The following is a 115,343-nucleotide window of genomic DNA, read 5'->3' on the forward strand; positions in this document are numbered from 1 at the left end:
TTGCGCGACGGCGCGCACGCCTTCGTCGAGAGCAGCGCGCACCCGGTGCTGGCCTACGGTGTCGGGCAGATCATCGACGACACCGGCGCCGACGCCATGGTGACCGGCACGTTGCGCCGCGAGCGGGGCGGCATGGACCAGGTCCTGCGGTCCCTGGCAATGCTCCACGTGCACGGCGAGGTGGACTGGCCGGCCGTGTACGGGCCGTCGGGGGGACGCCGGGTCACGTTGCCCGGCTATGCCTTCGGGGGATCCCGGTACCGGCTCGATGCCGACTCGCCGCCGGTTCCCGTTGCCGCGCACAAGAACGACGACCCGGTCGAGGCGACCCCGGCGCAGGTCACCGATGTGGCCACCGCGGTCATGCGGAGCGTCGCCGCCGTGCTTGGTCACTCCACAGTGGACGACATACCCGTCGGCCGGTCGTTCAAGGATCTCGGCCTCGACTCCGTTGGCGCGGTGGAGTTCCGCGACCTGCTTGGCGCCGCGCTCGGGCAACGGCTGCCGGTGACGCTCACCTACAACCACCCCACGCCGGCCGCGGTCATCCGGTCGCTGTCCGGCGGGTCCACCGAGCGGGCGGCGCCGGCCACGGCCGACGATCAGGAGCCCATCGCGATCGTGGCCATGAGCGGGCGGTGGCCGGGTGCCGCGGATACTCCGGAGGCGTTGTGGCAGCTGGCTGTGGACGGGGTCGACGCGATCGGGCCGTTCCCGGACAACCGAGGCTGGGACCTGGCGGGAATCTATGACCCGGACGGCAGCCGCCCCAACACCTCCTACATCCGCGAAGGTGGGTTCCTGTACACGGCGGACCGGTTCGACGGCGCGTTCTTCGGCCTGAGCCCACGCGAGGCCACGGTGATGGATCCGCAGCAACGGCTGTTGCTGGAGTCGGCCTGGGAGCTGTTCGAGCGAGCCGGGATCGATCCGACGAGCCTGCGTGGCAGCCGCACCGGGGTGTTCGTCGGCATGATGCCCCAGGAGTACGGCCGACGTATGCACCGGACGCCACGGGGTTATGAGGGGCACGCGTTGACCGGCGGCACGTCCAGCGTGGCCTCCGGTCGACTGTCCTATGTGTTCGGTCTGGAGGGACCGGCGCTGACCGTGGACACCGCCTGCTCGGCGTCGCTGGTGTCGGTGCACCTGGCCGTGCAGTCGCTGCGCCGGGGCGAGAGCGGCATGGCCGTGGCCGGTGGCGTCACCGTGATGTCCACGCCGGGCATGTTCACCGAGTTCAGCCGCCAGCGCGGGCTGGCGCCCGACGGCCGGTGCAAGCCGTTCGCCGACGCGGCCGACGGCACCGTCTGGGGCGAGGGCGTCGGGTTGTTGTTGCTCGAACGACTGTCCGACGCGCGCCGCGCCGGGCATCCGGTGTTGGCCACGCTGCGCGGCACCGCGGTCAACCAGGACGGCGCCAGCAACGGGTTGACCGCGCCGAACGGGCCGTCCCAGGAACGGGTGATCCTGGCCGCGCTCGCCGACGCCGGGCTGGCGCCGGAGGCCGTGGACGCCGTGCAGGCCCACGGCACCGGCACCGAGCTCGGCGATCCGATCGAGGCACAGGCGCTGATCAACGTCTACGGCGCGCGGCCGGCGGACCGGCCGCTGCTGCTGGGGTCGGTGAAGTCGAATGTCGGACACACCCAGGCCGCGGCCGGGGTCACCGGCGTGATCACCATGGTGCACGCGTTGCGGACCGGCGTGATGCCGGGAACCCTGCACCTGGACGAACCGTCGCGGCACGTGGACTGGTCGGCGGGCAGCGTGCGGCTGTCCTCGGCGGCGCGGCCGTGGCCGGAGGTGGATCGGCCACGCCGGGCCGGGGTGTCCGGGTTCGGCATCAGCGGCACCAACGCCCACGTGATCATCGAGCAGTACCCGGTGGAGTCCGCGCCCGACCGGGAGCGGGACGAGCCGGGAGCGCCGCTGCCGTGCGTGCTGTCCGGGCGGACCGAGCAGGCCGTGCGCGACCAGGCCGGCGCGTTGGCCGACCAGATCGCCGCCCGACCGGAGCTGTCCGTCGCGGACGTGGGATTCTCGCTGGCCACCACCCGGGCCACGTGGGACGACCATGCCGTGGTCGTGGCCGCCGACCGGGACGAGCTGCTGGCCGGGCTGCTGGCGGTGGCCGAGTCCCGCGCCGGGGTCGCCAGGGTGCCGAGGTCCGGTGGGCTGACCTACCAGTTCTCCGGCCAGGGCGGACAACGCGTCGGGATGGGCCAGCAGCTGTACCGGGCCTATCCGGTGTTCGCCGAGTCCTGGGATGCCGCGGTGGCCGCGGTGGACACCGAACTGGCCGGTGTCCTGGACACCCCGGTGCGCGCGGTGCTGTGGGGTTACGGCGAGCTGATCGACGACACGGTGTACGCCCAGGCGGGTTTGTTCGTCCTGCAGACCGCGCTGTCCGGGCTGTTCGAGTCCTGGGGGGTGCGACCGGACCTGGTGCTCGGGCACTCGGTGGGGGAGATCACCGCCGCGCATGTCGCCGGGGTGCTCGGCCTGGCCGACGCCGCTCGACTGGTGGCCGCGCGCGGCCGGTTGATGGCGCGACTGCCGGCGGGCGGCGAGATGGTGGCGGTGGAGGCCACCGAGGCCGAGGCGGTCGAGGCGATCGCCGGCCTCGGGCAGGTGGCCGTCGCCGCGGTCAACGGCCCCCGCTCGGTGGTGGTGTCCGGCGCGACCGAGCAGGTCCGGCAGGTGACCGGGCGGTTCACCCGGCTCGGCCGGCGGGTCAAACGGCTCCGGGTCAGCCATGCGTTCCACTCGCCGCTGATGGAGCCGATGCTGGCCGAGTTCCGTCAGGTGGTCGGCGGCCTGACGTTCGCCGAACCCGGCATCCCGGTCGTGTCGACGGTGACCGGTCGTCGGGTGCGCGACGAGTGGGGCGATCCGGAGTACTGGGTGCGGCACGTGCTGGCCACGGTCCGCTTCCACGACGCCGTGTCCCAGGTGCCCGGTTCGCAGGCGTTCCTTGAGCTGGGCCCGGACGGTGTGCTGACCGCGCAGGTTCGTCAGGTTCTCGGCGAGGAGCGGGCGGTGCTGCCCGCCCTGCGTTCCGGACAGGACGAGCCACGCGCCGTCCTGTCCGCGCTCGGCGCGTTGCACGCCGCGGGCCACCGCCCGGACTGGGCGGCGGTCCACGGGCCGGCCGCCCGCCGGGTGGACCTGCCGACCACGGTGTTCACCCGCCAACGGTTCTGGCTCAGCGAGGTCAACGGCCATGGCGGCGAGGATCACCCGCTGCTCACCGGCACCGTGCGGCTCGCGGACGGCGGCCTGGTACTCACCGGCGGGTTGTCGCTCGGCAGCCAACCCTGGCTGGCCGACCACGTCGTGCTTGACCGGATCCTGTTTCCCGGTACCGCGTTCGTTGAGCTCGCGCTGCGCGCCGCCGAGCTGGCCGGGTGCGGGACCGTCGAGGAGCTCACCCTGCGGGCCCCGCTGCCGTTGACCGCCGACGCCAGCACCGAGCTGCAGGTCGTCGTCGGCGTCGCGGACGACAGTGGCCGGCGCACCCTGGCCGTCCACTCCCGGACCGCGGCCGAGGACTGGATCGCGCACGGCCTGGGTTACCTGAGCGCCGAGAACCCGGCTCCCCGAGCCACCGCGGACTGGTTGCCGCCCGACGCGGAGCCGGTGGACCTGACCGCGCTCTACGGCACGCTGCGCGCCGGTGGCTACCAGTACGGGCCCGCCTTCCAGGGGCTGAGCGCGGCGTGGCGCCGGGGCGAGGAGGTGTTCGTCGAGGTCGCCGTGCCGGAGGCGGAGGGCTTCCTGCTGCACCCCGCGCTGCTCGACGCCGCCTTGCATCCCCTGGTGGCGAACGGACTCACCGCCGACGGGGAGGTGCGGCTGCCGTTCGCCTGGTCCGGCGTCACGTGGCACCGCCGGGCCGCCACCGCGCTGCGGGTGCGCCTCGTGCCGGCCGGCGACCAGTCCGTGGACATCACCGCCACCGACCAGGACGGCAACCCGGTCGCCGAGATCCGGGCGCTCCGGCTGCTCCCCGCGCGGCTCGGGACCGCCCGTCCGGCGATTCCCCATGTGGTGCGCTGGGTGCCCGCCGAGCCCACCGGCCACGCCGCGTTGGCCGACACTCCCGAGCAGGTGGTGCTGGACGCGCGCGGGCTCGGTGGCGCCGACCCGATGACCGACGTCCGCACGGTGCTCACCTCGGTGACCGCCGACATCCGGGACTGGCTCGCCACGGCGCGCCCCGCCCCGGCCACCCTGGTCGTGCTCACCGGCATGGCCGTGGCCGTCGCGCCGGCGGACGTGCCCGATCTGGGGTCGGCCCCGCTGGTTGGTCTCATCCGCACCGTGCAGGCCGAACACCCCGGCCGGATCGTGCTGCTGGACATCGACGAGCACGCCGACAGCGAGGCGGCCATCCCCCTGGCGCTGGGCTGTGCCGAGCCGGAGCTGGCCGTGCGGCGGGGCGTGGTCCTGGTGCCCCGGCTGGTCAGGCACACCGCGGGGGAACACACCGAGCCCGAGCTGTCGCCGACGGGGACCGTGCTAATCACCGGCGGCACCGGCGCGTTGGGTGCGCTGGTCGCCAGGCACCTGGTCGTCGAGCACGGCGTGCGCCGGCTGCTGCTCACCAGCAGGCGCGGTCCCGACGCGCCGGGCGCCGCCGCGCTGGCCGCCGCGCTCACCGAGCTGGGCGCCGAGGTCCGGATCGCCGGGTGCGACGCCGCCGACCGCGAGGCCATGTCGGCACTGCTGGACTCGGTGCCCGCCGATCATCCGCTCACCGCGGTGGTGCACACGGCGGGCGTGCTCGCCGATGGCGTGTTCGCGGCGATGACCACACAGGACATCGAGAAGGTGTTGCGCGCCAAGGTGGACGCGGCCTGGAACCTGCACACGCTCACCAGGGACCTGCCGCTGAGCGCGTTCGTGTTGTTCTCCTCGGCGGTCGGCGTGCTGGGAAACCCCGGCCAGGCAGGCTATGCGGCGGCGAACACCTTCCTGGACGCACTGGCCGCCTACCGCGTGGCCGGTGGACTTCCCGCGGTGTCGGCGGCCTGGGGCCTGTGGGACGCCGGCATGGCCGGCGGTCTTTCCAGCGCCGAGGTGGTCGCCCTCGGCCGCCGAGGGCTGGCCACCATTTCGGTCGACCAGGGACTGGCGCTCTTCGACGCCGCGCTCGGGTCCGACGTGCCGGCCGTGGTCGCCGCCCGGCTGGACCTGACCGGGTGGACGTCCGACCGTGGCTCGCCGATGCTGCGTGGCCTGGCGGGGGTCGCGGAGCGCACCCCGGTCGCCCCGGTCCGGTCCCTGGCCGCCGAGCTCGCCCCATTGTCCACTGAGGACAAACAGCACCGGTTGCTGGAACTGGTGTCGCGCACCGCGGCCGAGGTGCTCGGCCACGACAGTCCACACGCGATCAAGCCGAACGTCGGCTTCCTGGAGGCGGAGTTCGACTCGCTCAGCGCGCTGGAGCTGCGGAACAGGCTTGCCGGGCTCGTCGGGTCGCCGTTGCCGAGCACCGTGATCTTCGACTATCCGACGCCAAGGGCACTCGCCGGTTATCTGCTCGCCGAACTGGCCGGGGCACCCGCCCCCGACGTGCTCGCCGAACTGGACCGGCTGGAGAACGTGTTCCTGGCGCTGGAGAACGGCTCCGGCGGCGGGGAGCGCGCGGCCGTGGTCGACCGGCTGATCCTGTTGCTCAACCGTCTCGGTGGCGACCACACCGACCTCACCGAGGCATCCGACGACGAGCTGTTCGCACTGATCGACGAGGAACTCGAGCTCCCCTGACCCCGAGAAGGTGAACCACTGTGGCGGACGCCAAGAAGCTGCGTGAGTACCTCAACCAGGTCACCGCGCAGCTCAAGCAGGCCCGTGGCCGCATCCGCGAACTGGATGCCGTGGCCGGCGAGCCCATCGCCATCGTCGGGATGAGCTGTCGGTACCCCGGGAACGTGCGTGACCCGGCCGACCTGTGGCGACTGGTCGCCGACGGGCAGGACGCGGTCACCGGCTTCCCGGCCAACCGGGACTGGGACCTGGACGCCCTGTACGACCCGGACCCGGACAGGTCCGGTACCTCCTACTCGCGGGAAAGTGGCTTCCTGCACGACGCCGATGAGTTCGACGCCGAGTTCTTCGGCATCTCACCGCGTGAGGCGCAGGCCATGGACCCGCAACAGCGGCTGTTGCTGGAGTCCGCGTACTCGGCACTCGAGGACGCCGGCATCGCGCCGAACACCTTGTGGGGCAGTGACACCGGGGTGTTCGTTGGCATCATGGCCCAGGAGTACGGGCCCAGTCTGCTGAACCCGACGGTGGCGGCGGCCGACGGCTATCTGGTCACCGGCAACCAGCTCAGCGTCGCCTCCGGCCGGATCTCCTACACCCTCGGGCTGGAGGGTCCCGCGGTCACTGTGGACACCGCGTGCTCCTCCTCGCTGGTGGCGATGCACCTGGCGGTCCAGGCCCTGCGCAACCGGGAGTGCGGGTTGGCGCTGGCCGGCGGTGTGGCGGTGCTGTCCACGCCGGGATTCTTCATCGACTTCAGCAGGCAGCGCGGCCTGGCACCGGACGGCCGGTGCAAGTCCTTCGCCAAGGCCGCCGACGGCACCAGCTGGTCGGAGGGCGTCGGCACGCTCGCCCTCGCCCGGTTGTCCGACGCGCGGCGGCTCGGCCACCCGGTGCTCGCGCTGATCCGCGGCAGCGCGGTCAACCAGGACGGCAAGAGCAGTCAGCTCAGCGCCCCCAACGGTCCTTCCCAGCAACGGGTGATCCTGCGGGCGCTGGCCGCCGCCGGGCTCACCACGTCCGATGTGGACGCGGTGGAGGCGCACGGCACGGGTACGCCGTTGGGCGATCCGATCGAGGCGCAGGCGTTGCTGGCGACCTACGGGCGGGGCCGTGGCGCCGATCGTCCGCTGTGGTTGGGGTCGTTGAAGTCGAACATCGGGCACACCCAGGCCGCGGCCGGGGTGGGCGGTGTGATCAAGATGGTGCAGGCGATGCGGCACGGTGTGTTGCCGAGGACGTTGCACGTGGATGAGCCGACCCCGGCGGTGGACTGGTCCGCCGGCGGGGTGGCCCTGCTGACCGAGGCCCGGCCGTGGCCGGCGGTGGACCGGCACCGCCGGGCGGCGGTGTCCTCGTTCGGGATCAGCGGCACCAACGCGCACGTGATCCTGGAACAGGCGCCCGAACCGGAACCGGCCGCGCCGAGGAACCTGCCGGACGTGGTGCCCTGGGTGGTGTCCGGCCACAGCGCCGAGGCGGTGCGGGCGCAGGCGGCGCGGCTGGCCGACCACGTCACCCGGCTGCCGGCACCGCACCCGGCGGACGTGGGGTTCTCCCTGGTCACCAGCCGGGACCAGTTCGACTACCGGGCCGCGGTGGTCGGCGGCCGGGACACCCTGCCGGCTGAGCTCGCGGCGGTGGCCGACGGACGCGCGGACGTGCACCAGGTCCGACCCGGTCGAGTGGTGTTCGTGTTCCCCGGCCAGGGCGCGCAGTGGGCGGGGATGGCGGCGGAGTTGCTGGACTCCTCGCCGGTCTTCCACGGGGCGGTGGCGCAGTGCGCGGCCGCGTTGGCACCGTTCGCCGACTGGTCCGTGCTGGACGTGCTGCGGTCCGCCGCGGGTGCGCCGGACCTGGACCGGGTCGACGTGGTCCAGCCGGTCTCCTTCGCGGTGATGGTGGGCCTGGCCGCGTTGTGGCGGTCGCACGGGGTCGAGCCGGTCGCGGTGGTGGGGCACTCCCAGGGGGAGATCGCCGCGGCGGTGGTGGCCGGCGGGCTTTCGGTCGCGGATGGGGCGCGGATCGTGGCCTCGCGCAGCGGTCTGATCGCGCGGGAGCTCAGTGGCAAGGGGGGCATGCTGTCCCTGGCGGTGTCCGCCGAACGGGCCGAGGAGCTTGCCGATGGTGCCGATCTCGCGGTGATCAACGGACCGGCCGCCGTGGTGCTTTCCGGCGCGCCGGACGTGCTCGCCGAGGTGGCCGCCCGGTGCGGGCGGGAAGGTGTCCGGCACCGGATGCTGCCGGTGGACTACGCCTCCCACAGCGTCCAGGTCGAGCACATCGCGGACCGGTTGCGGACGGAGCTGGCCGGGATCACCCCGGTGTCCTCGGCGGTGCCGTTCTACTCCACGGTCACCGGCGGGCGGTTCGACACCGCCGGGCTGACCGCCGAGTACTGGTACCGGAACCTGCGCCGACCGGTACTGTTCGCCGACACCGCCCTGGCCGTGGCCGACAGCGTCGGCCAGGTGGTCTTCGTCGAGGTGAGCACGCATCCGGTGCTGGTGTCCAGCATCGAGGACACCCTGGCGGACGCGCCGGTGGCCGCGCTCGGCACCCTGCGGCGCGACCACGGCGACCTCGCCCAGTTCCTGTCGGCGGTCGGGCAGGCGTACAGCCGAGGGGTGGCGCTCGACTGGACCGCCGCCTACGGACCGGACGCGTCCAGGGTGCCGTTGCCCGGCTACGCCTTCCAACGCAGGCGGTTCTGGCTCGGCGCGGACCGGGCGGCCGGCGATCCCGGTGGGCTGGGGCTGGCCGCCGCCGGCCATCCGCTGCTCAGCACGATGGTCGCCGCGGCGGCCGGGGACGGCGTGCTGTTCACCGGACGAGTGAGCCTGGCCGACCATCCCTGGCTGGCCGACCACGCGGTCCGGGACACCGTCATCCTGCCCGCTACCGCGCTGCTCGAGTTGGCCGTGCACGCGGGCGACCACCTTGGTCTGTCGACTGTGGACGAACTGGTCATCGAGACGCCACTGGACCTGACCGAGCCGCGACAGCTCCAGATCGACCTGCGCCGAGGCGAGGACGGTCGCTACCCGGTGACCATTCACTCGCGCGCCGGGCACGGGCCGTGGGTGTCCCACGCCAGCGGTGTGCTGACCGACCGGCATCGACCGGAACCCGCCGACACCGACCAGTGGCCCCCGGTCGGCGTGGAGCCGGTGGACCTCACCGACGTCTACGCCGAGCTGGCCGAGCGCGGCCTGCGGTACGGACCGGTCTTCCGCGGCCTGACCGCCGCCTGGCGCCGAGGTGACGAGCTGTACGCGGAGGTGGCGCTGCCCGGCGATCCGGCCGGGTTCGGCCTCCATCCGGCGTTGCTGGACGCCGCACTGCACCTGTTCGCGTATCACCGGTTCACCGACGGCATCAGACTGCCGTTCAGTTGGCACGGGGTGCGGTCGCACGCGGTCGGGGCGACCCGGCTACGGGTCCGGCTCACCCCGGCCGGGGAGGGCGCGGTCGCGGTGGCGGCCACCGACCCGGCGGGCCGGCCCGTGCTCACCGTGGACTCGCTGACCACCCGGCCCGCCGACCTGTCCGGTGTCCGGATGTCCGGTGCCGACCTGCTGCTCGAGGAGACCTGGCAGCCGATCGCCCTGCCGGCGGCCACCACCGTCGTGGTGTCCACAATGGACGACGATCGGCCGGGGCCGGCCGTACGCTGGCAGCCGCCCGCCGTCGATGCCGAGCTCACGGTCGCCGTGCGGCAGACGCTCGACCACACCCTCGACGTGGTCCAGCGGTTCCTTACCGAGGACCGGTTCGCCGACACCACCCTCGTGGTGACCACCAGGAACGCGGTGACGGCCACCCGGTGGGACCAGGTGAACCCGGCCGCCGCGGCGGTCTGGGGTCTGCTGCGCGCCGCCCAGTCCGAACACCCGGGGCGGATCGTGCTGGTGGACGCACCCACCGGGGTGGACATCGCACCGGTGTTGGCGACCGGGGAACCACAGCTCGCGATTCGGGGCGCCGCCGTGATGGTGCCCCGACTGACCAGGGTCACCGAACCGGGTTCCCCGGAGGTGGTCTGGCGACCCGACAGCAGCGTGCTGATCACCGGGGGCACCGGCACGCTGGGCGCGGCCCTGGCCAGGCACCTGGTCCGCGCGCACGGGGTCGGGCACCTGGTGCTCACCAGCAGGCGCGGCCAGGACGCGCCCGGTGCCAGGGAACTGGTGGCCGAACTGACCGAGCTGGGGACCCAGGTGCGGGTGGTGGCCTGCGATGTCGCGGACCGGGAGGCCGTGCGGGGCCTGCTGGCAGACCTCGACCGGCCGCTGACCGCCGTGGTCCACACCGCCGGGGTATTGGCCGACGGGACCCTCACCTCGCTGACCGCCGAGCAGGTGGCGCGGGTGCTGCGGGCCAAAGTGGACGCGGCGTGGCACCTGCACGTGCTCACCGGCGAACTGGACGCCTTCGTGCTCTACTCCTCGCTGGCCGGGCTGATCGGCAGTTCCGGCCAGGCCAACTACGCGGCGGCCAACGCCGCGCTGGACGCCGTGGCCCGCCACCGGCGCGAGCGCGGGCTGCCCGCGACGTCCCTTGCCTGGGGACTGTGGTCGTCGGACAGCGGCATGACCGGTCACCTCGAGGACATCGACCACGCCCGGCTGGCCCGGGACGGTCTCGCCCCGATCGACACCGAGGCGGGCCTGGCCGCCTTCGACGCGGCCATGAGCCTCGACCGGCCGGTGTTGGCCGTCACCCCGCTGAACCTGAGCGCACTACGGACCAGCGACTCGGTGCCGGTCCTGCTGCGGGGGCTGGTGCCCCCCGCGCGGCGCCAAGCGGTCTCCGGTGACGACATCGACCTGGCCGAGCGGCTGCGCGCGCTTGCCGAACCACAGCGTCAGGCCACGCTGCTCGAACTGGTGCGTGGTCAGGTCGCGCGCATCCTCGGCCACACCGATCCGGCCGAGGTACCCGAGGACCAGGCGTTCCGCGACCTCGGGTTCGACTCGCTGACCTCGGTGGAGCTGCGCAACCGGCTGAGCAAGGCCATCGGTACGCGACTGCCCGCCACCCTGGTGTTCGACCACCCGACACCCAGGGCGCTGGCCGCGTTCCTGCACGCCGGCCTCGGCGGCGGGCCGATCGCCGCGGCCGCGTCCCCAGGCAGGCCCGCCGCCGACGAACCGGTGGCGATCATCGGCATGGCCTGCCGGTTCCCCGGCGAGGTGGACAGTCCAGAACAGCTGTGGGAGCTGCTGGTGGCCGGCCGGGAGGGGCTGTCCGGGTTCCCGACGGATCGGAACTGGCCGGGGCTGGACACCGTCCACACCGAACGCGGCGGCTTCCTGGCCGGTGCGGCCGACTTCGACCCGGCCTTCTTCGGCATCTCGCCCCGCGAGGCCATCGCCATCGATCCGCAGCAACGGATACTGCTGGAAACCGCCTGGGAGGCGGTGGAACGCGCGGGCATCGACCCGACCTCCCTGCGCGGCAGCAACACCGGGGTGTTCGCCGGCGCCATGTACCGGGACTACAGCGCCCGGTTCACCGGCGCCGCCGGTGACGGTTACGCCGAGGTGCTCGGTGCCGCCAACGCGGGTGGCGTGCTGTCCGGTCGGCTTTCCTACACCCTCGGCCTGGAAGGCCCGGCGGTGAGTATCGACACCGCGTGCTCGTCCTCGCTGGTGGCCATGCACCTGGCGGGTCAGTCCCTGCGCGGCGGGGAGTGTGACCTCGCGTTGGCCGGCGGCGTCACGGTGATGGCCACCCCCGAGACGTTCGTGGAGTTCAGCAGACAGGGCAACCTGGCGGTGGACGGGCGGTGCAAGGCGTTCGCCGACGCCGCCGACGGCACCGGACTGGCCGAAGGCGTCGGACTGTTGCTGTTGGAACGGTTGTCGGACGCCCGGCGCAACGGTAGGCGGGTGCTCGCGGTGATCCGGGGGAGTGCGGTCAATCAGGACGGTGCCAGCAACGGGCTCACCGCACCGAACGGTCCCGCGCAGGAGCGGGTGATCCGCGCCGCGCTGGCCGCGTCGGGAGTTGAACCGTCCGATGTGGACGCCGTGGAGGGCCACGGCACCGGCACCACCCTCGGCGACCCCATCGAGGCGCAGGCGCTGTTGGCCACCTACGGGCAGCACCGCGCGGCCGACCGGCCGCTGTGGCTGGGCTCGATCAAGTCCAACTTCGGCCACACCCAGGCGGCCGCCGGCGTCGCCGGGGTGATCAAGATGGTGCTGGCCATGCGGCGCGGCCTGTTGCCGATGACCCTGCACGTGGACCGGCCAAGCACCGAGGTCGACTGGGAATCTGGCGCGGTACGGGTGCTGGCACTGGCGCGGCCGTGGCCGGAGGTGGACCGGCCCCGCCGGGCCGGGGTGTCCTCGTTCGGGATCAGCGGCACCAACGCGCACGTGATCATCGAGCAGGTGGTCGAGACCGCCGAGGAGCGGACCGCCGTGCCGGCCACGACCGTGCCGTTGGTGCTGTCCGCCAGAACCACCAGGGCGCTGCGGGCGCAGGCCGGCCGGATCGCCGGTCTCCTGCGCGAGCGGGTGGACGCGCCGGTGGCCGACGTCGGTCTCGCGCTGGCCACGACCCGTACCGCGTTCTCCCGACGGGCCGTGGTGGTCGGTGCCGATCGGGAGGAGCTGGCCGACCGGCTGCGGGAGTTCGCCGAGACCGGCGTCGGCGTCACCGCGCGCTCCGGTGGACTCGCCTATCTGTTCGCCGGCCAGGGCGCGCAACGGGTGGGCATGGGAGCGGGTTTGTACCAGGCGTATCCGGTGTTCGCCGGCGCGCTGGACGCCGCGTTGGACGCGGTGGCGACCGAGACCGCCGAGACCGCCGCGCCCGGCGCGTTGCGGGCCGCGCTGTTCGGTGACCAGGAGCTGCTGGACCGCACCGACCATGCCCAGGCCGGCCTGTTCGTGTTGCAGACGGCGCTGTACCGGTTGTACGAGTCGTGGGGAGTGCGCCCGGACTGGCTGGTCGGCCATTCGGTCGGCGAGATCGCGGTCGCGCATGTCGCCGGCGTGCTGTCGCTCGCGGACGCCGCCCGTCTGGTCGTGGCGCGTGGCCGGCTGATGGCGGCGCTGCCGAGGGACGGCGCGATGATCGCGGTGGAGGCCACCGAGGACGAGGTGCTCGCCCTGCTGGATGGCGAGGACCGCCTTGGCATCGCGGCGGTCAACGGCCCGGCCGCGGTGGTCGTGTCCGGAGACCGCGGCCGCGCTGAGGCGCTGGCCGGTCAGGTCGCGGCCTGGGGGCGCAGGACCAGACCGCTGCGAGTCAGTCATGCCTTCCACTCCCCGCTGATGACGCCGATACTGGCGGAGTTCGGTGAAGTACTCCGGGACCTGTCGTTCGGGCAGCCGGACACCGCGATCGTGTCCACGGTGACCGGTGGGCCGGTCGGCGCCGAGATGTCCCGGCCGGAGTACTGGCTACGGCACATCACCGCCCCGGTTCGTTTTCACGACGCGTTGACCGAGGTGGACAGCCAGTCGGTGTCCGCCTACCTGGAACTCGGGCCGGACGGCGTGCTGGCCGCGCAGGCACAGCGGGTGCTGGACGACCGGGTCGTCGCGCACGCGCTACGCGCGGACAAGGACGAGCGACACACCGTGCTGACCGCGCTTGGCATGCTGTACACGGCGGGACACACGCCGGACTGGGCCGAGGTGTTCGCCGAGGCCAGGACCGTTGACCTGCCGACCTACCCGTTCCAGCGCGAACGCTACTGGCTGGACAGCGCGCCGGTGACCGGAGGCGACGGCCGCGCGGTCGGCCAGCAGCCGGCCGACCATCCGCTGCTGGGCGCGGCCGTGCCGCTGGCGGTGGCCGGCGCGCTGGTGTTCACCGGCCGGCTGGCCCCGGACACGCCTGGCTGGTTGGCCGAACACCGGGTACTCGGGCAGGTCGTCCTGCCCGGCGCCGCGTTGCTGGAGCTGGTCATGCACGCGGCGACCAGGACCGGTATGACCACTGTGGACGAACTGCTCATCGAGTCTCCGCTGGTGTTGGACGGCCCCCGCCAGATCCAGGTCACGGTGTCCACAACAGATGATCGAACCCAGGTGCTGGTGCATTCCCGGCCGGAGGGCCAGGACGTGGACTGGGTTCCGCACGCCAGCGCGACGCTGGTGGCCACGTCCGCGCCGGCCCCGGCGCCCATCGGCATGTGGCCGCCCGCCGGCGCGACGCCGGTCGGGCTGACCGAGCTGTACCCGGAGCTGGCCGCCCGTGGCCTGGACTACGGGCCCACCTTCCAGGGACTGCGCGCCGCCTGGCGCCAGGAGGCGCAGTGGTACGTCGAGGTGGCCGTCGACCAGGACGGGTACGGCGTGCACCCGGCGCTGCTGGACGCGGCGCTCCACCTGGCGGCACACGCCGACCCTCGGCCGCGGCTGCCGTTCAGCTGGAGCGGCTGCCGGCTCCACGCCACCGGTGCGCGGGTGCTGCGGGTACGGCTGACCAGGCAGGGCGAGGACTCGCTGGCCCTGCACGCCGAGGATCCGGCAGGGCGGCCGGTGCTGACGATCGACCGGTTGACCACCAGGCCCGTCAACGCCGACCAGTTCGTCCTCCGGCAGCCGATCACCGGCGCGGTGCACACGCCGGTCTGGCAACCCCTGGCACTCCCGGACTCCGCGCCAACACCCCCCGACGTCCGGGTACTCGCTCTTCCCGAGCCGGCCGAGGACTCGCTGGTCGCCGTTCGGGAGGCGCTGCGCGCCGTCCTCGGTGGGCTCCTGGCCGCGCTGACCGGGTCCGCCGAACTTATCGTGGTGCGCACCGACGGCGCGGTCGCGGTGGACGACCGGGAGACGCCGGACCTGGCCGGCGCGGCGGTCTGGGGTCTGGTTCGGTCCGCGCAGACGGAGTGGCCGGGTCGGATCGTGCTGGTCGACGCCGAGCCGGGCGCCGAACTCGACCTGGCGGCACTCCTGGCCACCGGGGAGCCGCAGCTCGCGGTGCGCTCGGGCCGGGCGAGCGTGCCCAGGCTGGGTGCCGCGCCGCCGACCGCCGACAGTCCTCAATGGACAAAGAACGACCGGGTGCTGATCACCGGGGCGGCGGGGGCGCTCGGCTCGGCGATCGCCCGCCACCTCGTGCTCGCCAACGGAGTGGCGCGGTTGGTGCTGGTGGGCAGGCGTGGTGTGCCAACGGAGTTCGTCGACGAGCTGACCGGCCATGGCGTCGAGGTCACGGCGGTCGCCTGCGACGTGTCCGACCGCGCGGCGGTGGCCGGTCTGCTGACCGAGCACCCGGTCACGGCCGTGGTGCACGCGGCCGGCGCGTTGGCCGACGGGGTGCTGACCACGCTCACCGACGAGCAGTTCGAGTCCGTGCTTCGATCCAAAGTAGACGCCGCATGGCACCTGCACGAACTGTCCGGACCGGTCAAGGAGTTCGTGGTGTTCTCCTCCGTGGCAGGTGTGCTCGGCGGGCCCGGTCAGGCCAACTACGCCGCGGCGAACGCCGCGCTGGACGCGCTGGCCACCCGGCGCGCGCGCCGGGGGCTGCCGGCCAGGTCGCTGGTGTGGGGGCCGTGGTCCAGCGGCGGCATGGCGGACCGACTGTCGGGCGCCGACCAGGACCGGTTGCGCCGCAGGGGACTGCTGCCGATCACCGAACCGCTGGGCGGCGCGCTGTTCGACCTCGGGCTGGCCGGATCGAGCCCGGTGGTCGTGCTGGCGCCGATCGACACCGTGCCGCGCCATGGAGAGGTGCCCGCCATGCTGCGTGGGCTGGTGCCAGCCGCGCCGCGCCGGGCCGAGGTGGAGCCGGAGATCGGTCTGGCCGACCGGCTGCGCGGGCTGGGCGAGCGGGAGCAGAGCCATCTGCTGCGAGAGGTCGTGCGCACCGACATCGCCACGGTGCTCGGCCATCGCGATCCCGCGGCGATCGACCAGGACCAGGCGTTCACGGATCTGGGTTTCGACTCGCTGACCGCCGTCGAACTGCGCAACCGGCTCGTGACCGGCACCGGGCTGCGGCTGTCCGCGAGCCTGGTGTTCGACCACCCAACGCCAGCCGCGCTGGTGCGGTACCTGCGCGCGCGGCTGGCGCCGGCGGCCGAGGACGTGGTCCGGTCCAAGCTGGACGAAGTGGGCCTGTTGCTGGCGGAGGTGCCACCGGACGCCAGGACCCGGGTGCGGATCACCGAACAGCTGGCCGGGATGTTGCGGCGGTGGAGCGATGTCGACGCGGCCGTGGAATCCGATTTGGACAGTGCGAGCGATGAGGAACTCTTCCGGCTCGTCGACGCCACCGGAAAGGACTGAGGCGGATGTCCAACGAGGCGAAGCTGCGGGAATACCTGAGGAAGGCCCTCGCCGACACCAGGCAGGCCCAGCGCGGGCTGCGCGAGTTGGCGGAGCGGGTCAGGGAGCCGATGGCGATCGTCGGCATGGCCTGCCGGTATCCCGGCGGCGTGCGTTCGCCCGATGAGCTGTGGGAGCTGGTGGGCGCTGGCGGGGACGCCATCGGCGAGTTTCCAGAGGACCGTGGCTGGGACACCGAGCACCTCCACCACCCGGACCCGGAGCGCAGCGGAAGCACGTACACCCGCAACGGCGGCTTTCTCTACCAGGCAGGCGAGTTCGACGCCGAGTTCTTCGGCATCTCGCCCCGGGAGGCGCTGGCCATGGACCCGCAGCACCGCCTGCTGCTGGAGGCGTCCTGGGAGGCGCTGGAGAACGCCGGGATCGACCCCACCAGCCTGCGCGGCAGCCGTACCGGGGTGTTCGCCGGCGCCATGTACCAGGACTACGCGCCACCCGCCGGTCAGGCCCCGCCGGAGGTCGAGGGCCTGCTGGCGGCCGGCACCGCCGGGAGCGTGGTCTCCGGTCGGGTCGCCTACACGTTGGGGTTGGAGGGCCCCGCCGTCACCATCGACACCGCCTGCTCCTCGTCGCTGGTGGCCATCCATCTGGCGGCGCAGGCGCTGCGTGCGGGGGAGTGCGATCTCGCGCTGGCCGGCGGTGTCACCGTCATGGCGACCCCCGCCGTGTTCCTGGAGTTCAGCAGGCAGCGGGGACTGGCCCCGGACGGCCGGTGCAAGGCGTTCGCGGCCGCCGCGGACGGCACCGGCTGGTCGGAGGGCGTCGGCCTGGTCGTGTTGCGGCGACTGTCCGACGCGCGGCGCTCCGGCGCACGGATCCTGGGCGTGGTCCGGGGTAGCGCGGTCAACCAGGACGGCGCCAGCAACGGACTGACCGCCCCCAACGGCCCCGCCCAGGAACGGGTGATCCTGCGGGCATTGGCGGCGGCCGAGTTGTCGGCGTCGGAGGTGGACGCGGTGGAGGCGCACGGCACGGGTACGCCGTTGGGCGATCCGATCGAGGCGCAGGCGTTGCTGGCGACCTACGGGCGGAGCCGGCAGGCTGGCCATCCGCTGTGGCTGGGGTCGGTGAAGTCCAACCTGGGGCACACCCAGGCGGCGGCGGGCGTCGCCGGGGTGCTCAAGATGGTGCAGGCGATGCGGCACGGCCTACTGCCGGCCACCCTGCACGTTGACGAGCCGACGACCACAGTGGACTGGTCCGCTGGCGGGGTGGAACTGCTGACCGAGTCACGGCCATGGCCGGCGCTGGCGCGGCCGCGCCGGGCGGCGGTGTCCTCGTTCGGGATCAGCGGCACCAACGCGCACGTGATCCTGGAACAGGCGCCGGCGCCGGAGCCGGCGGACCGGCCGATGCCCACGTCGCGGCGGCCGGTGCCGTGGGTGTTGTCCGGGCGGACCGAGGAAGCGGTGCTCGCCCAGGCAACTCGGCTCGCCGACCACGTGACCGGTCATCCCGACGCGGACCCGGCCGACATCGGCCTTTCGCTGGCCACCACCCGGCCGCGGCTCGGGGTGCGTGCGGTGGTTGTCGGCGACACCACCACCGAGCTGGTGGACGCCCTGCGCGCGCTGGCCACAGAGGACACCGTGCGGACCGTCGGCACCAACCCCGGTGTGGTGTTCGTCTTTCCTGGCCAGGGCGCGCAGTGGGTGGGGATGGCCGAGGAGCTGCTCGAGTCGTCAGCGGCGTTCCGGGAGGCGGTCGCCGAGTGTGCCGTGGCCATCGAGCGGTTCGTGGACTGGTCGGTGCTGGAGGTGCTGCGGTCAGTGCCCGGTGCGCCGGGTCTGGATCGGGTCGACGTGGTGCAGCCGGTGTCGTTCGCGGTGATGGTCGGGTTGGCCGCCTTGTGGCGGTCGGTTGGGGTGGTGCCGGCCGCGGTGGTCGGTCATTCGCAGGGGGAGATCGCGGCCGCCGTGGTGGCCGGTGGCTTGTCCGTTGTGGACGGTGCGATGGTGGTGGTGTTGCGCAGCCGGGCCATCGCGGCGGCGCTGAGCGGTGGTGGTGGAATGCTGTCGGTGGCCGCCACCGTGCCGGAGGCCACCGAACTGGCGGCGGACTCGGCCGAGATCGCCGTGGTGAACGGTCCGGCCTCGGTGGTGCTGGCCGGGTCGGCCGACGGTCTTGCCGAGGTGGCCGCCCGGTGCGTGCGGCGCGGTGTCCGGCATCGGATGTTGCCGGTGGACTATGCCTCGCACAGCACTCAGGTTGAGTCCATTGAAGACACATTGGTGACGGAGCTGGCGACGATGCGCCCGGTGTCGGGTGCGGTGCCGCTGTACTCCACGGTAACCGGTGAGCTGACGGACACGGCCACGATGGACGCGGCGCACTGGTACCGGAACCTGCGGCAGCCGGTGTTGTTCGCCGACACGGTGCGGGTGGTCGCGGACGCCGCCGGGCCGGTGGTCTTCATCGAGGTGAGTACACATCCGGTGCTGGTGTCCAGCATCGAGGACACCCTGGCGGACGCGCCGGTGGCCGCGCTCGGCACCCTACGGCGCGACCACGGCGACCACCGGCAGTGGTTGAGCGCGGTCGGCCAGGCGTGTGCCAACGGGGTCACCCCGGACTGGTCCATGTTGCTCGACCCGGCCGCACGGGTGGTGGAGTTGCCCACCTACGCCTTCCAGCGCCGGCGCTACTGGCTGACCGGCGCCCGCCCGGTCGACCCGTCGGGTCTTGGGCTGAGCCCCGTCGAGCACCCGCTGCTCGGGGGCATGCTGCGTCCCGCCGAGGGCGACAGCGTGGTGTTCACCGGCAGACTCAGCCTGGCATCCCAGCCATGGCTGGCCGACCACGTTGTGCTGGACACCGTGATCCTGCCCGGTTCGGCGCTGGTCGACCTGGCCTTCCAGATCGGTGACCTGCTCGGACTGTCCACTGTGGAGGAGCTGGTCACCCAGGCACCCGTGGTACTGCCCGCCGACGGGGCCATCCAGTTGCAGGTGGTGGCCACACCCGGCCAGGAGAACGACCACGCCCTGACCATCCACACCCGACTGGACACATCGGACGCCCCGTGGACGCGGCACGCCACGGCCGTACTCGGCCCCGCCGCCGCCGCGCCGCCGAGCCAGGGCACCACGTGGCCACCGCCGGGTGCGGAGGTGATCGACGTCAGCGAGATCTACCCGAAACTCGCTGAACACGGCCTGCGCTACGGCCCCCTGTTCCGGGGCCTGGTCGCCGCCTGGTGCGTTGGTGAGCAGCTGTACGCGGAGCTGGAGCTGGCCGGCGAGCCGCAGGCGGGCTTCGGCATCCATCCCGCGCTGCTGGACGCCGCGCTGCATCTGTACGCCTACCGTCACCTGGATTCCGGCAGGGCCGCGATGGGTTTCGCCTGGTCGGGTGTCCGGTTGTACGCCACGGGCGCCACCGCGCTGCGGATCCAGCTGACGCCGACGGGCACCGACGGCGTTCGGCTCCACGCCATGGACCCGGCGGGTGCTCCGGTGTGCACAGTGGACGCGCTGACCACCCGCCCCATGACGCCCGACCAGTTGGTCAAGCGCGGGGAGAGCCCGTACCCGTCGCTGTTTCGGGTCACCTGGTCGCCGGTGCCGGTGAACACCGACGCGGTGGGGGACTACGCGGTGGGGGATTACGCCGTGCTCGAACCCGACACGACGGGCGACCCGCTGCCGGCCACCCACGCCGCGACCAAGGCGATGTTGCGCGCGCTGCGTGCGCCGCTCGCCGGGGACGGACTCATCGTCGTGCGCACCACCGGCGCCGTGTCCGTGCGCCAAGGGGACCTGGTCGATCCGGCCGCGGCGGCGGTCGCCGGCCTGGTGCGCGCCGCGATCGCCGAGCATCCCGATCGGTTCGTGCTGGTTGACATGGCACCGGATTCCACTGTGGAGCTGCCCGCGGTGGTGGCGACCGCGCTGGCCATGGCCGAGCCGGAACTGGCGGTGCGCGGGGACGCCCTGTTCGCCCCGCGGCTCGTCGGGCAGGACCAGCACGGCGGCCAGCAGCCGGCGCCAGGCGTTCTCGGTCCCGCCGGTACGGCGCTGGTGACCGGTGGCACCGGGGCGCTGGGGTCCATCGTGGCGCGCCATCTGGTGACCGAGCACGGCATCAGGCGGCTGGTGCTGACCAGCCGCCGCGGTCCTTCGGCCGCCGGCGCCGAGGACCTGGTGGCCGAACTGTCGGAGCTCGGCGCCGAGGTCACCGTGGTCGCCTGCGATGTGGCCGACCGCGATGCCCTTGCCGAGCTGCTGGCGGGGATTCCGGCCGACCACCCGCTCACCGTGGTGGTGCACGCCGCCGGCGTGGTGGACGACGCGCTGATCACCGCGTTGACCGAGGAACAGCTGGCCGCGGTGTTGCGGTCCAAGGCGGACGCCGCGTGGTGGCTGCACGAGCTGACCAAGGACCACGAACTGGCCGCTTTCGTGTTGTACTCGTCCCTCGCGGGTACGATGGGCGGCCTCGGGGTGGCCAACTACGCTGCGGCAAACGCGTTCCTGGACGCGCTCGCCACCCACCGCGCGAGTCTGGGGCTGCCGGCGCTGTCGTTGGCCTGGGGGCTGTGGGAAGACCCTGGCGGCATGATCGGATACCTGTCGACGGCCGACCGCGCCCGGCTGGCCGATGGCGGCCTGCGGCCCATCACCGCGGCGCACGGCATGTCCATGATGGACACCGCGCTGCGGCTGGCCGTGCCCGCTCTGGTGGCCACCCCGATCGACCTGGCCGCGCTGCGGGCAGGCGGGGGCACGCCCGCCCTGCTCCGTGGCCTGGTGGGCGGCCGGCGGACGGCCGCGGGGCGGGACGTCGGCGGCGTCCTGGCCGACCGGCTGACCCGGCTCCCGGAGCCCGAGCGGCGGGCCCTGCTGCTGGAGCTGGTCACCACGCACATCGGCACGGTCCTTGGCCATGCTGACCCCACGGCCATCCGGGCCGACCAGGCATTCGGTGAACTGGGCTTTGACTCGCTGACCGCCGTCGAGTTGCGTAACCGCCTCGGCGCGGCGACCGGCCTGCGCCTGCGTGCCACGCTCGCCTTCGACTACCCGACCCCGGACGCCCTTGCCGGTCACCTGCACGACACCCTGCTCGGCCGGAAGACCGCCGTGGTGACCGTGACGGCCGCGGCGGACGAGCCGATCGCGATCGTGGGGATGGCCTGCCGCTTCCCCGGCGGCGTGCGCGACCCCGAGGACCTGTGGCGGCTGGTGGTCGAGGGAACCGACGCCATCGGCGAGTTCCCCGACGACCGCGGCTGGGACATCGACGGCGTCTACGACCCCACCGGGGAACGGCCGCGCAGCACGTACGCCCGTACCGGCGGTTTCCTGTACGACGCGGGCATGTTCGACAGCGACTTCTTCGGCATCAGCCCCCGGGAGGCGGCGATCATGGACCCGCAGCAACGGGTGCTGCTGGAGTCGGCCTGGGAGGTGGTGGAGGCAGGCGGCATCGACCCCGCCGAGCTGCGCGGCAGCCGGACCGGGGTGTTCGTCGGCCTGGTGCAGCAGGAATACGGTCCGCGATCCGACGTGATCGCCAGGCAACACGAGACGCACTTCCTCACCGGAAGCACCGCCAGCATCGCCTCCGGTCGCATCGCCTACACGCTCGGGCTGGAGGGACCGGCCGTGACACTGGACACCGCGTGTTCCTCCTCGCTGGTCGCGATGCACCTGGCCGCGCAGGCACTGCGCGGTGGTGAGTGCGCGCTGGCCATCGCCGGCGGTGCCACCGTGATGGGCACACCCGGCCTGTTCACCGGTTTCAGCAGGCAGCGCGGGCTGTCTCCGGATGGCCGGTGCAAGGCGTTCGCGGCGAGCGCGGACGGCACCGGGTTCGCCGAAGGGGTGGGCCTACTGCTGCTGGAGCGACTGTCCGACGCGCGGCGCAACGGCCGCCGGATCCTGGCGGTGATCCGGGGCAGCGCGGTCAACCAGGACGGTGCCAGCAACGGGCTGACCGCACCGAACGGCCCGGCGCAGGAGCGGGTGATCAGCCAGGCCCTGGCCGTGGCCGGTCTGCGCGCCAAGGACGTGGACGCGGTGGAGGCACACGGCACCGGCACCACGCTGGGTGATCCCATTGAGGCACAGGCACTGCTGGCCACCTACGGGCAGCGCCCCGCCGACGGTCCATTGTGGCTTGGCGCGGTGAAGTCCAACATCGGCCATACCCAGGCGGCGGCCGGGGTGGCCGGTGTCATCAAGATGGTGCAGGCGATGCGGCATGGTGTGCTGCCAAGGACACTGCACGTGGACGAGCCAACCCCCGCGGTCGACTGGGCCGCTGGTGCGGTCGCGTTGCTTACGGACAACCGGGACTGGCCGGTGCGCGATCACCCGCGCCGGGCAGGTGTCTCCTCCTTCGGGATCAGCGGAACCAACGCGCACCTGATCCTGGAACAGGCGCCGGACCAACCGGCCGCGGCCGCCGAGCGGCCCGGTCCGGCGTTGTGGGTGCTGTCGGCCCGTACCGGGGACGCGCTGCGATCCCAGGCCGCCCGCCTGGCCGAGCACGCGCGGCGGCCTGCACCGCCGCGGCCGGTGGATGTCGGGTGGTCGCTGGCCACCACCCGCACCTCGTTCGACCGGCGGGCGTTCGTTGTCGGCGAGGATGCCGGCGAGTTCGTGCGCGGTCTCGCCGCCGTCACACCGTCCACTGTGGTCCCCGGTGGACTGGGACTGCTGTTCTCCGGGCAGGGCGGTCAGTGGGCGGGCATGGGAGCGGGGCTCTGCCGCACCTATCCGGTGTTCGCGACGGCCTGGGACGCGGTGCTGGACGCCGTGGATACCGAGTTGGCGCCGTGGTCGCCACTGTCCGTGCGGGAGGTGCTGGCCGGACATCCGGAACTGCTCGACCGGACCGACTACACCCAGGCCGGCCTGTTCGTGTTGCAGACGGCGTTGTACCGGCTCTTCGAGTCCTGGGGTGTCCGGCCGGACTGGCTGGTGGGGCACTCGGTGGGGGAGATCGCCGCCGCGCATGTGGCCGGGGTGTTCTCCCTGCCCGACGCCGCGCGGCTGGTCGCCGCGCGCGGCCGGTTGATGGCCGCGCTGCCCGAGGGTGGGGCGATGATCGCCATCGAGGCGGGCGAGCACGAGCTCCTGGCCGCCATCGACGGTGTCGCCGAGGTCGGGATCGCCGCGGTCAACGGTCCGACCTCGGTGGTGTTGTCCGGGAGCGACCACCAGGTGTCGGCCATCGCCGAGCGGTTCGCCGGGCGCCGCAGGAAACGGCTGCGGGTCAGTCACGCCTTCCACTCGCCGCTGATGGCACCGATGGTGCGTGAGTTCCACACTGTCCTGAACGGACTGTCCTATGCGGAACCTGAGCTGCCGATGGTGTCGTCGGTGACCGGCCTACCGGTCACCGAGGGGCAGCTGTCCGGGCCGAGCTACTGGATCCGGCATGTCGAGGACACCGTCCGGTTCGGCGCGGCGGTGTCGTCGGCGGCCGCCGAGGGTGTCACCAGGTGGCTGGAGCTCGGACCGGATGCCACGCTGGTGACGCAGGCGGAGCGGGTCCTTGCCGACGGCGACCACGTGCTGACCGCCGCGATGCACGCGGGTCGGGACGAGGCGCGTACGGTGCTCGCCGCGCTCGGCACGCTGTACACCGCCGGCGTAAGTCCTCAATGGACAGCGGTGTTCGGCGATGACGCGACCACGGTCCCGCTGCCGACCTATGCCTTCCAGGAACGACGATTCTGGTTGAACACCGCGGGCGACCCGGTGTCCGGGGACGGGTCGGCGGCGCGCGGTGCGCGGACTGTCCGGCAGGACACCATGACGGGCGACGGCGACCCGGTGCCGAACCTGGCGGAGCGCTTCGCCGGGTTGTCCGTGGTCGAGCAGCGGGACCTGGTGCTCGAACTGGTACGGGAACACGCGGCCGCGGTGCTGGACCATGGTGGTGGCGCCGATATCGACCCGGACTATCCGTTCCAGGACCTCGGCTTCGACTCGGTGACTGGCGTGGAACTGCGTAACCGGCTTGGTGCGCTGACCGAGGTGCGGCTGTCCGCCACCATCGTGTTCGACCATCCCACGCCCCGCGCGGTGGCCGGCTACCTGTGGGAACAGCTCATGCCAAGCACGGATCCACTGCCAGGGCTACGACACGGCCTGGACGTGTGGGCGGGCCGGCTCGCCAGCGCCGACCTGGAGCCCGATGGCCGGGCCGCCATCGCCGTCCGGTTGCGGGAACTGCTCACCGCGTTGACCGGACAGGAGGCCGTGCCGGGTCAGCTGGCGGCCGCCTCCACCGAGGAGATCTTCGATTTCATCGACAACCAGCTCGGACGAGCGACCGTCGACGAACCAGCCTGAAGGAGACGTACCCGATGTCCGATGACAACAAGGTTGTCGAGTATCTGAAGTGGGTCACCGCGGATCTGCAACGAACCCGCGAACGCCTGTCAGAGCTGGAGAACACGCGACGCGAGCCGATCGCGGTCATCGGCATGGGCTGCCGGTTCCCCGGCGGGGTCAGCGGACCCGAGCAGCTGTGGCGACTGGTGGCCGGTGAGCGGGACGCGATCACCGAGTTCCCCACCGACCGTGGCTGGGACGTCGCGGGGCGGTACGACCCGCAGCCGGGCAAACCAGGGAAGACCTACACCAAGCACGGTGGCTTCCTCCACGACGCCGCCGCGTTCGATGCCGAGTTCTTCCGGATATCCCCACGTGAGGCCATCGCCATGGATCCCCAACAGCGCCTGTTGCTTGAGGTGGCCTGGGAGGCGGTGGAACACGCGGGGATCGACCCGCGGTCGTTGCGTGGCAGTAGGACCGGTGTGTTCGCCGGGATCGCCGCACAGACCTACAACCAGTCCCTTGACCAACAGGACTACGCCGGATACCTGGCGACCGGCGTGATCGGCAGCATCGCCTCCGGTCGGATCGCGTACACACTGGGGTTGCACGGCCCCGCGGTCACCCTCGACACCGCGTGCTCGTCCTCTCTGGTGGCCACGCATCTGGCCGCCCAGGCGCTGCGCGCGGGGGACTGCGAGCTGGCACTGGCGGGTGGTGCCACCATCATGGGGACGCTGGACGGTTGGCTGGAGTTCAGTAGGCAGGGCAACCTGGCGCCGGACGGCCGGTGCAAGTCCTTCGCGGCCGGTGCGGACGGCACGGGTTGGTCGGAGGGCGTCGGTCTGCTGGTGCTGGCCCGGTTGTCCGACGCGCGTCGGCTCGGCTACCCGGTGCTGGCGTTGGTCCGCGGCAGTGCGGTCAACCAGGACGGCGCGAGCAACGGGTTGGCCGCTCCCAGCGGCCCCGCCCAGGAGCGCGTCATCCAGGCCGCACTGGCCAGCGCCGGAATCTCGGTGTCCGATGTGGACGCTGTAGAGGCGCATGGCACCGCCACCACCCTCGGCGATCCGATCGAGGTGCGGGCACTGCTGGCCACCTACGGAAAGGACCGGGCCGGTGACCGTCCACTGTGGCTCGGTTCGTTGAAGTCCAACATCGGACATACCCAGGCCGCGGCCGGGGTGGGTGGTGTGATCAAGATGGTGCAGGCGATGCGTTACGGCCTGTTGCCGAGGACCCTGCATGTCGATGAGCCGACCCCGGAGGTGGAGTGGTCCGCCGGTGGGGTGGAGTTGCTGACCGAGTCGCGGCCGTGGCCCGTGGTGGATCGGCCGCGCCGGGCGGGGGTGTCCTCGTTCGGGATCAGTGGTACCAACGCGCACCTCATTCTGGAACAGCCGCCGGCGCCGGAGTCCACTCAGGACTCCGGAACCGACACCGTGGTGCCGCTGGTGCTGTCCGCGCCGACCGGCCAGGCACTGCGCGCGCGGGCGAGCGAGCTTGCCCAGCGTTTCGCGGTGTCCGGCGGCCGGCCGGTCGACATCGGACTGTCGTTGGCCACCACCCGAACCCACTTCGACACGCGTGCCGTGGTGGTCGGCGCCGACGCCGAGGAACTGGCGGCGGGACTGCGGGCGGTGGCCGGCGGATCCGCCGGGGCGCTGACCGGCGGCCGCGGCCATGGCAAGCTCGCGTTCCTGTTCGCGGGCCAGGGTGGTCAGTACGCGGGTATGGGGCAGGGTTTGTACGCCGCCTACCCGGTGTTCGCGCGGGCGCTGGATGAGGCGATCGCCGCACTGGATGTCGAACTCGACGGTCACATCGCGTACTCGGTGCGGGACGCGCTGACACACCGCGATGAACTGCACGACCGCATGGTGTTCGCCCAGACCTCGCTGTTCGCTCTGGAGACCGCGTTGTTCCGGCTGGTCGACAGCTGGGGTCTGCGCCCGGACTGGCTGGCCGGGCACTCGGTCGGCGAGATCGCCGCGGCCCACGCCGCCGGGGTGTTGTCGCTGGCCGACGCGTCTCGGCTGGTCGCGGCCAGGGGCAGGCTGATGGATGGTCTCGCGCCAGGTGGCGCCATGATCGCCATGGAGGCGACCGAGTCGGAGACGGCGCGGGCGCTCGCGGCGGAACCGCTGGTCGGGATCGCCGGCGTCAACGGGCCGCGCTCGGTGGTGATCTCCGGCGCCGATCATCGGACGGCGGCGGTCGCGGCGCGGTTCGCGGCGCTGGGACGCAGGGTGAAGCGGCTGCGGGTCAGCTGCGCATCGCACTCCCCGCTGATGGAACCGATGCTGGCCGAGTTTCACCAGGTGGCCGAGGGCCTTTCCTACGAAGAGCCACGGATTCCGATCGTGTCCACTGTGACCGGAGAACTGGTGGACCAGGCCATGTGCGGGCCGGACTACTGGACCCGGCACGCCAGGAGCACCGTCCGGTTCTCGGCCGCGGTGTCCATGTTGGACTCGTTGGGGGTCTCCGCGCTGCTCGAGCTTGGCCCGGACGGGGTGCTCGCCGCGCAGGCGGAACGCATTCTGGACGATTCGGAGCGCGGCGGGCACCTGGTGGTTCCCGCGTTGCGGACCGGACAGGACGAGCCGCGTACCGTGGTCGGCGCGCTCGGCGCGCTGTACACGGCGGGCTTCAGTCCGGCCTGGTCCTCGGTGTTCGGTGACGCCGCCGCCGTGGTGGACCTGCCAACGTATCCGTTCCAACGACAGCGCTACTGGTTGCCAGCCGGGGCCTCGGTCGACGCGAGCGATCTCGGCCAGATCCCGGCCGAGCACGCGATCCTCGGCTCGGTGGTGCAGCAGGCCGACGGGACCAGAGTGCTGTACACCGGCCGTCTGTCCACCGACAGCCACCCCTGGCTGGCCGACGTTCCGGCGGCGGCGGACATGGTCCTGGCGGACCTGGCGCTGTATGCCGCCGATCAGGTCGACTGCGATGTGGTGGCCGAGCTTGTCGGGCACGGTCCGATCCGACTGGCGCCGCGGTCGGCGGTCGGCGTGCAGCTGGCCGTTGAGGCTCCGGGACAACTGGGGGAACGCCGATTCACCATCCATACCCGACAGAACACAGTGGACGGTGTGTGGGAGCTGGTGGCCGACGGTGTGCTCGCCAGGCAGGTAGCGCTGGCCCAGCCGCCCGCCGCTGAGTGGCCACCGGCCGGTGCGGTCGCCGAGGAACTGGATCCGGCGCTGGCCGACCTGGGTGTGCTCGCCGTGCTGCGCCGGGAGCATGAGCTGTTCGTCGAGCTCGCCCTGCCCGCCGAGCACCTCGGTGCGGTGACCGGGTTCGGTATCCACCCGCTGCTCCTGCATGCCGCGCTGGGCCAGCACCCGAGCGGCACCGCGCGGGCGCCGCGTCGTTGGCATGGCCTGCGGTTGCACGCGGCCAGGGCGGGCAGCGTGCGGGTCGCGCTCACCCCGACCGGTGAGCACACGCTCACGGTCCGGGCCGTCGACCTCGCCGGAGCGCCGGTGCTGACCGTGCGGGAGATCAGCACGGTCAGCACCGGGCCGATCGCCGCCGCGCCGAGCACCGCCGGGCGGGCGGCCGAACACGACGTGGTGTTCCAGGTGAACTGGGTGCCCACGGTGTTGCCCGCCTCGACACCGGTGCCCAGTTGGGCGTGGCTGACCGACAGGGAGAGTCGCGCTCAGGTGCTCGACGATCCGCCGGAGGTGTTGCTGATAGGACCGGGGGTCGCCGGCGCGCCGGGTGACCAGGTAGCGGCCACCCACGCGGTGCTGCACCAGGCCGTGGTGTGGCTGCGGGAACTGCTGAACGACTCGCGCCTGGCCGACACCAGGCTGGTCGTGCTCACCGAGGGCGGGGTCGCCACCGGACCCACCGAGGTGGCCGGCCTCCCGGCGGCGGCCCTGTGTGGACTGGTGCGGTCGGCGCAGTCGGAATACCCGGACCGGATCGTGTTGGTGGACGTCGAGTCCGGCCAGGACCCGAGGATCGAGCGGGTGCTCGCCGCCGCCATCGCCGTCGGCGAGTCGCAGTTCGCCCTACGTGGCGACCAGGTGCTGGTTCCCCGGCTGGCTCGGCTGCCGCTGACGCCACGGCCGGCCTCCTGGCCCGTCGATGGCACGATACTGATCACCGGTGGTACCGGCACGCTCGGCGCACAGGTTGCTCGGCACCTGGTGACCCGGCACGGGGTCCGGCGGCTGCTGCTGACCAGCAGGCGTGGGTCGGCCGCCGTGGGCGCGGCGGACCTGGTCGCTGAGCTCGAGGGCCACGGTGCCCAGGTCACCGTGGCCGCCTGTGATGTCAGTAGTCGCGACGCCGTGCGCCGGCTGTTGGCCGAGATCCCGGACGCCTGTCCACTGTCGGCGGTCGTCCACACCGCCGGTGTGCTGGCGGACGGTCTGCTCAGCTCGCTGACCGGCGCGGAGCTGGACGTGGTGTTGCGACCCAAGGTGGACGCGGCCTGGCATCTGCACGAGCTCACCGTCGGCATGAACCTGTCCGCGTTCGTCCTGTTCTCCTCGGTGGCCGGGGTGCTGGGGACGCCAGGACAGGCGAACTACGCCGCGGCCAACAGTTTCCTGGACGCACTGGCCGTGCACCGCGCGTCGCGGGGCCTGCCCGCGGTGTCCGTGGCCTGGGGTTTGTGGGAGAGCGCCAGCGGGATGACCGAGCACCTTTCCGAGGTACACCTGGGACGGATGGCCAAGGAGGGCCTGCTGCCGCTGCCCACCGATCTCGGCATGGCGGTGCTGGATGCCGTGGCCGCACAGCCGAATCCCACGGTGATCGGCATGCCGGTGGACTTGGCCGCCGCGCGAACCCATCAGCCGCAGCCCGTGCTGATGCGGGGACTGACCAGGACCCGTCACCGCCGGGAAGCCGCCATGGCCGGAGTGATCAGCGGCGACGCGCTGCTGGGGGAACTGTCCACCCTGGATGCTGGCGACCAGTACGAGTTGGTGTGTGGCATCGTGCTCGAGCACGCCACGGCGGTCCTGGGACGGGATGAGCGCCTGGCGGCCGACCAGGTCTTCCAGGACGTCGGCTTCGACTCGTTGACCGCGGTGGACCTGCGCAACCGGTTGGCCAGGGCGGTATCCGTGCAGTTGCCGGCCACCGCGGTGTTCGACCACCGGACACCGGACGCGTTGGCCAGGCGGCTGCTCGCCGACCTGCTCGGCGCGCCGACGACGGGCGCGGCGGACATCGACTTCGCGGGCGAGATCGGTCTGGCACCGGATGTCACCGCGGCCACGGCCGTTCACCACACCGCCGAGCCCGAGCACGTGCTGCTGACCGGAGCGACCGGCTTTCTCGGCTCGTTCCTGCTGCGGGACCTGTTGCGACACACCGGTGCCCGGGTGCACTGCCTGGTACGTGGGCGCGACGAGCAGGCGGCAGGTGACCGGCTACGCCGAGCGATCGAATGGTACGAGACGGGAGTGGACCTCGACCGGGTCGAGATCATCCGCGGCGATCTCGGACAACCGGGACTCGGCCTGGCCGAGGCCACCTTCGACGAGTTGGCCCACACCATGGACGTGGTGTTCCACGCCGGTGCGAACGTCAACTGGATCTATCCGTACCCGGAACTGAAACAGGTCAACGTCGGCGGCACCGAGGAGGTACTGCGGCTGGCCGCCCGGCACCGCACCGTGCCGGTGCACTACGTGTCCTCCACCGGTGTCTACGACCAGCGGCCGGGTGCGCGGATCACCGAACTGGACCCCAGCGGCCCACCGGAGATCCTGACCAACGGCTACCGCCAGTCCAAATGGGTCGCGGAACGCGTGATCGACCTGGCCAGGGAGCGGGGAGTCCCGGTCTCGGTGTACCGGGTGGACTCGATCTCCGGCGACCGTGAGCGTGGCGCCTGCCAGACCCAGGACTTCGTCTGGTTGAGCGTTCGCGGCATGCTGCAGGCCGGGGCGGCGCCGACCGGGGTCGCCATCGACTTCCACCCCACGCCGGTGGACTTCGTCAGCGGCGCGATCGTCGCACTCGCGGGGAGACCGGACAGCGTCGGCGAGACCTACAACGTGTCCAATGAGGACATCCTGACCTTCGCGCAGGTGCTCGACCAACTGCGTGAGCTGGGCTATGACATAGCCGACCTGCCACAACAGGAGTGGAGTCGGCTGATCCGTCGTGACCCGGCGAACGCGCTCACGCCGTTGCTCGACGTGTTCGAGACCGCGTTCACCGGACTCGGCGGGTACCCCGACATCGACACCAAGAAGCTCCACACCGCGCTGACCGGCACGTCGGTCAGCTGTCCGCCGGTCACCCGCGCTCTGGTCACGACTTACCTGCGGTTCTTCATACGTAGCGGCTACTTCCCGGCTCGGCGGTGACCGCCGCCGCACCGTCCACATAGAGGCTTGGACATCGATCTGAGCGTTCCAGAGATGGTCTACCGCCGTCCGAACGGCTTGACTTGGGCCATGACGCAGCAACTGATCTTGGTGACGGGTGGTACCGGCACGTCTCCGCCGGTACCACCCGTGCGACTCGGGACGTCATCATGGACGGCGACCCGGCCGCGACGCTGATCTGCTGTGGACAACTGGCCGGCTCATCGCCTGGTCCGCCGCGGTCGGGTGTGACGCAGCACCGCCTGCCACGGGTTTTCCTCTGTGTAGCCAGAAATGTTCTTGCGTCGGCGCACGTCCTGGACAAGGACACGCGCCGGCACAGTCGCGCATCCGAAGAACAGGGACGAAGTCGTGAATATTCGAAATGATCGCCGGGAGAGTCGATTATCTCGTCGGCAGCTGCTGATCGCCGGTGGAGCCGCGCTGGCGGCGGGCGGCGCGACCATCGCCGCCACGGCCACCGGTGTCGCGGGGGCGGCCACCGGCGACTCCGCCGACGCGCCGACGTATGACGCGATTGTCGTGGGCGCCGGGTTCGCGGGCGCGATCGCCGCGCGAGAACTACGCGCCCAGGGTCTGCGCACCCTGATACTGGAGGCGCGCAACCGGATCGGGGGTCGTACCTGGACGGAGACCTTCGAAGGCGAGGTGGTCGAACTCGGTGGCCAGTTCGTGGACTCCTCGATGCCGTTGGTCACCGCGGAGTTGCGGCGCTACAACATCCCCACCGTCGCCGGCCTGCCTCTTGACCAGGCGATCGTGTCCACGACCGGCGGGTTCACCCCGATGTCGGTCGGTGAGTTCGTCGGCCGGCAGGGCGAATTGCTGGCGAGGCTGTTCGAAGGCTCCACGGAGTACTTCCCCATGCCGCACAACCCGCTGTACCGCAGGGACCTGATCGGCGAGCTGGACGTGCTGTCGCTTCGGGATCGCCTGAACCAGCTGAACCTCAGCGAGCTGGACGAACGGCTGATCAACGGGACCACCGCGGGGCAGTCCGGCGGCTCGAGTACCTATGGGGCGCTGACCGCGTTGGCGCAGTGGTGGGCGCTGGTCGGCTGGAACGCGGAGAACTGGTACCAGGCACAGAGCCAGCGGATCAAGACCGGCATGGTCAGCCTGGAGACGGCGATCCTCAACGAGGCCGGGGCGGAGCTGCGGCTCAACTCGCCGGTGTCCTCGATCAACGACACCGGCGGTGCGGTCGTGGTGACCACCACGTCGGGCGCGGCGTACTCGGCGCGCACCGTGGTGGTGGCGGTGCCGGTGAACATGTGGCGCACGATCAGGTTCTCGCCGGGTCTGCCCCAGGTGCACCGGACGGCGAGCACTGAGGGCGTCGGCGTGCCCAACGCGCGGAAGATGTGGCTGATGGTTCGCGGGGTCGCGGACTCGGTGATGGTCAACGGCGCGGAGAACGACACCTTCATGACCGTCATCTCGCAGAGCAGGATCGACACCGACGTCCAGATCATGATGGCGTTGAACTCCCTGCCGGCGCTGGACGTGAGCAACTCGGCCGCCATCGAGCAGGCGTTGCAGCAGGTGTTGCCCGGAACTCAGCTGCTCAGCCACCGAACCCACGACTGGGGCGCTGACCCGTTCTCCCGTGGCGGCTGGGCGTTACGTCGCCCAGGACAGCTGACCGCGCAACTACCGGCGATTCAGCAGCCGCACGGCCGGATAGCCTTCGCCACCAGTGATATCGCCAGCGGCTGGGTGGGCTTCGTGGAAGGGGCTCTCGAGTCCGGCGCGTCGGCGGGCCAACAGGCCATCGAGCTGGCCGCGCTCGCTGGGCGTCGGTGAGGCGGGTGGGCGGCTGAACCGGCTGGCTCCCGCGCGCGGCCGGAATCGCGGGACCAGCCGGTGTGCCTGTTCGCGTTCCTGGCCAGCTAGTAGGTCAGGTCTCGCAGGTCGGCGCCGGCGTAGCTACCGGTGGCCCACTCGGACAGCCGGATGACTCCCATGGCTGGCAGGAAGTTCTCGGCCAGGAGCGGGTCCAGGCGTCGCCGGACCGAGGTCAGGCGGGTGGTGAGCTGGTCGCGCACCCAGTCCGTCGTGACCCCGGCGTACATCAGGATGTTGTTCTGGCCAGGCTCGTTCAGCTCGCGGTCGATGGTGGCGAGGTCGTTGGCCAGCCGGACCGCCACGGTCAGGTCGTCCACGGCCGGCACGAGCACGTCCAGCCGTGCCGGCAGGTCGGCACCGCCGTAGGCCACCCAGCGCGGCAGGTTCACCAGCCAGAGGGAGATGCTGTCGGCGTGGTCGAGGTACTCGGCGACGTCCAGGGTGATGCCCGCCGCGTGCGCGGATCCCCGTTCCCGTGCCCGGCCGGCGGTCCAGTCGTAGCGGTGGCCGCGCAGGCAGGCGGCGAACCTCGTCTGCCACAGGGACGCCAGCGGCGGATAGCCTGGCAGTCGCGCCAGCTCGTGTTGCCAGGCGGACAGGCTGTGCAGTAACGGGTTTCCGGGGTCCGACTGTCCGGTGTGGACCACGGCGAGACAGCGGTCGACGAGTTCACCTAGTTCGCCGGGGTCGGTCACCCGTTGCTCGAGATGGTCGTCGAAGGCGTAGGCCCACGCGGCCATGCGTGCGGAGTGCCGTAGCTCTTCCGGGGTGGCCCACGGGCCGACCACCGCCGCGCCGAACGCGGCACCGACCAGCGGCAGGTCCGTGTGGCCGGGCAGGAATGCGGCCGTCCAGCGCCGCAGATCGGCGAGCACGGCGTCGGCCAGCCGAATCAGCGGCACGAACTGGGCGGCGTCGGGATAGGTGTCCGTGGTCATGCGCTCGCCGGCCGTGCGCTCTGCTCGGTGGCGACCTCGACGGCCGTGTCGGCGAAGGCGCGCAGCAGCGCGGTTTCCGCGCCGCGGCGCCAGACCAGGGCGACCTCGGAGAGCGGCAGGTCCCGGATCGGCACCAACGCCACGTCCGGGCGCGCGTGGTAGCGGGAGACCGACTCCACCACGGGCGACACCCCGGCGCCCGCGCCGATCTGGGCGAGCAGTTCCTGGAAGGTGGCCACGGCCGGGCCGCGCCGGATCCGCGCGCCGCCGGGGGTCCTGGTCGGTGCGTGCGCCTCCCACCAGTAGTCCGGGGCCGGGCCGGCGATGTCGACCACGGTCTCGGTGGCGAGGTCCTCGACGCTGACAGATGCCGCGTCGGCGAAGCGGTGTTCGCGCGGTACGGCCAGCAGCCGTCGCTCGGCCAGCAACACCGGGCCGACGGCCAGGTCCTGCTCGCGCACGGGCAGCCGGGTGATCAGCACGTCCACCGCGTCCGCGCGCAGCGGGCCGAGCGGGTCGTTGCAGTGCACCTCGCTCATCGTGACCCGGCAGGCGGGGAAGCGGTCGCCGAAGCGGCCGAGGATGTCGGCGGTCAGCTCGTTGGCCGCCGAGCCGAGAAAACCCAGCCGCAGCAGGCCGTCCACCCGCCTGGCCGCGTCGGCCACGCGGTCGATGGCCCGGTGCAGGTCCTGGTAGGCGGGGCGCACCTCCTGGTAGAACCGCGCACCGAGCGCGGTGAGGCGGACCCGCCGGCTGGTGCGCTCGAACAGGCTCGAGCCGAGGCGGCGCTCCAGCAGCTGGATCGTCTGGCTCACCCGTGCGGGCGAAAGGTGCAGCCGCTCCGCGGTGCGCCGGAAGTGCGATTCCTCGGCCAGCACAAGGAAACACTCGATCTCACGGAGCTCCACGCCAGTCCTCCCGACCTGCTCGATCGTTAAGCCCAGCTTAACGCTCGTTGCGGAGTCGGCGATTGTTCACCCGCCGGTCTGCCAGCACCATCGACCGCATGACCACGTCCGACTCGGCGACCAGGCTGTTCGGCCGGCAGCGACTCATGCTGGTGGCGGTCATGACCGGCACGTTCCTGTCGATGCTCAACGACTTCATCGTCAATGTGGCCACCCCGGCCATCCGCACCGACCTGGGCGCCACCGCCTCCCAGCTCCAACTGATCATCGGCGGGTACGTCCTGGTGTACGGGCTGCTGCTGGTGCTGAACGGTCGGCTCGGCGACATCCACGGCCACCGCACGCTGTTCCTCGCCGGCACGGCGTTGTTCAGCGTGGCCTCACTGGCCTGCGGGCTGGCGCCCAATCCGGAGACGCTGGTGGTGTTCCGGGTGGCGCAGGCCGGCGGCGCGGCGATGCTGTACCCGCAGGTGCTGTCGATCCTGCAGCTGAGCTTCACCGGCCGGCAGCGGGCCACCGCGTTCGCCGTCTTCGGTACGACGATCTCGCTGGCGTCGGTGGCCGGGCAGCTCATCGGCGGTGTGCTGGTCGAGGCCGACCTGTTCGGGCTCGGCTGGCGGACCGTGTTCCTGATCAACGTGCCGGTGGCGCTCGGGGCACTGGCGTTGGCGGCGGTGTCGTTGCCGCGCACCAGGGCCGCCGTGCGGCCGACACTCGACCTGCCCGGTCTTGGCCTGCTCACCGTGACCCTGGCCCTGCTGTCCTTCCCGCTGCTCCAGGGGACCGACCTCGGCTGGCCCCGGTGGCTGATCGGGCTGCTGCTGCTCACCGCGCCCGCGCTGGCGGTGTTCGTGCGCTACGAGCAGCGCCGCACGTCCCGGGGGCAGTTCGCGCTGGTCCCGCCCGCGCTGTTCCGCATCCGCACGTTCAGCGCGGGCAACGCCATCGCGCTGATCTTCTTCGCCGGCAACAGCGGGCTGTTCTTCCTGCTGCCGCTGCACTTGCAGAACGGCCTCGGTCATTCGGCGCTCTACGCCGGGCTGACGTTCACGCCGTTGGCGGTCGCCTTCGGCCTCGGCTCGATGCTGGCCCCGCGCATCCAGGCCGCGGTGGGGTACCACGTGCTCACCACTGGCTACGGGATCAACCTCGTGGGCAACGTGGCCCTGCTGACCGTGGTGATCGCCGCCGGCTCGTCGATGACCGGCTGGCTGCTGGCCGTGCCGATGTTCGTCGTCGGCCTCGGTCAGGGGCTGGGGGTCAGCCCGCTGATCGGCGCCGCCCTGCACGACGTGCCGGGGGACGACGCGGGCACGGCCTCGGGCGTCATCCAGACCCTGATGCAGGTCGGCATCGCCTTCGGTGTGGCGGTCATCGGCCTGATCTTCTTCACCGTGCTCGGCCCGGCCACCGATCCGGACAGCTACCACACGGCGTTCACCTGGGCGCTGGTCGCGAGCCCGGTGCTGTCACTGACCTCGCTGCTGCTGGTGCCCACGCTGATCGGCGTACGTAACTAGGAATCCTCGTTCCTATATACTGACGGGATGGTTCAGCGGCGTGATCCCGCCTTGCTCACCCGGCGGCATCGGACGGTGGGGCGGATCGCGGCGATCCTCGAGGCCGCCGCGGCCGACGAGGGGATTCGGCTGAGTGCGCTCGCGTCCATGTTGGACGCTCCCAAGTCGTCGGTTCACGGGCTGCTCAAGGGTTTGGTGTCGGTCGGCTATCTCGCGGAGGTCGACGGGGGATACTCGCTCGGGCCGGCGATCCAGGTGCTCCTCGGCCAGGTCGAGCGGCCGCTGCTCGAGGAGGTGGCGGCCGGCACGATGCGCGACCTGCGCGACGAGTTCGACGAGACCGTCCTGCTCGGCCATCGGATGGGCGACTCGATCGTCTACCTGTCCAGCGTCGAGTCCCACCAGCTCATCAAGTACGTCGCCCGGCTCAACACCCGTCGCCCGGTGCTGCCGACCAGTATGGGCAAGATCTATCTCGCCGAGCTCGACCCGGCCGATCTGAACTCCTATCTGGCCGACCGGATTCCCAACGCGCGGCGGCGCAGGGAACTGGCCGTCCAGCTCGCCGAGGTCGCGGCGACCGGGGTCGCGGTCAACCGCAACGAGACCGTGCCCGGGCTCACCGGCGTGGCCGCCGGCATCCGGGAACGCGACGAACTGGTGGCGTGCCTGAGCATCGTCGGCCCGAGCGACCGACTTCTCCCGCAGCTCAAGCGAGTGCGCAAGGCGGCGCGCGCCGCGGCCGACCGGATCACCGCCCAGCTGCCATGAGCAGGTCCGCGCGCACGGCGGGGTCGGCGATCCCGGCCAGCAACCGGGCGCGCTCGGCCAGGGTCCGGCCGCGCAGGGTGGCGACCCCGTGCTCGGTCACCACCGTGTCCACATCGGTTCTCGGCGTGGTCACCACCCCGGTGGCCAGCCGGGCCACGATGCGCGACGTGCCGCCGGCCATGGCCGGGAACGCCAGGATCGACCGGCCGTGCGGCGCGCTCGAACCGGCGCGCACGTAGTCGACCTGGCCGCCGACCGCGCCGACGTAGCGTTCGCCCACCCGCTCGGCGTTGACCTGGCCGGTGAGGTCGATCTCGATGGCGCCGTTCACCGTGACCAGCGTGTCGAGCCTGGCCAGCGTGGCCGCGCCGTGCGTGTACCTGGCGTCGCGCACCGACAGCGCGGGATTCTCGTGCGCCCAGTCGTAGAGCCGCTGCCCGCCCATGAGCACTCCGCCGACGGTGACGCCCCGGTCGATCGGCTTGGCCGCGTTGGTGACCGCACCGGACTCGACGAGGTCGACGACCCAGTCGCCGAGCAGACCGGAGTGCACGCCGAGGTCGCGGTGGTCGCCGAGCAGCGCGGCGACCGCCTCCGGCAGCCGCCCGATGCCGAACTGGAGCACGGCCCGGTCCGGGATCAGCCCGGCGACCAGTTCGGCGATCTGTCTATCCACAGTGGACGGTGTGGCCGGTGGGAGTTCGGGCAGCGGACGGGCGGTGTGCACCGCGTGGGTGATCAGCGCGGCCGGCAGCCGGGTGTCGCCGTGGGTGCGCGGCATCCGCTCGTTCACCTCCGCCACCACCGCGCGGGCCGTCCTGGCGGCGGCCAGCAGCACGTCGGCGGTGACGCCAAGGCTGTGGTCACCGGCGGCGTCGGCCGGTGCACACTGCACCAGCACCACGTCCACGCGCAGGTCGCCGGCGGACACGAGGTCCGGCAGCGCGGACTGGTGCACGGGCAGGACCCGCGCGGCGCCGGTCTCGGTGAGCGCCCGGTTCGCGCCGTACCCGCCGAAGACCGTCACTCTCGGCGGGTCGACGGACTCCGGCCGGATGGTGCCGGTCAGGTTGTAGCCAAGCAACAACTCCACGTCCGGCAGCTCATGGCGGCGGGCCACCAGCAACTCGGTCAGCGCGGTGGGCTCCCCGGCGCCACACCCCACCAGCACCCGGTCGCCATCCCGCAACACCGCGAGCGGATCACGCTGTTCGGCCTCCCCGACGTTCTTCCCTGTTGGTCGCCTGGGTTGGTGTGGTGCGGTTGCGTGCGGGTCGTTCATTCCACCGCTCCGGACGTCCGTAGGCGGTCGACCTCGTCCGGTGGTAGGCCGAGTCGGTCGGTCAGTTCCTCGTCGGTGTTGGCGCCGAGTACCGGGCCGGCCGTGGTCACCGGTGGCAGCCGGCCGTCGCGGCGCCACGGCAGCCGGGACACGAGCAGCTCCGGCAGCCAGGGCGTGGCGACGGTGGTGAACAGGTCGGGGCTCGTCCACGGCGCCGCCGGCAGCTCCTCGTAGGTCACCACCGGCTCGTCCCGGTCGAACGGGCGCTGGTGGCCGGCGAGCCGGTTCCGTTGCGCGCGCACGAGGTTCAGGCCGTTCGCGGTGACCGCGGCGTCCAACTGGGACAGGGCGACCGCGGCCCCGGTCGCGCGGGCGCGCCGCGCGTACAGCCCGGCCAGCACCAGCAACAGCCCCTGGCTGGCCGCGTTCGCGTCGGACAGGCCGTAGGTCATCATGCCGATCGGCGGCTGTCCCTCGTAGGCCACCAGCGGCTCGATCCCGGCGCCGCCGGAGAGCACCGGGGCGTACGCGCGCAGTCCCCTGGTGCTCGGGTGGTCGCGGTAGCCGCGCAGCGAGACGTAGACACAGTCCGGGTTCCGCGCGTGCACCTGGCGCGGCGCCACCCCGAGCCGGTCCATCACCCCGGGGCTCAGGTTCTCGATTATCACGTCGGCGCGCGCGGTCAGCTCGGCGAGCAGCCGCCGGCCGTCGTCGGTGCGCAGGTTGAGCCCGACGCTGCGCTTGCCCCGGTTCACCGCGTGGAAGTACGGCGTCAGCTCGAGTTCCGGCGCGCCGGCCGGTATGTCCACAGTGGAGGGTCGGCCGCGGGTTCTGGTGTTGTCCGGCCGGGTGGCGCTCTCCACCTTGACCACCGTCGCGCCGAGGTCGGCGAGCGCGACGCCGATCGCCGGCCCGGACCACACCCACGACAGGTCGATCACCAGCGCGCCGGCCAGCGGCGCCGGGCCGGCGGTGCCGGCGGTGGTGGTGACGTCGTATGGCGGGCTCGGTACCCGCAGCCGGTCGCCGCTTTCCGTGGTACGCCAACGATGTCCGACCGCGGGGTTGGTCAGCACCTCCTCGGCGCGGCGGATCGGGCCGCCGGGGAAGCCGAACCGCGCGGCCAGCGCGACCAGGTCGGCCCTGGTCCGCGACCGCAGCCAGGGCGCCAGCCGATCGTCGACCTCCTGGGGGTAGTCCCGGCCCATCGCCCGCAGGTCCTGGTAGCGCGGCTGGGCCGCCCACGGCGGGGCACCGGCCGCCTGGACCAGCGTCGCCCAGTCCTTCGCGGTGCGCCCGATCAGGCAGAACTGCCCGTCGGCGACGTCGAACATCGAGTACGGGTAGCCGCCGCCGCTGCCGTTGGCCCGCCGCCCGGCGCGGTGCCAGCCCGAGCCGTAGGGCAGGTACAGGTTGGCGTTCGTGGCCACGCTCCACGCCACGACGTCCACTCCGGACACCTCGACCTCGCGGGTGCCGTCCAGCACCGCGGCCAGCGCGGCGCCGGCGAGCTGGGTGCCGACCATGTGCTCGAGGCAGCCGTCGGGCACCGGCAGCGGAGCGCGGTCGGGCTCGCCGATGGCCACCGCGACCCCGCCCCGACCGGCCAGCGCGCGACCGTCGAGCCGCTGGTTGGCCTGCGGGGCAAGCGAACCGCTGCCGGCATGGCGCGCGACGACCGGCGCGGTCAGCCCGGTGGTGTCCGCGTCGTGTTCGGCGATCAGCACGTCCGCGGCCAGCGACGCCGGTGCCGGGGCGAACTCGCCGAGCCACAGCCGCTCGTCCTCGTCCACCGGCCCGCAGCGCAGCCACACCGTGGCGCCGAGGTCCACGAGCATCGACGCGGCGGCCCGGACGACCCGGCCGTCGCCGGCGACCGCGACGCGCAGCCCGGCAAGCAGATCCGACACAGCCACACCTCCGAGGTCAGTACGAACGGGGCAGGTCCAGGACGTGCTGGCCGATGAAGTTGAGCACCATCTCCTGGCTGATCGGCGCGATCTGCATCAGCCGCGCCTCCCGGAAGTAGCGCTCAACGTGGTACTCGCGGGCGTAGCCCATGCCGCCGTGGGTCTGCACCGCGCGGTCCGCGGCGTAGAAACCGGCGTCGGCGCACAACAGCTTGGCCATGTTGGCCTCGCGGGCGCACGGCAGGCCGTTGTCGTAGCGCCACGCGGCGTTGCGCGCCATCAGCTCCGCCGCGTCCAACTGCGCGGCGGCGCGGGCGAGCGGGAACTGGATGCCCTGGTTCTGCCCGATCGGCCGGTCGAACACGACCCGCTCACGGGCGTAGCTCACCGCCCTGGCCAACGCGGCCCGGCCGATGCCGACCGCCTCGTGGGCCAGCAGGATGCGTTCGGGGTTCAGCCCGTCGAGCAGGTAGCGGAAGCCCTTGCCCTCCTCGCCGATCCTGGCGGCGCCGGGCACCCGCAGGTCGTCGATGCGCACCTCGTTGGAGGCCACGGCGTTGCGGCCCATCTTGTCGATCGGCCGGATGTCCATCGCGTCCCGGTCGATGTCGACGAGGAACAGGGTCAGCCCGTCGGTCGGCTTGGTCACCTCCGCCCTCGGCGTGGTTCTGGTGACCAGCACCATCTTCTGGCAGTCGCCCGCCTTGGTGATCCACACCTTGCGGCCGTTGATCACGTAGTCGTCGCCGTCGCGCCGGGCGAACGTGCGCACCCGGGTGGTGTCGGTGCCCGCGTCCGGCTCGGTCACCGCGAAGCAGGTGTGCAGCTCGCCGGACACGACCCGGGGGAGCACGTCGCGGCGCAGCTGTTCGCTGCCGTGCTTGGCGACGACGTTGATGCCGAAGATCGTCAGATGCATGGCGCTGCAACCGTTCATCGCCGCACCGGAGGTGGCGACCTCCTGCAGCAGCAACCCGGCCTCGGTGATGCCGAGCCCACCGCCGCCGTAGGCCTGCGGGATCGCGATACCCAGCCAGCCGGCCTCGGCGAAGGCGTTGTAGAACGCCCACGGAAACTCGTGTGCCTGGTCGCGGGCCGACCAGTAGTCGTCGTCGAACCGGCCGGCGAGCTCGCGGATGGCCGCCCGGATCTGTTCCTGGTCGTCGCTCAGTGCGAAGTCCACATCAGACTCCTTCCGGGGTGCCGGCGCCGAGGGCGGGCGCGGTGGCGCGCAGCCGCCCCATCACGACTCCGTCGCGGCGCACGGGGAACACCACATGCCGTTCGCCGTCGAGGGTTTCCACCACGCCGCTGCCGGCGGCCAGCTCGCGGTCGGCGGCCTCGGCCAGCGAGAGCACGGGACTGACCGGCGCGTCGGTGCCGGCGAACATGCCCAGCCAGGTGTCCCGGTCCAGCCTGGCGAAGGTGCGGTGCAGCAACGCGTGCACCTCGTCGCCGTGGCGCATCCGGTTGTCCAGGCCCATGAACCGGTCGTCGTCGAAGGCCGGGTCGACGGTCGCGAGCACCGCGCGGGTCGGTTCCCAGAACCGTTCCTCCACCGCGCCCAGCGCGAGCCACCGGTCGTCGGCGGTGCGGAACACGTCGTTGGTGGGGTAGAGGTGGCGGCGGTCGTCGGCGGTGCGCTCCAGCCGTGGTCCCCCACGCGCGGCCGCCCACGCGGTCATCACGTCGGTCATGCTCACATCGAGGTGGCAGCCCCGGCCGGTGCGGGTGCGGTCGAACAGCGCGCCCACAATGGACAGCGCGGCGAAGCAGGACGAGCCCAGGTCGGCCATCGGGACTCCCGGCCGGCGCGGCGGCTGGCCCCAGTGCCCGCTGAACGACAGCGCCCCGGACGCGGCGAGGTAGTTGATGTCGTGGCCGGGCGCGTGGTCGCCGCGGGAGCCATAGCCGGACACCGAGCAGTAGACGATGCCCGGGTTGACCTCGGCGACCTGGTCGTACCCGACGCCGAGCCGGTCCATCACCCCCGGCCGGAAACCCTCCACGAGCACGTCGTGGTCCCGCGCCAGCTCGAGGAAGCCGGCCTTTCCCCTCGGTGTCTTGAGATCGACGACGACGCTGTGCTTGTTGCGGTTGGTCGCGGCGAACAGCTCGCCGCGGATCTGCCGGCCGCCGTCGCCTGCCGGCGGCTCCACCTTGGTCACCTCCGCACCGAGGTCGCCGAGCAGCTGGGCGGCCCACGGTCCCGGCAGCAGCTGGGACGCGTCGAGCACGCGTACCCCGTCGAGTACTCCGGCCTCAGTCACGGGTCTCCTCCCGTTCGGCGGCGTCGATCATGGCGCGGGCCTGGCGCAGGACCGGCTCGTCGACCATCCGGCCGCGCACCGTGGTGACCCCGGTGGATCCGGCCACCGCGGCGAGCACCTTCCGCGCCCACGCCAGGTCCGCTGTGGACGGTGCGTTGGCGGCGCGGATCACCGGCACCTGGCTCGGATGCAGGCACGCCTTCGCGCCGAACCCCATCGCCACCGCGTCCCGCGCCTCGGCGCCGAGACCGTCGAGGTCGGCGAGATCGAGGTACACGCCGTCGACCGCGGTGCGCCCGGCGGCGCCGGCCGCCAGCAGCACGGCCGTCCTGGCGTGCACGACGTGCGGCAGGTAGCTCCCGTCCGCGCGCCTGCTGGACCGGCCGCCGAGGTCGGCGGTCAGATCCTCGCCGCCCCACATCAGCCCGACACAGTTGTCCACTTCGGACAGTTCGCGCGCGGCGAGCACGCCGCGCGCCGTCTCGCACAGCGCGACCACGTCCCACGGCGCGAGCCGGGCGAGCTGGTCGGGGTCGGCCGCCTTGGGCAGCATCATCGTGGTGACCGGGGAGTCCCGCAGCGCGGCGACGTCGTCGCGGCCCCACGCGCCCTCCGGCGGGTTGATCCGCACCACGCACCGGTCCGGCGACACGGTGCCCTCGGTCAGCGCTCGCACGACCGCCGCGCGCGCGGCGGCCTTCTCGCTCGGCGCGACCGCGTCCTCCAGGTCGAGGATCACCGAGTCGGCCGCCGACACCGCCCTGGCGAAGCGGTCCGGCCGGTCGCCGGGACAGAACAGCAGCACCGGCCCGTGCACCGGACTCAAGCCGGGGTCCGCATCATCAGCGCGCTGCGCCGCGCGACCGCCACCACGTCACCGTGCTGGTTGCGGGCCCGGTGCTCGAACTCCACCACGCCAGCGTCCGGCCGCGACCTCGACGCCCTGGTCGAGATGATCTCGGTCTCCGCGTAGAGGGTGTCGCCGTGGAACACCGGTTTCGGGAAGCTGATCGCGCCGAAGCCGAGGTTGGCGACCGTGGTGGCCTGGGTCAGGTCGTTGACCGAGAGCCCGACCAGCGTGGAGAGGGTGAACAGGCTGTTCACCAGCCGCTGCCCGAACTCGGTGCCGGCGCTGAACTCCGCGTCCAGGTGCAGGCTCTGCGGGTTCATCGTGAGCGTGGAGAACAGCGTGTTGTCCGCCTCGCCGACCGTCCTACCGGGACGGTGCTGGTACACCGTGCCCTCGGTCAGCTCCTCGAGGTAGCGCCCGCGCGCGACGACCGGGCTCATGCCCAGTTCGCCTTCGGCGCGATGACCTCTGCGGTCACGTCCTCCGCCGGCCAGACGATCTGCTTCCTGCCGTCCTGCCACTGGGTGCCGACGTAGTGCATGCCGGTCTGCTGGCCCTTCTCGTTCACCTCGAACACGCCGCCGATGGTGTCGACCTTGTTGGTGGCGATGAACTCCCGCACCTTCTCCTGGTCGCCGCCGCCCGCCTCGATCGCGGCCTCGGCGACCTGGCCGACCGCGTAGGCCGCCGCGGAGTGGTAGCTCGGCTCGCGGTCGAACATCTTCTGATAGCCGGCGACGAACTCCTCGTTGCCCTCGGTCGGCAGCTGCGGCTCCCACGAGGACCGGCCGAGGATGCCGTTCACGTCCGGTCCCAACGCCTCCGCGGTGACGCCGTCGGCCGACTGGATGAAGTGGTAGGCGGGCACGTTGAACCGCTGGGCGGACATCTCCTTGGTGAGGGTGATGCTCGGCTCGTAGTAGCCGCCCATGGTGACGCCCTGGGGGTTGAAGCTCTTCATCTTCGCCACGAGCGAGCCGAAGTCCTGCAGATCGGAGGGATAGCTCAGGGACTGCACGGTCATCCCGCGCTTCTCCGCCTCGGCCTTGCCCCATTCGGCCGCGGCCGTGGAGTACCCGACCTCCTCGTGCACGATCGTGATCCGGTCGTACCCGCGTTCCTCCGCGATCGCCAGGAACGCCTCGTGGTCGTAGGTCGAGCTGGGGAACGCCTGGAACGTCCACGTGAGCCGGCGGCGGTCCCACACCGCGGAGTCGGACGCGACCGTGCCGAGCATCGGCACCTTCAGCGACTCGACGACCGCGGCCATCGTGTCGGTCGAGCCGGAGCCGTACGGGCCGAGGATGAACGACACCTCGTCCTTCTCGACGAGCCCGCGCGCGAGGTTCGCGGCGGTCGCCGGGTCGGACTTGTCGTCCCGGATGATCACCTCGACCTGCTTGCCGTCGATCCCGCCGTTCTCGTTGACCTCGTCGGCCCAGTACTGGTAGCCCTCCTCGACGTACTTCGCCGACGGCGCGTACTTTCCGGTCAGCGACAGCACCGCGCCGATGCGCAGGGTGTTCTCGTCGGCCGCGCCCTGACAACCGCTGACGGCCAACGCCGACACCGCCGCGATCGCCGCCACCACTGTGTGACTGCGCTTCATCAGACGTTCCTTTCCTGTCCGGAATGGACTTCCGGTTCGCCCCCGAGATACAGCTCGTGCAGCACGGAGTTGTGCAGCAACGTGTCCGCGTCGGTGTCGACGGTGATGACCCCGAGATCGAGAATGCAGGCCCGGTCCGCGTACTCCAGGCCCTTGGCGATGTTCTGCTCGACGAGCAGCACGGCCGCGTCGGTGCGCTCGCGCACCGTCGCAAGGTCGGTGAAGGCCTGGTCGACCAGGATCGGGGAGAGCCCGGCGGTCGGCTCGTCGAGCAGCAGCAGCCTCGGCCGGGTCATCAGCGCCCGCGCGATCTTGAGCTGCTGGCGCTCGCCGCCGGACAGCCCACCCGCCTTGACCGAACCCTTGTCCGCCAACATGGGGAACAGCTCCGTGCAGAACGCGAGCCGTTCGGCCACCAGCGCCCGGTTGCGCAGCAGGTACCCGCCCATCTCCACGTTCTTGGTCACGGTCAGGTCGGGGAACAGGTCCTGGCCCTGCGCGACGTAGGCACAGCCGCGTGCGAGCAGCTCGTGCGGCCTGCGCCGGGTGACGTCCTCGCCGCCGAGCTTGATGTTTCCCTTGGTGGGGTTGAGGAACCCGCCGACGACCTTGAGCACTGTGGACTTGCCGGCCCCGTTTGCGCCGATCAGCGCGACGGTCTCGCCCGCGTGCACGGTCAGGTCGACACCGTGCAGCACGGTGAACGGGCCGTAGCCGGCCTCGACCCCGGTCAGGGTCAGTACTTCAGTGTCGGTCATAGCCCCTGCCCAGGTACTCGGCCGCGACCCGGGCGTCGGCCCGGATCTCGGTTGGGGTGCCGGTGGCGATCACCTTGCCGTGCGCCATACAGAAGATCCGCGTGCACAGCTCCATCAGGAACCGCATGTCGTGCTCGATGATGAGGAACCGGGTGCCCCGCTCGGCCAGGGTGCGCAGGTGCCTGGCGATCTCGGCGCGCAGTCGCGGGTGGACTCCGGCGGCGACCTCGTCGAGCAGCACCAGCGCGGGGTCGCGCATCAGCGCCCTGGCCAGCTCCACGAGCTTCTGCTGGCCGATGGACAGCTCGCCGGCGAACCGGTCGGCGACCCGGGTGAGGTCCAGCAGTTCCAGCAGGTCGTCCGCGCGCCGGGTGGCGGTCCGCCTGCCCATCGCCGCGCTCGCGGCGAGCAGGTTCTCCACAACGGACAGTCGGCCGAACACCCTCGGGTGCTGGAAGGTGCGGCCGAGGCCGGGCACGGTGCCCCGGCGGCGACGCAGCGCGGACCCGGCCACCGTGCCCTCGTTCGGCCGGTACAGCCCGCTGACGGTGTTGAACAGCGTGGTCTTGCCAGAGCCGTTCGGTCCGATCAGGCCCCAGAACCGGTGCTCCTCGGTGATCGCGACGCTCACCCCGTCCAACGCGCGCACGCCACCGAAGCGCACCGCGAGATCGCGGACGTCCAGCAGTGCCTCACTCATCGGAGCTCTCCTTCCGCCGCCGCGCGCGCCAGCTGGTCACGAGCCCGGCGAGCCCGTTGCGGGCGAACAGCACGGCCAGCACCAGAATCGCGCCGAGCATCGCCAGGTGCAGCTCGGATCCCAGCTGCTGCAACGCTTCCTGGGAGATGCCGTAGATCGCGGACATCACCACCGGCCCGGCGGCGGAGGCGACGCCGCCGATGAGCGTGAGCACCAGCGGCTCGACCGAGCTCTGCAGGGTGAACACGTTCTGCGGGAAGATGGTGGCCAGGAAAAACGCGTGCACCGCGCCCGCCGCGCCGGCGAACACCGCGCTCACCGCGAACGCCCCGAGCTTGAGCCGCACCGTCCCGATGCCGATCGCGCGCGCGGCCGTCTCGTCCTCGCGGATCGAGAGCAGCCGCAGGCCAAGGCGGGACCGGCGCAACAGGTGCACCACCAGCGTCGCGCCGCCGGCGACCACCACCATCGCGGTGAACAGGGTCTCCAGCGGCACGATGTCGGTGGCGGTCAGCCCCTGCGAGCCGCCGGTGAGCGGCACCGCCTTCTGCACCGCGATCAGCAGCGCCGCCTGGAAGAAGATGGTGGCGAAGGCGAACGCGATGCCCCGCAGCCGCAGGCTCGGCAGGCCGATCAGCATCGCCGCCACGCCGGCCGTCGCCGCGCCACACAGCATGGCGACCACCAGCCCGCTGCCCGCGTTCATCGCCAGGATCCCGGCATAGCTGCCGATGCCGACCAACGCGCCGTGCGCGAAGGAGATGTAGCCGGTGAACCCGGACATCAGGTTCCACGCCTGGGCGACCGCGGCGTAGAACGCGATGGTGTAAGCGACCGAGAGGGTGTAGCTGTCCAGGCCCCACAGCGGCATCGTCGCCGCGAGCACCGCGACGGCCACCACGGCGAGCGTGCCGTAGCCGTGACGGCGCGCGCGGACCGTCGTCGACGGCGTGCGCGCGACCGTGTCGGTTGTCATGTGGTTTCTGCCTTTCTGGCCAGGCCGCCGGGTCGGACCAGGAGCAGCACGAACAGCAGCAGGTAGATCTGCAGCTGTGCCCAGCTGTCGTCGAACAGGTAGCCGAGCACCACCTGTAGCAGGCCGATCACCAGGCCGCCGGCCACGACCCCGACGAGGCTGCCCAGCCCACCGAGCACGACCACGACGAACCCGATCAGCAGCCACTGGTGGCCAAGCTCCGGGGTGGTGACGAAGCTCGTCGACAGGATCGCGCCGGCCGCCGCGCCGAGCCCGCCGCCCAACGCGTAGGCGAACGCGTCGATGCGCGCGAGGTTGATGCCGCACGCCGCCGCGGCGTCGCGGTGTTGGGCCACGGCCCGCATCGCCGCGCCGGTACGGGTCCAGCGCAGCAGCGCGCTGGTGGCGAACAGCAGCACCAGGCACACCCCGATCACCGCGAGGTCCCGGTTGGCGAGGTAGACCTCGCCCAGCCGCAGCCCGCCGCCGAACTGCGCCGGATAGCTGCGGTAGTCACCGGTGAAGAAGTAGGTGATCAGGCCGAGCCCGAACACCGAGAGCCCGTAGGTGAGCAGCAACCCGTCCAGTGGTGGCCGGTTCGCGATCCGGCCGATCACCGCGCGCTGGGTGCCGTAGCCGATGAACAGTCCAACCAGGACCGCGAGGGCGACGCCGAGCAGCGCCGACGCGCCGGTCTCGATCACCAGGAAGTAGGTCACGTACCCGCCGAGCGTGAGCAGCTCCGCGTGCAGGAAGTTGACCACGCCCATGACGCCGAACACCAGCGCCAGTCCGAACGCGACGACCGCGAGCAGCGACCCGAGCGCGATCCCGTTCACCAGTAACTGCAACGGCGTTGTCATGGTCGCGATCCTCGTCGTCGAGGGAACTGTCGAGAGTTACGTGCGGGGCAGTTCGACGACCGCGGTGCCCCGCGCGGACTCCTCGCCGCGCTGGTCGGTCGCCCGCAGCGACAGCGAGACCCGCCCGGTCGCCGTGTCCACTTCGGACACCGTGCCGGCGAAGGTGACCAGGTCGCCGATCAGGTTGTGCCGGCGCACCTGGACGTCCAGCTCGGCGAGGAAGCCGTCGTCGCCCATCCAGTCGGTCACCAGGTGGCCCATCCAGGACACCCGCTCCGGGCCGTAGTCGTAGGCACCGGGCACGCCGACGCGGCGGGCGAGGTCGGGGTCCCAGTGCACCCGCTCCGGCGGCTCGGGGACGCCCCACTCGTTGGGGATCGCGAGGGCCGGGTGGTCCTCGTAGAGCTGGAAGGCGTGCCCGTGGCTGCGCACGTACAGCCCGCCCCAGCCGAGCAGGTAGGACACCGCGGTCGTCGCCGTGTAGGGGCCCTTGAGCAGCGCCGGCAGTTCGTCGCCGACGCTGACCTGGTCGACGCGGCGGGGCGTGGCGCCTCGGCGGACCTCCTCCTGGCGCCGGTAGGCGGCGCCGATCTCGGCCAGCTGGTCGGCGGTCCACTGGGGAGCGTCCTCGGCCGCGTACTTGCCCTTCTCCCGCGCGGCGTCACGCTCGGTGCGGAAGCAGTAGGACTCGGTGACCGCGACCTGCTCGCCGTGCTGGTCGGTGAAGGTGACCTCGTAGATCTGCTGCACGGAGCGGCCGGCGAACCGGCTCGGCCGCTCGATCAGCTCCTTGAGCCGGGCGGTGCCGCGCAGCCGGTCGCCGGCGCGCAGCCGGCGCGACCAGCGGAACGTGGTGCCGGCGAACATCGCGTGCACGCCGGGCAGGCCGCCGACGTAGCCGCTGAGGATCCGGTCCATCGCGTACAGGATCGTCGGCGGGGCGAGCAGCCCGTGTTCGGTGGACTCCGCGTGGTCGCGGTCGACCCACAGCGGGTTGCGGTCGCCGATGCCGTAGGCGAAGTGCCGGATGGCGTCGGCGTTCAGCTCCTCGATGTAGGGCTGGCCCCGGCGGACCTCCCGGCCGATCGTCGTGCGCAGCTCGGTGAGGGCGTCGTCGGTGATCCGGCCGAAGGTCGTCGCGAGCTCCATTGTCTCCGCCATGCGCCTCGTCCCTATATAAGAACAAATGTTCCGAATTGAGAAGTAACCCGACCGTATGTCCCAAGGTGACGATCGTCAAGACGCGTTCTGGTACCGATCAAAGCCTTGACGGCCGGCGGTGCGCCGTTCGACACTCGTTCTCAGATAGGGACATTCGTTCGTAAATACGTACGAGATGAGACGTAGATGAGTCGTTGGCCGAGCTACGACACCGCCGCCCAGGCCGTCGCGGACTTCTCCTGGGATGACCTCTGGGCCGCGTTCGACGGAGACCAGGACTGGCTCAACATCGCCCACGAGTGCCTCGACCGCCATCCGGCGGACGCGACCGCGGCGCGGATCGCCTTCGCCGACGGCACGTTCGACGAGCCGACCTTCGGCGAGCTGGCCGCTGCCTCGTCCCGATTCGCGAACCTCCTCGTCGCCGATGGCGTGCGGGCGGGGGACCGGGTCGGGGTGATGATGGAGCCATCACGCGAGTTCTACGCCGCGTTGTTCGGCGTCATCAAGCGCGGCGCGATCGCGGTCCCGCTGTACACGCTGTTCGGCCCGGAGGCGTTGCGCGACCGGCTGGACGACTGCGACACGGCGTGCGTTGTCATCGACGAGAACCTCAGGCCTGTGGTGGAGTCGTTGGGGCGCAAGCACATCGTGTTCGACCGCGCGCTGTCCGAGCGCCTTGAGCCCTTCCCCGACACGTTCGTCACCACGACCCGCGCCAACGACACCGCGGTGCTGCAGTACACCTCGGGCACCACCAGACTGCTGCCAGAGGCGGTCCGCCACGAGCACCGCTCGGTGGTGACGCTGATGCGGGCCGCGCTGTTCGCCTCCGGGATCGCGCCCGGCGACCGGTTCTTCTGTCCGTCCTCACCGGCCTGGGGACACGGCCTGTGGCACGGCACGATCGCGCCGTGGTCGCTCGGCGTTGCCGTCGGCGCGTGGTCGGGCCGGTTCGCGCCGGACGCGCTGATCGACGCCCTGGCGCACTTCCGGATTACCAACCTGGCCGCGGCGAGCACGATCTACCGGATGATCCTGCGCGCCGGCCGGGCGGGGGAGCTGACCGCGCTGACCAAGGCGTCCTACACCGGCGAGGAGTTGGACGCGACATCGCAACTGGCGTTCCGGGAGGCGACCGGGGTCGCGCTGTGCGGCCTGTACGGCACCACCGAGACCGGCGTGATCGTGGTCAACTTCCCCGGCTTTCCCGACCACGAACCGAAACCGGGAGCGCTCGGCAAGCCGATGCCCGGCTGCCGGGTGACCGTGCTCGCCGAGGACGACACCCCGGCACCGGTCGACCAGCTCGGCGAGATCAGCGTGTTCCGCCGAGGAAACTGGTTGCGCGCCAAGGATCTCGGCTCGGTCGACGCGGACGGTTACCTGCACTACGCCGGCCGCGCGGACGACGTGATCATCTCCGCCGGCTGGACGATCAGCCCGCTGGAGGTGGAACGCACGCTGCTCACCCACCCACAGGTCACCGAGGCCGCGGTCGTCGGTGTCCCGGACGAGACCCGGGGCCACATCGTCAAGGCGTTCGTCGTCCCCGCCGGGCCCGCCGGCGAGGATCTCGTTGGCGCACTGCAGAACCTGGTACGCACGGACCTGAGTCCACACGAGTACCCGCGCGCCGTCGAGTTCGTCGCCGAGTTACCCAAGACGCCCAACGGCAAGATCAACCGCCGCGCACTGCGCGCGGAGTGACCCCATGACCGGGATTCGGTTCGGCGCGGGCATTCCGGCGATCGACGCCACCATCGGCCAGCTGGCCGCGCGGATGGAGGCGCAGGGCTGGGACCTGATCACCACCGGCGAGCACGTCAGCTTCAACCAGCCCAACGCCAACAGCTTCGTGAGCCTGGCCGCGGTCGCCGCGGCCACCGGCTCGGTCCGGCTGCTGAGCGCGGTGACGCTGCTCGGCCTCTACCCGGCCGCGCTCGCCGCGAAGCTGACCGCGGCGCTGGACAACATCAGCGGCGGCCGGTTCGAGCTCGGCGTCGGGGTCGGCGGGGAGAACCCGCGCGAGTTCGCCGCGTGCGGCGTGCCGAGGACCGAGCGCGGCGCGCGGGTCGACGAGGCACTGGAGGTCATGCGTCGCTTGTGGACAGCCGAGGACGTGTCGTTCGCCGGCCGGTTCGTGACCTTCGACGGCGTCACGATCAGCCCACCGCCGGTGCAACGCCCGTACCCGCCGGTGTGGGTCGCCGGCCGGCAGGAGGCGGCGATGCGCCGGGCCGCGCGTTACGGCGACGGCTGGTTGCCCTACCTGTACAGCCCCGAACGGCTCGCCGGCTCGCTCGCGACCATCGCGACCCACCGCGAGCGGCCGGACCCGGTGCGCGGCGGGGCCTACCTGTGGACGTGTGTGCACGAGGACCCGGAGGTCGCGCTGTCCTACGCCCTCGGCGCGCTCGGCAGGACCTACCGGCAGGACTTCACCACGATGGCCGGTCGCTACCTGGTCGTCGGCGACGTCGACTACGCCGTCGGGCGGGTGCTCGAGTACATCGAGGCCGGCGCGACCACCGTCGTGTTCAACAGCGCGTGCCCCCGGGAGTACGTCGACCAGCACCTGGCCCTGCTGGCCGAGCACGTCGTGCCCGAGGTCCGCCGCCGACTGGCCGGCGGCCGGTAGCGTCCGGCGCAGGTCATCCACGCTGGCGGACGCTCTCGGTGATCGTCGAACGCCCTCGGCCAGGCCGACACCGCGACAGCATGGTCACCGACATGGTCACCGACTCCGGTCAGCAAGCGTTCGGCGCGTGTGGGAGGTCGCCTTGCGCGAGCAACTGCCTGGCGGCCGCGACGATCTGTTGCCGACCGGTCTTGGGGAACGTGTCGGACTCGCTGATCAGGTCATCGCACCGCATGGCAAAGGTATGCCGAAAGGCAGACGACCGGCGCCGGTCAGGGTGGTCGAATCGGGGCATGATGGTGCTGATCAAGCATGTGGTGGCGGTTCTCAGCGCGGTCGGACTGCTCGGTCCGGCCGCGTCGGCGACCGCCACCACCGACGATGACCTGGCCTGGCGGGACTGCTACGACGGACTGCGGTGCGCGGACATCCAGGTCCCCGCCGACTGGGCTCGTCCGGCCGCCGGCTCGGTCACGGTTCCGCTGCTCAAGATCCCGGCCAGGGACCGCAAGCTGGGGACTCTGCTGGCCAACCCCGGCGGGCCGGCGGCGGTGATCCCGAACTTCGCGATCCCCGGCTACCGCGACCAGTTCGCGGACCTCGCCGCGCGGTTCGACGTGGTGGTGTTCGACCCGCGCGGGCTGGGCGTCCGGTGTCCGAGCCCGAACCCGGCGCCGCTGTCCGTGCCGGTGACCGAGACCGCCCACCGCCAGTACGCCGCCGCCAACGAGCGGTTCGCCAAGGACTGCGCGGACGAGGTGGGCGCCCACCGGGGTCGGCTCAACGCCCGCCAGGTCGCCCATGACATGGAGGCCATCCGGAGCACGCTGGGTGAACGCCGCCTGCACTACTTCGGCAGCTCGTACGGCACGGTGTACGGCCAGGCCTACGCCGAGCTGTTCGGCGACCGCGTCGGGCGGATGTACCTGGACAGCGTGCTGGACCACACCCGGCGCGACCCGGCGGACTGGGCCCGCGCCGGCGCCGTGACCGCCGAGCGCAACCTCCACCGGATGGCCGGCTGGTGCGCCGAGGACACCGGCTGCGCGCTGCACGGCCGGGACGTGATCGCCGTGTGGGACCGGGTGCTCGCGCTGCCGGACGCGGACCTGGTCGTCCGGTGGACGGCGGCCAGGATCGGCAACGACGGGAGCTGGCCGGCGGTGACCGCCGGGCTCGCGCGCGCGGCGGACGGTGACACGTCGGCGATGACCCCCCAGCCAGGCCCGCCCGACGTCAGCCTCGCGCGGACGGCGTTCTGCGCGGACTTCCCGAACCCGGACGACTTCGCGGCCGTGGACCGGGTGACCGACCGGCTGCGGGCGGTCGCGCCGAGGCTGGGCTGGGCGGCGCACCCCTGGCGGGTGTCCGGGCACTGCTCCGGCCTGCCCCGGACCGGGCTGAACCCGCCGGCCCCACTGTCGCCGATGCCCCGGGTGCTCATCGCCAACGGCGAGCACGACCCGTTGACGCCCGCCGAGCACGGCCGCCGGGTCGCCGCGCAACTGCGTGGCGCCTATCTGCCCGCCGAGGGCAACCACGCGCTCTACCTGCGCGGCCACGCCTGCGTCCGCGAGCACGTGCACCGGTACCTGTGGACCGGGGAGCTGCCGGCGCCGGGCGCGCGGTGCGGCCTGCCTGGCTGATCAGGACGTGTACAGACGTGTACAACGGGGGGCATGCACTGGCGGCCAGGGTGAGGTGGATCCGGTTCCGCCGCGACGAGCCGCGGCGGCTGCGGACACCGCTGCGCGACACCGTCGGGGCCGACGGCGCGTACGCCGGGGCGGCGGCGATCGTCGTGCTGGTGCTCGGGCTGGTCGAGGACAGCGCGGCGAGTCCGCTGGCCATGGTCACCGCGGCCGGCGCGGTCGCGGCACCGCTGCCGCTGCGCCGCCGCTTCCCCCTGGCCACGGCGCTGCTGTCGGCCGCGGTCGTGACCGCGGTCGCCATGCCGAACTGGTCTGGTCGGCTGGTCGCGATGACCGCGTTCGGGTCCGCCGCCTACCACCGACCCCGGCCGGTGGTGCTCGGCTGCTCGGTGGTCTGGGTCTTCGTCCTGGCCGTGGCGGGCGTCCGCCCGGCCGGGGTGACCGCCACCTACACCGACCTGGTCCTGCTGGGCATCGCCCCGGTGGCCGTCGGCTACGCCCTGCGGCTGCACCGCGATCGTGCCGACCACGCCGCGCACCTCTACCGCGAGGAGACCGGGCGCGTCGTCGCCGAGGAGCACGCGCGCGTGGCCCGCGAGGTGCACGACGCCGTCGGCCACCACCTCACCGTGATCCGGATGCAGGCCAACGCCGTGCGCCACGTCGCCCGCGGGGTCCCCCCGGTGGCCGACCAGGCGCTGGCCACGATCGCCGAGTCGTCGGCCACCGCGCTGGCCGAGGTCCGCGAGGTCCTCGCCGCGCTGCCCGCGCGCGGCACCACCCTGACCGACCTGGACACCCTCGTGGACCATGCCGCCGGCCAGGACCGCGCCGTCACCCTCACCCGGGACGGCTCGGCTCGCCATCCCGTGCCGCCGCTGGTCGACCATGCCGGCTACCGGGTGGCCCAGGAGGCGCTCACCAACGTGCTGCGCCACTCCGACGCGACCGAGGTGGCCGTGCGCGTCCGCCATGCGCCGGACGCCGTGGTGATCTCGGTGGCGGACAACGGTTCTGCCGCACCCGGCACGCCGGCCGACGGCACCGGGCTGCGCGGTATGCGCGAACGGACCCGACTGCTCGGCGGCACGCTGCGGATCGGGCCGAACCACCCGACCGGCTGGCTGGTCGAGGCCAGGCTCCCGCTGCGGCGGGACCGGTGATCCGCGTGCTGGTCGCCGACGACCAGGAGCCGGTGCGCTGGGCGCTGCGCCTGGTCCTCGACGCCGAACCGGACATCGAGGTGGTGGACGAGGCCGGCGACGGTGCCGAGGCCGTCGAGAAGGCCCGGTGGCGCGGGGTGCACGTGGTGGTGCTCGACCTGCGGATGCCCCGGCTGGACGGGCTCGCCGCCATCCGCCGGATCGCCGAGTCGGTCAACCCCGCGCCCGCCGTGGTCGCGCTGACCACGTTCGACGTGGACGAGTACCTGTTCGGCGCGCTCCAGGCGGGCGCGGCGGGGTTCGTCCTCAAGGACAGCGAACCGGAGCTGCTGATCGACGCGGTCCGCGCCGCGGCCAAGGGGCAGGGGCTGATCGATCCCCGGGTCACCCGTCGCACCATCCGCCGGTTCGCCGCGACCGCGCCCCGGCCGGCACCGGCCGACCTGGACCTGCTCACCCCACGCGAACAGGAGGTGCTCCGGCACGTCGCGCACGGGTTGAGCAACGCCGAGATCGCCAGTGCCCTCACCGTCGGCGAAGGCACGGTGAAGACCCACGTGGCCCGCACGCTGGCCAAGCTCGGGCTGCGTACCCGGGTGCACCTGGTGATCTACGCCTACGAGCACGGCCTGCTGCCCGGCGACTCCTGACCAGCCGGACGTGCGTTCGCGGCGCCGACCGGGAGGAACTCCGCGAACACGCCGAAGACCAGGGACCGACCCCTGGATGGTCATGGTGGTGTTGAGCAGGGCGAACCCCTGCCCCTGGAGGGGATCGACCCGCGCGTCGGGGCCACCTCGGTGCGCGCCAGGAACAGGCGGCTGAGCACCGCCGCGAGCAGGTGCGCCGTCGCCAGGTGCCGACGGTCAGAAACTCCGCCCATCTTCGTGATCTCATCCTCATCCTTCCCCCAGAACAGTTGACCGGGCGATGACGAGCATTCGAACCGTTGTGTGCGGCGGTTACGGGGGCGGGATCAACTCGATCCGGAATTCCTGGTCACTGGCGCCGGAGCAGCGGCCCTGGACGATTTCGGTGCCGTCTTCGGTGCCCTGGTCGCGCAGGCTGAGGCACTGGTCGGTGACGACCGAGTGAATGCGGAAGTGCGCCATCGCCGGCGGGCCGAAAGGCTCGATCCGGAACTGTTGTGCCGGATTGTCATCGGCGCAGTTGTCGCGGGGTTCGAACAGGTCCCGGCCCGGCCCGTCGAGTAGGGCGGTGAGGCAGCCGATGCCGAACTTCGGGTGGTGCCACTGGATCTGCACGATGTCCTGGCCCACCGGTTCGACATACACGTGCGGCAGGACGGTTTCCGCGCAGGTTCGTCCGGCGGCGACAGCGGTTTCGTATCGGCCAGAACGATCTGTGCCTTCGGTGACGCACAACTCGGGTTGTCGAGCGACGTGGATGCGGGCCCAACTGCCGACCGGCAGGATGCGCAGCCCGGTCACCGGCGTGTCGGACGCTACGGTCGGTGGCGTCGGGGCGTCGAGCTGGGTGTCGAGCAGGGCACTGACGCCCAGAGTTCCCGCGACGCCGATACCCGCGGCCGCGATCAAGCTCGCCACCCGACGCCACGGTGCGGAACGCGACGGGACAGGCACGTCCGCGGCCGGGTCCTGAGCATCGTTGCCAGCCGGTACGAGATCGTTCGTGGCGATGCGGCGGCGAGTCTCGAGCCAGGTGCGCACGTCGTCGTCGCCGAGGCCGCAGGCGCGGGTGAACGCCTCGACGAACCGCTCCCTTGGCAGCGTCGTGCGGCCGAGAGTGGTCGCGATCGTGCTGGCCGGCAGCGTGTCCCGGTGTGCGGTCGCCTTTCCTTCCAGCTGCCGGTAGGTCAACCCCGACCAGGTGCGTAACGCGCGCAGCGCCGCCGTGAACTCCGCTGAGGAGCTGGCCCGCGCTGGTCGTGGTGGTTCGGCCGGCGATTCGGTTAAGCCGTCCCCTCCCTGGCCCATCAGGCCAGCATGACGTACTGACGGTTGACCGGGCGACCGCCAACACGGGGAGGAACTGGTCTGTTCGAGTGTGTTCGGCCGACCATGAGCACCGTTCCGAACGCCCTCGTACACCAGCGCTGCTGCCACGCCGAAACTGCTATGCCTGAGTGGACCGTGCCGGGTCGTGCGATGTCCTGGCGGAGACCGTGACCGCCGCGCCGGCGGACAGCGCGGCGCCGAGCAGGTAGGGCGCGGCCACCGACAGGCTGAAGAGCGCGCCGGCGGCGAGCGGGCTGGCGGCGCGGGCGATGGCGGCCGCGGCCTGGCCCTGTCCCATCCGGGCACCGACCTCGGTCGGCGGTCCGGCGGTGGCGAGCAGACTGGCCGTGGTCGAGGTGACCATGCCGTTGCCGGCCGCCACCACGAGCGCGGCCACGACGAAGAGGACCTCGCCGACGAAGGGCATGGTGAGCAGCCCGGCAGCCATGAGGACCGCGCCGGCGGCGGCGATCCTGGCCTCGTGCCAGCGCCGGGCGGCCGGGGCCACCAGGAATCCCTGCACGCCGACCAGGACGAGGCCGGCGGAGGCCAGGAGCACGCCGACCATGACCGGCCCGGCGTCGAACCGGGTCGCGGCGAGGTAGGCCACGGTCGTCTCCATGCCGACGAACGCGGCCATCGACGCGAACCCGGTGACCAGCAACGGCCACGGCGCGGCGCGGCGGCCGGCCTTGGGCCGAGGGGGTTGGCTGGTTCGGTTGTCCGGCAGGGCGATCGCGGCGAAGACGAGGTTGCCGGCCGCCAGCCCGGCACCGATGAGCGCGGTGGCGGCGAATCCCAGCGGCGCGGCGGCGGCGCCGAGCGCCGGGCCGATCGTGAACGCGAGTCCGATGGCGGCGCCGACCCGGCCCATCGCCCTGGTTCGCGCGGCGGGCCCGGCGAGTTCGGCCGCGAACGCCTGCGCGACGGCGATGCTGCCACCACACAGGCCGGCGACCGCCCGCGCCAACAGCAGCAGCCACATCGACCCGGCCAGTCCCATCACCGCGAGCGAGGTCGCCGAGCCGGCCAGGCTGACCAGCAGCAGGCGTCGCCGGCCGTGTCGGTCGGCGAGTCGTCCCAGTATCGGGGCGGCGATCGCCTGGCACACCGAGTAGCTGGTCAGCACGACGCCGAGCCAGAACGGGTCGCCACCCAACGTCGTGACCCGGAACGGCAGCGACGGCAGGACGAGGGTGAAGCCGAGCAGGTCGATGAACACCGTGGCGTAGAGGGCGAGCTGTGCACGCGTCCCAGAAATCGAACCCACCTCATTCTCCGATCGACGCGCCGCAGAAGATACTACAGATCGTAGTAGTAACGCTCACCCCGCCTGGGCGGACCAGCCGCGCACAGTCTGTACCGCCACCCGGATCACCGCGCCGGTCGGCGGCCGCTGGCGGTACTGCTGGTACTTCTCACCGAGGCGGTCGGCCAGGCGCGAGCGCTCTGGTTCGTCCTCGACCACCTGGGCCACGCCGTCGACGCGCACCCACCACAGCCGCGACCAGTCGTGGTCGTCGTACTCGTCGACCAGCAGGGAGACCCGGCCGGTGGCGCTGATGTTGCGCAGCCGCTTGAGGTTGGTCGTGGTCTTCGGCTTGTGATCGACCGCGATCACCACGGTGTCGGCCACCGCGGCGAAGGTCACCGGCACCAGGTGCGGCTCGCCGTCCGCGCTCACCGTGGCCAACCTGGCCACGCGGGCGGCACGGAACCGGCGCAGTGCGTCCTCGGTGCTGAGCGTCACGCCGCCCTTTCCCGCGATGTCCTCATCGGACGCACAGCCTATTGGTGCACGAGCGGGAGGAGCACCTGGTCCACGATCTCCACGATCACCTCGTCGGGGATGGGCGCGTCGTGGAGCAGGAAGTGCTCGCGGACCAGGGCGGTCGCGACGCCAGCGACGCGCGGGGTCACCGCGCTTGGCCGTACCGCACCGCGGTCGGCGGCCCGGCGGAGCACGGTCAGCATCGGATCGTCGGACAGGGTGGCGATGCGTGCCCTGGCCGCGCCGAGCTCCGGGTTGCGCAGCACCTCGGGGATCAGGCCGCGGACGAGGTCGCCGCGGGGCCCGGCCAGCAAGTCGGCGCACTGGCGCAGCAGGGCGAGCGCGTCCTGGCGCAGGTCGCCGGTGTCCGGCGGGACGAGCGCGTCCCGGACGTTGCGGTAGACGGCGTCGATGACCAGCTCGACCTTCGACGGCCAGCGCCGGTACATCGACGCCTTGCTGGTGTGTGCGCGCTTCGCGACCCGGTCGACGGTGAGGGCCGCGTACCCGGACTCGGCCAGCTCCGCCAGCGTGGCCGTGTAGATGGCGTTCAGCAGCTCCTCGCCCCGGCGCCGTGGCAGTTTGCGATGATCCACGGCCCGCAGTGTCGCAGAGTCAGGGCCTACCGCCGTTCCAGCCGGTACCGGGTCGCGCGCAGCCAGCCGCGCAGCAGCGCCCGCCGGCGCAGCGGCGAGGCGCCGGGCAGGGTCTCGGCCATCTCCTCGCCGGGGACCGGCTGGGCGTCGGTCAGCTCCCAGCCGGACAGCCGGGCGCGCAGCTCGTCGGCCGTCACCCCGGCGCCGGTGAGGCGCAGCGGCGCGAACCCGACCAGGAGCAGGACCGCGCCGGGTGCGGCGACCCGGGTCACGCTCGCCGCGTAGGCGTCCCGGCGGTTGGCGGGGATCATGTGCAGGCAGCCGCCGTCGAACAGCAGCTCGTACCCGTCGCCGATGTCGAGGTCCGCCAGCCGGGTGACGTCCCCCGGCACGAGCCGCGGCGCGACGCCGGCCTCGTCGGCGCGGCGGCGGGCGGTGTCCAGATCACGGGCGGTGAGCTCCACCCCGGTGGTCGCCCAGCCGCGTGCGGCCAGGTAGACGGTGTTGCGCCCGACGGCGCAGCCCAGGTCGAGGGCCCGGCCGGGCGTTGGCGGCGGCGAGCCTTCGACGTGGGCGACCAGCCCACGGTCAGGCCGGTCGGACCAGGCCATCCGGCACAGCCCGACCCGTTGGGACGTGTGGGCGAGCCAGCGAAGCGTTCCCATGCGGTTGTCTCCTTCTTATGTGGTGCGTCGGCGCAGCGTCGCGGCCCCCATGGCGAGGGCAAGCAGCGCGCAGGCCGCGATGACGACGAGGTCACCGACGAGTTCGGCGGTCACCTCGGTGGATACGGTCACGAGGTTCAGCGCATCCACCACGTAGGAGAGTGGAAGCGCGTCGGAGACGGCGCGCAGGGCCGTGGCCATCTCGTCCCGGGGCGCGAACAGCCCGCACAGCAGGAGCTGGGGCGCCACGATGGCGGGCATGAACTGCATCGTCTGGAACTCGGTTCTGGCGAACGCGCTGATGAACAGCCCGAGTGCCATGCCGAGCAGCGCGCCGAGGGTCGCGACCAGCAGCAGCATCCCCAACGGCCCGGCGACGTCGAGGCCGAGCCAGGTCAGCGCCACCGTCGCGGTGACCGCGACCTGGGCCACGGCCAGCACGCCGAACGCGATGGCGTAGCCGGCGAGCAGGTCGACCCGCGCCATCGGCAGGGTCATCAGCCGTTCCAGGGTGCCGAGGGTCCGCTCACGCAACGTCGTGATCGAGACGACCATGAACATCACCAGGAACGGGAACGTGCCGAGCAGGGCGGGCCCGACACGGTCGAAGGTCTCTGGGGAGTCGATGACGTAGTGGAGCAGCGTGACCAGTGTCGGCGGCACGATCAGCAGCATGGCCACCGTGGCGGGGTCGTGCCGGAGCTGGGTCAGCACGCGGCGGGTCACCGCGCCGGTGATGCGCAGCCGCGTGCGCGGCGTCGGGGCGAGGTTCATCCGGCGGTCTCCCGTTCCTGGCGTACGAGGTCGAGGAACGCGGCGTCGAGGTCGGCCTGTCCGGTCCGGCGCAGCAGTTCCGTTGGCGTGCCGTCGGCCAGCAGCCGGCCGCCGCGCAGGAGCAGCAGCCGCTCGCACCGGGCGGCCTCGTCCATGACGTGACTGGAGACCAGCAGCGTCACGCCGCCGGCGGCGAGCCGGTGAAACAGCGACCACAGCTCGTCGCGGAGCACGGGATCCAGGCCGACGGTCGGTTCGTCGAGGACCAGCAGCTCCGGCTCGCCGAGCAACGCGACGGCCAGGCTGGTGCGGGCGCGTTCGCCGCCGGACAGCCGGCCCACCCGGCGATGCCGGTTCCCGCCCAGCCCGACATCCGCGACGACGCGGTCGACGTGCGTCCGGGAGATGCCGAGTACGGAGGCGAAGAAGCGCAGGTTCTCGGTGACCGTGAGGTCGGGGTAGACGGCGGGGGACTGGGTGGCGTACCCGACCGTGCCGCGCAGTGCGGCGGCGCCCGCGGGGTGGCCGAGGACGGTGACCGTCCCGGTGGTGACGGCCTGCACTCCGACGAGGCAGCGCAGCAGGGTCGTCTTGCCGCTGCCGCTCGGGCCGAGCAGCCCGGTGACGGTGCCGCGCGGGATGGTGAAGCTCAGCTCGTGCAGCACGCACCGGTGTCCGCGCAGCACCCCCAGGCCGCTGACGGTGATGGCATCGGCGGTCACGTGGTGGCGAGCCAGTTGGTGAGGAAATATTCGCGATCGAGCACGCGGGACACTCCATCTATAGAGAACTAATGGTTCTCTATCCTAGGGAGTGAGCGGCGCCCGTGTCCAGCGTCGCGCGCGCAGCACACTGGCAGTGAGCGGGTCACGGGCGTGATCCGGGAAAGGTCGTGATGAGCGCCGATTCGTTGACCACCGAGGACCTGGAGTTCCTGCGACGCCCGCTGCACGGGTTCCTGTCCGTGGCCGCCGGTCCGGTCCCGGCGCAGCCTCGGCCGGTGTGGTTCGAGGTCACCGCCGACGGCACGGTCCAGCTGTTCACCGGCCCGGACACGCTCAAGGTGCGGCGCGTGCGGCGTGATCCCCGGGCCTCGATCATCGTCGCCGCCCCGGTGGGTGAACGTGAGCGTTGGGTGTCGGTCGAGGGCAGCGTCACGGTCGAACCCGACGGCGCGCACGACCTGGCCTCCCGCCTGGCCGCCCGCTACTGGGACCTCGACGACCCGACCCGCGCCGCCGACCTCGCCGCACTCCTGGCCGAGGACCAGGTCCGCCTGGTCATCCACCCGCAGACGGTGCACCGGGTCGCGTTCTGACCCAGCCATCCACCGTCGAGGATCAGGCGGGGTCGATGACCGGCGAGTCCGCGGCCAGGGTGATGCTGAACGGTGACCCGGGGGCGGATGGGTCCCATCCTTGTGTCAGTGCGAACTGGATGGCGCGAGCCACCATGGCGGGGCGGACCGCGCCGGTTGGCAGGTGTAGCCAGTTGCTCGGGTGTGCCCACGGCAACGACACCACCAACGCGCGCCCAGCCTGCTCGGCCAACCCGACCGCGAACGTCATGGGACTCCAGCCGTTGCCCTGGCAGTAGGACGGCCGAGGCCGCACTGTCCACCGGTACTCGGCGCCGTCGACGACGATCCGCCGGGAGCCCTTCTTCGTGATTGCCACGTGATCCTCCGCCCCTCGGTCGCGACCATAGAGGCACACACGTGTGTTCACCTATCCCACGGCGATGGGGGCGGGTCTGGCGTCGTTCGGCACGGTGATCAGCCTGTTTCGCCGAGCATCGGCGGTCGTGTGCTTGTGGCAGCCTGCCGATCGGGTGCGCCGCGGGCGGGTCACTCCCATCGGCATCCGAGAGATTTCTCAGCGGATGATCATTGTCTGGTACGCGGCCCGGATGTCCTCGGTCGACGACTCGACGTACTGCGGACCTGGGCCGGTGTCGGCCCCAACGGGAAAGGTGTAGTCGAGGTATTCGGGGCGACAGGCCGCGCCATCGATCTGGAGGCCGAAATCGGCAAGCTTCCGGCCGGTGCGTACCTCGTACACCCGTACCGGGATCTTCTGTTGGTGGAATGAGACCAGGACACCCTCACCGAAGCCGGCGTTCTTGTAGTAAGTGCAGGTCTGCGCAACGGCGCCATATGTGACCTCGCCGGCACAGATTATCAGCGTCGCATTCTTCGGGTCGTTCGCCTGCCAGTTCTTCGGCAGGCCTTTCCGATGTGCGTCCTGTCCGAAGACCATCGCGGGGAACGTGCCGTGCCCGGTGTAGGGCCGTGCCGCGCCGTAGGGCCTCGGGTTGGTGCAGTACGCCGGCATCTCGTTCGCATAGGTGGTTTGCACAAGCGCGCGGACCTCGATCAGCTGGATTGCCCAAGTGGCCAGCGTGTGGCCGCGCTTCGCCCTCGTTACGCCCGGGTCGTTCGGATAGGTATCGAGCAACTGCTGGTAACCTGCGCGGGCTTCGGTCGGGTTGTTCGCGGCAAGCTGGGTGTCCGCACAGGTCAGCAGCGCCAGCGGGGTGACCTTGGCGGCCACCGTCCGCGCGCGATCGAGGTCATCGGTCTCGGCATCCTGCTTGACGATCCAGTCGGTGACGTCCACGGTGCGGCACGCGTCGTCGGTCGGCAAGCCGGCGAGGAACTCGTCCAGCACCTTGTCCGTGTCCTCCTGGCGGTTCGGGAACTCCGCACGCAGCGTGGCGATCAGGGCAAAACCCTTCTCCATAGCCAGTTGGTAAGCGTCGGCGAGGCCAGCACGCAGGTCGTCGCGTGCCTGGTCAAGCAGGAGGTCCTCGCGGTAGCGGCGCGCGTCGGTCCAGCGCGCGTCCGGCCGCCGCTCGTAGCTCGCCATCGTCTCGGCGGCCTGCAGGCGATCGGTCCTCGCCTGCACGCGAGCCCGCTGGATGAGCCGGCACGCCTCGACGGCGTCCAGAATGCCGTCCGCGACCGGGCCGTTGCCGATCCGCTGCCAAAAGCCCACATCGTCCGCAATGGACGAAGTGCGTTCGCAGTCGCCGTGCGCGTGCGCGGCGTCCGCCTCGTCGGCACGGCCGTTGAGGTCCAGTCGGACGATCACGAACGCGCCGAGCACGACCACCCCAAGCACGCCGGCGCAAACCCGTTGCCAGGGAATTACCGCTTTCGGTGGCCTGCTCGCGGTGCGCCAGCCGTGCCCGATCATGCCGGCCCACCAGAAGAGCAGCAGCCACTGCACCCAACCGGCGTGCGTAACGCCGCCGAGTACGCCAAGCAGGGCAATGGAGATCAGCGCGCATGCGACGCCGAGCAGGCGACGGCCGAGTAGCAGGTAGCCGACCCCGAACAGCGACGCATTGCCCAGGACAACCGCGACCGGGTCCCTCGGCGTTGTCGACCCCAGCGGCGTGGTCCCGGACAGGTTGGTGGTCGGCGGTACAGCGCACATCGCGGACGTCCTTGGCTCGGAGCAGCACTTGCACACTCATTGTTGGCGCACATTGTTGGGAGGGGTCCCGCCGTTCAGCAAGAAAGTTGCGACTGGTTCGCGAAAGACCAGCACTGAAATTCGCTGCCATCGATGATCTGTGGTGCCCCGGTGAGAGTCGAACTCACACTTTGGACGGGGTTTGGACGAGGCCACGAAAACTGCCCCTGACCCGAGCGGCGCGGGTCAAGATCCCGGTCCGCTCCGCAGGGGCGGATATGCCGATGGGACCGATCGGTGGTTCCCGAGAGGGATCGATCCGAGGACCAGCTCGTGGACACCGCAGAGCTTGGACGCGCGGATCTTGCCGCCGCAGCGGATCCGGCACGCCACCCGGCTCTTCGAGGACGTGCACCTGGTCCAGGGGGTGCCGTTGCACGAGCCGGAAACGCCGCATACCCGGCGCGACCTCACAGACGGTGCTCAAGCCGGGTGTCGCTTCAGGACAGCCTTGGGCCCTCGGGGTGCAGCAGCCGTTCGGCGATGTCCTGCACGCGGGCCACCGTGATGCCAGACCGTTGTTCCACGGCCAACGGATGGTCAGTGGGCTCCAACTCGACCGTCGGTCGGGTCCCGACCGGTTGGCTGTGCACCTGGGTCTTCAAGTTCAGCGTCGTCGGATCGTAGAGCGGCAACTCGGTGGACAACCAGCCGAAATACGGCGGCTCGTTCACCCGCGTCGGATCAGTCCACAACTCGGTCATCCGGTCGAAGCTGGGCTCGCTCAGCGACACCCATACGTCCCACTCGAAGTCCTCCTCAGCGTCCCGCACCGGCAGGACCAAACGCGCACGGACGAAGAAGTGCACGCCACCGATCACGCACTGCTCCTCACCGAGGACATTTCCAGGGCTGCCCTCCAGGCTCTCCTGCCAGTAGGCAGGTGCAAGCGCGCCATAGCTGAAGGGCAGACCAGCGTGCCGCTGACCGCAGCACGAGCACAGAAACCCCAGTTCGACCGACATGCCCAACAGAGTATCCGGCCAGCTGGCTGGCGCAGGCTTGTCCATCGCCAAGGCAGTTATCAGGTCTTCAAGAGCTTGGCGGCTGGGTAGGAACCGGCCTCGGCAGATCTCTGAGAGCCTGTTCCTGAACCTATTTGGTGAGTCGTCGGCTGGTGATGTGGATCATGGTCCAGCGGACCATGGCGGCGTGGTGTTCGGGTAGTCGTTCGTAGTCGCGGGCGCAGCGGCGGTGGCGGGTGATCCAGGCGAGTGTTCTTTCGACGACCCAGCGTCGGGGTAGGACCTGGAAGCCGGTGGCGTCGTCGGTGCGTTTGACGATCTGCACGACGATCTTGTGGGTGACTTTGGCCCAGGTGACCAGCTTTCCGGCGTAGCCGCCGTCGGCCCGGACCAGCTGGATACGTCGGCAAGTGGCGGCTAGTTGGGTGAGCAGTGGGCGGGCGCCGTCGCGGTCCTGCACCGAGGCTGGGGTGATCAGCACGCATAACAACAGACCGAGGGTGTCCACGACGATGTGATGTTTGCGGCCGTTGATCTTCTTGCCCGCGTCGAAACCACGGTCCGTCCGCGCGACGATTTCGGCGGCTTTGATCGACTGGGAATCCAGAATCGTCGCTGTGGGTTCGGCGGTGCGGCCTTCTCGCAGCCGCACACGGTCACGCAGGCTGTCGAGGAGGTTCTGGGTGAGCCCGGCCTTCTCCCACGCGGCGAAGTAGTTGTAGACCGTCGACCACGGCGGGAAGTCCACGGGCAGCGCCCGCCACTTGATGCCGTTGTCCACCAGATAGAAGATCGCATCGACAATCGCCCGCCGGCAGTGCGCTTCCCGTCGCCCGCCCTGCCCGGCCAGCCACGCCGGATCGGGCAGTAAAGGATCGATCAGCACCCACTGCGCATCGGTGGTGTCCGAGGGATACCGACGAACGCGAGACACCCCCGACGAAGCGTGCAGCGGACCCAGACGGCAACACGCCGACCCCGAACCCACACCAGCAACCGTGATACGGCACGATGACAACGGAACTCCTGGTACAGCGGCGATTCGACACCGACTGCTCTACCAGGAGCTCCTCCGTTCCAGCCTCTGACACGCCGACCAAGATCAGTTCAGGAACAGGCTATTACGGATCGCCTGGCGGCTGGCTCGATCTCAAGGCTTGCTGACTGCGACCGAACTGCCACCTGCGATGATTCGACTGTGAGCTATGACCTTGCTGTGTGGGATGGTGAACGTCCACGCGACAACCACCAAGCGGGTACGGTCTACGACGAGTTCTATGAGCGCTATCTGGAGTCGGATGATGTCATTGTGCCTCCAGCGCCGCGCATTGTGGGTTACGTCGAGGCGCTCGTCGACCGATACCCTGACGACGGCAGTGGTGTAGGCAGTGGCGTATGGGCGTCGCCGCCAGTCATTGACGAGGCGTCAGGGCCGATCGTGTACCTGCTCATGTCCTACAGCAAGGCTGAGGAAGTGTCTGAGTACGCCGCTTCGCTGGCTCGCGAGCACGGGCTCGTCTGCTATGACCCGCAGGCAGAATCCTTGCGGTCGTAGGCTGGTTGCCCTTTCATCGGACGGGCCAGAGGAAATGTGTGTCGGCGCCCTCTGCCCACCGTCGCCCCCTCCGGTAGCCGCGGCTGCGCACCGGTAACCTGGCCAACACGACATCTGTTGCCGTATGCGGACACCGTGTTCAACAGCCGCCAGGTGGCCACTTTGCTGGAGGACCCGCAGCTGCCGCCGGGCGTGGTTACCGATGAGTTCGCACGTGAACTCATGGAGCTTGGGCGGAGGGTCCTCGACAGGCAGCACCTGTACCTATGGTTCCTCGGCGACTGAGACAGCGGGTCTCCGCAACTCCGACCAATAGCCGGACAGATGAACGACCGCAGTGCTACGGCAGACGCACGCGATGGTCTCAGTTCAGGAACAGGCTCTGAGACCTTCGGCCGCGACAAGCCAACCTGTCGCGCCACCCAGTCCTGCTTCAGACCGGCGGCCGCGCGACAGCGCTCCACTTCGGCCGCGAATGCCCGCTCCTGCGGAGACAGCTCCATCCACACCCCAGCTGCGTACTCGAGCTTGTCCCTGAACTGTCCCTTGCCTTCCGGGACACCGGACAGCCCACCCACGCTAGCAACCTGAACATCGGCAACCACCGAGAGGTTTTCTCATGACGACCTTCTTCCTGCTTGTGTCCGTGTTGCTCGCGTTGGCGTGCTTCGCACGGCAGGTCACCCTGGTGATCGTGGCGTTTCTGGTCTTGAGAGACAGCCCACCGGAGAAACGATCAGAGATCCTGCGTGCTCTGCCGGCGCCCCGTGCAACTCGGGATGCCGTCTTCGGACCGGCTCGTCAGGGTCTCGACCCTGCCGGATCCAAAACGGGGGGCGTATGGGGGGCGATCACCCGGATTTGACCGGTCCCCACCGGACAGAGCCGGGCGCCCCATGATCATTCTCAGACGCGTTTTCGCAGGTCAAACGGCCTGGTCAGGTGCGGTTTGCGGTGGTGCCCCCGGCGCGGTTCGTACAGCATCCGCACGAAGCCGCCAACGCCGTGAGCTGCTGGTTTCCGCCACGGTCGAGATCCCACGTCGCCGTCGTGGTCAGGGCCGTGACGCCTCATGACCGCGACGACCGAGCAGGCCCGCGGCAGTTGCCGGGCGCAGCTGGGCGGCATCTGCGCCGGCACGGTCACCGCGTGCACGGCGAGGCCGTCGAACAGAGCCCGCGGCAGGCCGGTTTCGAGATCGAGGTCGGGGGGCGAGTTGGTCGGCGGCGGCCATCCCGTCGAGAATCTCCCGGCGCAGGCGGGCCGTTGCTCGAGTCGGTGGTGATCGCCCTGGTCCTCCTGACCATCGTGATCGGTGTCGCCGCATCACTCTGGCCGGCCCGGAAGGTGGCCGAACGCCCGATTCTCACTGCGATTCAGTCCGGAACCGACTGAGGGCAGCTGCCATGGCTCGCCGCAGAACTCGATGTTGATGGCGTTGAGCGCACCTAGCACCTGACGGCCGTCCCTTGGCGAGAACAGGTTGGCCGACACGACAATCTCGCGCTTGCCGTCGAGGGTCGCGAACGCGTAGGTCTGGTAGCCGGGGATGGCGCCGGTGTGTCCCCACAGCGTGACGCCGCACGTGGTGTGCATTTCCTCGATGCCGAGGCCATAGCGTGGCCACGCCGGGTTGTTCGTGGCGGGGGCGTCCTCGTGCATGCGTTGCACCAGTGCCGGTGGGAGCAGCTTGCCGGTGAACAGGGCGTGGTAGAAACGTTGGATGTCGGTTGCGGTGGACACGACTCCGTAGGCGGCCCAGGCGAACGACGGGTTCAGTTCGGTGAGTTCGAACCGTGGTGCCGGGTCGATGCGGTAGTAGCCCGACGCGTGCGGGCCCGCCAGGAACTGTGTGCTGGTCGGGAGATCGCTGCGGAACATGCCGGCTGGTAAGAACACTCGCCAGCGTAGTTCCTGGCTCAGGGTATGACCGGTGACCCGCTCGACGAGCATGCCGAGCAGGATGTAGTTGGTGTTGGAATACGCCCATTCGATGCCGGGTGCACCGTGTTCGAGGGTGTTCGCGAGCTGTATCAGTCGCGCCGGCGAGTACGTACGGGAGGTATAGTGCGCCGGGTCGGCGAACTCCGGGGCGTTGATGTAGTCGGCAAGGCCGCTGGTGTGGTTGAGCAGTTGCTCGACGCGGACGCCGTCGTCGCCGGGGACCATGCCGGGCAGTAGCTCGCCGAGTGTGTCGGTCAGTGCGAGCTTTCCCTCGTGCACCAGCTGAAGCAGCACGGTGGCGACCATGGTCTTGGTGATGCTCCCGGCACGGAATCGGCCGTCCCGCGGCAGCGGGCCATTTGTGTCTACATCGGACACGCCGGCTTCGGCACGCCACCGGTTTTTCCCGCGTACCACTGTGAGCACCACGCCGGGTGTGCCCGCGGCGACCATCTGGTCCAGCTCCTGTTGGATGCCGGTGGACGCGCTCGCGGGCGACACCAGTGTCGTGGCGAGCAGCGCACCCAGCGCTGCCACGGTGAAAACTCGCATCGGTTTCCTCATCTCAGGCCGACAGCACGGTGCGGGAGTCGCGAAGCGTGATGTAGCCCTCTTCCAGGGAAGGGGTCACGGGGACGGCGTCGGGAGTCGGTTGTTCGGAGGCGACGACCCGGTACCGCACGCCGTGCGGGTCGGGCAGTACCGACACGATGACCCCGCCTTCCGGCTCGGGGCCCGGGGTGACCAGGGACCAGACTCGTCCCTCGGCGAGGGCGGTGAGTTTCGCTACCGTGCCACGGAAAACCACGCGGCCCGCGTCGAGCATGGCCAGTTCGCGGCAGGTCTGTGCGATGTCCTCGACGATGTGCGTGGACAGCAGCACGGTCCGGTCGCCGGCGAGTTGGGCGAGCAGCGTGCGGAACCGGATGCGCTCTTCGGGGTCGAGCCCGGCGGTCGGCTCGTCGACGATCAGCAGCCGTGGGTCGTTGAGCAGTGCCTGCGCGATGCCGACCCGGCGTTTCATCCCGCCGGAGAAGCCCTTGAGCCTGCGTTTGGCCACATCGGACAGTGCGACCACCTCGAGTAGTTCGGCGACCCTCCTGCGCCGGACCGCTCGGTCGTCGATGCCCTTGAGCAGTGCGACATAGTCGAGGAACTCCCGCGCCGTCAGGTCGGGATAGACGCCGAGGTCCTGCGGCAGGTAGCCGAGCACCCGTTTGACCGCGGCGCGGCCCGCCGCGGTGCCCAGGTCGTGGTCGGCGACCAACACCCGGCCACTGCTCGGGCGCAGCAATCCGGCGAGGATGCGCATCAGCGTGGTCTTGCCGGCACCGTTGGCGCCGAGCAGCCCGAACATGCCGGTGGGCACGGTCAGGTCCAGGCCGTCCAGGGCTCGGGTGCCGCCCCGGTACGTCTTGGTGAGCCCGGTGATCTGGATCTTCACGTGGTCTCCCTATCGAGTGGTGCGAGCGAGCAGGGCCCGGGCGCCGGTCAGCGCCAGCGCGACCATGATGAGCAGGACGGCGACCGATCCCCAGGCGGTAGCCGGGGTGAGGGCCGGGCGAAGCAGGTTCAGCGCGGCACCGGGCACCGGCCCGGCCAAGGTGCCGTCGGCTTGGAACAACGCGTCGAGGACGTAGCCGTTCACCGGACGCAGCAGCGTGTGGTTGAGCGTGGGCATGATCGTGGGGTGGACCAGGTTGGCCCAGAACCAGTAGCCGACGAACAGCACCCGGAACAGCGGCGCGGGCATCAGCAGCGGACACAGCAGCGCGAACGCGCCGACGAACAGCAAAGCCGGTACGACCACGACGACACTGACGGCCAGGGCGTAGGCCAGCGCGGCCGGATCGCCGTGGCGCATCACGTGTCCGATGGCCAGCAACAGGTAGCACCCGATGACGGGGAGCCCGCCGGCGAGACACGCGCCGAGGTACTTCCCGGTCAGCCGGGTGTCCGGGCCAGCGGATGTGGCGTCCAGCACCTGCCGCACGTTGAGCTGCTCGTCCCGAACGAGCCGGTCGGCCAGCAGCACGCCGAAACCGATGGGCAGCAACAGCGTGACCAGCTGCCCCGCGAACACCATCGCGGACCCGGGATCGGGCTCGGTGAACACCTTGCCCACGTTGGTCGGGTTCACCACCACAGTGAGCACGGCCAGCGCTCCCATGGTGATCCAGAGCGATCGCTTGCGCAGCTGCATCAGCAGCTCGTAACGCAGGCACGCACGAAACGCGGTCATCCGTCCTCTCCTCTGACAAGTCGTTCCGCGCGGGCGAGGACGAGCCAGCCCGCGACGAGCAGCGCCACACCGGATGCCAGCAGCACCAACCGGTTCGCCAGCCAGTCCACATCGCTGCCCCGCGTGGTCGCGAACAGGTACATCAGCTGGGTGGGAGTCCAGTCCCGCATGGCGTCGGCCAGCAGTTGCTGCACCAGCCACACCGCGGCGACCAGCCCACCCGCGGCGGCGGGGCTGCGCAGGAGCGCGCCGAGCAGGAAACCCAACCCTGCCAGGCACAAGGTGGGTGCCAGCCAGACGAGCTGCCCGAGCGCCGGTGCCGGTGCGAGTGGCCATCGGTGCCACCAGCCGGACACCGTCAGCGCCACGGACGTGCCCCCGGCGATCACCGCGGTCCACCCGAACGTGATCACGAGCCGCCGCAACAGAGTCGAGCGGTACTCCCGGAACACACTGGCCTGCAGCTCGACGGCCACGTCCCGGCCGACCAGCGAGGCTGCGACGACCCCGGCGGCCAGCGGCATGCCCATCTCCAGCACTGCCTGCAAGGTGCGGGCGGTCGCCACGTCGTTCCCGCCGCCCGCCTGCAACACCGCGAGTAGCACGACGAACGCGGCGCAGACCGACAGCGTGACCGGTGCCGCCCAGCCGGTGCGGCGAACCTCGTGCCGCCACAACGCGAGTGGTGTCATGCCACGTTGGTAGCGCCGCGAGGTCGCAAGGTTCACTTCATCGCACAGCGAGTGGCCGGCCCGCGAAAACTACCGCGGTACACAGCAACACCGCGGCGAGCACCCCGGTCAGCACGTTGGTTGACCACAACGCCTCGACCGCACGCGCGACGGGCACCAGCCATTCCGTACCCGCCGCCAGGCTGGGCGCGAGCAGCCGCGTGACCCACACGGCGAGCGCGACCGTGGCCGCCACGGTCGTGCCCACCGTGACGCTGAGCAGCAGGCAGAGCGCCGACAACACCACCATCGGTCCCAACCAGGCGCTGACCAACGCCGTCAACCCGGACGAGCCGACACCGACCCAGGCCAGCACCGCCGACGACACCAGTGCGAGCACGAAGTCGTAGCCGAACACCAACGCCACCCGCGCCACCAACACGACTCGCGGTGAGGTCACCGTCGCCGCGAGGAACTCGAACCCAGAATCCCGTTCCGTGCCACAGACCCCAGCGATCCCGGCCGCCGCGACGATCGGCGCCACCATCGCCAGCACCGCCTCGGGCCAGTCGTGGTGGGTGCCCATCATGGCCAGCACGACACCCAGTCCCATGACGACGACGGAGGCCAGCCAGACCGACACGCGAACCAGCCGAAGCTGTGGCAGCAGGAGCTGTCCGGCGAACCGGGCGTGCCGTGCGAGCCCGGCCCGCGGCACGACCGGCTCCGGATCCTGGGCCGCGTGCTGCAATGTCACGGCCACCGCGTCCCGGGGCGGTGGACCGTCCTGGCGTAGCGCGTCGCCGATCGAGCGCCAGAGTGCGAACCGCTGCCCGCACGCGTCACACGCGGCGAGGTGCTCCCGCACGGCCCGCCGGTCGTCCTCGGACAAGGTGCCGGCGGCGTACCCCGCCAGGTCGGTCGTGGGATGCCCGCTCATCGCCATGACTCCTCCAGTTCCGCGAGCGCACGCAGCAACGCGGCACGTGCGTTGTGCAGCCGGCTCTTGACCGTGCCGACGGGCACCCCCACCACCACGGCGATCTCCACCTGGGACAGCTCACCGATGAACGTCAACAGCACCACCTCGCGGTGCACCAGGCTCAACTGGTCGATGGCCGCCAGCACCCGTTCCCGCTCCACACTTGCCAGCGCCAGCTCCTCTGGCCCCGGCTCGGCCGCACTGAGTTCCGCCACCTCGTCCAACCCCGCCTCGACCGGCCGCGTGGCACGCAACCGGTTGTGCGCCTGCCGCCTGGCGACCCCGTACAACCAGGTCCGCACCTGCGACCGCCCGGCGAAGCTGGCCGCGCCGCGCCATACCGCCAGGAGGGTGTCCTGGAGGATCTCCTCGGCCAGCATCCGGTCCCCGGCCAGCCGCAACAGGAACCAGAACAGACCATCCGCGTGCCGCTGGTACAGGACCGTCAGCGCCTCCGCGTCGCCCCGCCCAACCCGCCCCAACAGCACATCGTCCGGCTCACTCCCCGACCCCGGCCGCCGCAACAGCACACCCCCCCGGATCACACCTCACCAGGCCATTCAACAGTGAGTAGCACCGCAGGCCGTTGAGGTTCAGCCCAGCGGCGTGATGCTGTAGGCGACGATCCAGGCCCGCCACCCGAGCCTTCCCGATGATCCATGCGGTGGGCACCGGAACATTGCTCAGATGCACCGCGCACACTTTCAGCTCACCGCGCCAGAACTCCTCCACCAACGGCCGACCGGTCGACCCACGTCGTGACATGGCGGAGTGCGAACTGAGACCCAACAGCCCCCGGCAACCGTTGTCGGGGTTGTTCTTGCTGGTCAGACTGGGTGCCCCCGGCGCGGCTCGTGCAGGATGCACACTGGACGGGTTTTGAACCCAGTCGGTCAACTGGCTCTGACCTGCGCGGATAGGCGTCGGTGATGATTCGTGGGGAGAAGTCGGGGAGTGGTGACCAGGACTGGCGTGACGGTCCCGGTTGGTTGCTCGCCGCTGGACGCCTGGCGTAACGTATCAAAGTAGATACCCCCGCTTGGTGAAGGAGGTGCCGCTGATGTCTGTGGCGAGGTTGCTGGCGGCCGCGCGGCACCTGGCTGGCCTGAGTCAGGACCAGCTCGCCCGGCTGGCTCACACGTCGCGGACGGCGGTGTCGGCCTATGAGAACGGCCGGAAGAAGCCGACGTTGGACACGGCCGAACGCCTGCTGGGCGCGTCGGGCTTCGACCTCGACCTACGTCCGCGGATCACCTTCCACCCGGTCGTGAGTGATCGCGGGCGCGTGTACCAGGTGCCCGATCAGCTCCCGTCACTCCCGCCACACACGGCCCTGGCGACGGTCGAGCTGCCGCTGTCGTTGAACTGGTCGCAGCCTGGTCGGCGGTACCGGCTCAAGGACCGGTCCGAGCGTGCCCGCGTGTACGAGGCGGTGTTGCGCGAGGGCGGCCAGGAGGACGTGCTCACCTACATCGATGGTGTCCTGCTGGTCGATCTGTGGGATGAACTGTTGCTCCCTCGCGATCTTCGTGCGGCCTGGGCACCGTTGATCTCCAAGCTGGCCGCCGCGTAGTGGCCACTGGCTCGGCGGACGTCCCGCTCACCGCGTTTCAGCTGGAAGTGGCGCGGCTGTTCTTCAGTCTGCCCGCCAGTGACGGCTTCGTCCTCGCCGGTGGCGCCGCGCTCCTGGCCCAGCATCTGACGGTGCGCCCGACCCAGGACCTGGACTTCTTCACCGACAGGCAGGCGGGCATCGTCGCGGCGCGGGAAGCGCTGATCGCGGCGGCCGATGAGCGGGGCTGGGGCGTGCGGACGATCCGGAAGGGCGAGAGCTTCAGCCGCCTCCAGGTCACCGGTCCGGAAGACCTGATGATCGACATCGCTCTGGATTCGCGGCCGGGACAGCCACCGGCGATGAGTGTGGCTGGCCCGACCTATGCACCGGAGGAGCTTGCGGGCCGCAAGGTGGTCGCGCTGTTCGACCGGTTCGCGGCCCGCGATTTCGTGGACGTGTTCGCGCTGAGCCACACGTACAGTAAGGCGGACCTCCTGACGTGGGCTCGTGAGCTCAATCCGGGATTCGACCTGCCCTATTTCGTCGAGGCGCTTGACGCGCTGCCTCGCTATACGGACGTGGACTTGAGCCTTGGCGCGGTCGACGTGGCGGCCGTGCGCACGTTCTTCTCCGAGTGGGCCGCGGAGCTGAGGCAGGTCCAGTCGTAGCGGTTGCCCAAACCCTCCCCGCTCCCTCGTACCGGCCGTCTCGAGCTTCGAGTGATCGAGGCCGAGGGGAGCCGCTTGGTGCTCGTGGACAACCGTGCCGTCGGTGGTGGCGCTGCCGTCACGGTCCGTGGGCTGCGCCGACCCGAACGAGCCGAACGCCAAACGGGCCTCATTCGCGTGATCACCCGGATCCGACCGGATTCGACCGGACAGAGCCGGGTACCCCGCGATCAACATCGGGGGCATCTGCGCAGGTGAAACGGCCTGGTCACGGCCTGTTTGAGAGGTGGTGCCCCCGGTGCGATTCGAACGCACACTGGACGGGTTTTGAATCCGTTGCCTCTGCCGGTTGGGCTACGGGGGCGGCGCGTGACGACTTTACGGGATCACCCGCACCGGGTTCTCGAGGGCTCCGGCCTCGGGATCCGCCCGTGCTCAACCGCTGGCCATGACCTAGGTCACGGCCTATGTTGCCGGTTCGTTACGTTGTGGTGATCACCGTCTCTGCGACGGGCATCCCGGGTGAATGCGCCGGTAGGCTGGTGGCACAGCGTTGCGAACCCGAAGGAGGACCCCGGTGACCGAGCAGGCTGCCGAGGCCCAGACCGGCCCGGCCGTGCAGCGCAGTGTCCTCGTCGCCGAGGACGAGGCGCTGATCAGGCTCGACCTCGTCGAGATGCTGAAGGAAGAGGGCTATCACGTCGCCGGTGAGGCCGCCGATGGTGAGCAGGCCGTCGCGATGGCGACCGAGCTGCGACCCGACCTTGTCATTCTCGATGTCAAGATGCCCAAGATGGACGGGATCGACGCCGCGGCGGCCATCGCCGGGGAGCGGATCGCGCCGGTCGTGATCCTGACGGCGTTCAGTCAGCGGGATCTGGTCGAGCGGGCACGTGAGGCCGGCGCCATGGCCTACCTCGTCAAACCGTTCGCCAAGCATGATCTCGTCCCGGCCATCGAGCTCGCCGTGTCCCGGTTCGCCGAACTCCAGGCACTCGAGACCGAGGTCGCGACCCTCACCGAGCGCATGGAGACCCGCAAGCTCATCGAGCGGGCCAAGGGCCTGCTCATGACCAAGCAGGGACTCTCCGAACCCGAGGCCTTCCGCTGGATCCAGCGCACGGCCATGGATCGCCGCGCCACGATGAAGGCCGTCGCTCAGGCCGTGGTCGAGAACATCAACTAACGCTCCACCGTGAAGTCCACTCGGGCTGACTGGGACTCTCGTTTCGTTCCGTACTGCTTTACCTCGATCGCGTGATCGCCCGGACGTATGCCACCCAGGGCTATTGGTAGCGCGTAGCTGCCGCCTACCCCTGGGCCGTCGGCGTCGGTCGGCATGGCGGCGATCAGCTTCCCGTCCAGGTACACCTCCAGGCCCTGCACACCGGCCACGGCTCCGGTGTCCCACTGGGCGGCGGCGGCATCCAGGCGCACCGTGAGCACGACCTGGCCGAAGGCCGGCAACCTCCTGCTGGGCAACGGTTCGCCGGCCGCGTCGGCCAGGGTCAGCGTCACCGTTGGCTGGCCGTCCGGCGTGTCCGGCGCCGCCGGCGCGGGGGTGGGGGCGGGCTCTGCCCACGCCGGGGTCGGGGTGATCTCCAGATAGGCCTCCACCACGATGGCCGTCGTGTCGGCCCCGGGCGCCCGCACCACGAACGGCGCGATCGTCGCCGCGTCGCTCGGCCCCAGCAGGCTCGACGGCACGTCGGCGACCAGGGTCAGCGACGCGCCGCGCGCCGACGGCAGGCCAGGCACCACCGGCCTTGCCGGCAGGCGCGCGGTACCGAGCTGCACGATCGCCTGACCCACCACCAACTCCGGGTTCATCGCCACGGTCACCACCACCCGCGCCGACTTCGACTCGACCAGCGGCCAGCGCGCCACCTCGCCATCCGGCGCGGCCTCGTCCAGGTCCAGGATCCGTTTCGTCGCCGGCCGCAGCACCGCCTCGACCACCCCGGTCGCCGGGTGCGCCGGACCGCTGAGGCCGACCGCGGCCACCCGCACCCGGGACGGCCGGTCGTCCGGGCCACGGAAACCCAGCAGCACCGACGCCTGTCGCCACGGCGGCACCACCTGCCGGACCGCCACCGCCAACCCGTCCTGGTACACCCGCACCCCGGACGTCGTCAGCGCCACCTCGAACAGGTGCGCCACCCCCGGCCCACGCCGCGGCACTTGTTGGTACGCCGCGGTCTCCGCCGTCGCCGGCAGGTCGGGCGCGACGCTCACCAGCACGCCCCCGTCCGAGATCGACACCCGGATCGTGCCGCCCGGCAGGCCGGGGTCGCGGTGCTCGGTCGTCCGCCGGGTGCCGACCCCGACCCGGTCGGCCGGTCCTGGCACCAGATCGACGATCAGCTCCCCGCCGGGGCCCGCCGCGTCGGTCAGCACCGCGACTCGGCCCAACTCCCTGTCCCCGCCAAGGCGCAGCGCGGTGCGGGCCCGCAGCACCGCGATGTCCGAGCCGCACCGGAAGTCGATCGCCAGGCCACGGTCGGCTCCCATCCGGACGCAGCCCCGGTCGCCCGACTGATGCCAGCGCGACCGCGGCGAGTTCGGGGCGATGGTCGACGGGTCGGCGAAGTCGTCATAGATCTCGGTCAGGCCGAGCAGCGGGGCAGCGGTGCCGGCCTCCGGCTGGCCGGTCGCCTCGGTGGGCGCCGAGCGCTGGCCATAGGCGTCGACCGACCGCACCCACACCCGATAGCGCTCGCCGTCGACCAGCCCGTCCAGCAGCATGTCCGGTGCGACGACCAACCGGCTGCCGGCCCGGCCCTCGCCGTCGATCCGCTGCCAGCCGACCTCGTAGCCGACCACTCCGGGTAGCGCCTGGCCGCCGATCAGTCCATCTGCCCAGGACACTCGTAGCCTGCTGGTGTCCGCCTCGACCACGATCCGTGGTGGCTGCTGCGGCGGCTGGCTCGGCCCGGGCAACACCACCAGATCCTCGGCGAACCGCTCGGCGACCACCGGCCCCCGCTCGTCGTCCGGAGTGGACTCCGGGGCGCGCAGCACGACCACCGCGCCCACGAGTAGGGCCGCCCCGGCGAACCAGGCCAGCAGCCGCGATCGTTTCGACACGCATGCAGGTTAGGAGCGGATCGGCGGCACTCGGCGGTCCTGTTGTGAAGTTGGAATCCGACTCCCGGTTTGGGTTGGTTCGTCCGGTCAGCGGACAGTCGGCGGGCATTGGCCACGCCATACGTTCAGTTTTCGTTGCAGTCTGGTCACGAGCCCTCCAGGCACGTGACTCACCACTGGTTACTTACTACGTTCCGCCCCATCCCGTGCCACCGAGCAGGGCTGCTACCAGTGGTACCGCTGATCGTGGGGCGTGCGGTGACGTCAGGTAGCCTTCTCGGCCAAGCTGAGCCGTGCAGGACGCCACGGTGTTATGAAAGGACGAAACGTTGGGCCCGAAGATGGTTCGCCGAGCTGGCCTACTAGCCGCCGGCATGGCGCTCACTCTCACACTTTCGGCGTGTGCCGGCTCTGGTGACGACAACGGCGGCAGCGGCGATGGCGGTGACGCCAGCACGGTCACGATCGGCTTCATGGGCGATCTGACCGGTGAGAACTCCGCGATCGTGATCCCGCCCCGTGACGGCGCGAAGATGGCGTTCGACGCGTACAACGCCACCAACCCGGACGTCAAGATCGAGATGAAGGAGTACGACACCCAGGGCAAGCCCGAGCAGGCCACCGCGCTGGTGGCCCAGGCCGTCAACGAGGACAAGATCACCGCGTTGATCGGTCCGGCCTTCTCCGGTGAGTCCAAGGCGGTCGGCGCGCAGCTCGACGAGGCCGGTGTCCCGAGCATCTCCGCCTCGGCGACCAACCCCGACCTCGCCGCGAACGGCTGGAAGTACTGGCACCGCGTGGTCGCCAACGACAACGACCAGGGCCCGGGCATCGTCTCCTTCCTGATCAAGTCGCTCTCGCCGAAGAAGGCGTTCGTGGTCAGCGACGACCAGGAGTACAGCGTCGGCCTCGCCGAGTCGGCCAAGGCGGCCTTCGACAAGGAGAGCGTGCCGACCGAGACCGACAAGTTCGCCCAGACCGCGTCCGAGCACTCCTCCACGGTGGAGAAGATCCGCTCCTCCAACGCCGACGTCATCTTCTTCGGCGGCTACTACGCCCAGGGCGGCCGGCTGCTCAAGCAGCTGCGCGACGCCGGGGTGGACACCCCGTTCGTCTCCGGTGACGGCTCGCTGGACGTCCAGCTCGTCTCCACCGCCGGTGAGGCGGCCGCCGAGGGCGCCATCCTCGGCTGCCCGTGCAACATCCCGAGCGCTGACGTGGAAGGCGCGCTGAAGACGTTCTACGACGACTTCAAGGCGTCCTCCGGCAACAACCCGGCGATCTACGCCACCGAGGGCTACGACGCGGCCACGGCGTACATCAACGCGGTGAAGGACGGCAAGACCACGTCCGACGACATCAACGAGTTCCTCAAGACCGTCGAGTTCGAGGGCGTCTCCAAGCCGATCAAGTTCCAGGAGAACGGCGAGCCCGAGGCCAACGACATCTTCATCTACCAGGTGGTCGGCGGTGAGGTGAAGCTTCTCGGCACGTCCGACGAGGCGACCCTCAACTAGCTCTGACTCGGCTAGAAGGCAAGGACAGACGCTGAGAGCAGGGGCGTCATACCCCGACGCCCCTGCTCTCGTCCGTATGGCGATCTCGCTCGCCCCCGACCCGGCAAGGCAGTGCAGATGCTCGAAGACTTGAGTAGCCAGTTCCTCCCCAATACCGTGGGTGGACTGGCGTGGGGCGCGATCTTCGCGTTGATCGCCCTCGGGTACACCATGGTGTACGGCGTCCTACGACTGATCAACTTCGCCCACTCCGAGATCTTCATGATCGGCGCGTTCGCCGCGCTGTTCGTGGTGACCACGTTGGGCATCTCGGCTCCGCTCGGTGGGCTCGCCCTCGTCGGCCTGCTCCTGCTGATGATCGTCGTGTCGTCGGCGGCGGCGGGCGGCGCGGCCGTCCTGCTCGAACAGGTCGCCTACAAGCCGCTACGCAAGAAGGGCGCCAGCCGGCTGGCGGCACTCATCTCGGCGATCGGCGCGTCCCTGTTCCTGCAGGAGCTGTTCGCGCTCGTCGTCATCCCCGAGGTCTTCGACTCTCCTGGCCGCAACACCGTCCCGGTGCCGCGGATCGCCGACCGTGACGTGCTGTTCAGCATCGGCAACGCCAACGTCCGCGTCGACCACGTGATCGTCATCATCGCCGCGTTGGTCATGATGATCGTGCTCGACCAGTTGGTGAACCGCAGCCGCATGGGCCGGGGCATCCGCGCCACCGCCCAGGACCCGGAAGCCGCCGTGCTGATGGGTGTCAACATCGACAACGTCGTGCGGATGACCTTCCTGCTCGGCGGTGCGATGGCCGGGGTCGCCGGCATGCTCTACGCGTTCGAGTACGAGAACCTCCAGTTCAACGTGGGCTTCGTGCTCGGCGTCAAGGCGTTCACCGCCGCCGTGCTCGGTGGCATCGGCAACATCCGCGGGGCCCTGCTCGGCGGCTTCGCGCTCGGCCTGATCGAGAACTGGGGTGCGATCTTCCTCGGCTCCGAGTGGAAGGACGTCACCGCGTTCGTGGTCCTGGTGATCGTGCTGATGTTCCGGCCGACCGGGATTCTCGGCGAGTCACTGCAGCGAGCGCGCGCATGAAGGGCGACCAGGTGACCAACAACGGCAACGGCAACGGCACCGCGCGGCGGGTCGGGCCGATCGACCGCGTCCGCGACTGGTGGGCCAAGGCCCCCCAGTGGCAGCGCTGGATCGTCTACGTCGCGCTGATCGGGTTCGCGCTCATCCTGCCGGCCCCCTGGGTCGGCTCGTTCATGTCCCCGCAGTCGGACTGGACGTCGGTGCTGATCAACCCGATCGGCACCTACATGCTGATGGCGATCGGGCTCAACATCGTCGTCGGCATGGCCGGGCTGCTCGACCTCGGCTACGTGGCGTTCTACGCCATCGGCGCGTACTCGTTGGCCTACTTCGGCACCGAGTACGGCTGGAACTTCTGGGCGACGCTGGCCATGGCGCTGGTCCTGGCGATGGTGTCCGGGGTGATCCTCGGCGCGCCGACCCTGCGGCTGCGTGGTGACTACCTCGCCATCGTCACCCTCGGGTTCGGTGAGATCGTCCGGATCACCGCGAACAACACCGACGAGATCGGCGGGGCGCGCGGCATCACCAACGTGCCGCACCCGCCGCAGATGTTCGGCATGGAGTTCGCCTTCGACCCGGCGCCGTACTACTACCTGATGCTCACCGCGATCGTGCTGATGATCATCTTCTCGCGCCGGCTGGAGATCAGCCGGGTCGGCCGGTCCTGGGCGGCGATCCGCGAGGACGAGGACGCGGCCGAGCTGATGGGTGTGCCGACGTTCAAGTTCAAACTGCTCGCCTTCGCCGTCGGCGCCATCATCGGCGCACTGGCCGGCGTGGTCTGGGCGAGCAAGGACAACTTCGTCGTGCCGACCAACTTCCCGTTCATCCTGTCCGCGACGATCCTGGTCGCCGTGGTGCTCGGCGGTTCCGGCAACCTCCCCGGCGTGCTGTTCGGGGCCTTCCTCATCGCCTGGTTGCCGGAGCGCTTCCGTGACCTCGAGGAGTACCGCATCCTCATCTTCGGCGCGGTACTGGTGATCCTGATGGCCTTCCGGCCGGAGGGGTTGCTGCCCTCCAGGCGCCGGCAGGCCGAGCTGGCGGAGGGAACCGGCGGCATGGGCACGATGGGCGCCGAGGTGCCGGGGCCGGGATCGGATCCTGATATGGAGGTTTCCAAGTGACGGAGCCGAACGAGGCGCCCGTCCTGCTCGAGCTGGACGACGTCACCATGGCCTTCGGTGGCGTCGTCGCGATGAGCGGGGTCGGCTTCACCATCCGCGAAGGGGAGATCTTCGCCCTGATCGGCCCCAACGGCGCCGGCAAGACCACGGCGTTCAACGTGGTCACCGGCGTGTACCGGCCGAGCTCGGGCTCGGTGCGGTTCGCCGGCCAGCGGATCGACGGGATGAAGCGGTTCAAGGTGACCAAGGCCGGGGTCGCCAGGACCTTCCAGAACATCCGGCTGTTCCACAACATGTCCGCGCTGGAGAACGTGATGGTCGGCATCGACGCCCACCACCGCACCGGCGCGATCGGGGCCGTGCTCGGCCTGCCGTGGCACTACCGGGAGCAGCGTCACGGCCGCGAGCGCGGCATGGAGCTGCTGGAGTTCGTCGGCATCGCCCACCGCGCCGGGGACACCGCGAAGAACCTGCCCTACGGCGACCAGCGCCGGCTGGAGATCGCCAGGGCGCTGGGCACCAACCCGAAGCTGCTGCTGCTCGACGAGCCGGCCGCCGGCATGAACCCGGCCGAGAAGCAGTCGCTGCAGGACCTGATCCGGCGCATTCGCGACGACGGCCGCACGGTGCTGCTGATCGAGCACGACATGGGTCTGGTCATGCACATCAGCGACCGGGTGGCGGTACTCGACTTCGGCCAGCTGATCGCCATCGGCAGGCCAGGTGAGGTGCAGAAGAACCCGAAGGTCATCGAGGCGTACCTGGGAGCCGAAGCCGATGCTTCTTGAGGTCAACGACATTCACGTCTTCTACGGGAAGGTCGCCGCGCTGCGCGGGATCAGCATCGAGGTCGACGAGGGCGAGATCGTCGCCCTGATCGGGGCCAACGGCGCCGGCAAGACCACGACGCTCAAGACGATCTCGGGTCTGCGGCCCCTCTCGGGTGGGCAGGTCACGTTCCAGGGCAACGACATCTCGAAGGTGCCCGCCCACCGGCGGGCCATCCTCGGCATCGGCCAGGCTCCGGAGGGTCGCGGGATCTTCCCCGGCATGACCGTCGAGGAGAACCTGTTGATGGGCGCGTACGCGCGCAAGGACGACCATCGCAAGGACCTGGCGGAGGTCTACGAGATCTTCCCCAGGCTGGCCGAGCGCAAGACCCAGTTCGGCGGCACGATGTCCGGCGGCGAGCAGCAGATGCTCACCATCGGGCGCGCGCTGATGACCCATCCGAAGGTGCTGCTGCTCGACGAGCCGTCGATGGGCCTCGCGCCGATGCTGGTCGCCCAGATCTTCGAGATCATCCGGGGGATCAACGAGCGCGGGACCACGGTGCTGCTGGTCGAGCAGAACGCCCACCAGGCGCTGCAGCTCGCCGACCGGGCCTACGTGCTGGAGACCGGCCGGGTGGTCAAGTCCGCCGTCGCCGACGACCTGCTGCACGACCCGCAGGTCCGCGCGGCCTATCTTGGTGGTGATCTCGGCGTCGCGTGAGAACTCGTGGAGAGGACCGCAGTTGTTGCGTTTCCAGTCGGTGAGGGTCGCGGCCGTCGTCGCGGCGACCGCGTTGTTAGTGGGTTCGTGCACCTCCAGCGATGAGAACCCGCCGGACGGGGAGCGCGCCGGCTGTGACACCAGCAAGGGCACGCTGGTGATCGGCGTGATCGCGCCGTTGAGTGGGGCGATGGTCGCGCAGGGCAGGGGGATCGAGAACGCGACCCGGCTCGCCGTCGACCAGGCCAACGAGAAGTGCGTGGTCAACGGCTACCGGCTCACCGCGCAGGTCCAGGACGACGGCATGGACCCGAAGCTCGGCGCGCAGGCCGCGACGATGCTGGCCGCCACGCAGGACATCGTCGGCGTGGTGTCCACGTTGAACTCGTCGGTGTCCACCAGCGTCGCGCCGGTGCTGGACAAGGCGGGGATCCTGCAGATCTCGCCGGCCAACACCAACGACCAGCTCACCAAGGGCAAGGACTTCCGCGAGAATCCCAAGCGGCAGTTCAAGACCTACTTCCGCACCTGCACGGTCGACTCGCTGCAGGGCCCGTTCGCGGCGAACTACCTGGTGGAGACGGCGGCGAAGAAGAAGATCGCGGTCGTCACCGACGGGCTGACCTACGGCGAGGGGCTGGCCGGGACCTTCATCGAGCAGGCCGAGGAGAAGGGCGCGACGATCGTCACCCGCCAGCAGATCGCCCCTGGCGGCAAGGACTTCGCGAAGCTCATCGCGGCGCTCAAGCCCTTCGAGCCGGACGCGGTCTACATCGGTGGCCACTATCCGGAGGCCGCGCCGATGTCCGCGCAGCTCGCGGCCGCCGGGCTGGCCATCCCGGTGATGGGCGGCGACGGCATCTTCAACGACGCCTACCTCACCTCCGGTGGCAAGAACGGTGACCTGGCCACTTCGGTCGGCGCGCCGGTCGAGGACCTGGACAGCGCGCAGGCGTTCGCGAAGGCCTACGAGAAGGCGGGCTACCAGGAGGACATCGGCGCGTACGGGGCGTTCGCCTACGACGCGGCCAACGCGATCATCGGCGCGCTCGCGACGACCGTCGGCGAGGACAAGTGGTCCACCTCGATGCGCGAGCAGCTTGTGGCCAACGCCGCCGAGTACGAGGGCGACGGCGCGACCGGCAAGGTCTCCTTCGACGAGTTCGGCGACACCAGGAACCACGTCCTCACCGTCTACGAACAGCGCGACGCCAAGTGGGACGCGGTCGAGACCGGCGAGTACATCGACTAGCGGTGACCGGGCCGACCGAACAGCCGTGGTACGTCCTGATCGAGGAGACCGTCGGCTTCGGCAATGACAAGAACTGGCTGCTGTCGGGCCAGATCCCGGCGACAGACCGCGACCACGCGCACGAGATCGCCCAGCACTACGCGAGGACCTACCGGCCGCGCCACCCCAGGACATCGCGCGGCCGGTCGGTCTACCGTGTCAGCGAGACCTCGTGGCTCGTTGGCGTGCGGGGCGCCAGCCGGACCTACCCGTTCCGGATCTCGATCGCCCAGCTCCACGGCACGTTCCACACGTGACCCCGGACCGCAGGGTGTTCAGGGCGTGATCGGGATGTCGGTGCCTTCGGCGTCCTTCATGTCCGACAGGGTCGGGCCGCCGAAGGCGCGGAGGGCGGCGGGTTCGGCGTCGGCCGGCACGTCGTAGTACAGGTCGAACTCCACCCGCACCCCGGCGCCGAGGTCGATGGTGTCCGGCTGGCGTTTGACCATCATGGTCGAGCGGTGCGGGGCGTGGGTGGTGCCGTCGGTCAGCACCAGCAGCTGGCGGCCGGTGTCGAACAGCACGCCGCTCCGGCCGACGTTGACCACGACCAGCCGGACCCGGATGAACTGGCCGTTCTCCGGCTCGAACTCGACGTGGCTGCCGATGAGCCGGGCCAGGTCGGTGGTGAGGCCGATCAGCGTGAACGACGTGTCCCCGTCGACGACCGCCTCCCCACGCAACGCCACCTCGTCCGGCCGAACCGGCCGCGAATCCTGCTGATAGGTGGTCGAGGCAGGAGACTCCCGCTCACCGCTCCCACCGGAGACACACCCGGCAAGACCCACCACGACAACAACAACCCCAGCCACCCAGATCTTCATCCAAAGTCCCCACGCCAACCAACCGCACCTCAGGGGACCGTGACGCAACCCAGCCACCAACCACCCCGCCCTCCGCCTGCATGCGCCGGAACGCAACCAACACTCTTAATCCCGGGGAGGCGGACTAGCGACCAGTGGGCGGACTTGTTCTGCGGTGAAGCGGACAAGGCCTTCGAGGTCCGGTTCGTCGGCGGTGTGCACCAGGATCACCCGATCGGCGCCGGCCTCGACCAGGTTGTGTACTCCTTCGGCCACCGCCGCGGCGTCACCGTGGGCGCCCAGATTCGGCACGTTCTCGTTGCCCCAGGCCACGAGCTCCCGGTGCATCCGCTCCGCCGCCCCCGGACCTGTCGTGGCGGTCATGAACACCACCAGCTCGTGCTGGTCGGTCCGTCCCGCGGTCTCCCGGCCCTCGTCGATCAGCGCCCGTGCCCGCCGCACGGCCGCCGGCGGGTTGCTCGCGTCGAGCACGGTGCCGTCGGCCAGCTCACCGGACAGGCGCAGCGACCGCTCCCTGGTCGCGCCGACGTAGAGCTTCGGCGCCCGCGCCGGCGGCCAGTCGAGGGACACCTGGTCCAGCTGCACGTACCGGCCGGCCGTGGTCACCGTCTCGCCCGCCAGCAACGCCCGCAGCGCCGTCAGGTGCTCGCGCATGGCGGTCAGCGGCGACGCCGGCCGGACCCCCACCTGGGCCATCCAGTGCTGTGCGCCGTGACCGACCCCGAAAATCATCCGCTCGGGGAACATCCGCTCGATCGTGGCGGCTTCCATCGCGGTCAGTGCCACGTTGCGCAGCGGCAGCGGCAGGATGCCGATGCCCACCCGCAGCCGGGACGTCCACGCCAGCGCGGCGGCCATCGGCGCGATGCCGCTCTCGAAGAAGCAGTCCTCCCACAGCCACAGCTCCTCCAGGCCGGTGGCCTCCGCCACCTCGACCACGGCCCGGAGCCGCTCCGGCGGCAGCTGTGGCCGGAAGACCACGCCCAGCGCCGTCATGCGCCGGGTGGGCGTTTGCGGACGATGCAGGTCAGGCGTGCGGTGCAGGTCCGCCTGCCCTCGTCGTCGGTGATCACGACCTCGAAGGTGGAGGTGCTCGCGCCCACGTGCAGCGGCGTGGCCACCCCGGTGACCGTGCCCGACCGCGCGGCCCGGTGGTGGGTGCAGGACAGCTCCAGGCCCAGCGCCACGTTGTCCTGCCCGGCGTTCAGCGCCGCGGCAACCGAGCCGATGGTCTCCGCCAGGGTGGCGTTGGCGCCGCCGTGCAGCAGACCGTACGGCTGGAGGTTGCCGGCCACCGGCATCGTGGCGACCACCCGTTTGGGGTCCCACTCGGTGATCTCGATGCCCATCTTCGTCGGCAACATCTGGTCGAACAGATCTGTCCGCAGCCCCGGCAGCTCGGGCGGAAACGGATTCTGTTGGCTAGTCGACACACTGTCTCCCTCAGCTGGTGCTCGTCACCAGTGTCGGTGCACCACCCTAGACTCGCCCTGTGCCTGAGACGCCCGACACACGAACCGCAGCCACCAGCAATGAGCAGCGCCTGCTCCTGATCGACGGCCACTCCATGGCCTACCGGGCGTTCTACGCGCTACCCAAGGAGAACTTCTCCACCGGCACCGGCCAGCACACCAACGCGGTGTACGGGTTCACCTCGATGCTGATCAACCTGCTGCGCGACGAGAAGCCGACGCACATCGCGGTCTGCTTCGACGTCTCGCGTAAGACCTTCCGCAGCGAGCAGTTCGCCGAGTACAAGGCCAACCGCGCCACCTCGCCCGAGGAGTTCCGGGGCCAGGTCAGCCTCATCGAGGAGGTCCTGCGCGTCCTGGACGTGACCGCGCTGTCGATGGAGGGCTTCGAGGCCGACGACCTGATCGCGACGCTCACCACGCAGGCCACCGCCGAGGGCTACGCGGTCGCCATCTGTACCGGCGACCGGGACGCCTTCCAGCTGGTCAACGACCAGGTCACGGTGCTCTACCCGTCCCGGGGCGTGTCCGAGATGGCCCGGCTGGACCCGGCGGGCGTGCTGGCCAAGACCGGCGTGCGGCCCGACCAGTACGCCGACTTCGCCGCCCTGCGTGGCGACCCGTCGGACAACCTGCCCAAGATCCCCGGCGTGGGGGAGAAGACCGTCTCGAAGTGGATCAACCAGTTCGGCTCGCTCAACGACCTGGTCGACCGGGTCGACGAGGTCAAGGGCAAGGTGGGCGACGCGCTGCGCGCGCACCTGTCCAGCGTGCTGATGAACCGCCAGCTCACCGAGCTGGTGCGCACCGTGCCGCTCGGGGTGGCACCGGCCGAGCTCGCGGCCCGGCCGTGGGACCGCGACGCGGTGCACCGGCTGTTCGACGAGCTGGAGTTCCGCGTGCTGCGCGACCGGCTGTTCGGCGAGCTGGCCACCGCCGAGCCGGAGGCCGAGCACGGCTTCGAGGTCACCGGCGGCGCGCTGGAGCCGGGCGCCCTGCCCGGCTGGCTGCGCGAGCACGCCGGTCCCGGCGTGCGGGTCGGGCTGTCGTTCCGGGACCTGTCCACCGGGGTGTCCGGGGAGGCCGTCGAGCTGCGTTCGCTCGCGCTCGCCCTCGCCGACGGCACCGGGGTGTTCGTCGACGTCACCACGCTCGACCAGGCCGACGAGCAGGCGCTGGCCGGGTGGCTGGCCGACCCGGCAACGCCCAAGCTCGCCTACGACGTCAAGCGGTCGCTGCACGCGCTGCGCCACCGGGGCTGGACGCTGCGCGGACTGGTCACCGACACCCACCTGGCCGCCTACCTGGTCCGGCCAGGCCAGCGCTCGTTCGCGCTCGACGACCTGGTGCTGCGCTACCTCAAGCGGGAGCTGCGGGTGGAGCAGCAGCCAGAGGAGCGCCAGCTGTCCCTGCTCGACGGCGAGGAGGGCGACGCGGCCAAGGTCGCCGAGGGCGAGATCGTGCGCGCCAGGGCGATCGCCGAGCTGGCCGACGCGCTGGACGTCGCACTGGCCGACACCGGCGGCACCGGGCTGCTGGCCGAGATCGAGCTGCCGCTGCTGTACGTGCTGGCCGAGCTGGAGGCCGTCGGCATCGCGGTCGACACCGCCCAGCTCGCCTCGCTGGAGTCCGGCTTCGCCGCCAGGGTGAAGAGCGCCGAGCAGGAGGCGTTCGCGGTCATCGGCAAGGAGATCAACCTCGGCTCGCCCAAGCAGCTGCAGGTCGTGCTGTTCGACGAGCTGGAGATGCCCAAGACCAAGCGCACCAAGACCGGTTTCACCACCGACGCCGACGCGCTGCAGACCCTGCACGCCCAGACCGAGCACCCGTTCCTGGCCCACCTGCTCGACCACCGCGACGCCACCCGGCTGAAGATCACCGTCGAGGGCCTGATCAAGTCGGTGTCCGACGACGACCGCATCCACACCACCTACAGCCAGACGATCGCGGCCACCGGCCGGCTCTCCTCGACCGAGCCGAACCTGCAGAACGTGCCGATCCGCACCGACGCCGGCCGCACGATCCGCGACACGTTCGTCGTCGGCGGCGGCTTCGCCGACCTGATGACCGCCGACTACAGCCAGATCGAGATGCGGATCATGGCCCACCTGTCGGGCGACGCGGCGCTGATCGAGGCCTTCCAGTCGGGGTTCGACTTCCACGCGGCCACCGCGGCGCGGGTGTTCGCCGTCGAGCCGACCGAGGTCACCGGCGCGCAGCGGGCCAAGATCAAGGCGATGAACTACGGCCTGGCCTACGGCCTGTCCGCCTACGGGCTGTCCCAGCAGCTGCGGATCTCCACCGACGAGGCCCGCGAGCTGATGGACGAGTACTTCGACCGCTTCGGCGGCGTGCGCGACTACCTGCGGGAGATCGTCGACCAGGCCCGTAAGGACGGCTACACCTCGACGATCTTCGGCCGCCGCCGCTACCTGCCCGACCTCACCAGCGACAACCGCCAGCGCAGGGAGATGGCCGAGCGGATGGCGTTGAACGCGCCCATCCAGGGCAGCGCGGCCGACATCATCAAGGTCGCCATGCTCAACGTCGACCGGGAGCTGAAGTCCTCCGGCCTGGGCACCAGGATGCTGCTCCAGGTGCACGACGAGCTCGTGCTCGAGGTGGCCGACGGCGAGCGGGCGGCGGCGGAGTCGTTGGTGCGCAAGGGCATGGGCAGTGCCTACGAGCTCGCCGTGCCGCTGGACGTGTCCGTCGGCTTCGGCCACTCGTGGAACGACGCCGCCCACTGACCGTCACTCCCGGTGATCAGCCCGCGGTTGTCCGAAAAGCGGTAATCTTGCGGTGAATTTCTCGCAGCGGAGGTCGGATGACCGGACAGCGGGCCCTCGTCCTCGGCGGAACCGGCATGCTGGCTGGCTGCGCCGAAGCACTCGTCGCCGAGGACTGGCATGTCGTCCTGCCGAGCCGGCGCTATGCCCCGATCGCGGACGGTAACGGCAGCCAGCGGCGGGCGGTGTGGGTGAAGGCCGACTGGTTCGACCCACCCGCGCTGACCCGCGACGCCGGCGAGGCGCTCGGCGGCCAGGCCGACCTGCTCGTGGCCTGGGTGCATCGCGAGGTCCGCACCGCCGTGCTGCGGGCCGTGGCGCCGCTGCTCGCCCCGGGCGCGCCGGTGGTCGAGGTTCACGGCAGCGCGTCGGCCAACCCGGTCGGCGGGTGCCCGGACCCGGTGCTGCCCGACCACCCGACCCAGCAGGTGGTCCTCGGCTTCGTACGGCACGCCGGGCGGACCAGATGGCTCAACCACGAGGAGATCGCGGCCGGCGTGCTCGACGCGGTGCGCCGAGCACTGGCCGGCCGCCCGCATGCGGTCCACCAGGTCGGTGAGTTCCGCTCGACGAACCGCTGAGCGCTCAGGCCGACGGGACCTGGTGGTCCCGCCAGGAGATCCCGTCCGTGGACAGCAGGTACGACGACTTTTTCGTCGCCACGTAACCCGCCCTGGTCCAGTGGATCACCTCCACGGACGGTTGCCCGTCCCGCGTCAGCGTCCGGCCGTCGTCGGTGACCGTGTAGCGGTCGGGGGACGCGTGGACCTTCAGCGTGCCGTCCTCGGCGGCGACGAGTTCGCTGGTGAGCTCGATCCGCTGCTCCTCGGCCGCCTCCCAGGTCCGCTGCCAGGTCCGGCCGTCGTCGTCGCTGCGGAGGATGGCCCGCAGACCGTTCTCGACCCCGTCCATGGTGTGGTTGACGATTGAGGCGTAGAGGCTCCCGCCCTGGGACACGACCGACGCCCTGGCGTTCGGCACGTCGATGTCGAGCTCGCTGGTCGTCCACGTGCGGCCGTCGTCGGTGCTCACCGAGATCGCCCACGCCGACGTACCCGGCACCTGACCGAGTGCCCACCAGTGGCCGGCCGCGGTCGGGATGACGCCGGGCATCGGGGTGACCAACGGCGGCGCGGCGGCCAGCACGGCCGACGCGCCGGTGCCGGGCTGGACCACGGTGAACGTCGGGGTCTCGCAGCGCGGGCGGTTGACCGGTTCGATGGCGCAGGCGGACCTGAGCTGGGCGCCCTCGGGGATCGCCGGCACGGTGTCGGTCACCACCGCCGGCATCGGTACCTCCTGCCAGGTGCGCCCGCCGTCGCCGCTGTGGACCCTGGCCGACCGGGAGCTGGTGCGCCTACCGATGTTGACGAAGTCGACCACGAGCTCGTTCGGCCCGAGCACGACCAGGTCCCCGGCGAGCGCGACGTCGCCGCGCTCCGGGATCGGCACGGGACCGACCTCGGTCCAGTTCTCCTGATCGGTGGCGGCCAACAGGGTGTGCGCGAAGGGCCGGTCGTAACCTTCGGCGTCGGAGAAGTGGGTTCGCAGCGCGTAGCCGCTGCCGTCGGCGGCGAACTGCACGTCGGTGACGAACTGTTCCGGCCCACCGGGGGTCGTCCCCGGGGGAGAGCCGAATGACAGCCCCGAGTCCCGCAGCGGCAGCTGGGTCACCAGGGCGCTGATCATCAGCACGGCGACCACCGCGCCGGCCTGCAGCTGCCGGCGGGTGCGTCGTCGCCGGTACCGTTGGGCGACCGTGCCCGGGTCCGGCAGCGGCACCGCGTTGTACATGGATTCCCGGAGACCAGCGAACCGGTCATCGACGTCAGGCATGATCGACCTCCGTGGTCTGGAGCTGGCGGGCCAGTGCGGCCCGTGCCCGGGAGAGCCGGGACTTCACCGTGCCGACCGGAGCGTCCACAATGGACGCAACGGTGTGCACGGGCAGATCGGCGAGGTAGTGCAGGACGACCACCGCCTGGTGGTCGCGGTCCAGTGTCCGGATCGCGGTGTGCAGGTCGAGATGGTCGGCGGTCAGGTCCGGTGGCGGGTCGGGCGCGGCCGCGCCGCGGCGCAACAGCCGGTCGAGCAGCGCGCGCCGTCGCCACCGCCGGCGGGCCATGTTCACCACGACCGTGCGCACCCACGCCTCCGGGCTGTCGGTGCGCTCGACCTGGTTTCGTCGCCCGTAGGCCGTTGCGAATGCCTCCTGGGTGATCTCCTCGGCCTCACCGAGATCACCGGTCAGCGCGTAGGCCGTCAGCACCAGCCTGCGGTAGCTGTGAAGGTAGAAGTTCGTGAACCAGTCCCCAGTGGTCACCGCACGCTCCTGTCGGAATCAGTTACGTGCAAAGAGTCACGAGTCAGGAGCCAGGTTCCCGGCGGTGGTCAGTTCGGGAGGTCGAGTGCGCGCCAGGTGAGGCCGTCGGTCGACAGCTCGATCGACCCGGTCCCCGTCGACACGTAGCCCGCTTTGGTCCAGCGCACCATGCCGAGCCGTTGCCGGGAGTCCATCTCGAGCGTTCGGCCGCCGTCGGTGAACCGGTAGGTCGCGGAGAAGTCGTGCAGGCTCAGCGTGCCGTCGGCTGCCGCCACCAGCGTGCTCATGAAATAGTCGTCGCGGTCCGGTGGCTTGTCCGGCTGCCAGGTCCGCCGCCACGTTCGGCCGTCGTCGTCGCTGCGGAGGATGGCGCACAGACCGAAATTGCCCGCCGGCTCGCGGCCGCTGGCCGCGGCCCACAGGGTCCCGTCGTTGGCCGTGACCGACACCGCGAGCTCGCCTGGCAGCTCGGCGCCGAGCGCGCTGGTCGTCCACGTCCGGCCGTCGTCGCGGCTCAGGGCGATGGCCCACTCGCGCGTTTCCGGCGACTTGCCGACCGCCCACCAGTGGCCTGCCGGGGTCGGGATGGGGCCAGGGGTGGGGTTCGACAGCGGTGGCGGGTTGGCGAGCACCGCCGAGGTGCCGGAGCCGGGACGCACCACGGTGAACGTCGGCGTTGTGCACAGCTGGTCGGCCAGCGCGCCGGAACAGGCGGGCAACAGGTTCGCGCCGCGCGGGATGGCCGGCACGGTCTCGGTCACCACGGGCGGCATCGGCACGTCTCGCCAGGTGCGCCCGCCGTCGGCGCTGTAGATCCGGGCCGACTGGGACGTGGTGTTGTCGCTGACTATCCCGTGGTCGATGGCGAGCTGGTCCGGTCCGAGCACGACCAGCCAGCCGAAAGTGTTGATGTCGTCCCGATCGGGGACCGGGATCGGACCGACCACCCGCCAGTGCTCCCGGTCGGTGGTCGCCAGCAGTGCCAGCGCACAGGATGGCGGCCGGTTCACTCCCTCGTCGGGATCGCACGTGGCCCGCAGTGCGTAGCCGTGGTCGTCGTCGAAGAACTGCACGTCGGTGTAGGTCGCGGGGGAGAGGAGTGCTGGCAGGGTGGTCGTCGGCGGGGGAGTGGCGGCGGAGGGTTGGTCGGGCTGGCGCAGCATCGGCACCACCGCGCCGACCACCAGCACGGCGGCCACCGCGCCGATCCGCGTGCGTCTGGTGGCGCGTCGCTGCCCGTGCCGCGCGGTGACCCTGTCGACGGGGGGCACCGGCAGCGTGTCGAGCAACTCGGCGCGGAGGCTCGTGAGGTGGGCCTCGACGTCCGGCTCTGGCAGCTCCTCGGTGCGCAGGTGGTGCGCCAGCGCGGTCCTCGCCAGGGCGAGCCGGGACAGCACCGTGCCGACCGGAACGTCCACAATGGACGCCACGGTGTGCACCGACAGGTCGGCGAGGTGGTGCAGGACGACCGCCGTCCGGTCGTCGTGGTCCAGCGCGTGGATCGCGGCGTGCGGGTCGGGCTCGGGTTCCGTGGCCGCGCCGCGGCGCGGCAGCCGGTCGAGCAGCACGTCCCGGCGCGTCCGCCGGCGGGCCAGGCGCACCGCGATCGCGCGGACCCACTCCTCCCGGCTGTCCGCGAGCTCGACCCGCGCCCGCCGCCCGTAGGCCACCGCGAACGCCTCCTGAGCGATGTCCTCGGCCGCGCCCAGGTCCCTGGTCAGCGCGTAGGCGACCAGCACCAGGTCGCGGTAGCCGCTCCGGTAGAGATGCGCGAACCAGTCCCCAGTCGTCACCCGCATGATGCTCCTGTCGCGGTGGCGCACAGCGCAAGGCTCGCTACCGCAGCGCGCCGGCCGGTCGAACCTCCCAGATCGTCCACAGCGGGCGGTAGCCGTGCCTGGCCCAGAACACCGAGGCGAGCGGGTTCGGCGGGTTGTAGTACAGGAACGTGCCGGCGGCGCCGAGCCGCGCCAGCTCGCGGTGCGCGACGGCCATCAGCGCCCGCCCGACCCCCGTGCCCCGGACCTCGGCGCGCACCGACACACAGTTCACATAGCCCCACCGGCCGGCGGGCAGCCGGGACCCGCTGGCCGAGCCGGCGTCGACGTCGAGCAGCCGGCAGTGCGCGAGCCCCACCGCCACCCCGTCCCGTTCGGCCAGCCACACCGGGTCACCCTGCGCCAGGTTCCTGGCCAGGGCCGCCCGCTTGAGCTCGCGCGCGTCCGGCCGGTAGACCGCGGCGCCGACCAGCGCCGAGTACTCCAGTTCGGCCAGCTCCAGGTCGAGGGCGACCTCGAGGTCGCGGATGGTGGCCGGCCGGACCACGAGTTCGCTCGGCGGCGTCGGCTCCGCCGCCGGCGCGCGCCGCACCGCGAGCGTGGTCAGCGGCGCGAAACCGTGGGCCAGCAAGGACCTGACCGCCTCGGCGTCCCGGCTCGGCCAGGTCACCGCGCACGCCGAGTCGGCGCCGGGGGACAGCCGGTCGAACAGACCGCGCCACTCCCGCAGCAGCGCCTCCAGACCGGTCCCGCCCGAGGCGCCGATCAGCGGGTACAGCTCCCACAGCTCCATCGCCGACCACAGCGTCGGCGCGCTGCCGGCCTCGTACCGGCCCTGCACCAGCACCCCGGCGACCCGCTCACCGTCGGGCAGGGCGGCGGTCAGCACGTTGCCCGCCGGCGGGGCGACAGCGGGCGGCAGCAGCGGGTCGAGCCGTTCGAACCGGGCGGACTGGGCGGCCAGCAGCGCGTCCGCGACCCTCACCCGGCCCGCCGGGTCCGGAAGATCGCGGTGCCGGGGAACAGTTGGCCGCGCAGCGGGCTCCACTGCCCCCACACCTCGGTCAGCTCCGCCGGCCACTCCGGCTCGATCAGGTCGACGATCGTCAGGCCGGTGGCGGTCAGCGCGCGGACGATGTCCCCCAGCGTGCGGTGGTACTCGACGTAGGTGGCCTGCCCGTCGGCGTCGACCTCCACGTACGGCCGGCGGTCGAAGTACGAGCCGCTGACCCGCAGCCCGTTGGGGCCGGGGTCGTCGGGGAAGATCCAGCGCATCGGGTGGGTCACCGCGAACACCCACGCCCCGTCCGGTCGCAGCACCCTGGCGACCTCGCCGAACACGGCGGTCAGCGAGGACACGAACGGCACCGCGCCGAACGCCGAGCAGGCGATGTCGAACGAGCCGTCGGCGAAGGGCAGTCGCTCGGCGTTGGCCCGGATCAGCGGGACGGTCAGCCCGGTGGCCTCGTTGGCCGCCGCCCCGTAGCGCAGCATGCCGGCCGACAGGTCCAGCCCGACCACCCGCGCGCCCTCGACGGCCAGCCACCGCGCGCAGGGCGCCGAGCCGCAGCCGACCTCCAGCACGTCGCGCCCGGCGACCTCGCCGAGCAGCCGCGCGTCGGCCTCCCGCAGCGACTCCGGGCACCACACGAAGTCGGCGACGCCGAGGAACTCGCCGTGTTCGTCGTGGTAGTCGTCGGCGTCGGCGTCCCACCACGCGCTGTTGGCGGCGACCGACTCGGCCGAGGTCGCCGGCCGGCGCTCGCTGCCGATCGTGCCGAGCACCTGTTCCGCTCGGCGGACCGGTGGTGGCTCCAGCTGGGATGATTCGCCGGGTGACGGCGTGGACATACGTTCCCCCTCGTACGCGCGGGTGGCGATCCGGGACCGGTCGGGACCGATCCAGACAGTGTGGTCGTCACTGTGAACGCTTCGCGTGAGCACTGATCAGCCACCCACGTTTGCCCGCCCGACGTGCGGCCACGTAGGATACCGGCGCGCAGTGGTTTCGCGCTGCCGTCTGTCCACCTCGCAGGGAATCAGATTCGGTCGCGCGGCGTTGGCGGTGTCGTACGCACCCGTTCGGATCCGTCGGCGACTATGCCGCCGCGTGCCGACAACTGCAAATCCTGCCGTCTCTCCAACTAATCCGTACCGGAGCCACCTAGCCAATGTCCACCGACACCACCACTGTCCCGGCTGACACCGCGCCGAAGCAGCAGGTCGCCGTTAACGACGTCGGGACGGGGGAGGACTTCCTCGCCGCCATCGACAAGACCATCAAGTACTTCAACGATGGCGACATCGTCGAGGGCACCATCGTGAAGGTCGATCGGGACGAGGTCCTGCTCGACATCGGCTACAAGACCGAGGGGGTCATTCCCTCTCGTGAGTTGTCGATCAAGCATGACGTCGATCCGAACGAGGTCGTCAAGGTCGGTGATCATGTCGAGGCCCTTGTTCTCCAGAAGGAGGACAAAGAGGGTCGTCTGATCCTGTCCAAGAAGCGCGCGCAGTACGAGCGGGCGTGGGGCACGATCGAAGCACTCAAGGAGTCCGACGAGCCGGTCAAGGGCACGGTCATCGAGGTCGTCAAGGGTGGTCTCATCCTGGACATCGGCCTGCGTGGCTTCCTGCCCGCGTCGCTGGTCGAGATGCGTCGTGTGCGCGACCTGCAGCCGTATGTGGGTCGTGAGCTCGAGGCGAAGATCATCGAGCTGGACAAGAACCGCAACAACGTGGTGCTGTCCCGGCGGGCGTGGCTCGAGCAGACCCAGTCCGAGGTGCGCAGCGAGTTCCTCAACCAGCTGCAGCGCGGTCAGGTCCGCAAGGGCGTCGTCTCCTCCATCGTCAACTTCGGCGCGTTCGTCGACCTCGGCGGTGTCGATGGTCTGGTGCACGTCTCGGAGCTGTCCTGGAAGCACATCGACCACCCGAGCGAGGTTGTCGAGGTCGGCCAGGAGGTCACCGTCGAGGTGCTGGACGTCGACATGGAGCGCGAGCGCGTCTCCCTGTCGCTGAAGGCCACTCAGGAAGACCCGTGGCGCCAGTTCGCCCGCACCCACGCGATCGGCCAGATCGTGCCGGGCAAGGTCACCAAGCTGGTTCCCTTCGGCGCGTTCGTCCGGGTGGACGAGGGCATCGAGGGCCTGGTCCACATCTCCGAGCTGGCCGAGCGCCACGTGGAGATCCCGGAGCAGGTCGTCCAGGTCGGCAACGACGTCATGGTCAAGGTCATCGACATCGACCTCGAGCGGCGCCGGATCTCGCTGTCCCTCAAGCAGGCCAACGAGGGCTTCACCCCGGACACCGAGTTCGACCCGACGCAGTACGGCATGGCGGCGGAGTACGACCCCGAGGGCAACTACATCTACCCCGAGGGCTTCGACCCCGACACCCAGGAGTGGCAGGAAGGCTTCGACAAGCAGCGGGAGGAGTGGGAGCGGCAGTACGCCGAGGCCCACACCCGCTACGAGCAGCACATGACCCAGGTCAAGAAGGCTGCCGAGGCCGAGGCCGCCGCGGAGACCGAGGGCGTGGCCGAGGTCGGCGGCGAGTCGGCGGAGGGCAACTACTCGTCCGGCGGCGGTGACACCCAGAAGAAGAGCGGTGGCACCCTGGCCAGCGACGAGCAGCTGGCCGCACTCCGCGAGAAGCTGTCCGGCGGCATCTGAGTCCCACCAAGTCGAGGGCCCCGTCGAACCCGGCGGGGCCCTCGCCCTGTCTCCACCCACCCAACCCCGCGAGTCCAACGCTCGTGACTGGCTACATCGCGTGAAAGCTGACCCCGGTCGACGGGTGAGAGCGGCCCCGCTGCTCGAGCGGCCGGAGCTGTTCTTCAACGCCGCGCGGCTAAATCGCTCGATCGCGTTGGCCACCGATGACTATGTACGGCTGGCCGCGCCTTGGGTAGCATCCAGCGCCGCCGTGTCTTGATCACGATCGCAACCCACCTGGAGGACAGGGTGAAGGACTCACTACAGCCGGGGCTGATCGGGCGGCTGGAGTACGTCGTGCCGGCCGAGCGCACGGTGCCGCACCTGTTGCCAGAGTCCGCCGAGTTCGCCGCCCTGCCCGCCGTGCTGGCCACCGGCTTCCTGGTCGGCATCGTGGAATGGACCTGCATCCGCGCCCTGGCCGGACATCTGGACGAGGGCGAGCAGACCCTCGGCGTCCACGTCGACCTCAGCCACGAGGCGCCGACACCGGTCGGGAGCCCGCTCACCGTCCAGGCCGAGCTGACCAGCGTGGAGGGCAGGCAGCTCACGTTCACCGTGCACGCCTTCGACGACGCCGCCACCGTGTGCCAAGGCGTCCACCGCCGTGCGGTCATCGACACCGAGCGCTTCCTCGCCCGGTTGAGCAAACGGGCCACAAGCTAGTCTCGACCGCCTCGTCCATCCACGCGAGGTCTCCAACGACTGGCCGGGCCGTGTCCCGTGGATCTTCACGCCGCTTCGTTCAAGGTCACGTCCGCCTGCGGACGGTGATCACATGCGCCTCGCGAGTCCACCGCTCGTGACACCCGCTGCTGATGTCCGGAAGGTTGGACTCGCGGCTGACCTGGATCTGGCGTCGGCGCTTGGCGCGGACGGCGTTAACGGAGTGCGATGGCTGGCGCCCATGCGCGTTCGGCGGCGGCCGCCGCGGCTCTGCGCCGCAGCCCGGCCAGACTGTGCCTGGCGGTCGGCATGAGGATGCCCGTCCACCACCCGCGCCGGCGCGCCACCAGCGCTTCGGCCACCGCTCGATAGTCCAGGCAGTACCGCAATCCGGCGCTCCCGAGCCGATGCTTACCTGTCCGCCGCGTCCCCCGACCCCGCATAGTTCCTCCATCTGGGTGACAAGTTGCCGGCTACCGTAAGCGATCTGCCGGGGAAACCCGTGCTCAACACACCCGGATCACCACATAACAGCTTGGCCACGTCCCCTGACACAATGCCGGCATGCTGAGAGTAGGTCTGACCGGCGGAATCGGCTCCGGGAAATCCACTGTGGCCGGTCGGCTGGCCGAGCACGGCGCGGTCGTCATCGACTCCGACAGACTCGCCAGAGTGGTCGTCGAACCGGGCACCCCTGGGCTGGCCGCGGTGGTCGACGCCTTCGGCCAGGACATCCTCGACCCGGCCGGCGCACTCGACCGGGCCGAACTCGCCAAGCGGGTGTTCAACGACGCCGCCGCCCGCAAAACCCTCACCGACATCGTCCACCCGCTGATCGCCGAGCAGACCGCGGCGCGGATGGCCGCCGCCCCCGCCGACGCGATCGTCGTGCACGACGTCCCCCTGCTCGTCGAGAACAACCTCGCCCCCGCCTACCACCTGGTGATCGTCGTGGACGCCCCGGTGGAGACCAGGGTGACCAGGGTGGTCCGCGACCGGGGCATGCCGGAGTCCGACGCCCGCGCGCGGATCGCCGCGCAGGCCACCGAGCAGGCGCGCCGCGCGGCCGCCGACGTGTGGCTGGACAACGGCGGCACGGTGGACGAGGTGCTCGCCGAGGTGAACGCGCTGTGGGCCGACCGGCTCGTCCGCTACGAGGGCAACCTGCGGCTCGGCCACGTCAACCACTACGGCGGCCCCCGGCTCGCCCCGCCGGACCCGACCTGGCCCGCGCAGGCCGCCCGGCTGAGCGCCCGGATCCGGATGGCGATCGGCGACCTGTCCGCCAGGGTCGACCACATCGGCTCCACCTCGGTCCCCGGCCTGCCGGCCAAGGACGTCATCGACCTCCAGCTCACCGTCGACTCGCTCGACCAGGCCGACCAGCTCGCCCAGCCGCTGGCGGCCGCCGGCTTCCCGCGCCACCCGACCGTCGACCAGGACGAGCCAAAGCCCTACGCGCCGGATCCCGGGCAGTGGCGCAAACGTCTGCACCGGTCGGCCGATCCCGGCCGGCTGGCGCACCTGCACGTCCGGGTCGCCGACAGCCCCGGCTGGCGGCTGGCGCTGCTGCTGGCGGCCTGGCTGCGCGCGGACGACGCGGCCCGCGCGGAGTACCAGCAGGTCAAGGAGGACCTCGCCAGGCAGCATGCCGGCGAGGACGACACCGCCGCGTACGCCGAGGCCAAGGAACCGTGGTTCACCGAGGCCGCCACCAGGGCCGACAACTGGGCACGCCAGTCGGGCTGGAACCCGTCCTAGCCGCGGATGCCCTGAATGAGGCATTGAGGACGTTGAGCGTCCCGAATGACCCATTCAGGGCGTTGCCAGCGGCCGTGGGCTAGCCGCCTCGGGTGTGCATCTCCAGATGCGGGTTGGCCTTCAGCGTGGCCAGCGGGATGAACGGCATCCGGTCGCGCTCGGCGAGCCGGTCGACCGCGCCCCGGTCGGTCCGCGCCGACCACGTGCCGGCGATCAGCTCCCGCAGCTCGGCGACCGACGCGCCGTCGCGCAACGGGTCCCGCAGGTTGGTCCCCGACATCGCGTACAGGCACCGGAACCACATGCCGTCGGCGGTCAGCCTGCTGCGGTCGCAGGTCGCGCAGAACGGCTGGGTCGTCGACGAGACGATGCCGAACGTGGTGCCGTCCGGGAGCGCGAACCGGTCGGCGGGCGCGGCGTCGGTGTTGGGCAGCGGCGTGATCTGGCCGTAGTGCTCGGTCAGCGTGGCCAGCATGTCCGCCCGCGACAGCACCAGGTCGGGGGACCAGGTGGTGGCGCCGCCGACGTCCATGTACTCGATGAACCGCACCTCGGCCGGCACCGTGGCGCCGTACTCGATCAGGTCGACCAACTCGTCGTCGTTGACCCCGCGTAACGCCACCGTGTCGATCTTGGTGTCGGTGAACCCGGCGGGCGCGATCGAGGCGATGCCCCTGAGCACCTGCGGGTGGGTGCCACGCTGGGACAGGGTCTTGGACCGGTCGGCCCGTAAGGTGTCCAGGCTGACCGTGATCCGGCCGAGGCCGGCCGCCCGCAGCGCGGTCACGTGGTCGGCCAGCAGCACGCCGTTGGTGGTCATCGCGAGGTCGCGCAGGCCGGGCTTGTCCGCGAGCATGCCGACCAGCGTCGGCAGGTCGTGGCGCAGCAGCGGCTCGCCGCCGGTGACCCGGACCTTGTCCACGCCGAGGGACATGAACACGTCGACCAGCGCCGATAGCTCCTCGAAGGTCAGCAGATCCTTACGCGGCAGCCAGACGTACTCCGCCTCGGGCATGCAGTAGCGGCAGCGCAGGTTGCACCGGTCGGTGACCGAGATCCGCAGGTTGCGCAGCGGACGCCGGTAGCGGTCGGTGACGGGAACTACTGGCACATCGCCAACGTATACGGAAGATCGGAAAAGCGCCAGAATGGCATTAGTGCGCATTTCGCAAATGAATAGATAAACGGAATCTATTGAATTCCCTCAACGTTGGGTGGTCAGGTAACCACGCTCGAAGGCGACGGCCACCGCGGCCGCCCGGTCCTTCACCCCCAGCTTGGCGTACACGTGCAGCAGGTGGGTCTTGACCGTCGCCTCGCTGATGAACAGCTGCGCGGCCGCCTCCCGGTTGGTCGACCCGCGCGCGATCAGCCCGAGCACCTCCACCTCGCGCTGGGACAGCGGCTCGGACGCCGGCTGGCGCAGCTGGCCAAGCAACCGGGTCGCCACCGAGGGGGACAGCGCCGCCTGCCCCCGCGCGGCGGCCTGCACCGCCCGGAACAGCTCCTCGCGCGGCGCGTCCTTGAGCAGGAACCCGGTGGCGCCCGCCTCGATGGCCGGCAGCACGTCGCTGTCGGTGTCGTAGGTGGTCAGCACCAGCACCCGGGAGGGCACTCCCCGCCGCGCCAGCGTGCGGATCGCGGTGACGCCGTCGACCTCGGGCATCCGCAGGTCCATCAGGATCACGTCCGGCACCAGCCGCTCACCGGCCGCGATCGCCTCCGCGCCGTTGGCCGCCTCGCCGAGCACCGTGAACCGGGAGTCGCCGGCGAACATCCCGCGCAGCCCGTCGCGCACCACCGGATGGTCGTCCACGATCAGCATCGTGATGGGGTCGGTCACGTGAGCCCCTCCGCCGGGATGGCGGGCACGGCCGCGGACACCGCGGTCCCACCGCCGGGCTCGGACTCGATCTCCAACCGGCCGGCCAGCCGCTGCACCCGCTGACGCATGCCGGTCAGCCCGAACCCCCCGGTCGTGGTGGCGGCGGGGCGCTTGCCGTTCGGCGGGGCGAACCCGACGCCGTCGTCGCGCACGTCGAGGGTCACCAGGTCCTCCATGTACGACAACGTCAGGCCGACCCGGCTCGCCCTGGCGTGCTTGGCCACGTTGGCCAGCGCCTCCTGCGCCGCGCGCAGCAGGGTGACCTCGACGTCCGGGTGCATCGGCCGGGCGTCGCCGGTGGTGGTGAGCACCGCCTGCACGTCGTTGGCCGACGCCCACCTGGCCACCACCTCGTGGATCGCCTCGGGCAGCCTGGCCGACTCCAGCGCGGCCGGCTCGACCGCGTGCACCGTGCGGCGGGCCTCGGCGAGGCTGTCCCTGGCGAGGGTGGCCGCGGTGTCCACGTGCCGCCGCCACACCGCGGGCTCCGCGCCGGCCAGCTCGGCGGCCTGCAGCTGGGTGATGATCCCGGCCAGTCCCTGGGCCAGGGTGTCGTGGATCTCCCTGGCCATCCGCTGCCGCTCGTCGAGGATGCCGGCCTCCCTGGCCTGCACCAGCAGTTGGGCGTGCAGGCCGGCGTTCTCCTCCAGCGCCGTCTCCAGCTTGGCGTTGGCCTCCGCGAGCTCGGCCATCGCCTGCTTCTGCCGCCGGGCTCGGTCGTGGTTGTGGACGTCGATCAGGCACATCGTGCCGGCCAGCCCCATGTTGAACAGCACCACCAGCACCCAGACCCACCAGGTGTCCTGGTCGATGTTGTCCACGCCGCCGACATGGCTGGTGCCCGACAGCAGTGCGGTGGCCCCGACGCCGACGAACCGCCACCGGCCGACCAGGGTCTCCATCGAGTGGAGATAGCCGAGGAAGGCGAGGATGCCGAACCAGGGCGTGATCACCACCAGCGCGCCACAGATCAGCAGGAAGCCGGTGACGTAGCCGGCCATCAACCGCCGCCGGGACCGCCACTGGGGATGGGCGGCGTAGAACCAGACCATCCACGCGGTGACCAGGCAGACCAGCGGAATGATCGCCGCCGACCGGTTCGGCATGCCCCACATCGGTTGGGCCAGGGCGATGCCGGTCGAGACAATGACCAGTAGGAAGGGGATGGCGCGCAGCGTGGTCCGTTCCCGGTGCTCCCACCGTTCGAGCTCGGCCGCCAGCTCTGCCTCGGACATGCCTACCTACTCACTGCCAGCGGAATAATCGAGCGGCCAGCCCACCGGTCAGCACCGCCCAGCCCACCATAACGAGCAGATGCAGTGGCTGCGGCCACTGACCCGCCGCGGTGTCGGCCATCGCCGCCACGATGGGGCCGATGGGGCTGAAGTCGCTGATCGTGCGCAACAGCTCGCTCATGCTCTCCCGGGGCGCCCACAGCCCGCCGAGGAACATCAACGGGAAGAACAGGATCGAGCCGAGCGCGCCGGCGCCGCTGCTGGTCGGGGCGACCGAGGCGACGAGCAGGCCGAGGCCGAGCAGCGACCCCAGGCTGAACAGGTAGACCAGGGCGAAGCCGGGGATGTTGGCCGGCAGCGGGACGTCGAAGGCCAGGCGGCCGATGACCAGCACCGCGACCAGCGCGACCAGCGCCAGCACGGTGCACATCAGCAGTTGGGCCACGAGCAGCGCGGCGGGGCGGACCGGGGTGGTCGCCAGCCGGCGCAGGATGCCCTTCTCCCGGTAGCCGCTGAAGATCTGGGGCAGTACGGACAGCGCGAGCAGGCTCATCGCCATCGTGATGACGATCGGCGAGTACAGGTCGATGGGCCGCGCGCCGCCCATGTCCGCGCTCGGCTCCCGGAACGAGGGCACCAGCCCGAGGATGGTCAGCAGCACCGGGGGGAGCAGGACCGCGAAGAACACGATGATCGGCTCGCGCAGGATGAGCTTCGTCTCGGTCGTGGTCAGTCGGTAGATCGCGTGCACGCTGGTCTCCTAGTTCTCGAGCTTGCGGCCGGTGAGCGCGACGAACGCGTCGTCCAGCGTGGTCTGCTCGACCCGCAGGTCGGCGGCGATGACCTGGTTGCGGGCGAGCACGGAGGTGACCGCGTACAGCACGTTGCCGGTGCCGGTCACCACCAGCTGGGCGCCGACCCGCTCCACGGCGGTCACCTCGGGCAGCGCGGTGAGCTCCCGGTGGTCGATCGGCGCGGAGGGCTTGAACCGGATGCGTTGCGCGTCGTCGACCGTGGAGATCAGGCCGGCGGGACTGTCGACGGCGACCACCCGGCCGGCGTCGATCAGCGCGAGCCGGTCACAGAGCCGCTCAGCCTCCTCCATGAAGTGGGTGACCAGCACGATCGTGACGCCGCGGTGGCGGATGGTCTCGATCAGGTCCCAGACGTCGCGCCGTGCCTGCGGGTCCAGGCCGGTGGTCAGCTCGTCGAGCACGGCCACCTCGGGGCTGCCGACCAGCGCGAGGGCGATCGAGAGCCGTTGCTTCTGTCCGCCGGAGAGCCTGCGGAACTGCGCGTTGACCTTGTCCGCCAGCCCGAGGATCGCCAGTAGCTCGCGCCAGTCGGCCGGGGCGCGGTAGAAGGAGCTGTACAGCTCCATGGCCTCGCGCACGGTGAGCTTGTCCGGCAGGTGGCTTTCCTGCAGCTGTGCGCCGAGCCGCTGTCTGAGCTCACCGTCGTCGCGTCCGGGGTCGATGCCGCAGACCCGGATCTGGCCGCCGTCGGGGGTGCGCAGTCCCTCGACGCACTCGACGGTCGTGGTCTTGCCGGCGCCGTTGGGGCCGAGGATGCCGAAGATCTCCCCGGGTTCCACCGCGAACGACACACCGTCGACGGCGGTGTGCTCGCCGTACCGTTTGACGAGGTCGGTCACCTCGATGATTGCCATACCGGAAGCCTGCCGGCGGCGTGCCGGTGGCGAATCGGTCAGCGGGACAGCCTTGGGCGTGGCTCAGGTGGGTGACCGGATCAACCGATCGGTTGATCCACGATCGGTCAGAAGGGTGGCCAGACGTCGAAGATGTGCTTGTGCGCGAGCCAGGCCGACAGGTCGTGGCGCAGCCGGCTGAACTCCTCCAGCGTCTTGTGCACCGTGCACAGCGCGAGGTCGGCGTCCTCGACCATCAGCACCCGGCCGGCGACCGCGGCGGCGAACTCCTCGCAGCGCACGATCCGCGCCGTGGTGCCGCCCGGCGCGGCCAGGCCGAGCAACAGGTCGGTGGTCCGCCAGTAGCGGCCGTCGCTGGTCGCCCGGACCGCGGTCAGCTCGCTCGGATTCGGCTTGGCGTGGCGGGATCGTGGGCGATGGTGGGTGAGCCGCAGGTTCAGCTCCGGCAGCAGCCAGGTGACCTCGGCGTCGTGGAACGGATCCTCCGGCGTCGGGCACTCGGTGCGCAGGCCCCAGCGTTCGACCTGGCAGGTGCGCAGCCGTCGCGTGCTGCCGGTGGAGACGTAGTTTCGCGACGACGTGAAGGTGTCGACGATGTCGACGAGCTGGGGGGTGATCGTCGTGCCCACGGGTCCAGAGCGTAGTCGCCGGCATGCGTTCGGTAACCCGTGGGTTTGATTCGTTATGTCACGACTCGTGAGCAAAAGGATACCGATTAGGTGAACATTAGACACGATCGTGTCAAATGTCTTGACTGGCAGTTCTAGCGATCGTCCCAGGTCAACGCGATCTTGAAGGCGCTGGCGACCCACGCCTCGACGTCATAGCCCGCCGCGGCGATGCCGTCCACCGCGGCGAAGGTCCGCGCGAACGCGCGCTGGGTGGTGGCGTCGTCGAGCAGCCCGTCGACCCTGGCGGCGAGCACCTCGTCGGTGTCGAGCACCCGCAGGTCCCTGCGGTCGCGGACGAGCACGTCCAGGTACAGGTCCACGGTGCGCCAGACCGGTCCCTGCTCGATGCCGCCTGTCTCGATGTCCACGATGTCGATGTCCACGATGTCGATGTACACGTCGTGGTCGAGTTTTCGGCCGGGGTGCGCGAGCCAGCGGCCGATCCGCAGGCCGGCCGCCGGCAGCAGCCAGGAGCGGAAGTAGGCGATGTCGGGATGGCCCTCCAGCGGGCGCGCCAGGTACAGGCCGAAGTCGGTCAGCTCGTAGCGGTCGACGGCCCGGACGATCCCCTTGGGGTCGGTGTTGGTCCGGCTGGCGACATCGAAGAGTTCGATCTTGGGCGGGTGCACCAGATCAGCCTGACATGTCCCCCTCAACGGTGGCCAGACCCCAATTGACCTGGGCAAACCAGTTCTGTCGGTGCTCGGGCGTAATCTCGTTCCCGTGGCAATGGTGATGGCGAACTCCGAGTTCCGGCCCATCGGTGACATCCCCCGCACCGATGGCAGGTTCCGCATGGTCAGCGACTACTCGCCGGCCGGCGACCAACCGGTGGCGATCGACGACCTGCAGCGGCGCGTCGAGGCAGGCGAGAAGGACATCGTGCTGCTCGGCGCCACCGGCACGGGCAAGTCCGCGACCACGGCCTGGCTGATCGAGCGCTTACAGCGACCGACGCTGCTGATCGCGCCGAACAAGACGCTGGCCGCCCAGCTGGCCAACGAGCTGCGCGGGTTCTTCCCGGACAACGCGGTGGAGTACTTCGTCAGCTACTACGACTACTACCAACCAGAGGCCTACGTCCCGCAGACCGACACCTACATCGAGAAGGACTCCTCGATCAACGAGGACGTCGAACGCCTGCGGCACTCGGCCACCTGGAGCCTGCTGTCGCGGCGCGATGTCATCGTGGTCGCGTCGGTGTCCTGCATCTACGGCCTCGGCAGCCCGCAGGAGTACCTCGACCGCACGATCGCGCTGGCCGTCGGCGAGGAGGTCGACCGGGACACGCTGCTGCGCGCACTGGTCGACACCCAGTACACCCGCAACGACGTGGCGTTCGGCCGCGGCACCTTCCGCGTGCGGGGTGACACGGTCGAGATCATCCCCGCCTACGAGGAACTGGCCGTGCGCATCGAGTTCTTCGGCGACGAGATCGAGGCGCTCTACTACCTGCACCCGCTCACCGGCGACATCGTCAAACAGGTCGAGAAGGTGCGGATCTCCCCGGCCACGCACTACGTCGCGGGTCCCGAGCGGCTGGAACGGGCCATCACCGGCATCGAGTCGGAGCTGGAGCAACAGCTGGCCAAGCTCGAGAAACAGGGCAAGCTGCTCGAGGCCCAGCGGCTGCGGATGCGCACCAGCTACGACATCGAGATGATGCGCCAGGTCGGCTTCTGCTCGGGCATCGAGAACTACTCGCGGCACATCGACTGGCGCGCGGAGGGCACCGCCCCGGCCACGCTGCTCGACTACTTCCCCGAGGACTTCCTGCTGGTCATCGACGAGTCCCACGTGACGGTGCCGCAGGTCGGCGGCATGTACGAGGGCGACATGTCCCGCAAACGGACCCTGGTCGACCACGGCTTCCGGCTGCCGAGCGCGATGGACAACCGGCCGCTGACCTGGGAGGAGTTCCAGGACCGCATCGGCCAGACGCTGTACCTGTCGGCCACCCCCGGCCCCTACGAGATGGGCCAGACGGCCGGCGAGTTCGTCGAGCAGGTCATCCGCCCGACCGGGCTGATCGACCCGGAGGTCATCGTCAAGCCGACCGAGGGCCAGATCGACGACCTGGTGCACGAGATCCGGGTCCGCGCGGAGCGCGACGAGCGCGTCCTGGTGACCACGTTGACCAAGAAGATGGCCGAGGACCTGACCGACTACCTGCTCGAGCTGGGCGTCCGGGTGCGCTATCTGCACTCCGAGGTGGACACCCTGCGGCGGGTCGAGCTGCTGCGCCAGCTGCGGCTGGGCGAGTACGACGTGCTGGTGGGCATCAACCTGCTGCGCGAGGGGCTCGACCTGCCGGAGGTGTCGCTGGTGTCCATCCTGGACGCGGACAAGGAGGGCTTCCTGCGCTCCGGCACGAGCCTCGTGCAGACCATCGGCCGCGCGGCGCGCAACGTGTCCGGCCAGGTCCACATGTACGCCGACCGCATCACCGACTCGATGAAACACGCCATCGACGAGACCAACCGCAGACGTGCCAAGCAGATCGCGTACAACGAGGAACGCGGCCTCGATCCGCAGCCGCTGCGCAAGAAGATCGCCGACATCCTCGACCGGGTCTACAACGAGGCCGACGACTCCGACACCGAGGCCGTTCCCATCGGCGGATCCGGCCGCAACGCCTCCCGCGGCCGCCGAGCGGCGGGGGAGCCGGGCGGCCGCTCGTCGGGCGTGTACGTCAAGGAGAACGTCGGCTCGATGGCGCGCGCGGAGCTGGCCGACCTGGTGCAGCAGCTGACCGACCAGATGATGAACGCCGCCAGGGACCTGCAGTTCGAGCTGGCGGCCAGGCTGCGCGACGAGATCGCCGATCTGAAGAAGGAACTACGGGGGATGGATGCCGCTGGAGTGAAGTAACCAGGGCGAACGTGCTCGTTTCCGGTATCTCGCGAGGCCCGTTCGTCTAGAAATAGCCCATGACCTCGGACACGCGGGACCGGCAGGACGCGCCGGCGGCCGCCATCGTCACGGTGCTCGCGGCCTTCGTCGTCGGGGTGGGCGCGGTCGGCGCCTCCTCGGTGCTGTCCTCGGCGGCGTTGCGGGTGTTGCTGGCGCTCGCGCTGATCGGGGTCGGCTGGGCGGTGACCACGCTGGCGAGCGACCGGTCCGATTCGGCGGCCTCGGTGCTCGGCGAGCGGGTGCTGCGCGGTATCGGCACGTCGCTGGTCGTGCTCGGTGCCTACCTGCTCGGGCTCGCGGTGCTGACGGCGTCGGTGCCCGACGAGCTCGGTGAGTCCGGCCCGTCGGCGGTCACCGTCGTGCTGCTGGTCTACGGCATCCCGGCGCTGGCACTGCTGGCGGTGGTGACCACGAGGATGCGGGTGTGGGCGGTCGGCGTTGGCGTGATCCTGCCGATGCTGCTCGCCCTGCTGCTCGGGGTGGCCGAGGTGGGCCCGGACGCGGTGTCGATCACGATGCTGGTCCTCAGCACCGTGCTCACCGCGATCGTGCTGCGTGCCCCGGCGGTGTCCAGCTGGGGCGACGTGGCCTCGGCGGCCGCGGCGATGTCGGCGTCCTTCGCCTTCGGCGCGGGCACGTCCCCGTTCGGCTCCCTCGGCACGACCCAGTTCGGCGGCACGGCGACGGTCGACGGTGCCGGACTGACCGGTGGCGCGCAGGCTGTGGTGACCGGCCTCGCGCTGGTGGTCGGCGTCGTGTTGCTGGTGCTGGCGGTGCTGCGGCGCGACCTGGCGAGCGGCGTGCTGGTGGGCTCGATGTTCGCGATGCCACCGGTACTGATGCAGCTCGGTATGACGATGGGCACCTGGCAGCGAAGCACCCAGGTGGCGCTGATCGCCGTCCCGGCGCTGGTGGCGCTGATCGCCATGGTGGCGTTGCGGTCCTACCGTTTCCGCCGCGTGCTGGTGTCCTTACCGCGAGCCCTGCGCGAGCCCGCGCCGCACACCTCACCGAGCCCAGCCACCGCCACCCAGACCGGCCCGGCCGACGGTTCCCCGCTCCCAGCGAACACCCCCGACGACCAAAATCCCGTCCCTGGCTCCGCTGGTTCGGGCACCGAACCAGCTCTCGGCTCGGCCGCCGGTCCAGTCACCGAGTCGGGCACCGGCCCCGCCGCCATCTCCGACGCCGTGACCGCGGCCGCGTTCGCGGTGGTCCTCGCCGCCGCCGCGGTGGTGTTCGTCGTGCTGGCGATGCCCGTGCTGTCCTGGGACATGCGGCTGCAGGGCGTGGTCGCGCTGCTGGTCCTGGTCGGTGTCGGCGCCCTCGCCCACTGGCTGCCGGGCACGGCCGGCGCGGCGGCCGCGGTCGTCGCGCTGCTCGGGTTGGCGCTCGCCTCGCCATGGGCTCGCCTGCTCACCTCGGGCGTCGTCGGCATCGACTCCGGTGCGCTGGTCGTCATCGGCGTCCTCGACCTGGTCGCCGCCTGCGCGCTGGTCTGGTTGCTGGTCCGCCGCCACCGCCGGACCAGCGTCGTCGCGGCCTCGGCCTACCTGCTGCTCGGCTCGATGGCCGCCTTCCTCGGCTCGCTGCTGTACGCCCCCGTCGTCCGCGGCGGGCCGGGGGCCCAGTACCTCAGCGACTGGCAGCCGGTGCTGATCGTCGCGTTGCCGTTGCTGCTGCTCGCGATCCCGGCGGCGGTCCTCGCGTTCGGCCGGTGGGCGTCGGCCAGTCAGGCGGTCGGTGCGGTCGTCCTGGCCGCGGGCGGGTTCCTGCCGATGAAGGTGCTCTCCGGCGAGTTCGTCGACGGCGACGCCGGGTACGCGTTGCAGGCATCGCTGTCACCGCTGACCCCGACCGACTGGCTGGGGGCCTCGTTCGCGCTGCGGACGGTCACCGGCCCCGTGCTCGTCGCGGTGATCGCCCTGGTGCTGGTCGGGTTCGTGCTCGTGGCCTCGTTGGCCGGCCGGCCGTTCGCGCCGCTCGCGGCCGCCGTGTCCCTGCTGCTGCTCGCCGCGGTGCAGGCATCGCTGCTCACCGCGCTGTCGGAGTGGTCGGCCGACGAGGCGGAGACCCTCGGCTGGGCACTCGGAGCGGGCGCACTGGCGGCCGCCCTGATCGCGGTGATCGTCGGCGGCCGAGCGGCCAGGCGCGGCGTCCCCATGGCCTGACTACAGCAGGACGCCAGCCTGCAGTCGGGTGATGGCGTCATCCACCTTCGGCCCGATGGCGGCCTGCGGGTTCTTCATCCAGTCCAACGCGACCACCAGCAACGTGCCAAGCAGAGCCCCGACGGCGTGCCGCACGTCCGGGTCGTCCGGCTCCCGGCCCAGCCGGCGCGCGCTCAGCTCGGACATCACGTCCAGCCCTCGGGTGATGTTGGGCAACGACGCCGCCCACAGCTCCGGCACCCCCAGCGTCAGGATCCCGCGCCCGCGCTCGGTGTCGAGCTGCGATGGCGTCATCGACGCGAACGACTCGAGCATGGCGTTGCGCCAGGCGTCCAGCAGCCGCAGCTCCGGCGGCTGCGCCTCGAACGCGGCGAAGATCACCGGGTCGACCAGGTCGGTGGTGACCAGGTCCTCCTTGGTGGGGAAGTAGCGGAACACCGTGCTCGGCGAGACCTCCGCGACCTCCGCGATCTGCTCGATCGTGGTGGCCGCGAAGCCCTGCTCGCGGAACAGCCGCACCGCGTGTTCCTGAATGGCGGCCCTGGTGCGCGCCTTCTTCCGTTCGCGCAGCCCACCCGCCGCCTTCCGCGCGGCCTCAGCGCTGGGTTCGGACGCCGGCTTCATGGCCCGATTCTGCTTGGTTGACGGCCGTGACGGCGACCCGGGGGCCCGCGCGGGCAGGTACAACAGCGTCAGCAGCACCCCGAGCACGGACACGCCGAGCGAGACCCACAGCATCCGGTCGAGCCCGTCGACGAACGCGCTCCGCACGCCGAGCAGCAGGTCGGGTGAGCCGAGCCGGTCGGCGACCTCGACCCCCGCGTAGACGCTGTCCCGCACCACGTCGGCGAGTTCGCCCGGCAGGCCGGTGACGTCGAGCCGGGCGGTGTAGCCGGAGTTCAGCACGCTGCCGAGGATGGCCGCGGCCAGCGGGCTGCCGAGCTTCTGCATGGCCTGGTTGAGTGCCGAGGCGACGCCGGCGCGTTCGGCGTCGATGGTGGCCAGCGCGGCCGAGGACGCCGTGGCCAGCGCCAGCCCGGCCCCGAGCCCGCCGATCGAGGTCCACGCCGCGGCGAGTCCGTACCCGGTGGTGGCCGTGGTCGCGGTGGCCAGCAGCAACGCCGCGCTCATGATCACGAACCCGGCGGTGACGGTGATCTTGGCACCGAGCCGGACGGCCACCCGGTCGGCCAGCCCCGCGCCGACCATCATCCCGCCGAGCAGCGGGAGCAGCCGGACGCCGCTGCCCATCGCGTCCGTGCCGAGCACGGCCTGGAAGTACTGCGGGGCGGTGAACATCAGCCCGAAGAAGGCGAAGGTGCCCAGCCCGGCGATGATCGTCCCCCAGGTGAACCGCGCCGAGGTGAACAGCGAGAGGTCCACCAGCGTGGCGCCGGGCCGACGGCGGTCCAGGGCGCGCTCCCAGCGGGCGAAGGCGACCAGGATGACCACGCCGCCGAGCATGCTGCCCAGCGCGGCGCCCGACCCCCAGCCGTTCCGCCCGGCCTCGACCACGCCGAAGGTCAGTACGCCGAGCCCGATACTCGACATGCCGATGCCGACCGGGTCGAGCGCCGGCCGCCGCTCGCTGCGGGACTCGGGGAGCAACACCGAGACCGCGATCAGCGCGAGCACGATGATCGGCAGGTTCATCAGGAAGACCCAGCCCCACCAGAAGTTGGCGAGCAGCCAGCCGCCGACGATCGGGCCGAGCGGCAGCGCGAGAAAGTTGGCGGCCGCCCAGATGCCGATCGCCCGCGGTCGTTCCGCCGGCGTGAACATCACCGCGAGCCCGCTCAGCACCAGCGGCACGACGAACGCCGCCCCGAGCCCGAGCACGGCCTGCGCGGTGATGAACATGCCCGGCGTGGTGGCGGTCGCGGCGAGGACCGAGCCACCCGCGTACACGACAAGGGCGATGAGCAGCACCTTCTTGCGCCCGAACCGGTCGCCGAGCAGGCCGCCGGGGAGCACGCCCGCGGCCAGCACGAGCGTGTAGGCGGAGACGAACCACTGGAGTTCGGCGGCAGAGGCGTCCAGCGCCGGTGCCAGCGTCGGCAGCGCGACGCTCAGGATCGTCGCCGGCAGCGCCACCGCGAGGACGACCAGGCTGAGCGCCCCCAGCGCCCACCATCGCCGCGAGCCAGAGTTCACCACGACTCCCACCCCATTTCGATAGTTAACTACCAAATGAAAGTACGCTCGCAATTTGTACTTGACTACCTTTTGGGGTCGACCGTGAGCTGAATCGCACCTGGCCGCGTTGGGGGTGTTGTGGCACAGCCGAGAGATCGCTTCGGTCGCGCGGGACGCTCATGGCGAGGTCGCGGACCTCGTCTCCGGCAAGCGCCGGTGAGTAGTTGCCGGTCGGCCGCGCGCGCCGGGACTCTCGAACTCGTTTGTCCGGAATGTCGGACCGGCATGCCTGAAGCGATAGGGCCGCGCGTCCGTCGAACGCGACGTACGCGGTGTTGGCACCGGGGTGCGCGAAGCGGTGGGGACCGCGCGTGTCCGGAGCGTCGGGCTCGGGTGGTGGCAGGGTTGGGCTCGCCCGCACCGAGCGGTGGACTGGCGCGCCCGAGAGGGTGGACCGCGTGTCCGGAGCGTCGGACTCGCGTGTCACGAGCGTTGGACTCGCGGGGTTTTGGGGGTGGGGTGGGGTTATTCGGCCCGGTGGCGGCGTCTGGGGGGTGGGCTGGGGGGTTTGGGACTGGCTGGCTCCTCTGGCGAGGGTGCCGGGGCGTCCGGCTCGGCCCGCTGGGCCATCTCGCGCAGCAGTTCGTCGAAGATCGGCGTCGACGTCACGTCGTCCAGTGACATGCCTGCCCTCCTTGATCGTGAGAAACGGACCGTAATGGTCGATCCGGTTCAGCGTGCCAAACCGCCGCCGACACGATTGGGGGACCTCTTCCCGCTGGTCCGCGACACTACGTGTACAGAAAGTTCGGTCCACGGAGTGGCCGCTCCGGCACTGACTGGGTGAGGATGGGCCCATGACCACCACGCTGGACGATCTTGTCTCGATGAAAGTGGACATCGCGGACAAGATCGCTGAGGTAACGCTGCTCGGTCCCGGCAAGGGCAACGCCATGGGCCCCGACTTCTGGCGCGAGCTCCCGCTGGTGTTCGACACGCTCGACACCGACCAGCGGATCCACGCGATCGTGCTGACCGGCAGCGGCGCCAACTTCTCCTACGGCCTCGACCTGCCGGCGATGATGCCCAGCTGGGCCCCGCTGCTCGCCGGCGACGCCCTCGCCGCGCCGCGCACCAACTTCCACGACGAGATCCGCCAACTACAACTGGCCGTCACCTCGATCGCCGCCTGCCGCAAGCCCGTGATCGCCGCCATCGCCGGCTGGTGTGTCGGCGGCGGCGTGGACGTGATCGCCGCCGCCGACATCCGGCTGGCCAGCGCCGACGCCCGGTTCAGCGTGCGCGAGGTCAAGGTCGCGATCGTCGCCGATCTCGGCAGCCTGCAACGCCTTGGCGGGATCGTCGGCGAGGGCCACCTGCGCGAGCTGGCGTTCACCGGCCGCGACGTGGACGCCGCCCGCGCCGAGCGGATCGGTCTGGTCAACGACGTCTACCCCGACCAGCAGGCCCTGCTCACCGCCGCCCGCGAACTGGCGGGCGACATCGCCGCGAACCCACCACTGGTCGTCCAGGGCGTCAAGGACGTGCTCGGCCAGCACCGTGAGCAGCGGGTCGCCGACGGTCTGCGGTACGTGGCGGCGTGGAACGCGGCGTTCCTGCCCAGCGAGGACCTCGGCGAGGCCGCGCGCGCGTTCCTCGAACGCCGCGCCCCCGAGTTCCGCGGCAAGTGATCAGACGCTCCCAAGGAGGCGAGTGCAGGTTGACCAGCGCGTTCGACACATTCGGTGCGGCAAGGGACTATCTGCTCGAACACCGCGAGGACTACCACCGGGCGGCCGCCGAGTTCGACTGGCCGGCGCTGACCGAGTTCAACTGGGCCCTCGACTGGTTCGACCAGATCGCCGCCAGGGAGCCGACCGCGAGCCGCCCCGCGCTGTGGATCGTCGAGGAGGACGGGACCGAGGAGCGCTGGACCTTCGCCGAGCTGTCCGCGCGCTCCAACCAGGTCGCGAACTGGTTGCGGGCCAACGGTGTCCGCCGCGGCGACCGGCTGATCCTGATGCTGGGCAACCAGGGCGAGCTGTGGCAGACGATCCTGGCCGCGATGAAGCTCGGCGTGGTCCTGATCCCCGCGTCCACCCTGCTCGGCGCGGCCGACCTGCGTGACCGGGTCGACCGGGGCCGCGCCGCGCACGTGGTCGTGCGCGCCGAGGACGCGCCGAAGTTCGCCGACGTGCCGGGGTCCTACACCAGGATCGCGGTCGGCGCGCCGGTCGAGGGCTGGCTCTCCTTCGCCGACGCGGCGGGTGCGGGCGCCGAGTTCACCCCGGACGGCACCACCTCGGCCACCGACACCCTGTTGCTCTACTTCACCTCCGGCACCACCGCGCGGCCCAAGCTGGTGGAGCACACGCACGTCTCCTACCCGGTCGGCCATCTGTCCACCATGTACTGGATCGGCCTCGAACCAGGCGACGTGCACCTCAACATCTCCTCGCCTGGCTGGGCGAAGCACGCGTGGAGCAACGTGTTCGCGCCGTGGAACGCCGAGGCGACGGTCTTCATCGTCAACTACACCCGCTTCGCCGCCACCACCCTGATGTCCCAGATGGACCGGTGCGGCGTGACGTCGTTCTGCGCGCCGCCGACGGTCTGGCGGATGCTGATCCAGGCCGACCTCAGCCAGCTGCGCACCCCGCCGGCGAAGGTCGTCGGCGCGGGGGAGCCGCTCAACCCCGAGGTGATCGAGCAGGTCTCCAGGGCGTGGAACGTCACGATCCGGGACGGGTTCGGGCAGACCGAGACCTCCGTTCTGGTGGCCAACACCCCCGGCCAGCCGGTGCGGCCGGGCTCGATGGGCCGCGCGCTGCCGGGGTTCGGCATCGCGCTGGTCGACGCGAACGGCGTGCCGGGCGGCGAAGGGGAGATCTGCGTCGACCTCGAGCACCGGCCGGTCGGCCTGATGGTCGGCTACGCCGACGACGATGACCGCACCGCCGAGGTCATGCGCGACGGCTTCTACCACACCGGCGACGTCGGCTCCCGGGACGAGGACGGCTACATCACCTACGTCGGCCGCGCCGACGACGTGTTCAAGGCATCGGACTACCGGATCTCCCCGTTCGAGCTGGAGAGCGTCCTGATCGAGCACGAGGCGGTGGCCGAGGCCGCCGTGGTGCCATCGCCGGACCCGATCCGCCTCGCCGTGCCGAAGGCCTACGTGGCGCTGGCCGCCGGGCACCGCCCCGACGCCGACACCGCCCGCTCGATCCTGGCCTTCGCCAGGGAGCACCTGGCCCCGTACAAGCGGGTCCGCCGCCTGGAGTTCGCCGACCTGCCGAAGACGATCTCCGGC

General features: G+C 70.9%; 82 protein-coding genes, 1 tRNA gene and 3 pseudogenes (2 of these 86 running past the window's edge). 35 read left to right on the forward strand and 51 right to left on the reverse strand.

Translation table 11 applies throughout. The features are described from left to right. From ACYVIP_RS22155 to ACYVIP_RS22180, 6 genes and pseudogenes are all read left to right on the forward strand, one after another. Positions 1-5,775: the 3' portion of a type I polyketide synthase gene (locus tag ACYVIP_RS22155; protein WP_460399300.1), read on the forward strand. 2,343 nt of this gene lie to the left of the window's left edge; only the last 5,775 of its 8,118 coding nucleotides appear in the window; its start codon lies off the left edge, out of view; the stop codon is at positions 5,773-5,775. 20 nt (positions 5,776-5,795) lie between these two features. Further along, entirely contained in the window at positions 5,796-16,037 is a 10,242-nt protein-coding gene (locus ACYVIP_RS22160) for an SDR family NAD(P)-dependent oxidoreductase (protein ID WP_460399302.1), read from the forward strand. Between the two features lie 35 nt (positions 16,038-16,072). Next, a pseudogene (locus ACYVIP_RS22165) lies at positions 16,073-24,403 on the forward strand (type I polyketide synthase); the annotation flags it as partial. A 44-nt stretch (positions 24,404-24,447) separates the two neighbouring features. Beyond that, positions 24,448-29,187: pseudogene (locus ACYVIP_RS22170) on the forward strand (SDR family NAD(P)-dependent oxidoreductase); the annotation flags it as partial. Positions 29,188-29,367: 180 nt separating this feature from the next. Beyond that, positions 29,368-30,735 (forward strand): annotated as a pseudogene (locus tag ACYVIP_RS22175) (thioester reductase domain-containing protein); the annotation flags it as partial. Positions 30,736-31,107: 372 nt separating this feature from the next. Continuing rightward, positions 31,108-32,562: a flavin monoamine oxidase family protein gene (locus ACYVIP_RS22180; RefSeq protein WP_460399304.1), complete on the forward strand. Its 1,455-nt coding sequence runs from the start codon at positions 31,108-31,110 to the stop codon at positions 32,560-32,562. 86 nt (positions 32,563-32,648) lie between these two features. Here the strand turns inward: ACYVIP_RS22180 and ACYVIP_RS22185 are convergent, their stop codons facing one another. Together ACYVIP_RS22185 and ACYVIP_RS22190 are read right to left on the reverse strand one after the other, a co-directional pair. Further along, positions 32,649-33,542 (reverse strand): isoprenoid biosynthesis enzyme family protein, encoded by an 894-nt coding sequence (locus ACYVIP_RS22185; RefSeq protein ID WP_460399306.1) that lies wholly within the window; start codon positions 33,540-33,542, stop codon positions 32,649-32,651. Further along, positions 33,539-34,450: a LysR family transcriptional regulator gene (locus ACYVIP_RS22190; RefSeq protein WP_460399308.1), complete on the reverse strand. Its 912-nt coding sequence runs from the start codon at positions 34,448-34,450 to the stop codon at positions 33,539-33,541. Before ACYVIP_RS22190 ends, ACYVIP_RS22185 begins: the two co-directional genes overlap by 4 nt. Positions 34,451-34,548: 98 nt before the next feature. Between ACYVIP_RS22190 and ACYVIP_RS22195 the strand changes: the two genes are divergently transcribed. Then, positions 34,549-35,970, forward strand: a complete 1,422-nt coding sequence (locus ACYVIP_RS22195; RefSeq protein WP_460399310.1) for an MFS transporter — start codon at positions 34,549-34,551, stop codon at positions 35,968-35,970. 27 nt (positions 35,971-35,997) lie between these two features. Then, on the forward strand, positions 35,998-36,741 hold the full coding sequence (locus tag ACYVIP_RS22200; RefSeq protein WP_460399312.1) for an IclR family transcriptional regulator: 744 nt from the start codon (positions 35,998-36,000) through the stop codon (positions 36,739-36,741). On the opposite strand, the gene ACYVIP_RS22205 is transcribed toward ACYVIP_RS22200, so the two are convergent. The 12 genes from ACYVIP_RS22205 to ACYVIP_RS22260 are packed head-to-tail and all read right to left on the reverse strand — an operon-like array spanning position 36,722 to position 49,120. After that, complete coding sequence (locus tag ACYVIP_RS22205) at positions 36,722-38,023, reverse strand: acetyl-CoA hydrolase/transferase family protein (protein ID WP_460399315.1); 1,302 nt, start codon at positions 38,021-38,023, stop codon at positions 36,722-36,724. The two genes, ACYVIP_RS22200 and ACYVIP_RS22205, sit on opposite strands and share 20 nt — an antisense overlap. After that, positions 38,020-39,933: a CoA transferase gene (locus tag ACYVIP_RS22210; RefSeq protein ID WP_460399317.1), complete on the reverse strand. Its 1,914-nt coding sequence runs from the start codon at positions 39,931-39,933 to the stop codon at positions 38,020-38,022. The genes ACYVIP_RS22205 and ACYVIP_RS22210 overlap by 4 nt, the downstream gene beginning before the upstream one ends. Before the next feature lie 16 nt (positions 39,934-39,949). Continuing rightward, complete coding sequence (locus ACYVIP_RS22215; RefSeq protein ID WP_460399319.1) at positions 39,950-41,116, reverse strand: acyl-CoA dehydrogenase family protein; 1,167 nt, start codon at positions 41,114-41,116, stop codon at positions 39,950-39,952. Position 41,117: 1 nt separating this feature from the next. Beyond that, positions 41,118-42,203, reverse strand: coding sequence for a CaiB/BaiF CoA transferase family protein (locus ACYVIP_RS22220; RefSeq protein ID WP_460399321.1), 1,086 nt, complete (start codon positions 42,201-42,203; stop codon positions 41,118-41,120). Further along, the gene (locus tag ACYVIP_RS22225; protein WP_460399664.1) at positions 42,196-43,020 is read right to left on the reverse strand and encodes an HpcH/HpaI aldolase/citrate lyase family protein; all 825 of its coding nucleotides are present in this window, start codon (positions 43,018-43,020) and stop codon (positions 42,196-42,198) included. The genes ACYVIP_RS22220 and ACYVIP_RS22225 overlap by 8 nt, the downstream gene beginning before the upstream one ends. A 5-nt stretch (positions 43,021-43,025) precedes the next feature. Beyond that, the gene (locus tag ACYVIP_RS22230; RefSeq protein ID WP_460399323.1) at positions 43,026-43,493 is read right to left on the reverse strand and encodes a MaoC family dehydratase; all 468 of its coding nucleotides are present in this window, start codon (positions 43,491-43,493) and stop codon (positions 43,026-43,028) included. Next, positions 43,490-44,662 (reverse strand): amino acid ABC transporter substrate-binding protein, encoded by a 1,173-nt coding sequence (locus tag ACYVIP_RS22235; protein ID WP_460399325.1) that lies wholly within the window; start codon positions 44,660-44,662, stop codon positions 43,490-43,492. Before ACYVIP_RS22235 ends, ACYVIP_RS22230 begins: the two co-directional genes overlap by 4 nt. Beyond that, positions 44,662-45,420 carry an ABC transporter ATP-binding protein gene (locus ACYVIP_RS22240; RefSeq protein ID WP_460399327.1) on the reverse strand — a complete coding sequence of 253 codons (759 nt, stop codon included), beginning with the start codon at positions 45,418-45,420 and terminating at the stop codon, positions 44,662-44,664. The genes ACYVIP_RS22235 and ACYVIP_RS22240 overlap by 1 nt, the downstream gene beginning before the upstream one ends. Beyond that, entirely contained in the window at positions 45,407-46,120 is a 714-nt protein-coding gene (locus tag ACYVIP_RS22245; protein WP_460399329.1) for an ABC transporter ATP-binding protein, read from the reverse strand. The genes ACYVIP_RS22240 and ACYVIP_RS22245 overlap by 14 nt, the downstream gene beginning before the upstream one ends. Next, positions 46,113-47,096, reverse strand: a complete 984-nt coding sequence (locus ACYVIP_RS22250; RefSeq protein ID WP_460399331.1) for a branched-chain amino acid ABC transporter permease — start codon at positions 47,094-47,096, stop codon at positions 46,113-46,115. Before ACYVIP_RS22250 ends, ACYVIP_RS22245 begins: the two co-directional genes overlap by 8 nt. Next, positions 47,093-47,959 (reverse strand): branched-chain amino acid ABC transporter permease, encoded by an 867-nt coding sequence (locus tag ACYVIP_RS22255; RefSeq protein ID WP_460399333.1) that lies wholly within the window; start codon positions 47,957-47,959, stop codon positions 47,093-47,095. Before ACYVIP_RS22255 ends, ACYVIP_RS22250 begins: the two co-directional genes overlap by 4 nt. 36 nt (positions 47,960-47,995) lie before the next feature. Next, complete coding sequence (locus ACYVIP_RS22260; protein ID WP_460399335.1) at positions 47,996-49,120, reverse strand: FAS1-like dehydratase domain-containing protein; 1,125 nt, start codon at positions 49,118-49,120, stop codon at positions 47,996-47,998. 186 nt (positions 49,121-49,306) lie between these two features. On the opposite strand from ACYVIP_RS22260, the gene ACYVIP_RS22265 reads away from it, so the two are divergent. The 5 genes from ACYVIP_RS22265 to ACYVIP_RS22285 all read left to right on the forward strand — a co-directional run bounded on the left by ACYVIP_RS22265 (position 49,307) and on the right by ACYVIP_RS22285 (position 55,226). Continuing rightward, the gene (locus ACYVIP_RS22265; protein WP_460399337.1) at positions 49,307-50,830 is read left to right on the forward strand and encodes an acyl-CoA synthetase; all 1,524 of its coding nucleotides are present in this window, start codon (positions 49,307-49,309) and stop codon (positions 50,828-50,830) included. A gap of 4 nt (positions 50,831-50,834) precedes the next feature. After that, a complete protein-coding gene (locus ACYVIP_RS22270; RefSeq protein ID WP_460399339.1) occupies positions 50,835-51,761 on the forward strand; it encodes an LLM class flavin-dependent oxidoreductase in 927 nt (308 codons plus the stop codon). A gap of 293 nt (positions 51,762-52,054) precedes the next feature. Next, entirely contained in the window at positions 52,055-53,407 is a 1,353-nt protein-coding gene (locus ACYVIP_RS22275; RefSeq protein WP_460399341.1) for an alpha/beta fold hydrolase, read from the forward strand. Positions 53,408-53,457: 50 nt separating this feature from the next. Next, the gene (locus tag ACYVIP_RS22280) at positions 53,458-54,576 is read left to right on the forward strand and encodes a sensor histidine kinase (protein ID WP_460399343.1); all 1,119 of its coding nucleotides are present in this window, start codon (positions 53,458-53,460) and stop codon (positions 54,574-54,576) included. Further along, positions 54,573-55,226: a response regulator gene (locus ACYVIP_RS22285; RefSeq protein ID WP_460399345.1), complete on the forward strand. Its 654-nt coding sequence runs from the start codon at positions 54,573-54,575 to the stop codon at positions 55,224-55,226. The genes ACYVIP_RS22280 and ACYVIP_RS22285 overlap by 4 nt, the downstream gene beginning before the upstream one ends. A gap of 312 nt (positions 55,227-55,538) precedes the next feature. Here ACYVIP_RS22285 and ACYVIP_RS22290 read toward each other — a convergent pair whose 3' ends face one another. The 7 genes from ACYVIP_RS22290 to ACYVIP_RS22320 form a co-directional block, all read right to left on the reverse strand. Further along, positions 55,539-56,534, reverse strand: coding sequence for a helix-turn-helix domain-containing protein (locus ACYVIP_RS22290; RefSeq protein ID WP_460399347.1), 996 nt, complete (start codon positions 56,532-56,534; stop codon positions 55,539-55,541). Positions 56,535-56,673: 139 nt separating this feature from the next. Beyond that, the gene (locus tag ACYVIP_RS22295; RefSeq protein ID WP_460399349.1) at positions 56,674-57,825 is read right to left on the reverse strand and encodes an MFS transporter; all 1,152 of its coding nucleotides are present in this window, start codon (positions 57,823-57,825) and stop codon (positions 56,674-56,676) included. A gap of 54 nt (positions 57,826-57,879) precedes the next feature. After that, positions 57,880-58,305: a TIGR03668 family PPOX class F420-dependent oxidoreductase gene (locus ACYVIP_RS22300; RefSeq protein WP_460399351.1), complete on the reverse strand. Its 426-nt coding sequence runs from the start codon at positions 58,303-58,305 to the stop codon at positions 57,880-57,882. 38 nt (positions 58,306-58,343) lie between these two features. Continuing rightward, positions 58,344-58,922 (reverse strand): TetR/AcrR family transcriptional regulator, encoded by a 579-nt coding sequence (locus ACYVIP_RS22305; RefSeq protein WP_460399353.1) that lies wholly within the window; start codon positions 58,920-58,922, stop codon positions 58,344-58,346. Positions 58,923-58,948: 26 nt separating this feature from the next. Next, on the reverse strand, positions 58,949-59,587 hold the full coding sequence (locus ACYVIP_RS22310) for a class I SAM-dependent methyltransferase (RefSeq protein WP_460399355.1): 639 nt from the start codon (positions 59,585-59,587) through the stop codon (positions 58,949-58,951). Positions 59,588-59,602: 15 nt separating this feature from the next. Further along, positions 59,603-60,361 (reverse strand): ABC transporter permease, encoded by a 759-nt coding sequence (locus ACYVIP_RS22315; RefSeq protein WP_460399357.1) that lies wholly within the window; start codon positions 60,359-60,361, stop codon positions 59,603-59,605. Next, positions 60,358-61,083 carry an ABC transporter ATP-binding protein gene (locus ACYVIP_RS22320; protein ID WP_460399359.1) on the reverse strand — a complete coding sequence of 242 codons (726 nt, stop codon included), beginning with the start codon at positions 61,081-61,083 and terminating at the stop codon, positions 60,358-60,360. Before ACYVIP_RS22320 ends, ACYVIP_RS22315 begins: the two co-directional genes overlap by 4 nt. Positions 61,084-61,256: 173 nt before the next feature. Between ACYVIP_RS22320 and ACYVIP_RS22325 the strand changes: the two genes are divergently transcribed. Continuing rightward, complete coding sequence (locus tag ACYVIP_RS22325; protein ID WP_460399361.1) at positions 61,257-61,679, forward strand: pyridoxamine 5'-phosphate oxidase family protein; 423 nt, start codon at positions 61,257-61,259, stop codon at positions 61,677-61,679. A gap of 22 nt (positions 61,680-61,701) precedes the next feature. On the opposite strand, the gene ACYVIP_RS22330 is transcribed toward ACYVIP_RS22325, so the two are convergent. From ACYVIP_RS22330 to ACYVIP_RS22345, 4 genes are all read right to left on the reverse strand, one after another. Then, complete coding sequence (locus tag ACYVIP_RS22330) at positions 61,702-62,037, reverse strand: hypothetical protein (RefSeq protein WP_460399363.1); 336 nt, start codon at positions 62,035-62,037, stop codon at positions 61,702-61,704. 198 nt (positions 62,038-62,235) lie between these two features. Then, positions 62,236-63,801: a tetratricopeptide repeat protein gene (locus tag ACYVIP_RS22335; RefSeq protein ID WP_460399365.1), complete on the reverse strand. Its 1,566-nt coding sequence runs from the start codon at positions 63,799-63,801 to the stop codon at positions 62,236-62,238. A 479-nt stretch (positions 63,802-64,280) separates the two neighbouring features. Further along, entirely contained in the window at positions 64,281-64,805 is a 525-nt protein-coding gene (locus ACYVIP_RS22340; RefSeq protein WP_460399367.1) for a DUF2199 domain-containing protein, read from the reverse strand. A gap of 130 nt (positions 64,806-64,935) precedes the next feature. Beyond that, on the reverse strand, positions 64,936-65,739 hold the full coding sequence (locus tag ACYVIP_RS22345; RefSeq protein ID WP_460399666.1) for an IS5 family transposase: 804 nt from the start codon (positions 65,737-65,739) through the stop codon (positions 64,936-64,938). A gap of 264 nt (positions 65,740-66,003) precedes the next feature. Here ACYVIP_RS22345 and ACYVIP_RS22350 point away from each other — a divergent pair, with 264 nt between their 5' ends. Further along, a complete protein-coding gene (locus ACYVIP_RS22350; RefSeq protein ID WP_460399369.1) occupies positions 66,004-66,360 on the forward strand; it encodes a hypothetical protein in 357 nt (118 codons plus the stop codon). A gap of 619 nt (positions 66,361-66,979) precedes the next feature. Further along, entirely contained in the window at positions 66,980-67,225 is a 246-nt protein-coding gene (locus ACYVIP_RS22355) for a hypothetical protein (RefSeq protein ID WP_460399371.1), read from the forward strand. Between the two features lie 461 nt (positions 67,226-67,686). Here ACYVIP_RS22355 and ACYVIP_RS22360 read toward each other — a convergent pair whose 3' ends face one another. Genes ACYVIP_RS22360 through ACYVIP_RS22385 form a run of 6 tightly spaced genes read right to left on the reverse strand, consistent with a single transcriptional unit; the run spans position 67,687 to position 72,744 of the window. Continuing rightward, positions 67,687-68,856 (reverse strand): serine hydrolase domain-containing protein, encoded by a 1,170-nt coding sequence (locus tag ACYVIP_RS22360; RefSeq protein ID WP_460399374.1) that lies wholly within the window; start codon positions 68,854-68,856, stop codon positions 67,687-67,689. A 13-nt stretch (positions 68,857-68,869) separates the two neighbouring features. After that, positions 68,870-69,748: an ABC transporter ATP-binding protein gene (locus ACYVIP_RS22365; protein ID WP_460399376.1), complete on the reverse strand. Its 879-nt coding sequence runs from the start codon at positions 69,746-69,748 to the stop codon at positions 68,870-68,872. Positions 69,749-69,757: 9 nt separating this feature from the next. Next, complete coding sequence (locus ACYVIP_RS22370) at positions 69,758-70,546, reverse strand: hypothetical protein (protein WP_460399378.1); 789 nt, start codon at positions 70,544-70,546, stop codon at positions 69,758-69,760. After that, complete coding sequence (locus ACYVIP_RS22375) at positions 70,543-71,238, reverse strand: hypothetical protein (protein WP_460399380.1); 696 nt, start codon at positions 71,236-71,238, stop codon at positions 70,543-70,545. The genes ACYVIP_RS22370 and ACYVIP_RS22375 overlap by 4 nt, the downstream gene beginning before the upstream one ends. Positions 71,239-71,275: 37 nt before the next feature. Beyond that, positions 71,276-72,157 (reverse strand): anti-sigma factor family protein, encoded by an 882-nt coding sequence (locus tag ACYVIP_RS22380; protein WP_460399382.1) that lies wholly within the window; start codon positions 72,155-72,157, stop codon positions 71,276-71,278. Continuing rightward, complete coding sequence (locus tag ACYVIP_RS22385; protein ID WP_460399384.1) at positions 72,154-72,744, reverse strand: RNA polymerase sigma factor; 591 nt, start codon at positions 72,742-72,744, stop codon at positions 72,154-72,156. The genes ACYVIP_RS22380 and ACYVIP_RS22385 overlap by 4 nt, the downstream gene beginning before the upstream one ends. Positions 72,745-73,259: 515 nt before the next feature. On the opposite strand from ACYVIP_RS22385, the gene ACYVIP_RS22390 reads away from it, so the two are divergent. Continuing rightward, on the forward strand, positions 73,260-73,772 hold the full coding sequence (locus tag ACYVIP_RS22390; RefSeq protein ID WP_460399386.1) for a helix-turn-helix transcriptional regulator: 513 nt from the start codon (positions 73,260-73,262) through the stop codon (positions 73,770-73,772). Further along, positions 73,772-74,422: a nucleotidyl transferase AbiEii/AbiGii toxin family protein gene (locus ACYVIP_RS22395; protein ID WP_460399388.1), complete on the forward strand. Its 651-nt coding sequence runs from the start codon at positions 73,772-73,774 to the stop codon at positions 74,420-74,422. Before ACYVIP_RS22390 ends, ACYVIP_RS22395 begins: the two co-directional genes overlap by 1 nt. 287 nt (positions 74,423-74,709) lie before the next feature. Here the strand turns inward: ACYVIP_RS22395 and ACYVIP_RS22400 are convergent. Continuing rightward, positions 74,710-74,786: transfer RNA gene (locus tag ACYVIP_RS22400), tRNA-Leu, on the reverse strand. Positions 74,787-74,999: 213 nt separating this feature from the next. Between ACYVIP_RS22400 and ACYVIP_RS22405 the strand changes: the two genes are divergently transcribed. Continuing rightward, entirely contained in the window at positions 75,000-75,608 is a 609-nt protein-coding gene (locus ACYVIP_RS22405) for an ANTAR domain-containing response regulator (RefSeq protein ID WP_460399390.1), read from the forward strand. Here ACYVIP_RS22405 and ACYVIP_RS22410 read toward each other — a convergent pair. After that, positions 75,605-77,509: a fibronectin type III domain-containing protein gene (locus tag ACYVIP_RS22410; RefSeq protein WP_460399392.1), complete on the reverse strand. Its 1,905-nt coding sequence runs from the start codon at positions 77,507-77,509 to the stop codon at positions 75,605-75,607. The genes ACYVIP_RS22405 and ACYVIP_RS22410 overlap by 4 nt on opposite strands. Before the next feature lie 374 nt (positions 77,510-77,883). Here ACYVIP_RS22410 and ACYVIP_RS22415 point away from each other — a divergent pair, with 374 nt between their 5' ends. The 7 genes from ACYVIP_RS22415 (at position 77,884) to ACYVIP_RS22445 (ending at position 84,275) form a co-directional block, all read left to right on the forward strand. Beyond that, positions 77,884-79,026: a branched-chain amino acid ABC transporter substrate-binding protein gene (locus ACYVIP_RS22415; RefSeq protein WP_460399394.1), complete on the forward strand. Its 1,143-nt coding sequence runs from the start codon at positions 77,884-77,886 to the stop codon at positions 79,024-79,026. Positions 79,027-79,143: 117 nt separating this feature from the next. Next, positions 79,144-80,106 carry a branched-chain amino acid ABC transporter permease gene (locus ACYVIP_RS22420; RefSeq protein ID WP_460399396.1) on the forward strand — a complete coding sequence of 321 codons (963 nt, stop codon included), beginning with the start codon at positions 79,144-79,146 and terminating at the stop codon, positions 80,104-80,106. Next, entirely contained in the window at positions 80,103-81,233 is a 1,131-nt protein-coding gene (locus tag ACYVIP_RS22425; RefSeq protein WP_460399398.1) for a branched-chain amino acid ABC transporter permease, read from the forward strand. Before ACYVIP_RS22420 ends, ACYVIP_RS22425 begins: the two co-directional genes overlap by 4 nt. 47 nt (positions 81,234-81,280) lie before the next feature. Beyond that, on the forward strand, positions 81,281-82,021 hold the full coding sequence (locus ACYVIP_RS22430; RefSeq protein ID WP_460399668.1) for an ABC transporter ATP-binding protein: 741 nt from the start codon (positions 81,281-81,283) through the stop codon (positions 82,019-82,021). Beyond that, on the forward strand, positions 82,011-82,727 hold the full coding sequence (locus ACYVIP_RS22435) for an ABC transporter ATP-binding protein (RefSeq protein WP_460399400.1): 717 nt from the start codon (positions 82,011-82,013) through the stop codon (positions 82,725-82,727). The genes ACYVIP_RS22430 and ACYVIP_RS22435 overlap by 11 nt, the downstream gene beginning before the upstream one ends. 40 nt (positions 82,728-82,767) lie before the next feature. After that, positions 82,768-83,979: a branched-chain amino acid ABC transporter substrate-binding protein gene (locus ACYVIP_RS22440; protein WP_460399402.1), complete on the forward strand. Its 1,212-nt coding sequence runs from the start codon at positions 82,768-82,770 to the stop codon at positions 83,977-83,979. A 2-nt stretch (positions 83,980-83,981) separates the two neighbouring features. Further along, the gene (locus tag ACYVIP_RS22445) at positions 83,982-84,275 is read left to right on the forward strand and encodes a hypothetical protein (RefSeq protein ID WP_460399404.1); all 294 of its coding nucleotides are present in this window, start codon (positions 83,982-83,984) and stop codon (positions 84,273-84,275) included. Positions 84,276-84,293: 18 nt separating this feature from the next. Here the strand turns inward: ACYVIP_RS22445 and ACYVIP_RS22450 are convergent, their stop codons facing one another. From ACYVIP_RS22450 to ACYVIP_RS22460, 3 genes are all read right to left on the reverse strand, one after another. Continuing rightward, positions 84,294-84,842: a DUF4352 domain-containing protein gene (locus ACYVIP_RS22450; protein WP_460399406.1), complete on the reverse strand. Its 549-nt coding sequence runs from the start codon at positions 84,840-84,842 to the stop codon at positions 84,294-84,296. Positions 84,843-84,947: 105 nt separating this feature from the next. After that, positions 84,948-85,838, reverse strand: a complete 891-nt coding sequence (locus ACYVIP_RS22455) for an LLM class flavin-dependent oxidoreductase (RefSeq protein WP_460399409.1) — start codon at positions 85,836-85,838, stop codon at positions 84,948-84,950. Further along, on the reverse strand, positions 85,835-86,206 hold the full coding sequence (locus ACYVIP_RS22460) for a PaaI family thioesterase (protein ID WP_460399670.1): 372 nt from the start codon (positions 86,204-86,206) through the stop codon (positions 85,835-85,837). Before ACYVIP_RS22460 ends, ACYVIP_RS22455 begins: the two co-directional genes overlap by 4 nt. A 128-nt stretch (positions 86,207-86,334) precedes the next feature. Between ACYVIP_RS22460 and polA the strand changes: the two genes are divergently transcribed. Continuing rightward, positions 86,335-89,064, forward strand: a complete 2,730-nt coding sequence (polA, locus tag ACYVIP_RS22465) for a DNA polymerase I (protein WP_460399411.1) — start codon at positions 86,335-86,337, stop codon at positions 89,062-89,064. Positions 89,065-89,141: 77 nt separating this feature from the next. Further along, positions 89,142-89,684 carry a Rossmann-fold NAD(P)-binding domain-containing protein gene (locus tag ACYVIP_RS22470; protein WP_460399413.1) on the forward strand — a complete coding sequence of 181 codons (543 nt, stop codon included), beginning with the start codon at positions 89,142-89,144 and terminating at the stop codon, positions 89,682-89,684. Positions 89,685-89,688: 4 nt separating this feature from the next. On the opposite strand, the gene ACYVIP_RS22475 is transcribed toward ACYVIP_RS22470, so the two are convergent. The 5 genes from ACYVIP_RS22475 to ACYVIP_RS22495 form a co-directional block, all read right to left on the reverse strand. Then, complete coding sequence (locus ACYVIP_RS22475) at positions 89,689-90,939, reverse strand: sialidase family protein (RefSeq protein WP_460399415.1); 1,251 nt, start codon at positions 90,937-90,939, stop codon at positions 89,689-89,691. Further along, positions 90,932-91,426, reverse strand: coding sequence for a SigE family RNA polymerase sigma factor (locus tag ACYVIP_RS22480; protein ID WP_460399417.1), 495 nt, complete (start codon positions 91,424-91,426; stop codon positions 90,932-90,934). Before ACYVIP_RS22480 ends, ACYVIP_RS22475 begins: the two co-directional genes overlap by 8 nt. A 68-nt stretch (positions 91,427-91,494) precedes the next feature. Continuing rightward, positions 91,495-93,225 carry a sigma factor-like helix-turn-helix DNA-binding protein gene (locus ACYVIP_RS22485; RefSeq protein ID WP_460399419.1) on the reverse strand — a complete coding sequence of 577 codons (1,731 nt, stop codon included), beginning with the start codon at positions 93,223-93,225 and terminating at the stop codon, positions 91,495-91,497. Between the two features lie 37 nt (positions 93,226-93,262). After that, a complete protein-coding gene (locus ACYVIP_RS22490) occupies positions 93,263-94,189 on the reverse strand; it encodes a GNAT family N-acetyltransferase (protein WP_460399421.1) in 927 nt (308 codons plus the stop codon). Then, entirely contained in the window at positions 94,186-95,055 is an 870-nt protein-coding gene (locus ACYVIP_RS22495; protein WP_460399423.1) for a class I SAM-dependent methyltransferase, read from the reverse strand. Before ACYVIP_RS22495 ends, ACYVIP_RS22490 begins: the two co-directional genes overlap by 4 nt. 320 nt (positions 95,056-95,375) lie before the next feature. On the opposite strand from ACYVIP_RS22495, the gene rpsA reads away from it, so the two are divergent. Both rpsA and ACYVIP_RS22505 read left to right on the forward strand, forming a co-directional pair. Next, complete coding sequence (gene rpsA, locus ACYVIP_RS22500; protein WP_460399425.1) at positions 95,376-96,878, forward strand: 30S ribosomal protein S1; 1,503 nt, start codon at positions 95,376-95,378, stop codon at positions 96,876-96,878. Between the two features lie 291 nt (positions 96,879-97,169). Further along, entirely contained in the window at positions 97,170-97,586 is a 417-nt protein-coding gene (locus tag ACYVIP_RS22505; protein ID WP_460399427.1) for a thioesterase family protein, read from the forward strand. Positions 97,587-97,801: 215 nt separating this feature from the next. On the opposite strand, the gene ACYVIP_RS22510 is transcribed toward ACYVIP_RS22505, so the two are convergent. Then, positions 97,802-97,948 carry a hypothetical protein gene (locus tag ACYVIP_RS22510; RefSeq protein WP_460399429.1) on the reverse strand — a complete coding sequence of 49 codons (147 nt, stop codon included), beginning with the start codon at positions 97,946-97,948 and terminating at the stop codon, positions 97,802-97,804. A gap of 202 nt (positions 97,949-98,150) precedes the next feature. Here ACYVIP_RS22510 and coaE point away from each other — a divergent pair, with 202 nt between their 5' ends. Then, positions 98,151-99,347 carry a dephospho-CoA kinase gene (gene coaE, locus ACYVIP_RS22515; protein WP_460399432.1) on the forward strand — a complete coding sequence of 399 codons (1,197 nt, stop codon included), beginning with the start codon at positions 98,151-98,153 and terminating at the stop codon, positions 99,345-99,347. 79 nt (positions 99,348-99,426) lie between these two features. Here coaE and moaA read toward each other — a convergent pair whose 3' ends face one another. The 7 genes from moaA to ACYVIP_RS22550 all read right to left on the reverse strand — a co-directional run bounded on the left by moaA (position 99,427) and on the right by ACYVIP_RS22550 (position 105,436). Further along, positions 99,427-100,458: a GTP 3',8-cyclase MoaA gene (gene moaA, locus ACYVIP_RS22520; protein ID WP_460399434.1), complete on the reverse strand. Its 1,032-nt coding sequence runs from the start codon at positions 100,456-100,458 to the stop codon at positions 99,427-99,429. A 93-nt stretch (positions 100,459-100,551) separates the two neighbouring features. Continuing rightward, the gene (locus ACYVIP_RS22525; protein WP_460399672.1) at positions 100,552-101,172 is read right to left on the reverse strand and encodes a response regulator; all 621 of its coding nucleotides are present in this window, start codon (positions 101,170-101,172) and stop codon (positions 100,552-100,554) included. Between the two features lie 14 nt (positions 101,173-101,186). Further along, positions 101,187-102,467, reverse strand: coding sequence for a sensor histidine kinase (locus ACYVIP_RS22530; RefSeq protein ID WP_460399436.1), 1,281 nt, complete (start codon positions 102,465-102,467; stop codon positions 101,187-101,189). A 10-nt stretch (positions 102,468-102,477) separates the two neighbouring features. Continuing rightward, complete coding sequence (locus tag ACYVIP_RS22535; protein ID WP_460399438.1) at positions 102,478-103,218, reverse strand: ABC transporter permease; 741 nt, start codon at positions 103,216-103,218, stop codon at positions 102,478-102,480. 9 nt (positions 103,219-103,227) lie between these two features. Continuing rightward, complete coding sequence (locus ACYVIP_RS22540; RefSeq protein ID WP_460399440.1) at positions 103,228-104,136, reverse strand: ABC transporter ATP-binding protein; 909 nt, start codon at positions 104,134-104,136, stop codon at positions 103,228-103,230. Between the two features lie 107 nt (positions 104,137-104,243). Beyond that, positions 104,244-104,765: a ribonuclease FAU-1 family protein gene (locus ACYVIP_RS22545; protein ID WP_460399442.1), complete on the reverse strand. Its 522-nt coding sequence runs from the start codon at positions 104,763-104,765 to the stop codon at positions 104,244-104,246. A gap of 134 nt (positions 104,766-104,899) precedes the next feature. Beyond that, on the reverse strand, positions 104,900-105,436 hold the full coding sequence (locus tag ACYVIP_RS22550) for a DUF402 domain-containing protein (protein WP_460399444.1): 537 nt from the start codon (positions 105,434-105,436) through the stop codon (positions 104,900-104,902). A 100-nt stretch (positions 105,437-105,536) separates the two neighbouring features. Between ACYVIP_RS22550 and uvrB the strand changes: the two genes are divergently transcribed. Continuing rightward, the gene (gene uvrB / locus ACYVIP_RS22555; RefSeq protein ID WP_460399674.1) at positions 105,537-107,678 is read left to right on the forward strand and encodes an excinuclease ABC subunit UvrB; all 2,142 of its coding nucleotides are present in this window, start codon (positions 105,537-105,539) and stop codon (positions 107,676-107,678) included. 59 nt (positions 107,679-107,737) lie between these two features. After that, complete coding sequence (locus tag ACYVIP_RS22560; protein WP_460399446.1) at positions 107,738-109,891, forward strand: hypothetical protein; 2,154 nt, start codon at positions 107,738-107,740, stop codon at positions 109,889-109,891. Here ACYVIP_RS22560 and ACYVIP_RS22565 read toward each other — a convergent pair whose 3' ends face one another. Then, a complete protein-coding gene (locus ACYVIP_RS22565; RefSeq protein ID WP_460399448.1) occupies positions 109,892-112,045 on the reverse strand; it encodes an MFS transporter in 2,154 nt (717 codons plus the stop codon). Between the two features lie 507 nt (positions 112,046-112,552). Beyond that, complete coding sequence (locus ACYVIP_RS22570) at positions 112,553-112,711, reverse strand: hypothetical protein (protein ID WP_460399451.1); 159 nt, start codon at positions 112,709-112,711, stop codon at positions 112,553-112,555. 173 nt (positions 112,712-112,884) lie between these two features. Here ACYVIP_RS22570 and ACYVIP_RS22575 point away from each other — a divergent pair, with 173 nt between their 5' ends. Together ACYVIP_RS22575 and ACYVIP_RS22580 are read left to right on the forward strand one after the other, a co-directional pair. Continuing rightward, positions 112,885-113,718, forward strand: a complete 834-nt coding sequence (locus ACYVIP_RS22575) for a crotonase/enoyl-CoA hydratase family protein (RefSeq protein ID WP_460399453.1) — start codon at positions 112,885-112,887, stop codon at positions 113,716-113,718. A 29-nt stretch (positions 113,719-113,747) separates the two neighbouring features. Then, positions 113,748-115,343, forward strand: the 5' portion of a protein-coding gene (locus ACYVIP_RS22580; protein ID WP_460399455.1) for an AMP-binding protein. Its footprint extends 105 nt past the window's final position; the window shows 1,596 of its 1,701 coding nt (coding positions 1-1,596); its start codon is at positions 113,748-113,750; its stop codon lies off the right edge, out of view.

Source organism: Actinophytocola sediminis, assembly GCF_054779715.1.

Excerpts from the sequence above, each read along its gene's own strand:
- ACYVIP_RS22430 (WP_460399668.1), top strand. The coding sequence starts at position 81,281 with ATGGCCTTCGGTGGCGTCGTCGCGATGAGCGGGGTCGGCTTCACCATC.
- ACYVIP_RS22325 (WP_460399361.1), top strand. The coding sequence starts at position 61,257 with ATGAGCGCCGATTCGTTGACCACCGAGGACCTGGAGTTCCTGCGACGC.
- ACYVIP_RS22485 (WP_460399419.1), bottom strand. The coding sequence starts at position 93,225 with ATGCGGGTGACGACTGGGGACTGGTTCGCGCATCTCTACCGGAGCGGC.
- ACYVIP_RS22205 (WP_460399315.1), bottom strand. The coding sequence starts at position 38,023 with ATGAACGACCCGCACGCAACCGCACCACACCAACCCAGGCGACCAACA.
- ACYVIP_RS22335 (WP_460399365.1), bottom strand. The coding sequence starts at position 63,801 with ATGTGCGCTGTACCGCCGACCACCAACCTGTCCGGGACCACGCCGCTG.
- ACYVIP_RS22375 (WP_460399380.1), bottom strand. The coding sequence starts at position 71,238 with ATGACACCACTCGCGTTGTGGCGGCACGAGGTTCGCCGCACCGGCTGG.
- ACYVIP_RS22530 (WP_460399436.1), bottom strand. The coding sequence starts at position 102,467 with ATGTCCGAGGCAGAGCTGGCGGCCGAGCTCGAACGGTGGGAGCACCGG.
- ACYVIP_RS22575 (WP_460399453.1), top strand. The coding sequence starts at position 112,885 with ATGACCACCACGCTGGACGATCTTGTCTCGATGAAAGTGGACATCGCG.
- ACYVIP_RS22240 (WP_460399327.1), bottom strand. The coding sequence starts at position 45,420 with ATGACCGACACTGAAGTACTGACCCTGACCGGGGTCGAGGCCGGCTAC.
- ACYVIP_RS22355 (WP_460399371.1), top strand. The coding sequence starts at position 66,980 with ATGACGACCTTCTTCCTGCTTGTGTCCGTGTTGCTCGCGTTGGCGTGC.
- ACYVIP_RS22290 (WP_460399347.1), bottom strand. The coding sequence starts at position 56,534 with ATGGGCCAGGGAGGGGACGGCTTAACCGAATCGCCGGCCGAACCACCA.
- ACYVIP_RS22425 (WP_460399398.1), top strand. The coding sequence starts at position 80,103 with ATGAAGGGCGACCAGGTGACCAACAACGGCAACGGCAACGGCACCGCG.
- ACYVIP_RS22360 (WP_460399374.1), bottom strand. The coding sequence starts at position 68,856 with ATGCGAGTTTTCACCGTGGCAGCGCTGGGTGCGCTGCTCGCCACGACA.
- ACYVIP_RS22420 (WP_460399396.1), top strand. The coding sequence starts at position 79,144 with ATGCTCGAAGACTTGAGTAGCCAGTTCCTCCCCAATACCGTGGGTGGA.
- ACYVIP_RS22245 (WP_460399329.1), bottom strand. The coding sequence starts at position 46,120 with ATGAGTGAGGCACTGCTGGACGTCCGCGATCTCGCGGTGCGCTTCGGT.
- ACYVIP_RS22455 (WP_460399409.1), bottom strand. The coding sequence starts at position 85,838 with ATGACGGCGCTGGGCGTGGTCTTCCGGCCACAGCTGCCGCCGGAGCGG.
- ACYVIP_RS22310 (WP_460399355.1), bottom strand. The coding sequence starts at position 59,587 with ATGGGAACGCTTCGCTGGCTCGCCCACACGTCCCAACGGGTCGGGCTG.
- ACYVIP_RS22275 (WP_460399341.1), top strand. The coding sequence starts at position 52,055 with ATGATGGTGCTGATCAAGCATGTGGTGGCGGTTCTCAGCGCGGTCGGA.
- ACYVIP_RS22255 (WP_460399333.1), bottom strand. The coding sequence starts at position 47,959 with ATGACAACGCCGTTGCAGTTACTGGTGAACGGGATCGCGCTCGGGTCG.
- ACYVIP_RS22475 (WP_460399415.1), bottom strand. The coding sequence starts at position 90,939 with ATGCCTGACGTCGATGACCGGTTCGCTGGTCTCCGGGAATCCATGTAC.
- uvrB (WP_460399674.1), top strand. The coding sequence starts at position 105,537 with ATGGTGATGGCGAACTCCGAGTTCCGGCCCATCGGTGACATCCCCCGC.
- ACYVIP_RS22370 (WP_460399378.1), bottom strand. The coding sequence starts at position 70,546 with ATGACCGCGTTTCGTGCGTGCCTGCGTTACGAGCTGCTGATGCAGCTG.
- ACYVIP_RS22235 (WP_460399325.1), bottom strand. The coding sequence starts at position 44,662 with ATGAAGCGCAGTCACACAGTGGTGGCGGCGATCGCGGCGGTGTCGGCG.
- ACYVIP_RS22435 (WP_460399400.1), top strand. The coding sequence starts at position 82,011 with ATGCTTCTTGAGGTCAACGACATTCACGTCTTCTACGGGAAGGTCGCC.
- ACYVIP_RS22250 (WP_460399331.1), bottom strand. The coding sequence starts at position 47,096 with ATGACAACCGACACGGTCGCGCGCACGCCGTCGACGACGGTCCGCGCG.
- ACYVIP_RS22270 (WP_460399339.1), top strand. The coding sequence starts at position 50,835 with ATGACCGGGATTCGGTTCGGCGCGGGCATTCCGGCGATCGACGCCACC.
- rpsA (WP_460399425.1), top strand. The coding sequence starts at position 95,376 with ATGTCCACCGACACCACCACTGTCCCGGCTGACACCGCGCCGAAGCAG.
- ACYVIP_RS22200 (WP_460399312.1), top strand. The coding sequence starts at position 35,998 with ATGGTTCAGCGGCGTGATCCCGCCTTGCTCACCCGGCGGCATCGGACG.
- ACYVIP_RS22470 (WP_460399413.1), top strand. The coding sequence starts at position 89,142 with ATGACCGGACAGCGGGCCCTCGTCCTCGGCGGAACCGGCATGCTGGCT.
- ACYVIP_RS22380 (WP_460399382.1), bottom strand. The coding sequence starts at position 72,157 with ATGAGCGGGCATCCCACGACCGACCTGGCGGGGTACGCCGCCGGCACC.
- ACYVIP_RS22525 (WP_460399672.1), bottom strand. The coding sequence starts at position 101,172 with ATGCTGATCGTGGACGACCATCCGGTGGTGCGCGACGGGCTGCGCGGG.
- ACYVIP_RS22450 (WP_460399406.1), bottom strand. The coding sequence starts at position 84,842 with ATGAAGATCTGGGTGGCTGGGGTTGTTGTTGTCGTGGTGGGTCTTGCC.
- ACYVIP_RS22415 (WP_460399394.1), top strand. The coding sequence starts at position 77,884 with ATGGCGCTCACTCTCACACTTTCGGCGTGTGCCGGCTCTGGTGACGAC.
- ACYVIP_RS22495 (WP_460399423.1), bottom strand. The coding sequence starts at position 95,055 with ATGTCCACGCCGTCACCCGGCGAATCATCCCAGCTGGAGCCACCACCG.
- ACYVIP_RS22260 (WP_460399335.1), bottom strand. The coding sequence starts at position 49,120 with ATGGCGGAGACAATGGAGCTCGCGACGACCTTCGGCCGGATCACCGAC.
- ACYVIP_RS22570 (WP_460399451.1), bottom strand. The coding sequence starts at position 112,711 with ATGTCACTGGACGACGTGACGTCGACGCCGATCTTCGACGAACTGCTG.
- ACYVIP_RS22460 (WP_460399670.1), bottom strand. The coding sequence starts at position 86,206 with ATGTTGCCGACGAAGATGGGCATCGAGATCACCGAGTGGGACCCCAAA.
- ACYVIP_RS22390 (WP_460399386.1), top strand. The coding sequence starts at position 73,260 with ATGTCTGTGGCGAGGTTGCTGGCGGCCGCGCGGCACCTGGCTGGCCTG.
- ACYVIP_RS22185 (WP_460399306.1), bottom strand. The coding sequence starts at position 33,542 with ATGACCACGGACACCTATCCCGACGCCGCCCAGTTCGTGCCGCTGATT.
- ACYVIP_RS22265 (WP_460399337.1), top strand. The coding sequence starts at position 49,307 with ATGAGTCGTTGGCCGAGCTACGACACCGCCGCCCAGGCCGTCGCGGAC.
- ACYVIP_RS22315 (WP_460399357.1), bottom strand. The coding sequence starts at position 60,361 with ATGAACCTCGCCCCGACGCCGCGCACGCGGCTGCGCATCACCGGCGCG.
- ACYVIP_RS22195 (WP_460399310.1), top strand. The coding sequence starts at position 34,549 with ATGACCACGTCCGACTCGGCGACCAGGCTGTTCGGCCGGCAGCGACTC.
- ACYVIP_RS22230 (WP_460399323.1), bottom strand. The coding sequence starts at position 43,493 with ATGAGCCCGGTCGTCGCGCGCGGGCGCTACCTCGAGGAGCTGACCGAG.
- ACYVIP_RS22560 (WP_460399446.1), top strand. The coding sequence starts at position 107,738 with ATGACCTCGGACACGCGGGACCGGCAGGACGCGCCGGCGGCCGCCATC.
- coaE (WP_460399432.1), top strand. The coding sequence starts at position 98,151 with ATGCTGAGAGTAGGTCTGACCGGCGGAATCGGCTCCGGGAAATCCACT.
- ACYVIP_RS22540 (WP_460399440.1), bottom strand. The coding sequence starts at position 104,136 with ATGGCAATCATCGAGGTGACCGACCTCGTCAAACGGTACGGCGAGCAC.
- ACYVIP_RS22340 (WP_460399367.1), bottom strand. The coding sequence starts at position 64,805 with ATGTCGGTCGAACTGGGGTTTCTGTGCTCGTGCTGCGGTCAGCGGCAC.